Raw genomic sequence first — 113,631 nt, 5'->3', positions numbered from 1 at the left:
GGCGTGAACTCGCCGGCCCGGTACGTGGTGCCGTACGTGGTGCCGCCCTTCGCGGGGGCGGGCGGCAGCCCGGCGACGTCGGCCGGGCTGAGCGGCGCGGCGGCCGACACACTGGCCCGCCCGACCACACCGGGGCGTGGGGCCAGCACCTCGGGCGGGTCGTTCGGGTCGGCGACGTCCAGGCGGGCGCGGGCGAGACCGGCGGCGCGCTGGTGGGCACGGGCGGCCCGCTCACTTGCACGGGCGGCGCACTCGACGGGGCGGGCGGCGCACTCGACGGAGCCGACGGTGCGAAGCCCGGCCACAGGGCGCCGGCCGGCGGTGGCGGCGGCAGCTCGTACGCGTCCGGGAGGTCCTCGGCCGGCGCGGCGGGCAGGGCGGTGCCGATCGGTGGTGGTGGCGGCAGCGGCGACAGCTCTGTCGCGGTGCCCGGCCGGGGCACCGCCGCGTCGCCTGCGTACGGCGGATCCTGTCGCTCGTCCATCATCGCCTCCCGCTCCCCCGCCGCCCCAAACCGGTGCGCGCTAGATCGGAGCGTCCTCCAGTTTTACCGTGCCACATCGACGCCCGCTGGCCCACCCGGAGTCGGATCGCCGGTCTTCACTTCCCGGTGCTCGCGGAAGCGGACGAACTCGGCGTTGCGGACGGGCTGGGTGAGGCCGAGGTCGCCGCGGTGGTCGCCGGTGGCGCGCTGCTCGAACTCGGCTTCGCGCTGCTCGACGTGGGCACGGCGCTGGTCGCCGACGGGTTGGAGCTCGGGCTGTCAGCCGGCGACGGCGTCGGGGACGGCGTGGTCGGAGTGGGCGTCGGCGTCGGAGTGCTCGGCGGCGTCGTGGGTGGAGTCGTCGGTGGCGTCGTGGGCGGGGTGGTCGGCGGCGTGGTTGGTGGGGTCGTCGTGGGCGGCGGCGTCGTCGCTGGCGGCTTGGTCGTCGGCGGCGGCGTGGTGGCCGGCGGCGTCGTGGGTGGCGGAGTGGTGGCGGGCGGGGTCGTCGTGGGCGCGTCGACCGCGCCGTAGACCCGCGTGGCCGCGAAGAAGCGGGACCACCAGACCGTCGATACCTTGACCCGTTCGCGGCTGTTCGGCGCGTGGACCATCTTGCCGTCGCCGATGTACATGCCGACGTGATGGATGCCGCTCGCCGTGCCGTTGGAGCTGAAGAAGACCAGGTCGCCGGGGAGCAGCGCGTACTGGGAGACCAACTTGCTGCGGGTGCCCGCGAACTGGTCGCGGGAGACCCGGGGCAACTGGTAGTCGGCGTGCCGGTACGAGGCCCAGGTCAGCCCGGAGCAGTCGTACGTGTTCGGGCCCTCGGTGCCCCAGACGTACCGCTTGCCGAGCTGGTCGAGGGCGAACTCGACGGCCTTGATCGCCAGCGGGTGGGCCGCCTTGCCGGCGATGGCCTCGTCGTCCAGGAACCCGGCGCCGAGCCGGGCCTCCTCGGCCTCGCGCTGCCGCTCGATGACGGCGAGCTGGGCCGCGTTGCGGTCCTTGACCTCGACGAGCGCGGCTTCCTTGGTCTTGAACGTCGCTTCGAGCGTGGTGAACTGGCCGGCCAGCGACTGCTCCTTGGCGAGCGCCGCGTTGTATTCCTCCTGCGCCACCCGCTCGGCGTCCTTGGCCCGCGCCATTTCGTGCTCGGCGGCGTCGCTCTCGGCCGTGGACCGCTCGCCGCGCTGTAGCCGGGATAGCTCGCTCAGCCCGTGCAGGTCGGAGCCGAACGCCCCCGGAGGCAGCTCGGCGGCCTCCTTGAGCGCCTGCGCGGCGGCGCCTTCCGCCGCGGACTCGGCCTTGGCCACCGCGGCGCGTGCCTCTTCGAGCTTGCGGTGCGCGATGGCCAGGTCGGTACGCGCCGTCGCCTGGCTTTCCCGCACCCCGAGGAGCTGGTCGCCGAGCAGGCCGATCTCGATCTCGGCGTTGTAGATCTGGGTGGCCAGCGGCCCCGTGACGGTCGAGGGCGGCGGATAGTTGACCCCGCCGGAGTTGGGCGGCGGGGTGGCACCGGGAAGCTGGAGTGCGCCGGCCGGTGCGGGCCGGCTGCCGGCGTCGGGGATCGTGTTGGGCGTGGGGTCCGCGTACACCGGGGCGGCGAACGCGACGGCCGCCGCGGCGCCGAGCATGGCTGACCAGGCCAACGGCCGAAGGACGGGCCCGATGTGCCCGTCTCGCCGTGCCTTGTGTCCGCCAGCCCGCTTCGCCATACCCCGTCTCCCCGCCGCTCGTCCCATTCTGTCCTACCGCACCGGGGCACCGATGTCGATTAGAGGACAGGTAACGGGTACCTGAGAGCTCGCTGACATACTGGCTCAGGTGGGCAAACGGGAACTGGAAGTAAAAGTGGCGGCAGGTGAACGGCTGACCGCCGAGGACGTCGAGGCGCTGGCCGACGCCGACGACCTGGCCTGGTTGGGCCGGCTCGCGCACGGCCGCCGGGTCGCCGCGCACGGTGAGCGGGTCACTTTCCTGGTCGGCGAGCACGGGCCGGACGCCGTCTCGGTGCCCGTCGGGGCGTCGCCGGCCGAGACGCTCCGGGCGTTCGCCCTGGCCCGCCTGGCGGCACCCGACAACGCCCACGTGACCGGCTCGACCGCGGTCCACGGCGCCCCGCTGGCCCAGCTCGCGCTCAACTTCGGCGCCGACGACCTGCTCGTGCCCGCGGACACGGACCGGGACGAGGTGGTGCACCTGATCTGGGACGCCGGCCTCCGCCCGGTGGAACGGGACGCCGAGCACAACGTGGTACGCGAGTACGACCCGCCGGTCCCGCTCGCCGAACGCCGTGCCGAGCCCCAGCGCGTCTGGGCCTAACGCGTACGCTCAGTGGGTTATGACTGAGGCGCAGAGTGGATTTCCGCGGCGGGACGCCGAGGGGCGGATACTCACCGTGACCGACCTGCTCGGGCTGACGCTGGCCGGCCTGGTGATCGGTGTCCTCGCGCTGGTCGTCTTCGACGGCGGGTTCTCGCTGCTGGGCCTCGGCGACTTCGGCCGGGCGACCGGCTGGCTGGCGGTGATCCTCCCGGCCTGGATCTTCGTCGAGGAGTTCCGGGCGTGGGGCACCGGGCCCGCACGGATCGTCGTCGCGCTGGTCGGCGTCGCGGTGTCCGGGACGCTGGGGCTACTGATCGCGGGCATCCTCAACGGTCTCGGACCGCTCTGGAGCGGCGCGGCCGCCGCCACGGCGTTCGCGCTGGCGTACGCGTTGGTCTGGTTTTACGGCATCCGATGGCTGGCCCAGCGGACCGGGTGAGGGATAGGCATGAGCCCCACGATTAAGTACACATTGGGCCGTATCGGGCTGTTTGTCGTGGTACTGGCGGCTCTCTGGCCCCTTGAGATCGACATCTTCATCAAGCTGATGATCGCCCTGCTCGCGTCCGCGGGGTTCTCGTACTTCCTGCTGCGCGGGTGGCGCGACCAGATGGCCAACCAGATGTCGGCCGCCGCCGAGCGGCGCAAGGCGGAGAAGGAACGCCTGCGCGCCGCCCTGGCGGGGGAAGACGCCGCTAGTGAGGGACGAAAGCCTCCGGCCGGATCGTCAGAATGACCCGGACGGCCGCGTCCGGGATCGGGTACGACTTGCCGTAGCGGCGCTGGAGCGACTGGTAGAACGACGCCTGCGCGTCGTCGTCCTCGATGGTCTCCAGCACGCCGCGCACCTCGATGTAGCGGTACGGATCGTCCGGGTCGGCGATCGACAGCGCCACCCGCGGGTCGCGCTGCAGGTTCCGGAACTTCTGCCGGGTCTTGGTGTGGGTCATCCGGATCCGCTCGCCGTCCCAGTCGAACCACATCACGTTGGTCTGCGGTGCGCCGTCGGGTCTGGTGGTGGCGAGGTGGGCGAACGTAGGTCGCTTCAGGAGGTCGGCGTGGCTCTCGGGGGAGTCATTGGTCAAGCGATACACCCGGACGCGGGCCCGCCGCCAGCGGCGACGGGCCCGACTCATGCGCTACAGCGGCAGGCCCGCCACCCGCGGCCAGGGCTTCCACCAGGGCTTGATGAGGTACGCGATGCCACCGGAACCGCCGGACACGCCGCCACTCGCGTTGATTCGCTTGGTACGCAGCCACACCTGCTCGAACTGCTCGCGTTGGTAGACGTTGCGGACGGCGTCGTTGGACGAGGAGGCCGGGTCGTTGACGACCACGTCCCCGTCCGGTGTGAATCCGACCACGACGAACAGGTGCCCGGCCGTGCCGTAGTTCGCCCCGTCCAGCTCACTGGCCAGGAACGACTGGCTGGTGATCACCGGGATGCCGGCCCGGATGAAGCGCTCCACGTCGTCCAGCGAGTGCAGCCGGGTGACGAGCGCGTCCAGCCCCGGGTAGGACGCGGCGTACGCGGTGTTGAACGGCCAGTTGCCGGCGCCGTCGTACCGGTAGTCGTAGACCATCCGGGCGGCGTGGTTGACCGAGGGATCCGGGTACGTCGGGTCCACCCACGCGGTGTCCTCCTCGGACGGCCCCCGGCCCCAGTACTCGATCACCATCTCGGTGGAGGTCGGTGAGCACCAGGCTTCGCCGCCGCCGTCGTACTCGGGGTAGTGGCCCTCGTGGATGTTCTGCGAGTAGCGCGGCACGGGCAGCTCGCGGCCCCAGGCGATGCCGCCGGCGCTGGGCGTGACCGTGAAGCGGTCCGGGACGTACGAGCTCATCGCGCCGAGCATCCAGACGCGCGGCGAGCGCCGCTGGTCCGGCGCCCGGTAGAGGGTCAGGCGCAACTGGTACGCGCTGAGCATGACCCCGTTGGCGACGTCGTCGATGGAGAACGTGTCCGTCCAGATCGTCGACCACGGGTCGCCCTGGCGGTTGACGCTGGTGCGCTTGATGTCGGCGTCGCCCGAGGCCCAGCGGCCCATGACGTACCAGGGTGTCTGGGTGCCGGTGTTGTAGGTGCCCTGCAGCTCGATCTGGATCCAGGTGCCGGCGGGCGTCTCCGCGTTCCAGGAGGCGACCAGCTCGCTGGCGTCGAAGCCGACCTCCCGGACCGGCGAGGTCCAAGTCGAATAGGCCCATGTCTTCGTTATGCCGGTATGCGGGTCGGGGTAGTCCACAGTGCCGGTTGGCCGGCTGATCGTGATGCCGGTGCGCACGCCCGGCAGGGCCACGGTGCCCTGATGCGTGCCGCCGCGCCAGTCCTGATAGCTGGACCAGCGCTGGAAGGTGATCTGTTCGTCGTGAGTGATGGCTCCTCCGGCGACGGCCGGTGCCGCGGGGCCAAGCAAGGCGAGGGCCGTTACCGCGGCGGCGGTGGTTCTGACCATGCCGCCACTATGTCGTTTGGAGAGAACTTTCGCCAGAGGCTTCTGAGTAGAAAATCTTTGCCGAAAAGACGACCACAATGACATATTGATATGACCATGTGACAGGTGGTGCAGTGGGTCATCTCCCCACCCCCAGGAGGTCACTGATGCCTATCCGCATACCCAGAACCCGCAGGATTATCGTCCTCGCGGCCACCATGGCGGCCGGATTGCTCCTCATCATGAGCAGTCCGGGTAACGCCAAACCGGAACCCGGCGGGAAGGCCGCCGAGGTCGCCGCACAGTACACAGTGGTCGGTCCGCGGACCTTCGCTGACCGTGACGCGGTGGCCCGTACCGGTGCGGCGATCGACTACATCGAGCACGGGAAGCTCTACATCTCCGCCACCAAGGCCGAGGTCCAGGCCATCGGCAGGCTCGGCTTCCAGGTGGTACCCGTACCGGTAGCGGCGCCGGACGCCGTCAACGCGCTGGACTTCCCGCCGGCCGACTCGGCGTACCACAACTACGCGGAGTTGACGACGAAGGTCAACCAGGTGGTGGCCGACCACTCGTCGATCGCCCGCAAGATCAGTCTCGGCAACTCGTACGAGGGCCGGGACATCATGGCCATCAAGATCTCCGACAATGTGGCCACCGACGAGGCCGAACCGGAGATCCTTTTCAATGCGCAGCAGCACGCGCGCGAGCACCTGACCGTCGAGATGGCGATCTACCTGTTGGACCTCTTCACCGACAACTACGGCTCCGACTCGCGGGTCACCAACGTCGTCAACACCCGAGAGATCTGGATCATCCCGACGGTCAACCCGGACGGCAGCGAATACGATGTCGCCACCGGCTCGTACCGCTCATGGCGCAAGAACCGGCAACCCAACTCCGGCTCCGCCAACGTGGGCACCGACCTCAACCGCAACTGGTCGTACAACTGGGGCTGCTGCGGCGGCTCGTCCGGCTCGACGGGATCCGAGACGTACCGCGGCCCGTCCGCGTTCTCCGCGCCGGAGACCCAGCGGGTGCGCGACTTCGTCAACAGCCGGGTGGTCGGCGGCGTCCAGCAGATCAAGGTGAACATCGACTTCCACACGTACTCCCAGCTGATCCTGTGGCCGTACGGCTACACCACCGCCAACACGGCCCCCGGCCTGGGCGTCGACCAGCAGGCGGTCTTCCAGACGATCGGGCAGCAGATGGCCGCCACCAACGGCTACACGCCCGAGCAGTCCTCCGACCTCTACATCACCGACGGCGACTCCATCGACTGGATGTGGGGCCAGCACGGCATCTGGGCGTACACCTTCGAGATGTACCCCGGCTCGGCCTCCGGCGGCGGCTTCTACCCGCCCGATGAGGTCATCCCGGCGCAGACCTCGCGCAACCGCGAGGCCGTGCTCATCCTCTCCGAGTACGCCGACTGCCCGTACCGCGCGACCGGCATGCAGGCCACCTACTGCGGCGGTGGCGGCACGACCGTGTGGTCCGACAACCTGGAGACCGCGGCCGGCGGCTGGACGACGAACGCCTCCAGCACGGACACCGCCACGCTCGGGCAGTGGGCCCGGGGCGCCGCCCAGGCGACCACGTCCAGCGGCGCCAAGCAACTGACCCCGTTCGCCGGCAGCAACGACCTCGTCACCGGCCCGCTCGCGGGCGCGGCGGCCGGCGACCACGACGTCGACGGCGGCCTGACCAGCGTGCGGTCGGGCGCGGTGACCCTGCCATCCAGCGGGACGCTGTCACTGTCGTTCGCCTGGTACCTGGCGCACGGCTCGAACTCGTCATCCGCCGACTTCTTCCGGGTCAGCGTGGTGCACTCGGGCGGCACGACGGCGCTCTTCACCCAGGCGGGCGCGGCGAGCAACCGCAACGGCGCCTGGGCCACCCAAACCGTCAGCCTCACCCCGTACGCCGGCCAGTCCATCCGCATCCTGATCGAAACCACGGACGCGAGCACCGCCTCCTTGGTAGAGGCCGGCGTAGACAACCTAACCATCACCTCCTCCTAGCGCCCGCCGCTCTCTCTTTCCGTCGATCAAGGGCAAACGGTCGTGGTTTGATCTCCAATCCACGACCGTTTGCCCTTGATCGACGCGGAATCCCTTGATCGGCGCGGGAGGGCTGCTCAGCGGTGCGCTACCGTGCTAGCGACTGCCCGTAGCGAAGCCGGTGCGACACCGGCGCTGTCCCGCAACTGTGATGCCGTCCGGGATGTCCGGATGGACTAGCCAGGTCGCCTGCGGCGCGGTCGCGAACAGCGCTCTCGAGGAGGGGCGCCTCGCGGGCGGAGCGGGTCTCCTGTCGGCGAAGCACCGGATCCTCGACCGACGGGAGGACCAATGAAGAAACCCCTGATCGCTCTAGCAGCGATCGCCGCTCTGACCGCCGCCCTGGGTGGGTGCGCCGACGACTCCGACGAGCCGGCCGCCGCCGGGGCGACCAGCGCGGCCGCGAGCTACCCCGCGACGGTCGGCAGCCTCACCCTCGCCAAGCGCCCCGAGAAGATTGTCTCGCTGTCACCGAGCGCGACCGAGATGCTCTTCGCGATCGGCGCGGGCGGCCAGGTGACGGCCGCCGACGACAACTCCAACTATCCGCCCGAGGCACCCAAGTCGGACCTGTCCGGGTTCCAGCCGAACGCCGAGGCGATCGCCGCCAAGACCCCGACCTGGTGGTGCTGTCCAACGACAGCAACAAGGTCGTGGATCAGCTCACCAAGCTGAAGATCCCGGTGTACCTGGCCCCGGCCGCGGTCACGCTCGACGACACGTACAAGCAGCTCTCCGAACTGGGCACGCTCACCGGCCACCCGGCCGAGGCGGGTGACCTCGTGCAGCGCATGAAGGACGACATCGCCAAGCTCGTCAAGGACGTGCCGCAGCGGTCCGCGAAGCTCACCTACTACTACGAGCTGGACCCGACCCTGTACTCGGTGACGAGCAAGACGTTCATCGGCTCGCTCTTCTCGCTCGTCGGGCTGGAAAACGTCGCCGACCCGTCCGACGCGGACGGCAAGAAGGGCGGCTACCCGCAGCTGTCGCCCGAGGCACTGATCAAGTCGGACCCCGACCTGATCTTCTTGGCCGACACCAAGTGCTGCCAGCAGTCCGCCGAGACGGTCAAGGCCCGTACCGGCTGGGCGGCGATCACCGCGGTGAAGGCCAACCAGGTGGTGGCGCTAGACGACGACATCGCCTCCCGCTGGGGCCCCCGCGTGGTCGACCTGGTCCGCGCCATCGTCGCCGCGGTCCCCGCGTGAGTGTCAGTGGTTAGGAGGGGACCCCTGCTATGCAAAAAGCGCTAACAGGGGCCCTTCCTTGCACAAAGGGTGGGTGGCGGCGGGCATTGCGGCGGTCGTCGTTAGCGTGCTCGCGGGGGTGGCGTTCGGGCCGGTCAGCCTGCCGCCGGGGAGCGTCGCCGCCGAACTGCTCAACCTCATCCCCGGTGTCCACCTGCACAGCGGCCTGGACGAGCGGGAGATCGCGATCGTCACCCAGATCCGGCTGCCGCGCGTGGTGCTCGCCCTCCTGGTCGGCGCCATGCTGGCCCTCGCCGGCGGCTGCTACCAGGGCGTCTTTCGCAACCCGCTGGCCGACCCGCACCTGCTGGGCGTGGCGGCCGGCGCCGGCCTCGCGGTGACCGCCGTCATCGCGTACCGGGTCAGCACCGGCAGCTCGGGCGGCGACGTGACGTCCGGGCTGCCGCTCACCACCCCCGTTGCCGCGTTCCTCGGCGCGGTCGGGGCGGTGCTGCTGACGTACCTCCTCGGGGTCGGCGGTGGCCGCGACCGCTCGCCGGCGACGCTGATCCTCGCCGGCGTGGCCGTCTCCGCGTTCCTCGCCGCCGGGCAGACGTACCTCATGCAGCGCAACGTCGACGCCATCCGCGAGGTCTACTCGTGGCTGCTCGGGCGGCTCGCGACGGCCGGCTGGCACGACGTGCTGGTGATCCTGCCGTACGCGGTCGTCACCGGCGCGGTGCTCCTGCTCTTCCGGCGCGAGCTGGACGTGCTCTCGGTGGGCGATGAGGAGGCGACCAGCCTCGGCCTGCACCCGCAGCGCTCGCGCTACATCATGCTCGCCGCCGCCAGCCTCGGCACCGCGGCGGCCGTGTCGGTGTCCGGCCTGATCGGGTTTGTCGGCATCATCGTCCCGCACACCGTGCGCCTGCTCGCCGGCGCCAGCTACCGGGTGATCCTGCCGCTGTCGGTGCTCTTCGGCGGCGCGTTCCTCACCCTCACCGACCTGGTCGCGCGCACCGTGGCCAGCCCCGCCGAGATCCCCATCGGCGTGGTCACCGCGTTCTTCGGCGCGCCGTTCTTCGTGCTCGTCCTGCGCACCACGAAGCGGGTCACGCTATGACCACCGCCGTCGACGCCCAGGACGTCCGCGTCACGCTCGGCGGCGCGCCCATCCTCGCCGGCGTCGACCTCGCGGTCGACACCGGCGAATGGGTCACCGTCATCGGACCCAACGGCGCCGGCAAGTCGACCCTCTTGCGCGCCGTCGGCGGCCTCCTGCCCGCGACCGGGTCCATCTCCCTCTTTGGTACGCCCAGCGACCGGCTCCCGAGGCGACAGCGCGCCCGGATCGTGGCGACGGTGGCGCAGTCGCCCGTCGTGCCGGCCGGCATGGCCGTCTTCGATTACGTGCTGCTCGGCCGCACCCCGTACGTGCCGCCGCTGGGCCGCGAGTCCGCCGCCGACCTGGCCGCCACCACCGAGGTACTGCACCGCCTCGACCTCGAACGCTTCGCCGCCCGCCACCTCACCACCCTGTCCGGCGGGGAGCGGCAGCGGGTCTTCCTGGCCCGCGCGCTGGCCCAGGGTGCCCCGCTGCTCCTGCTGGACGAGCCGACCAGCGCCCTGGACATCGGGCACCAGCAGGAGGTGCTCGACCTGGTCGACGAGCTGCGCCGGGACCGTGGCCTCACCGTGCTGGCCACCATGCACGACCTGTCCATCGCCGGCGAGTACGCCGACCGCATGGTGCTCCTGTCCGCCGGCCGGGTAGCCGCGACGGGTACACCCCGTGAAGTCCTCACCGAAAATCTCCTAGCGGAGCACTACAACGCACGCGTACGGGTCATCGAGGGTGACCACGGACCTCTGGTGGTGCCTGTTCGGGGTTGAACCTCTTGGCTACCTTGATCCCTGTGGTGACAGGGACTCTCACGAGGCAGCGGCAGGCCGCCGTCCCAGCGATCCAGCGGCGGCTTCGGCAGACGCCGGGGCGGCTTTCCCTTGCAACGGCGGTGCTCGTCGTGCTGGGTCTGGCCACCGGGATCGCCGGGGCGCTCGGCGTACGCCAGCGGGCCGACCTCGTCAGCGGTGCCACGGCGCGCAGCGGTGAGCTGACCGTCGCGGCGCAGCGGCTCTACCGGGCGCTCTCCGATGCGGACGCCACCGCGGCGAGCGCGTTCCTGACCGGTGGCGTGGAGCCGGCCGCCCTGCGCGACCGGTACCAGGTCGACATCGCGGACGCGGCAGCCGCGCTGGCCATCGTCTCCGGGGCGGCGCCGGTGCGGGCCGCGGTGACGCCGCGGTCGCCCGGATCGCGTCCCAGCTCCCGGTTTACACGGGACTCGTGGAGACCGCCCGGGTCTACAACCGCCAGGGCGTGCCGGTGGGCGGCGCGTACCTGCGCGAGGCGTCCGGGGTGATGCGCGAGCGCCTGTTGCCGGCCGCTCAGGAGTTGTACGACGCGGTCTCCGCCGAGCTGGACGAGGCGCGCGGTGACGCCGGCGGCTTCCCGTGGTTCGCGGTGGCGCTCGGCCTGCTGACGATCGTCGCGCTCGTGCTGGTGCAGCGCTACCTCACCCGGCGCACCAACCGGGTCTTCAACGTCGGGTTGCTCGTGGCGACCGGAGCCGCGGTCCTGCTGGTGCTGTGGCTGGCGGTGTCCGCGGTGCTGACCGCGGGGCGCCTGGACGCCAGCCACGACGAGGGTTCCGAAGAGGTGGCCCGGCTCGCCGACGCGCGCATCACCGCCCTGCAGGCCCGCACCGACGAGTCGCTGACGCTGGTCGCCCGGGGCAACGGCAAGGTGTTCGACGACGACTACACGAAGGTGATGGAGGAGCTCGTCGGCAAGGACGACCGCGGCGGGCTGCTGGGCCCGGGCGATGCCGACCCGACCACCCAGGCCGCGCTGGCGGCCGCCACGACCGAGGCCCGCAACTGGCTCACCGCCCACCAGAAGCTGCGCGACCTGGACAACAACGGCCAGTACGCCCAGGCGGTCACCGCGGCCGTGGGCACCGAGCCGGGCAGTACGGCCAGCATCTCCAGCCGGTTGGACGAGAGCCTGGCCAAGGCGATCGACCACAACGGTGAGATCTTCCGGGAGAAGGTGGACAGCGCGTCCGGCTCCCTCGCCGGGGCCGACATCGGCGTCGGGCTCCTCGCCGCGCTGCTGGTGATCGGCGCCGCGGCCGGGATCCAGCGGCGGGTGGCGGAGTACCGATGAGTGCCCGGGCCCGCGTCGTGGCCGTCGCCTTGGCGGTGCTCGCCGTCGCCGGGTGCTCGTCGAACGGCTCCGGCTCCAGTGGACAGACCATTGTGGACCCACCGCTGCCGGTCGGCGTACACGACCCGGCGGTGTTGCCGACCACCAGCGCGGCGCCGTCCGGCTCCTGCGACCCGCGGGCCAGCCTGCGCCCGTCCGGTGCGCTGCCGGCACCCCGCCAGATGCCGGCCGGTACGACGATGGCGCGCATCCAGAAGGCCGGGCGCCTCGTCGTCGGCGTCGACCAGAACAACTACCGCTTCGGCTACCGCGACGCGCGCAGCGGCGACCTCGTCGGTTTCGAGATCGACCTGGCCAAGGAGCTGGCGCGGGCCATCTTCGGCGACCCCAACAAGGTGCTGTTCCGTACGATCACCACGGCCGACCGGGAGAAGGCCGTCCAGGAGGGCCGCGTCGACATCGTCATCCGCAGCATGACGATGAACTGCGACCGGTGGCAGCGGGTGTCGTTCTCCACCGAGTACTTCAGCGCGGGCCAGGCGATCCTGGTCACCCGCGACTCGAAGATCACTGGACTCAAGGACCTGGCCGGCCAGAAGGTGTGCGCGGCGACCGGCAGCACGTCGATCCGCAACATCGCCGCGAAGGCGCCGCAGGCCCTGCCGGTGTCGGCCAATGACGCCCTCGACTGCCTCGTGCTGCTGCAGCAGGGCCAGGTGGCCGCGGTCTCCACGGACGACGCGATCCTCGCCGGTTTCGCCGCGCAGGACCGGGGCACGCGGGTGCTGCCGGAGAGGTTCACCGAGGAGCCGTACGGCATGGCGATGAAGAAGGAGTCGCCCGACCTGGTGCGCTTCGTCAACGCGGTGCTGGAGAAGCTGCGCGCGGACGGCACCTGGACCCGCCTCTACAACCAGTGGCTGTCGTCGCTCGGCGCGACCCCGGCCCCGCCCGTCGCCCGGTACCGGGATTGACTGTGACGACGCCGCCGATGAGCCGCGACGAGGTCGACCGGGCCATCGTCGGGCTGGTGGCCGCGTACGACCGGATCTCGGCGGCCATGTACGAAATGGACGGTCACCCCGCCCTCGTGCTGCTGCGCAGCGGCGGCCTGCGTGGCAAGACCCAGCAGGTGGCGGTCGAGGTGTTGGCCGCGGTGGACGTGCTGTGGTCGCAGTTCGCCGCGCTGGGCGCCCAGCTCGACCGGGCCAAGACGGTACGCGCCGAGCGGTCCCGGCCGGGCGAGGGCGAACTGCGCGTCCTCACCTCCGTGCTGCGCGGCGCGGTGATCGGGCTGACCTCGGACGGGATCGTGGTCGACGATCCGAGCGCGGGCGCGCCCACCACATGGCAGACACTGCCGGGGTTGGCCGGCGACCTGGAGACCGTGGCCGCCGAGGTGGTACGGGCGCTCGGCGAGGTCGAGGCGTCCAGCAGCCGGGTCGCGGCCTGGTACGTGGTGCCCATGGACGCGCTGGCGCGGGCCCGGTCGGAAGCGGTCGACCTCGGCGGCGACGCCCTCGCCCGGTCCGATGTGGACGGCATCGCGGCGCGGCTGGGCGAGGCACAGGCGGAGGCGCTGCGGGACCCCTTCGGCGCGAGCGGGCCGCCGGCCGGGTTGCTCGCCGAGATCGACGCGCTGACCAAACGGATCGCCGGGCTGGCGGGACTGCGCACGGCGTACCCGGAAATGGTCCGAAGGCTGATCGCGGCGGTGGACAAGGTGGCCGCGGCCGAGAGTGAGGCGCGGCGCGTGCATGCCCTCGCGGAGGCGAAGATCGCGCATGCGGGCCTGCCGCCGGTGCCGGACGCGGTGCCCGCGCTGCGCGCGCACCTGGCGCAGCTCGGGCAGTTGGAGCGGGAGCGGCGCTGGGCCCGGCTGGCCGACGAGCTGTCTATTGTGGAGCGTTCGGTGGCGCAGGCGCGGGAGCGGGCCGCGCACGTGTACGAGGCGGCCGACGGGCTGCTGCAGCGCCGGGCCGAGCTGCGTGGCCGGCTCGACGCCTATCGCTCCCGGGCCGGCCGGATGGGCCTGGTCGAGCACGACGAGCTGTCCGCCCGGCACCGGGCCGCGCAGGACCTGCTCTACACGAGCCCGTGTGACCTTCCGGCGGCCACCCGCGCGGTGGTCGCCTACCAGCGTTACCTCAACGACCTCACGGAGAGGGGACACCCATGAGGTGTGTCCGGCCCGGCTGCCCCGGCTCGTACGGCGCCGACGGTTACTGCGACGAGTGCGGCCGCAAGGCACCGGCGTCCGCCACGGCGGTGCCCAAGCAGGCGTCGACGGCCACCACCCCGTCGGTGGCCACGGTGAGCGCGTCCGGGCGTACGACGCCGTCGTCCGGGCGCAGCCGCGGCTCGTCGCGCGGCGGGCTGGGCGCCGGGCTGATCGACCTGCCCCGGGTGCCGCTGCGCGACCCGGCCACCGCCGTCATGACCGACCCGAAGGTGTCCGAGTCGCGGCGCTTCTGCGTCAAGTGCGAGGAGCCGGTGGGGCGCGGCAAGGACGGCAAGCCGGGCCGGGTGGAGGGGTTCTGCCCGAACTGCGGCCACGCCTTCTCGTTCGTGCCCCGGCTGGGGTCGGGCGACGTCGTCAACGACCGGTACGAGGTGCTCGGCGCGCTGGCGTACGGCGGGTTGGGCTGGATCTACCTAGCCCGGGACCGCAACCTCGCCGACTCGGTGAGCGACCGCTGGGTCGTCCTCAAGGGACTGATCAACACTGGTGACGCGGACGCGATGGCGGCCGCCGTGACCGAGCGCCGGTACCTGGTCGAGATCGACCACCCCAGCATCGTGAAGATCCACGACTTCGTGCAGCACCCCGACCCGAAGACCGGCGTGCCGGTGGGCTACATCGTCATGGAGTACGTCGGCGGCCAGTCGCTGCGGGACATGCTGATGGCCCGGCGCGCCGAGGGCGCACGGGTGATGCCGCTGGCCGAGGTGCTCGCGTACGGCGCCGAGGTGCTGCCCGCGCTCGGCTACCTGCACGGGCGCGACCTGCTCTACTGCGACTTCAAGCCGGACAACGTGATCCACGCCGAGGAGCAGCTCAAGCTCATCGACCTCGGTGCCGTACGCCGGATCGACGACGACGTCAGCGCGGTCTACGGCACGCCCGGCTACCAGGCGCCGGACGTCGCCGAGGTGGGCCCGTCGATCGCGTCCGACATCTACACGGTCGGGCGGTCGTTGGCGGTGCTCAGCTTCGAGTTCCGCGGCTTCTCCACGACGTACGCGTCGTCGCTGCCGGAGCGCGCCGACATCCCGCTGCTGGCCCAGGAGGAGTCGTACTACCGGCTGCTGCGGCGGTCCATCCATCGCGACCCGGCCCGCCGGTTCCAGTCCGCCTCCGAGATGAGCGAGCAGTTGCTCGGCGTACTCCGGGAGGTGCTGTCCGCTGTGGACGGTGCGCCCCGGGCGGCGCTGTCCCGGCAGTTCACGCCGGAGCGGCGGGCGTTCGGCACCGGGGCCGGCGAGGTGGGCGCGGCCGCCGTCGCGGCCGACCTGCGGCCGGCGGACGTGGCCGGTGCGCTGCCGCTGCCGCAGGTGGACGTGCTCGACCCGGGCGCCGGCTTCCTCGCCACGCTGAGCAGCACCGACCCGGCCGAGCTGGTCCGCCAGCTGGAGGCGCCGCCGGTGCGGAGCACGGAGGTGTCGCTGCGCCTGGTCCGGGCCCGCATCGAGGCCGGTGACCTGGACGCGGCCGGCACCGACCTGGACGCGCTCACGGTGGCGGACCCGTTCGACTGGCGCGTTGACTGGTACCGCGGCATCGCGGCGCTCGCCGCCGGCAGGCCGGGGGACGCCCGGGTGGCATTCGACGCGGTCTACGGCGAGCTGCCCGGTGAGCCGGCCGCCCGGCTGGCGCTCGCCGCGGCCATCGAGTGCACCGGCGACACGGCCGCGGCCGAGAAGCTGTACGACCGGGTCTGGCGGGTCGACCGCGGGTTCATCAGCGCGGCGTTCGGGCTGGCCCGGATCCGGCTGGCGGCCGGCGACCGGGACGGCACGCTGGCCGTCCTGGACCAGGTGCCGGACAGCTCCAGTCACCACATCACCGCGCAGGTGGCCGCCGTACGCGCCAGCCTCGTCGCTGATCAGCACTCCCTGCTGGCGGCGGCCGGCCGGCTGGAGCGCCTCGTCCTCGACGTCGAACGGCAGGCGCTGCTCACCGTCGAGATGCTCAAGGCCGCCCTGGACTGGATCACCGGCACGCACCTGCCGGCGCACCGGTTGCCGGACGGGGTGCAGGTGCTCGGCCACCCGCTGACCGAGCGCGGCCTGCGGTTCGGGCTGGAACGGGCGTACCGGACGATGGCCCAGTTCGCCCGCGACCCGGACCACAAGATCGCGCTGGTGGACCAGGCGAACGCTGTTCGCCCCCGGACGCTCACATGAGGGCATGTCCCGAGCACGGGCCGCCGAGCGAGCCGGACCACCGGTTCTGCGAGATCTGCGGGCGCAACCTGGAGACCGGCGGCGCACCGCCGGTGCCCACCGTCTGGCTTTCCTCCCGGGCGGCGGGCGCCGAGTGTGCGGGCTGCGGTGCGTCCTTCGTCGACGCGTCGACCTCCTACTGCGACCACTGTGGACGGCGGCGGGCGATCGGGCGCGGCCATGCCGAGCTGGACCTGGACACGGTCGCCGCGGTCACCGACAAGGGCCGGCGGCGCCCCCGCAACGAGGACGCGGTCGTGATCGGCCGGCTCGACGGCGGCCTTGTGGCGGTGGTGTGTGACGGCGTGTCGACGTCCACCCGCGCGGACGCGGCATCGCACGGCGCGGCCGAGGCCGGCATGACGACGCTGCTCGCCGCCCTGTCCGCGGGCGCCGATCCCACCGAGGCGACCCACCAGGGCGCCCAGGCCGCGGCCAAGGCGGCCCGCTCGGCGGCCGGCCCGGACGACAGCGACGCCCCGCCCAGCTGCACGTACGTCTCCGCGATCGCGTGCGGGGATGCCGTGACGGTGGGCTGGATCGGCGACAGCCGGGCGTACTGGCTGGGGCCCGAGCCGGCGTGCCTGACCATCGACGACTCGATCGCCGGACAGCTCGCCGCCGGGCGTCCGGCACCGGCCACCGTGGACAGTGACGCCTCCTCCCGGGCGCTCATCCGCTGGCTGGGCGCCGACTCCACCGACGCCGAACCGCAGGTCACCACGCTCCGGCCGGCGGGACCCGGCCAGCTGCTGGTGTGCTCGGACGGCCTGCACCACTACCTGTCCGACCCAGCCGAACTCACCGCCGCCGCCACCGGCACCCCCATCGACGTGGCCCGGCACCTCACCAAGGTCGCCCTCGACGGCGGAGGGCACGACAACATCGCGATCGCCGTACTCTCCTTCCCAGCTACTGGAGGATCTGCCCCATGACCGCGCAGTTCTCGGCCGAGATCGACCAGAACGAGTTCCTGCCCGAGGGCGGCCGCGTCGTCGACGCGATCGTCACGGTGACCGCGCAGGGCGGCGACCTGCGCGACACCTCCACAGCACTCACCGCCGCGCAGGTCATCATGGTCGACACGTCCGGCTCCATGGCCATGCCCGGCACCAAGATCGCCGAGGCCAAGAAGGCGACCGCCGTCGCCATCGACACGCTCCGCGACGGGGTGGCGTTCGCCGTCATCGCCGGCACCGCCGGCGCCCACATGATCTACCCGGGCGACAACCGGATGGTCCCGGCCGACGCGAAGTCCAGGGCCGAGGCCAAGGCCGCCGTCACCCGCCTGCGGGCCGACGGGGGTACGGCCATCGGCCGCTGGCTCGACCTCGCCAACTTCCTCTTCGCCGGCCAGCAGGCTGAGGTGAAGCACGCGATCCTGCTCACCGACGGGCAGAACCAGCACGAGACCCCGCAGGACTTCCAGCGCGTACTGGACGCGTGCGAGGGCAAGTTCGTCTGCGACAGCCGGGGGATCGGCACCGACTGGGTGGCCACCGAGCTGCGCAAGGTCGCCTCCACGCTGCTCGGCACGGCGGACGGCCTGGAGGACCCGGCCGAGCTGCCGGCCGCGTTCCGGGCGATGACCGAGTCCGCCATGGGCAAGTCGGTGGCCGACGTTTCGCTGCGCCTGTGGACCCCCGCCGGCGCGAAGCTCCGCTTCGTGAAGCAGGTCTTCCCCCAGGTGGAGGACCTCACCGGCCGCCGCACCGAGGTGAGCGCCCGGATCGGCGACTACCCGACCGGCGCCTGGGGCGCGGAGAGCCGCGACTACCACGTCTCGGTGGAGGTCGAGCCCGACGCGATCGGCGAGGAGGTGCTGGCCGCCCGGATCAGCCTCGTCAGCGGCGGCCAGGTGCTCACCGAAAAGCGGGTGCTGGCCCGCTGGACCGACGACACGGCCCTCTCCACGAGGATCAATCCGCAGGTCGCCCACTACACCGGCCAGGCCGAGCTGGCCGCGGTCATCCAGGACGGGCTCAAGGCCCACGCCGACGGCGACGTCGAAACCGCCACCGCGAAACTCGGCCGCGCGGTCCAGCTCGCCAACGAGTCCGGCCACGAGGGTACGGCGAAACTCCTCAACCGCGTCGTCGAGGTGATCGACGCGCCCACCGGCACGGTACGGCTGAAGAAGCAGGTCGCCAGCGTGGACGCGGAGCTGGCCGACGTGCGTTCCGTCAAGACGGTGCGCGTCAAGAAGAAGCCGGCCGAGGAGGGCTGATGGCGACCTGCCCCAAGGGTCACGAGTCGGAGACCCTGGACTACTGCGACACCTGCGGCTCGCTGATGACCGGTGCTCCTACCGCTCCCGCCGCTCCTGCTCCTGTTACGGCCACTCCTTCGTCTTCGCCCGCTGTGCTTTGTCCCGTCTGTAGCACTCCGAAGACGGGTCGCTTCTGCGAGGAGGACGGGTACGACTTCCTCCTCGCCCCGCCGGTTACCCCGTCGGCGCCCCCGTCTTCTACTTCGTCCCCGTCGCCGGTCGTGGCGCCGGTGGTGGCCCCGGTGGCCGCCTGGCACGTCGTGGTGCGGGCCGACTCCACGTACTTCGAGGTGATCAAGGCCATGGGCGGGGAGGACGCCGGCACGCTCGCGTTCCCCCGCTTCGTGGCCGAACGCCGCTTCGAGCTGGCCGGCCAGCAGATGGTGGTCGGGCGGCGCAGCCGGTCCCGCGGCGTCACCCCGGACATCGACCTCGTCGGGCCGCCCGAAGACCCGGGCGTCTCCCACCTGCACGCGCTGCTGGTGCCGCACGAGGGCGGGTGGGCGGTGGTCGACCTCGACTCCGCCAACGGCACGTACGTCAACGACCCGTCCGCAAACCCCATCGACCCCAACGTCCCCGTACCCCTGCGCGACGGCTCAGTCATCTACCTAGGCGCCTGGACCGCCCTAACAATCTCCTCCCCCTAACCCCTCCCGCCCCTCCCGCCGTGCGCACCCGCCGTCCGCGCCCGCCCCGGCCGCCCCGCCCGCCTTGCGCGTCGATCAAGGGCAAATGGTCGTGCTTTGATCTCCAATCCACGACCGTTTGCCCTTGATCGGCGACGTTTTCCTTGATCGGCGGGCCATGGGTGCGGCGTGTGGGGGAGCGCCAGGGGTGGTCTCGCGGCGAGGCCCCTGTTACGCCCCAGTAGGGGTCCCCTCTTGTGGGCTCGCGCGTGAGGAGGGCGCCCCTATACCGCTCCACGCGCCCAAAGGGGCGCCCTTTTCAGTGGTGGTCCCACAACCGGCGTCCCCCTACTAGGGCGTAGCGATCACCGGGGAGCGGCGCAGCTTGTGACTGGAACACCAGTGCTGTTGTCGGACCGCGATAACAGCACTGGTGTTCCAGTCACGCGTGTGTAGGTCGCGCGGCCCGGACGGATGAGGGTCGCGTGATCTCCCCGCCGACCCCGCGTCGATCAAGGCTTTGCGCGTCGATCAAGGGCAAAAGGTCGTGGATTGGAGATCAAAGCACGACCATATGCCCTTGATCGACGGAAAGCCGGGCCGGCGCCGTGCCGGCGGCACGGGGAGGGCGGGTTAGCAGCAGGTGGCTGTGGGGGTGTCGTCGCGGCGGTCGCAGCGTTGGTGTTCGAAGTCGCGCCGGGACAGCAGCGGCTCCTCCGGGTGGAGGCGCCGGTGCCGCTCGACGTAGTGGTCGTACGCCGCCTCGCCGGTCAGCTCGCGCAGGTACCAGCGGATGGTCGCGACGAACCGTCTCAAGTGCCCGTCCCCACGAGTTCGCGCTGCTTCTCCTCGGCGGTCGGGAAGAGGCCGGACGGGGCCACGATCTTCGACTCCACGTACGGGGTCTCGGTCGTGGGCAGCGGTGTGCGGGCGCGGATGGCGCGCCACCAGACCAGCATGGCGTTGGCGATGACGAGGATGACCAGGATCGCGAAGAGCGCCGACAGCACACCGTCCACGGTGGAGTTGGTGACCACCGCCCGCATGTCGTCGAGGCTCTTGGCCGGCGCCAGGATCTCGCCGCGGTCGAGGGCGCTGGCGTAGCGGTCGCGCTGGGCGAAGAAGCCGATGCGCGGGTCGTCGGAGAACACCTTCTGCCAGCTCGCGGTCAGCGTGACCGTGGCGTCCCAGGCGAGCGGTACGGCGGTGACCCAGGCCCACTTGAGCCGCCCGCTCTTGATCAGGATCGTGGTGGCCACCGCGAGCGCGACCGCCGCCAGCAGTTGGTTGGCGATGCCGAAGAGCGGGAAGAGCTGGTTGATCCCGCCGAGCGGGTTGGTCACGCCGGTGTAGAGGAAGTAGCCCCAGGCCAGTACGACGGCGGCGCTGGTCGCCCAGAGCCCGGGCAGCCAGCTGACCCGGCCGATCGGCTTCCAGACGTTGCCGAGCGTGTCCTGCAGCATGAACCGCCCGACGCGGGTGCCGGCGTCGACCGTGGTCAGGATGAAGAGCGCCTCGAACATGATGGCGAAGTGGTACCAGAACGCCTTCAGTGACGCCCCGCCCAGCACGCTGGAGAAGATCTCCGACATGCCGATGGCCAGGGTGGGCGCGCCGCCCGTACGGGCGACCAGGGTCTGCTCGTCGACCGCCGCGGCGGCGGCGCTCAGGTCCTGCGGGGAGATGGTGAAGCCGAGGTTGGAGACGGCGGCGGAGGCACTCTCCACTGTGGAGCCGAGCACGCCGGCCGGCGCGTTCATCGCATAGTAGAGGCCGGGTTCGAGGATGCAGGCCGCGATCAGCGCCATGACGGCGACGAACGACTCCATCAGCATCGCGCCGTAGCCGACGAGCCGGACCTGCGACTCCTTCTGGATCATCTTGGGCGTGGTGCCGGACGCGATGAGCGAGTGGAATCCGGACAGCGCACCGCAGGCGATGATGATGAAGACGAACGGGAAGAGCTTGCCGGAGAAGACCGGGCCGGTGCCGCTGCTGGCGAACTTCGTGACCGCCTCGGTCTGCAGGTTCGGCGCGGCGATGAGCACGCCGATCGCCAGCAGCCCGATCGTGCCGACCTTCATGAACGTGGACAGGTAGTCCCGCGGTGCCAGCAGCATCCACACCGGCAGTACGGAGGCGAAGAAGCCGTACACCACCAGGCAGACGGCCAGCGTCTTCGGGCTGAGCGTGAACGCGTCGGCCCAGCTGGACTCCTGCACCCAGCCGCCCGCGGCGATCGCGAGCAGCAGCAGGCCGACGCCGATCACGGTGGTCTCGATGACCCGGCCGGGCCGCAGTACGCGCAGGTAGAAGCCCATCAGCAGGGCGATCGGGATGGTCATCGCGATCGAGAACGTGCCCCACGGCGACTTCGCCAGAGCGTTGACGACCACGAGCGCCAGCACCGCGAGCAGGATGATCATGATGGAGAACACGGCCAGCAGGGCCGCCACCCCGCCCACCGCGCCGATCTCGTCGCGGGCCATCTGCCCCAGGCTCTTCCCGTTGCGGCGCATCGAGAAGAACAGGATCACCATGTCCTGCACCGCGCCCGCGAAGATCACGCCGAAGACGATCCACATCGTCCCCGGCAGGTAGCCCATCTGCGCCGCGAGCACCGGGCCCACCAGCGGTCCGGCGCCGGCGATGGCGGCGAAGTGGTGGCCGACCAGGATGCGCCGGTCGGTCGGCTGGTAGTCCATGCCGTTGTCCAGCCGTTCGGCCGGGGTGGCGCGGGTGTCGTCGACGCGCAGGACCTTGCGGACGATGAACCGGGCGTAGAAGCGGTACGCGATGGCGTACGAGCCGAGGGCGGCGATGACCAGCCAGATGGCGGAGATCTCTTCACCACGGGAGAGGGCGAGCACTCCCCAGGCGACCGCGCCGGCGATCGCCACGGCGGACCAGATGAGTACGGATCGGAGTTTGAAGCGGGACATGGGGGCCTCCGGGGGTTAGCGGCGGCGGAGCAGCAGGTACGCGACAGACATGAGTAGAACACTCAAAGGCACCCAAGCCAGTTGATACCAGTAAAAGAACGGCACACCGCCCCAACTGGGACCGTTGCCGTACAAGGGCACCCAGAGCAGGCCGACGAAGGGTGCGGCGAGGCATCCGGCGGCGACCAGTCGTGCGGTGTTCGACGTCACATGGCAGAGTTGCCGGACCTGTGGAACTGGTTTACCGGAGATTTCGCCGATGTTTCGTGTAAACGGATGTGGCCCGTGCGCAACCTAAGATCATGCCCGAGCCTCTGACCGTCGGCGCGTTTCTCGCCGTTGTCGGCGGTACGTCGCTGGTCGCGGTCGCCGCGCGCTGGTTCCGGCGGGACGACTCGCTGCCGACGCTGGAGGGCTGGGCGCTGGCCAACCGGCGCTTCGGGGCACCCACCACCTGGTTCCTGCTCGGCGGGACCATCTACACCGCGTACACGTTCGCCGCCGTACCCGGGCTCGTTTACGGCGCCGGGGCGCTCGGGTTCTTCGCGCTGCCGTACACGGTGATCGTTTATCCGCTGGCGTTCGTGCTGCTGCCGCGGCTGTGGGCGGTGGCGCGCGAGCACGGCTACATCACCGTGGCCGACTACGTGAAGGGCCGGTACGACTCGCCGCTGCTCGCCCTGGCCGTCGCGCTGACCGGGATCCTGGCCACGATGCCGTACATCGCGTTGCAGTTGCTCGGCATCCGGGCCGTGCTCACGGCGGGCGGCCTGTACCCGCGCGGGCTGGCCGGCGACCTGGCCCTGATCGCGGTGTTCGCGGTGCTGGCGGCGGCCACGTACCGGCACGGGCTCCGGGCGCCCGCGGTGATCTCCATGGTCAAGGGCGCGGCGATCTTCGGCGCGACGCTCGCGGTGGTGGCGGTGGTCCTGGACGAGCTGGGCGGTCCGGGCCGGATGTTCGAGAGCGCCGAGGCCCGGCACACCGCGCTCACCCTCGACCCCGAGCTGTACCCGGCGTTCGCCACGCTCGCGCTCGGCTCGGCCATGGCGCTGCTGATGTACCCGCACGTGCTGACCGCCGCGTTCGCCGCGTCCAGCCCGCAGACGCTGCGCAAGGTCACGGTGGCGCTGCCGGCCTGGACCGCGGTGCTCGGGCTCTTCGGCGTCCTCGGGATCGCGGCGCTCGCCGCCGGTGTCGAGGCCCCGCCGGGGAACGCCGAATCGGCCGTCCCGCTGCTGGTCAAGCAGCTCATGCCGGCCGCGCTCACCGGCGTACTCTTCGGTGCCTTTGTAGTCGGCGCGCTGGTGCCGGCGGCGGTGATGTCGATCGCGGCGGCGACCGCGTTCGTCCGGAACATCTACGTCGAGTACTTTCACCCGACCGCGACGCCCAAGCACCAGACCCGGATCGCGCAGCTGGTGTCGCTGACCGCGAAGGTGGGCGCGGTCGCCTTCGTCCTGGGCCTGCGCAACCAGGACGCCATCAACCTCCAACTGCTCGGCGGGGTGTGGATCCTGCAGACGTTCCCGGCGATCGCGATCGGCCTCTTCACGACCTGGCTGGACCGGCGCGCGCTCCTCGCGGGCTGGGCGGTCGGCATGGTCGCCGGCACGTTGCTGGTGGTCTGGGGCGGCTTCTCCGCGGTGGTGTCCGTGGCCGGCGTCCCGGTGTACGCCGCGCTGGTCGCGTTCGCCCTGAACCTCGCCGTGGCGGCGGGCCTCACGCTGGTCCTCGCCGGCACCCGGACGGCGGTGCGGATCACATGACCACGCCGATCGAGGTGGCCGTCGACCAGGACGCGGCCCTCGCCGAAATCTTCGGTTCCCAGTACGGGGCGATGCTGCGGCTCGCCGTGCTCCTCGGCGCCGACGACGCGGAGGACATCGTGGCCGAGGCGTTCTACCAGCTCTACCGGCGCTGGAAGAAGCTGCGCGAGGCGGGCGCGGCGGTGGCGTACCTGCGGTCGGTGGTCTGCAACCTCACCCGGATGCGCCTGCGCCACCTCCAGGTCGTGCGCAGGCACGCCACGCCGGATGCCGGGATGCTGCCCGGCAGCTCCGCGGAGACCGAGGCGCTGCTGCAGGATGACCAGCGGGCGCTGGTCGCGGCGCTCAAGGAACTGCCCGCGCGGCAACGGGAGGCGCTCGTCCTGCGGCACTGGCTCGGGCTGCGCGAAGCCGAGATCGCCGCCGCGATGGGCATCTCCTGCGGCGCGGTGAAGTCACACACCTCGCGCGGGATGGCCGCCCTCACGCGCGTGCTGGAGGAACGGCGATGATGAGCGACAGCAGCACCGAAGAACGCCTGCGCGAGACGCTGGACGCGCTGGCCGCTCAGGTCGACGCGGCGCCACCCGCGTACGAGCCGGCGCGGGCGCAGTGGCGGCGGCGGGAGCGGCGGCGCCGGCTGATCCTGGCGGTGCTGATCGCGATCGTGTTCGCCGTCGCCGACCTCATCGGGCTGTGGGCGCTGAACCAGACCCAGGACCGGACGCCGATCATTTTCGACGACCGCACCCGCATCCACCAGCCGGATCCGACCTCAGGGGTCGGCCCACCATGATCCGATTGCTGTTACCCTCCTAGATCGACAACGCCTGGGACGGGAACAGTTCTCTTGAACGACGAGGAACTAGCCGGGGCCCTGGTCGCGGCCGTACGGGGGGATTCCGCGGCTTTCGCCCATCTCTGGCGTTCCTTGCAACCATCACTCCTGAGATATCTTCGCGTCATCGTCCGGGACGCGGCCGAAGACGTCGCCTCGGAGACCTGGCTTCAGGCCGCCCGTGACCTGCCCGCCTTTGCCGGCGACGCGCCCGCGTTCCGGGTGTGGCTCTTTCGCATCGCCCGGCACCGCGCGATCGACGAGCACCGGCGCGCGGGCCGCCGTCGCGAGGAACCCCGAGAACTGTCCGATCAGGACATGCCGACCACCGCGCCGGACGCGTCCCACCAGGTGATCCAGCGGTCCGACACGGCCTGGGCGCTGAACGTCATCGCCTCGCTCCCCAAGGATCAGGCCGAGGCCGTAGCTTTGCGGGTGGTCGTCGGGCTGGACGTGGCCCAGACCGCGCAGGTGTTGCGCAAGCGGCCGGGAGCGGTGCGCATCGCCGCCATGCGCGGGCTGCGCCGCCTGGCCGGGAACGCCGAGGTGCAGGCCCGCCGGCGGGCGGCCGGGCCGTCGTTGGGGCTCAAGCCCGCGCCGCCGGAGGGGGTGTAGCGCATGCAGTGGAACTGGCGGCGCCGCCTCAGCCGGCGCGATGCCGAACGGGTGCTCGCGGGTGACCCGGTCGGGCCCGAGCACCCGGAGTTGAGCAGGCTGCTCGCCGCCGCGTCCGCTCCACCGCACCCGGATGAGCTGGTCGGCCAGCAAGAGGTGATGGCCGCATTCGAGCGGGCGGTCCGGACCGCCGATCGAGCCGCCGCTCGGCCGCGCCGGCGCTGGTGGTCCGCCCTGCGCCGCGAGTGGGGTCCCCCATGGCAGTTGCGCCGGGTGCCGGGCCGGCTCCCTCATGGCAGCGGCGTTCCTCGGCCCTGTGGGTGGCCGCCGGGACGGCAGTGATCATGGTCGGCGGGTCGGCGGTGGCGGCTCAGACGGGCGTGCTGCCGAGCGGTGCCCAGCAGACCGCGCACGAGGTGTGGGGGCGCCGCCGCCGCGCAAGAAGCCCCGTCCGGCCCCGTCCCCTACCGCGGCGAAGCCCGTATCCACCGAGACGCCTCCGGCGTCGTCGGCCGCGGCGGAACTGTGCCGGACCTGGCTGGAGTCCGGAAAGAAGAAGCCGGCGAAGGCATTGACGGCGGCGGAGCTCCGGGTGCTGATCGAGGCGGCGGGCACCAGAAAGAAGGTGCCGGCATACTGCGAAAACCTGCTGGGTACGCCGGCACCCTCGAAGACCCCCAAGAAAGCGAAGTCCTAGCCCTGCTGCGTCGGCACGACGATCAGCTCGGCGACGTTCATCCGGGTCGGCGTCGCGACGGCGTACGCGATGGCGTCGGCGATGTCCTCGGAGACGAGCACCTCCAGGGAGTCCCGCCATTCGATGAGGGTGGCGCGCTGGCCGGCGTCCCGCATGCCGTCGCCCAACTCGGTGTGGACGAACCCGGGCTCGACGTTCTTCACCCGTACGCCGCGCGGGCCGAACTCCGCCCGCAGGTTGCGGGTCAGGTGCGCGACGGCCGCCTTGGTCGCGGTGTAGACGCCGTAGTTCGGGAAGACCGTGTGCCCACCGATCGAGCCCACGTGTACAAGGTCCGCCGGCTTGCCGTCCGCCGCGGTCGCGAGCAGGTCGTCGATGAAGGCCCGGCCGGTGTAGAGCAGGCCGTTGACGTTCGTGTTGATCATCTGGTCCCACTCGACGGTCTGCGCCGCCTCGAACGGTGCGGCGAGCATCACACCCGCGTTCGCCACGACCAGGTCCACCCGGCCCAGCGTCGCGCGGATGGTCGCCGCGGCGGCGTTGACCGCGTCCCGGTCACCTACGTCCGCGGCGACCGGGAGCGCGTTCGTACCAATCTCGGTGGCTAGATCCTTGAGACGGTCCTCGCGCCGCCCGACAAGGGCGACCGCCGCGCCCTCGGCGGCCAGCCGCTTCGCCGTGGCCGCGCCGATACCGCTGGTGGCTCCGGTGACGACCGCCACGCGGCCGGAAAGAGTGTTTGTCATGCCCCCACCGTGGCGCCGGCCCGCGCCGGCTTCCAGGACGGCCTTTTCCTGGTAGTGCGGGGACCAGGCAACGCATCGGAACCCCGCATACGCTCGGACGATGGACAGCGAGAACCGGCTCGGCGAGTTCCTGCGGGCACGGCGGGAGCTGGCCCGCCCCGGCGATTTCGGGCTGCCCGACCCGGGGCGGCGCCGGGTGCCCGGCCTGCGCCGCGAGGAGGTCGCGCTGCTCGCCGGGATGAGCGCCGACTATTACGTACGGCTGGAGCAGGGGCGCGACAAGCACCCGTCCGAGCAGGTGGTCGAGGCGCTGGCGCGGGTGTTCTCGCTGGACGACGAGGGCCTGGCGCACCTGCGCGAGCTGGCCCGGCCGGTGACCCGGCGGCGGCGCCAGCCCAGGCGGCCCGAACGGGTCAGCCCCAGCCTGCTGCGCCTGCTGGCGGCATGGTCCGGCACGCCGGCCCTGGTGCTGGGCCGCTACCTGGACGTGCTCGCCAACAACGCGCTCGCGGCCGCCGTCAACCACTGCTCGGTACGGGGGCAGAACCAGCTTCGGGTGGCGTTCCTGGAGCCCGACGCGCGCTGCATCTACGCCGACTGGGCCACCGTGGCGGCCGAGACGGTGGCGAGCCTGCGCGCCAGCGCCGGCACGGACCTCGACGACCCGCGGCTGACCGAGCTGGTCGGCGAGCTGTCGCTGAAGAGCGAGGACTTCCGGCGGCTGTGGGCGCGGCACGACGTCAAGGCCAAGACCGCGGGCACGAAGCGCCTCATCCACCCGATGGTGGGCGAGATGACGCTGTCGTACGAGACGTTCACGGTCAACGGCGCGGCCGGGCAGCTGCTCATCGTCTACCACGCCGAGCCGGGCAGCCCGTCCGAGCACGCGCTCGCCCTGCTGGGCAGCATGACCGCTACGGGTTCACACCCCGGATCGACGCGTCCAGCAGTTCGATCGGATGCTTGATCGGGACGCCCTGGGCGTACCGGCTGATCTGTAGCAGGCAGCCGGCGTTGCCGGTCGCGATCAGGTCGGGGCGCGCGGACGCCAGGTTTTCCGCCTTGCGCCGGCCGAGCTGCTCGGCGGTCTCGGCCTCCAGCAGGTTGTAGACGCCCGCCGAGCCGCAGCAGATCTTCGCCTCCGGCACCTCGACCAGCTCCACGCCGGGGATGCTCCGCAGCAGGTCGCGGGGCTGCTCGGTGATGCGCTGGGCGTTGGCCAGGTGGCAGGCGTCGTGGTAGGCGACGCGTGCGGCGAGCGGGTGCCGCGGGGCCAGCGGAGGCAGCTCGGCGAGCACCTCGGTGACGTCCCGCACGCGGGCCGCGAACGCGGCGGCCCGCTCGGCGTACGCCGGATCGTCGCGCAGCAGCTCGCCGTACTCCTTCAGCACCGAGCCGCAGCCGGCCACGTTGACCACGACCGTGTCGTACCCGGAAAAGGCGTCCACCGTGCGCCGCGCGAACCGCCGCGCCTCCTCGTCGCGGCCGGTGTGCAGACTGAGCGCGCCGCAACAGCCCTGCCCGCGCGGGACCGCGACCTCGCAGCCCTCGGCCGCGAGGACGCGCGCGGTGGCCGCGTTCACGTGCGAGAAGAACACCCGCTGCGCGCAGCCGGTCAACAGCGCCACCCGCCTCTTACCCCGGCTGTCGACGGGGTACGCCGGAACAGGTCCCGCACGCGCACCGGCGGCAGGAGCCCGTCCAGGGCGCGCAGTCGCGGCGGCAGCCGGCGTGCCAGCCGGCGCAGGCCCAGCCGCTGATAGAGCACGCCGAGGAGGGCGGCGACCCGCAGCCGGCGCGGGTACGGGAAGAGCCCGAACACGAGCGCGCGGAACAGCCGGTCGCGGGGCACCTCGCGGTTGAGCTGCGGGCGGGCCGCCTCGATCAGCGCGTCGTAGCGCACCCCGGACGGGCAGGCCGGCACGCAGGCGAGGCAGCCCAGGCACGAGTCGAGGTGCCGGGTGACGGGGCCGGCCACCGGTGCCTCGCCGCGCGTCGCGAGGTCCATGAGGTAGATCCGCCCGCGCGGCGACTCCGCCTCGTCGCCGGTGAGCACGTACGTCGGGCAGGTCGGCAGGCAGAAGCCACAGTGGACACACTCGTCGAGCAGCTCCCGGCGTACCTCGAATGCCACGGCGCCTCCTGCCTTTCGCTTCAGAACCACGGGGCGAATCGGCCCGGACCCAGCCGGCCGGCCGGATCGAAGCGCTGCTTGACCGCCCGCATCAGCGGTACGGCGGGGTGCGGGCGGCCCCACGCCGGCAGGTCCGAACCGGCGGGGCGGCGGCACACCGTGAGCTCGAACTCGTCCCGCAGCCGTTCCACCGCCGTGGCACTGTCGACGGCGAGCGTGTGTACGCCGACGGCGACGCTGCTGGTGATGGCGGTGGCGTGCTTGGCGACGGCCGGGAGCTGGCTGGGCCGGCTGCCGCAGCGCACCACGAACTCGCCGTCCCAGACCCGGCTCGCCTCATGGTCGACGGTCCCGCCCGGCGTGGCGGCCGCCCGAAGCTCCACACTGGACTCCAGCCCTTCGTACCGGGCGTGCAGGGCGCCGCCGTACCACTCCAGCGCGGCCGGCTCCAGCCGAGCCTCCAGGATCCGGCCGGTCAGCTCCACCGCCTCGGTGACGTCGCACGGGATCGACACCGTACGGGTGGCCGGCGGCAGCGGGTGCACCCGCAACACCGCCTCGGCGATGACCCCGAGCGTGCCGAACGAGCCGCACAGCAGCTTGCCGAGGTCGTACCCGGCGACGTTCTTGATGACGTGGCCGCCGGAGCGGGCGACCGTGCCGTCGGCGAGCACCATGGTCACGCCGATGAGCAGGTCGCGCGGGCCGCCGTACCCGTGCCGGAGCGGGCCGGAGTCGGCGGTGGCGATCAGGCCGCCCACGGTGGCGCCGGCCTGCACGCGAGCCGGGTCGAGTGCGATCCGCTGGCCGTTCGCGGCCAGCTCCTCCTGGAGCTTGCTGAAACGAGTGCCGGCGCGCACCGCGACGGTCATGTCGGCCGGGTTGTACGCGACGATCCCGGTCAGCCCGGTCGTCTCCAGCTCGTGGTCGACGCCGGTCGGCGTGCCGGCCCAGCCGCTTGCGGTGCCGGCACCCTTGACCAGCAGCGTCCCGGTGCTGTCCCGCACCGCGTCGCGCAACTCGGCCAGCGAGGTGGGCTTCATAGCCGCTCGATGACGCCGGCCGCTTCCAGCGGATGCGGCCGGTACGGGCCGGGCCGCTCCCCGCACAGCCGCGGCGTGGGAAAGACCTTGCCGGGGTTGCACAGCCCTCGCGGATCGAAGGCCGCCCGCAGGCGCTGCATGGTGGCCAGGTCGTCCGCGGAGAACATCCGCGGCATCGAGCATGCCTTGTCGGTGCCGATGCCGTGCTCGCCGGAGAGCGAGCCACCCAGCTCCACGCACAGCTCCGCGATCGCGGTCGACAGCGCCTCGGCGCGGTCGTGCTCGCCGCGCGCCTCGCTGTAGAGCACCAGCGGGTGCAGGTTGCCGTCGCCGGCGTGAAAGACGTTGGCGACCCGGATGCCCGCCGCGTCGCCCATGGCCGCTATCCGGGTGAGCGCCTCGCCCAGGCGGGTGCGCGGCACCACCCCGTCCTGCACGAAGTAGTTGGGGCTGAGCCGGCCGACCGCCGCGAACGCCGCCTTGCGCCCCTGCCAGATCTGCGCCCGATGCGCGGCGTCCCGGGCGACGGTGACCCGGGTGGCTCGCGTGCACTTTTCCAAAAGCTCGGTGAACCGCGCCTGCACCTCGTCGGCCGGCCCGTCCAGCTCGACGATGAGCAGCGCGGCCGTGTCCGGGTCGAAGCCGGCGTCGACCGTCGCGTTGACCGCCTGGATCGCGAGGTTGTCCATCATCTCGATCGCGGCCGGCAGGATGCCCGCGGCGATGATGGCGGTGACCGCGTCCCCGGCGTCCTTCGTGGAGTCGAAGTCGGCGACCAGCGTGCGCACGGTCGCCGGCGTGTGCAGCAGCCGGACCACCACCCCGGTGACGATGCCCAGCGTCCCCTCCGTGCCCACGAACGCGCCGAGCAGGTCGTACCCGGCCTGGTGGGGCGCGTCGCCGCCGAGCCGGGTCGGCGTCCCATCCGGGAGTACGACGTCGATGGCCAGGATGTGGTTGGCGGTGAAGCCGTACTTGAGACAGTGCGCCCCGCCGGAGTTCTCCGCGACGTTGCCGCCGATCGTGCACACCTGCTGGCTGGACGGGTCGGGCGAGTAGTACAGCCCGTACCTGGCGGCGGCCAGGCTGATGTCCAGGTTGGTGACCCCCGGCTCGACCGTGGCGCGCCGGTCGACGGGGTCGACGTCGACGACCCGGCGCAGCCGTTGCAGCGAGATGACGATGCCGTCGGCCGTGGGCAGCGCGCCGCCGGACAGCCCGGTGCCGGCGCCGCGGGCCACGAACGGCACGCCGTGCGCGGCACAAGCGCGTACGGCGGCGGCCACCTGTGCGGCGTCGCGGGGGAGGGCGACCAGGGCGGGCACCACGCGGTAGCCGGTCAACGCGTCACACTCGTACGTCCGCAGGTGGGCCGGGTCGGTGATCACACCGTCCCTGAGCACCTCGGTCAGCTCGTCACGCAGGGCATCCAGGCTCATGCTGGCCTCCTGGATCGACGCTACAGGCCCACGTAGTTCTCGGCGAGGCTCGTGGCGGCCGCGGTGGACGTGGCGACGTACCGGAGTTGGGAGAGCTGGAGGCGGCGCTGGAACGCGTCGGCGTCTGGGGCCTGGTGCAGCATGCTGGTCATCCACCAGGAGAAGTGCTCGGCCCGCCAGACGCGCCGCAGGCATGTGTCGCTGTACGCGTCGAGCAGGTCGGTGCTGCCGCTGGCGAAGTACCGTTCCAGCGCCTCGGCGAGCACCCGTACGTCGGCGATCGCCAGGTTCATGCCCTTGGCGCCGGTGGGCGGCACGATGTGCGCCGCGTCGCCGGCCAGGAAGAGCCGCCCGTGGCGCATCGGCTCGGTGACGACGCTCCGCATGGTGGTGATGCTCTTCTCCAGGATCGGCCCGGTCGACAGCGTGAACCCGCTCGCCGCCAGCCGCCGGCCCAGCTCGTCCCAGATCCGGCCGTCGGACCAGTCGTCCAGCCGTTCGTCGGGCGGGACCTGGAGGTAGAGCCGGGTGATCTCGGGCGACCGCATGCTGTGCAGCGCGAACCCCCGCTCGTGGTACGTGTAGATCAGCTCGCTGTGCGACGGCGGCGCCTTGGCCAGCACGCCCAGCCAGGCGAACGGATACTCGTGGGCGTACGTCGCCGCCGGCATCGACGCCCGGCTCACCCCGTGCGAGCCGTCGCAGCCGACGACGAAGTCGCAGTCGAGCCGCTGCGGCTTTCCCTCCGCGTCGGTGAAGGTGACGGCCGGCGCGTCGACGTCGATCGCCACGTCGGACACCTCGAAGTGCAGCGGCTCCCCGGTCTTGCGCCGCGCGGCGATGAGGTCCTTGACGACCTCCTGCTGGCCGTACACGGTGATGGACCGGCCGGTGAGGTCGGCGAGCGCGATGCGGTGGTCTTCGCCGTCGAAGCGCAGCGAGAGGCCGTGGTGCGGCATGCCCTCGCGGTCCAGGCGGTCGGCGACGCCCGCCTCGCGCAGCAGCTCGACGGTCGGGTGCTCCAGCACGCCGGCGCGCACCCGTCGCTCGACGTACTCCTGGCTGCGCCGTTCCAACACCACGGCGTCGATGCCGCGCAGATACAGCAAGTGGGCCAGCATCAGGCCCGCCGGTCCAGCACCGACGATCGCTATCCGGGTACGCATGAGAGCAGCCTGCATCGCCGTGACCTGGCGATGGTGCTGTCTTCCGCTCTGCGGAAGGGATGATGGCTCACATGGTCCTGTCCCGGGCGTTGCGGATCTTCGAGGCGTTCACCGCTGAGCAGCCTCGCTTGACGCTTTCCCAGCTCAGCCGCCGGGCCGGCCTGCCGCTGACCACCACGCACCGGCTGGTGCACGAGCTGGCCGCCTGGGGTGCGCTGGAGCGGGACGACGAGGGGCGTTACCGGATCGGCCTGCGGCTGTGGGAGGTCGCCGCGCTCGCCCCGCGCGGCCTGGGCCTGCGCGAGCACGCCATGCCGTACCTGGAGGACCTCTACGAGGCCACCCACCAGAACGTCCAGCTCGCCGTGCTCGACGGCACCGAGGCGCTCTACCTGGAACGCCTCTCCGCCCGCGGCGCCGTCGGCGTGGTGTCGCGCGTCGGCGGGCGGCTGCCCCTGCACGCCACCGGCGTAGGGCTCGCGCTGCTGGCGCATTCCGATCCCGCCCTGCAGGAGCGGGTGCTCGCGGAGCCGCTGACGCGCTTCACGCCGCAAACCGTGACGTCACCCCGCGAGCTACGCCGCCTCCTGGCCGAGGTACGCCGCACCGGCGTAGCCATCAGCGACCGCCTCCTAGACCCCCTCGCCCTGTCGATCGCGGCCCCAATCCTCACCCCGGCCGGCGTAGCCGCCGCCCTCTCCGTGGTAGTCCCCTCGACAGAGTCGCCCGCCCCCTACATCCCCGCCGTCCTGACCGCCTCCCGCGGAGCCTCCCGCTCCCTAGGCTGGCGCCCTCCCGCCTCTCCCCGGTGATCCTGGCGCCCTCCCGCCTCTCCCCGGTGATCAGGGAATGCGTCTGGCGTGTCGTCGGCGTGCCCCGGACAGCGTCCCTGATCAACTGAGCGTGCTGTCAGGTCCTTGTCGACGCAGCTCGGCGACGGTGCCCATGGCGTTGCGTAGGTCGTCCAGCCAGGTGTTGGCGTTCTGGCCGACCAGCCGTACGCACCAGGCCAGCGCGTCCGACCGTGACCGGGCCACGCCCGCCTCGACCAGCGTGTCGAGCACCTGCCGCTCGGGCTGGCGCAGCCGGGTCATGACCGGCGCGGAGAGGCTGGTGAAGAGCACCCGGGTGCCGCCGCACACCGCGCCCCACGCCACCTTGCGCTGGTAGCGGTGCTCAAGCTGCTGAGCGATCCGGATCCGCCGGTCGCGGGTGTCCTCGCGGTGCTGCGCGATCCGTCCCGCCTCGGCGGCGCCCCGATCCGCCTCGGTGGCACCCTCGGCGAGCTGCGGATCCGGCAGTCGCCCGAAGATCACAATCTCGTCCCGGTCCACCACGACCTCGGGCGGCTCGCTGAACCACCCCTCCGGCACGGCACCGGTGACCCACGCCGCCGCGTCATCGGCCGGCGGCGGCTCGTTTCGGGCTCCCGCCCAAGTCCTGTCACGCATGATTACACGATTACACCGTTGCGTACGTTGCACAAGAGCTCGCCCCGGCAACCCGCCCAGCCACGTCGATCAAGGATTTCCGCGCCGATCAAGGGCAAACGGCCGCGGAAAAGAGATCAAAGCACGACCGTTTGCCCTTGATCGACGGGGGAAAAGGGGGAAAGAGGGGCGGGGAGGGGGGTGGCGTGGACTATAGCTAGGCGGGAGACGGCTCTCGTCAGGACCACGTAGAGGCGGTGGAGGCCGCGGGGTTCGGCGGCCACGATCTGGGCCGGCTCGACGACCACGACGTGGTCGTACTCCAGGCCCTTGACCAGGCTGGCGGGCACCACCGCGACCCGGGCCGTCTGGTCGTCGACGCCCGCGGCCGGCACCCCCGCCGCGGCCAGCGCCGCGTGCAGCCGTTCGGTCGCGGCGTCCGCGGCGATCACCGCGATCGAGCCCTCGTGTGCCAGCGCCGCGCGCACCTCGCCCACCGCCGCCGCGTCCACGTCGGGCGCCTCGCGGACGGTGAGTTCGCCGTCGTGGCGCAGCGACCGTGCCTCGGGTACGTCGACCGCGAGCGCCGGGAGCAGCCGGTTGGCGAGTTCGACGACGGCGGCGGGCACCCGGAAGCCCATGGTCAGCGGTACGACGGGTGTGTCCGGCTTGCCGAGGTGTCGCAGCGACTCCGCCCAGTCGGTCGCGGCCCAGGGCGCGGTGCCCTGCGCTAGGTCGCCGAGGAGCGTGATCGAGCCGTGCTCGCTGCGCCGTGCGATGGCGCGGCACTGCATGGGGGACAGGTCCTGCGCCTCGTCGACCACGACGTGACCGAATCCGGACGGTCGCTCGATCAGCCCGGCCGCCTCGTCGATGAGTACGGCGTCGGCGGCGCTCCACCGGGTTGCCTTGGCCGACCGCGCCGGCTTGGTCCAGAGCAGGCGCTCCCGCTCCGCCTCGGTGAGCAGGTCGCCGGCCGCCCGACCCAGCGTGTCCGCGCCGGAGAACAGCCCGAACACGAGCCCTTCCGCCGTGACGGCCGGCCAGACCGCGTCGAGGAAGTCGGTGACCGGCTTCGCCCGCCCCATCCGGCGTAGCCAAGGGTCCCCGGGTGAGTCGCCGCGGCGCGCCTCGCTCTGGCGTTGCAGCAGGCCGACCACGCGCGCCCGGACCCGCTCCCGCCCGGTGCCGTACGGCAGACCCTCCCGGCGCGCCTCGTCGACCACCCGGCGCAGCGGCTCCTCGGCGATCCGCCACCGGTACGACCCGTCGGACACGACGATCGGGGCGTCCGGCTTGCGGACATTGCCCCACAGCGCCCGGTGCAGCACGGTCGCCATCCGGCCGTCGTGCTTGAGGGCGGCGACCTCCGGGGCGTCGGTGCCGCGTACGGCCACAGCGGCGATCAGCTCGTCCACCGTGGTCTGGGCCACTTCGACCTCGCCGAGGGCGGGCAGCACCGCCGAGATGTACGACAGGAACGCGCGGTTGGGCCCGATGATGAGCACGCCGGAGCGGCGTAGGCGTTCGCGGTGCACATAGAGGAGGTACGCCGCGCGGTGCAGGCCGACCGCCGTCTTGCCGGTGCCGGGGGCGCCCTGGACGCAGATCGAGTCGCCTAGCTCGGCCCGGACCAGCTCGTCCTGCTCGGGCTGGATGGTGGCGACGATGTCGCGCATCGGTCCCACCCGGGGACGCTCGATCTCGGCGGTGAGGATCCGCGACGCGGTCCCCAACTCCTCGCCGCGGTCCAGGTGCTCGTCCTCGAAGCTGGTCAGCACGCCGCCGGAGAACCCGAACCGGCGCCGCGTGTTGACCCCGCGCCGGTCCCGCGCGCTCGCCCGGTAGAACGCGGTCGAGATCGGCGCCCGCCAGTCCAGCACCATCGGCTCGCCCACCGCGTCGACGACGTGCCGCCGCCCGATGTGGTGGTCGCTGTCGGCGAACCGGAGACGGCCGAAGAAGAGCGGGGTGTTGGGGTCGTCGGCCAGCTCGGCGACCCGGCGGGACAGCGTACGGCCGAGGGTCTCGGCGGCGTACGCGTCGCCGGCGACGTTCTCGCCGGTCGAGAAGAGTGCCTCGGCGCGCTCCCGCATCCGCCGCAGCGCGGTGCGGGAGGCGGTGAGGTGGGCGCGTTCGGTCTCGAGATCGTGGGCAGGCAGGGTCATCCGGCGGACCTTCCGCATGTGGTTGTCGGATGGGCCGCCCGGCGCTCCGTACGACGCGGTGCCGGCTGTGCCCGAGAGAGCGTTCTACGCTACCCGCGGTCGTACCCGCCCGCGACCGATTTACTGGGCGACGGTGCAACATCATCGCCTGCCTGCGGGATAACATCACCACGGTGATCGCCGGGTATGACCACCATTAGCTGGCCGGTCCTGGGAGGGATGCTTACATGCAGGAACCCCTCAACCTTCAAGCTCTCAAGGTCGCGGCGGTCGCCTATGCGGACGACTTGAGTAAGCGAGAGATACCAGAGCTATACGGAGTCACCGACGGAAAGGCGGTAGGAACATACGTTGAGGCCGGGTTCAACACCTACATCACAAACAATTTCCTCCACATCCCTGGCAATGCCGCAAAAGGGATCGATTTTCCAGATCTTGACGTGGACCTAAAGGTTACGTCGTATAGCAAACCGCAGTCGAGTTGCCCGTTTCGGGATGCGGTGCAGAAGGTGTACGGGCTGGGCTATCACCTGTTAGTAATGGTGTACGACAAGGTCGACTCGCCCTCGACGGCGACCGCTCGGCTAGACATACGCAACGTGATCTTTATCGAGCGTGAACGTACGGCGGACTATCAGCTGACGCGTGGCATTCGGAATATGATCGACAATGCGCTATTCGATCTAGAGGGTGTCGTCGACGATATCGACGCCTACCTGGAGGATCGCAATATTCCCCTGGACCCCGAGAGTCGACGGAGTTTGGCCATCAGGATCTCGCAAGATCCACCCGAGCTGGGGTACATTACTATCTCGAACGCCTTGCAGTGGCGGCTTCAATACGGACACGCGATAAAGGCTGCGCAATTTGGTGGTCAGCCCGGAGTGGAGGATCTGCGTGCCAAATAATGAGTTTGGCGATTTTCAGACGCCGCGCGAACTGGCTCAGCGGGTACTCCGGTCACTTCCGAAGCGGAGTTGGAAGCGGATCCTCGAACCTACGTGTGGGGTCGGAAACTTTCTCCATGAGTTGGCAAGCGAAATTGAGGAAGCGCATCTTATAGGCATTGAAATACAGAGCGGGTATGTCGGTGAAGCACGACGCACGTCCGCTGACATTATCGAGTCTGACCTCTTTTCGATGAATGCTGGAACAGATTTGTCGTGGCGCATTGAAGGTCCGATGCTCGTCGTCGGGAATCCGCCATGGGTGACCAATGCCCAGCTTACGCGGCTTGACTCCAACAACCGCCCAGAACGTGTCAACATCAAGAACCTGGCCGGGATGGACGCATTGACTGGTGCGTCAAACTTCGATATCGCTGAGTTTATTTGGCTGAAGCTTATCTCTGAACTTCGCTCGCACCGCCCAGTGATTAGCCTACTATGCAAGACTCAGGTCGCTCGCAACGTGTTGGAACACTCGTGGCGTATTGGGCTGCCTATCTCCTCCGCCTCGCTACGGCTCATCGACGCGAAGAAGTGGTTTGCCGCTGCCGTCGACGCGTGCCTGCTCACTATTGAGGTGGGCGCGGAAGGCCAGGGCGGTGCCGATCAAGTGTGCGACCTGTACGACACGCTAGAATCGGTCGATCCCGCACGAAGGTTCGGCATGGTCGACGGGCGTCTTGTGGCCGATCTTGATGCATATGAGCGGGCTCGCTATTTGGATGGTGAATGCCCGGTCGAATGGCGCCAGGGGATGAAGCATGATGCTGCGAGCGTCATGGAGCTGCCGAGCGATCGTATTGTCGACGTCGAAGACGACTACGTTTATCCCCTCTTGAAGGGCACCGATGTTTTTCGGTCAAAACTTGACCCGCGTAGGCGGGTGATCGTGCCGCAGCGTGCCCTCGGTGAAGACACACGACTTCTGGAGCGAGACGCTCCGAGGCTCTGGGGATATCTCAGTAAGAATGCCGACGTTCTGGACGGTCGCAAGTCTTCGATTTACCGGAATCGCCCTCGGTTCTGCATCTTCGGTATCGGTGATTATTCATTTGCACCGTACAAGATAGCCGTCTCGGGTCTGCATAAGTCGGCGAGCTTCCGGGCAGTGGGCCCGGTGGCCGGAAAGCCCGTATTTTTCGACGATACCTGTTATCTGCTGCCTTTCCATGACCCGGCCGAGGCCGGTATCGTCGCAGCCCTCCTCGCCACTGACGAGGCCGAAGGCTTCTTCCAGTCCCTCGCATTTTGGGACGCGAAGAGGCCTATCACCAAGAAGCTTCTAAAGCGTATTGACCTGCTCGCCTTGGCCGAACGGGTGGACGAGCAGGAACTTGCTTTGGGGGCACAGAAGTTCGTTGCGCAACTCGGTGCCGCCGTCCCCGACGACGAGGTCCTCGCAGTGGTCGCTGAGCTGAAGCGGCGTTGGAGGGTCAACCGGAGGCCGTAGGCGGAGGTGCGGCGTTGGCCACTTCTCCGCGGACCGCCCGACCCGCCGCCCGGGGTGCCCGATACGGTGGGGATCATGAGGCGCCCACGAGTCGGCCACATCCAGTTCCTGAACTGTCTGCCGATCTACTGGGGTCTCATGCGTTCCGGCGCGCTGATCGACGTCGACCTGCACAAGGACTCGCCCGACCGGTTGAGCGCCGCGCTCGTGGCCGGCGATCTGGACATCGGGCCCATATCGCTCGTTGAGTACCTCCGGAACGCCGACGATCTGCTGCTCCTGCCCGACCTCGCGGTGGGCAGCGACGGTCCGGTGCTCTCGGTCAACGTCGTCTCCACCCGGCCGCTGCCCGACCTCGACGGGGCGAAGGTAGCGCTGGGCTCGACGTCCCGCACCGGCGTCCTGCTCGCGCAGATGCTGCTCGGCGACCGGTACGGCGCCAGCCCCGAATACTTCAGCTGCCCGCCGGACCTGACCCAGATGCTGCTGGAGGCGGACGCCGGCGTGCTGATCGGCGACGTCGCGCTGCGCGCCCTGTACGAGGCGCCACGCCGGGGTCTGGCCGTCACCGACCTCGGGCAGGCGTGGCGGGAGTGGACCGGCCTGCCGATGGTCTTCGCCGTCTGGGCGGCCCGCCGGGAGTTCGTCACCGATCACCCGGGCGTGGTGAAGGAGGTGCACGAGTCGTTCCTGCGCTCACGCGACCTGTGCCTGGCCGAGCTCGACGAGGTGGCGACGAGCGCGGCGCGGTGGGAGCCGTTCGACGCGGCGACGCTCGCGTCGTACTTCCGGGCGCTGGACTTTTCGCTCGGCGCGCGCCAGGTGGCTGGCCTGCGCGAGTTCGCGGCACGGGCGGCCGAGCGCGGCGCCGTTCCGGCCCTCCCGGCGGAGGGCCCGGCGTTCTACGAGTGAGGCGAGCGAGAGCTAAACCTTGAGCTGCTGGCCCACGCTCTTGCAGATGTTGGCGCCGTACGTGTAGCCGAGGTTGGCCGGGTACCGGGTCATCACGCCGATCGTCCAGCCGTCGCCGATCGCGAGGCAGTTGACGTTCCACTCGTTGGTGGCGCTGCGGGTCACCCAGCCGTTCTTGATCGCGATGGTCTGTGCCACCTTCGTCGGGAACGCCTTGCGGACGCCGAAGTCGCCGACGCCGCGTACCTCCTGCATCTCGTTGAGCAGGTAGTTCGTCCACTGCTTGCCGGCGGCGCGGCCGTCGGCGATGCAGGCGCCCATCCGGGCGGTGTCGCGGGCGGACAGCCGGGTGTTGCTCCAGTTGCTGCTCGCCTTGCTGTCGGTCAGCTTGCAGATCTTGATGAGGCGGTTGACCGAGGCGGCGCCGCCGACCACCTGCCACAGCGAGGACGCGGCGGCGTTGTCGCTGTCCCGGATCATGATGCGGAGCTGCTGCATGCGGGCGGCGCTGGGCTTCTGCCCGTTCTCGGCCGCTCGTCGCAGGTAGTCCGCCCCGATCCACGCCTTGATCAGCGAGGCGGTGGTGCTGGTCGACGCCATGTTGGACGAGCCGTAGATCTTGCCGGTGCGCTGGTCGAGCATGGCCCAGTTCCAGAAGCCGGCGGCCTTGACGGTGACCTTCCCCGGCTCGACCAGGAGCGGCTCCAGGGACGGGCTGGGCGAGGGCGTCGGCGATGCCTTGGCGGAGGCCGACGGTCCCGTAGTGGCCTCCCACAGCGAGCCGGCGGCGGTCGCGGCCAGCGGCGAGCCCGGCAGGGTACGCAGGCCGAGGCCGGCGAGCACCAGGCCGAGGAACGCCGTACCGCCGAGCAACCACCAGAGTCCACGCGTACTACTACGGCGCTTTCGACCCATCAGACGCCTACCTCCGGACCAGCTGTTGGGTAACGCTCTTGCAGACGTTGGCGCCGTAGTTGAGACCGAGGTCGATGGGATAGCGCATCATCACCGCGAGCACCCAGTCGTCGGCCACGGCCAGGCAGTTCACGTGCCAGTTGTTGTCGGCCCCGATCGCCGTCCAGCCGTTCTTGATGCCGACCCCCTGCTTGACGACCGCGTCGGGGAGGCCGTCGATGATGCCCCACCGGCCGCCGCCGGACGTTTCGTGCTGGTCCTCGGCGGCGGTGGTGCCGCGCACCTGGGACATCTCCTTCAGCACCCACGCGGTCCACTTCGGCCCGGCCGCGGTGCCGTTCTTGACGCAGTCGCCCAGCCGTACGGCGTCGCGGGCGGACATCTGGGTGTAGCTCCACCAGCCGGGGCGGGCGATCGACGTGTCGGTCAGCCCGCACGTCGAGATCATTCGCTGGACGACCGCGTCGCCGCCGCCCGCCTCGTACAGCGCCTGCGCCGCGTTGTCGTCGCTGTCCCGGATCGCGGTGCTGGCCTGCGCCAACCGGGCGGCCGAGGGCTGCGCGGTGCGGCGGAGGTAGTCCGAGACCAGCCAAATCTTGATCATCGACTCGGTCGAGTTGGTCGCCGTGAGGTTCGCCGAGCCCGTGATCTTGCCGGTGCTCCGGTCGAGTAGCGCCCAGGCCGAGAAGCCGTCCACGCTCATCTTTACGGGCCCGGCGGCGAGCGCGGATGAGTCGGGCGCCGCCGAAGGTGTAGGAGATGCGGACGGTGTGGCCGGCACCGTGGTCACGGGCGCCGCGCCACCCGCACCGGCGCCGCTGGCGGCGGGCGCGTCGTGGTCGTTGTCATTCAATCGCGAGTACGCCGTCGGCGCGAGCAAAGCTCCGCCGAGTACGACCGCGATAGCAGTGATGATCACTGCGACGCGAAGACGCATGGAGGGGTGAGCTCCAGGTTCAGGGCCGAGGGGATGGCACCGGGGGTTGACCGTGTGGAGTCTACGGGGCAAATCTCGGGGCGCCACGCCGCGCGGCTTTCAAGTTCCTCAAAGTCAGGATGAAATAAACCGTTATGTAGCAACAGATCCGGTATTCCGGATTGATTGTGATGGTCGTCATTCTCCTTTGTGGAGACGACTCAACACTAAGCGTAGTTCGATCCTCACTAAAGGTACATATCTGTTACACCGTCTGGCATCTGGGCCGGCGAGCTGTAACACTTGGGAGGTGTACGGAAACGACATCCCGGGCCTCCTCGGCGAGGTTGAGGCGGCTGAGGTTGCACTGCGCGCCGCCGCCGACCGTCAGGTGGGCGGGCGGGAGCAGGCAGAGCTGGGTGGCGCAGAGCAATCGCAGGCGTACTTCGATGCGGTGATCGACGCGGACCAGAAGGTGGAGCCGCGTGACTGGATGCCGGATTCATACCGCAAGACGCTGATCAGGCAGATTGCCCAGCACGCCCACTCCGAGATCATCGGCATGCAACCGGAGGGCAACTGGATCAGCCGGGCGCCCTCGCTCAAGCGCAAGGCGATCCTGCTCGCCAAGGTCCAGGACGAGGCCGGCCACGGGCTCTACCTGTACGCGGCGGCCGAGACCCTCGGCGTGAGCCGCGACGAACTGGTCAACCTCCTGCTGGAGGGCCGCCAGAAGTACAGCTCGATCTTCAACTACCCCACCCTCACCTGGGCCGACGTGGGCGCCATCGGCTGGCTCGTCGACGGCGCCGCGATCGTCAACCAGGTCCCGCTGTGCCGCTGCTCGTACGGGCCGTACGCGCGAGCCATGATCCGCATCTGCAAGGAGGAGTCGTTCCACCAGCGGCAGGGCTTCGAGATCCTGCACACGCTGGCCCACGGCACGCAGGGGCAGCGGGCGATGGCGCAGGACGCGATCGACCGTTGGTGGTTTCCGTCGCTGGCCATGTTCGGCCCGCCGGACACCGACTCGACCCACTCCGAGCAGTCCATGGCGTGGAAGATCAAGCGCTTCTCCAACGACGACCTGCGGCAGCGCTTCGTGGACATGTGCGTGCAGCAGGCCGGCGTGCTCGGCCTCGCGCTGCCCGACCCGGACCTGCGGTGGAACGAGGAGCGCGGCGCGCACGACTACACCCAGCCCGACTACGAAGAGCTGATGCGGGTGATCAAGGGTGATGGGCCCGGCAACCGGCAGCGCATGGCCCATCGCCGCCGCGCACACGCGGACGGAGCCTGGGTACGCGAAGCCGCCGCCGCCTACGCCAAAAAGGCAAAGCCATGAGCAGTAGCAGCAGTAATGAGTGGCCGTTGTGGGAGGTGTTCGTGCGGCCGCGCCGCGGGCTCTCGCACGGGCACGTCGGCAGCCTGCACGCGCCGGACGCGACGATGGCGCTGCGCAACGCCCGCGACCTCTACACCCGCCGCCAGGAGGGCGTGTCGATCTGGGTGGTGCCGGCCGCGGAGATCACCGCGTCCAGCCCGGACGAGAAGGACGCGTTCTTCGACCCGGCCGCCGACAAGGTCTACCGGCACCCGACGTTCTACGACGTGCCCGATGGGGTGCAACACCTGTGAACGTGGACTACCTACTCCAGCTCGGCGACGACGCGCTGATCGCGGCGCAGCGCCTGGCCGAGTGGCATGCCAGCTCCCCCGAGATGGAGGAGGACGTCGCGCTGGCCAACATCGCGCTCGACCAGCTCGGCGCGGCGCGGCTGCTGCTGTCGTACGCCGGGGAGGTCGAAGGGCTGGGCCGCGACGAGGACGCGCTCGCCTACCTGCGCGACGACCGCGAGTTTCGCAACTGCCTGCTGGTCGAACTGCCCAACGGCGACTTCGCGGTCACGATGGCCAAGCTGCTCTTCCTGTCGGCGTACCAGCTGCGCCGGTATACGGCGCTGGTCGGGCACCCCGACGAGCGGCTCGCCGCGATCGCCGGCAAGGCGCGTAAGGAGTCCGCGTACCACCTCGACCACAGTGCACAGTGGACCATCCGGCTGGGCGACGGCACCGAGGAGTCGCACCGGCGCATGCAGGACGCGGTCGACGAGCTGTGGCCGTACACGCACGAGCTGACCGCCGGCGAGGTGAGCCGGGCCGACTGGCTCGCCACCGTGGAGCCGGTGCTGGCCGAGGCCACAGTGGAGCGTCCCGCCGACGGCTGGGCGCCGGCCGGTGGGCGTACGGGCGTGCACACCGAGCACCTGTCCTATCTGCTGGCCGAGATGCAGGTCGTGCACCGGGCGCACCCGGGGGCGAGATGGTGACCCGACCCAGGCAGTCGCCTCGGTGGTGGATCCGGAGCTCAGGGTCGTCACCATCGAGGAGCTGGGCATCCTGCGGGACGTCCAGGTGGACCACAAGGGCCACGTGACCGTCACCATCACGCCGACGTACACGGGCTGCCCGGCGATGGATGTGATCCGGGAAGACATCCACGCCGCCCTGGGCGCCGCCGGCCACCCCGACGCCGAGGTGGTCACCGTCTTTGGTCCACCGTGGACGACGGACTGGATCAGCGAGTCGGGGCGGGCGAAGCTGGCCGCCGCCGGCATCGCCCCGCCGCACCCGAGCGGCCCGGTCGCGCTGGCGCTGACCGTGCGCTGCCCCCGGTGCGGGTCGCCGGACACCGAGCAGCTCAGCCGATTCGGCTCCACGGCGTGCAAGTCGCTGTGGCGATGCCGGGCCTGTACTGAGCCGTTCGACCGAATGAAGAGCATATGACAGTCACCATCACCCGCCCGGTCCGGCGGCGGCCGGTCTTCCACCCGCTCGCCGTCGAAGCCGTCGACCGGCTGACTGACGACTCGGTCGCCATCACGTTCGCGGTCCCGCCGGAGTTGCGGGAGGGGTTCGAGTTCGACGCCGGGCAGCACCTGACCGTGCGCCGCGCGGACGAGCAGGGTGACGTGCGCCGGTCGTACTCGATCTGCTCCACGCCGGCGGACCTGGCCGCGCACGGCCGGCTGCGGGTCGGGGTCAAGGAGATCCCGGGCGGCGCGTTCTCCGGCTTCGCCGCGCACTCGCTGCGCCCCGGCGACACCATCGAGGTGATGCCGCCGCTGGGCCACTTCACCACGGCGTTCGCGCCGGACCGGGTCCGCCACTACGGCGCGGTGGTCGCGGGGTCGGGCATAACCCCGGTGCTCTCGCTGGTCGCGACCGGCCTCGCCGTCGAGCGGGCCAGCCGATTCACGATCCTGTACGGCAACCGGTACGCCCGCAGCGTCATGTTCGCCGAGGAACTGGCCGACCTGAAGGACCGGTACGCCGACCGGCTGCACATCGTCCACGTGCTGTCCCGCGAGCCGCAGGAGGCCCGGCTGCTCTCCGGCCGGATCGACGCCGAACGGCTGGCGGAGCTGCTCGACCGGCTGGTGCCGGCGGATCGCGTGGACGAGTGGTTCCTCTGTGGACCGTATGGCATGGTCACGGACGCCCGCGCCGTGCTCTCTTCGCGAGGCGTGGCGGACCATGGCGTACACACTGAGCTTTTTCATGTGGAGGAGACGCCGGTGCCGCCGCGGCGGCCGACCCCGGCGGCGGCCGGGACCGAAGTGACCATCCTGCTGGACGGGCGGGCGTCCAGCTTCACGATGGACGCGGACGAGCGGGTGCTTGACGCGGCGCTGAAGGTGCGGTCGGAGCTGCCGTACGCGTGCAAGGGCGGCGTCTGCTCGACCTGCCGAGGGAAGGTCGTCGAGGGTGCGGTGACGATGGCGCGCAACTACGCGCTGGAGCCCGACGAGGTGGCCGCCGGCTACGTACTGACCTGCCAGTCAAGCCCCACGACCGGCCGCCTAGTCGTTGATTACGACGCTTAGGGCCTGTTTTATGAGGGCTGGCCGGCCTGCGGCGGACCCAGACGACGACCGGTGCCGCCGGACCGCCGCCTGGGCCTCGCCTCGGCTCGACCGACCCTCATAAAACAGGCCCTAGCTCAGCGAGGTCCGCAGTGGACGGACGCCAGGAGCCGGCGGCGACGTTCGCGCGCACCTGCTCGGGCGTGGTGGCGCCGGCGATCACCGAGGCGACGGCCGGCCGCGCGGCGAGCCCGCCGATCGCCACGTCGAGCGGGGTGAGGCCGCGCGCGGCGGCGTACTTCTCGATGGCCTCGATGGCGTCCCACGGCGCGTTCGCGATCCAGTGCGCGTAGCGATCCTGGGACATCCGGGTGCCCGCGGCGGGCGCCTCGCCGCGCTTGTACTTGCCGGTGAGCAGGCCGCTCTCCAGCGGGAAGAACGGCAGCAGGCCCAGCCCGAAGCGCTCGCAGGCCGGCACGGTCGCCTTCTCCACGTGCCGGTGCAGCAGGCTGTAGCGGTTCTGCGCGCTGATGAAACGGGTGAGCCCTTGGGTGCGCGCCACCCAGTCGGCGTCGGCGATCTGCCACCCGGCGAAGTTGGAGTTGCCCAGGTAGCGCACCTTGCCGGCGTGCACGAGGTCGTCGAGGGCGGCCAGCGTCTCCTCGATCGGGGTGCCCGGGTCGGGCTCGTGCATCTGGTAGAGGTCGATGTGGTCGGTGCCCAGCCGGCGCAGCGACGCCTCGACCGCGCGGGCGATGTAGCGCCGCGCCCCGCGCGCCCCGAAGTCCTCCCCGTTGGCGCCCTCCATGTCCATGCCGAACTTGGTGGCGAGGATCACGTCGTCGCGCCGGCCGCGCAGGGCTTTGCCGAGGAACTCTTCGGACAGGCCGTGCGGGGTGCCGTAGATGTCGGCGGTGTCGAAGAGGGTGATGCCCGCGTCCAGCGCCGCCTCGACCACCGCGGTGGTGCCCTGCTGGTCCAGCTTGCGACCGAAGTTGTTGCAGCCCAGACCGACGACCGAGACCACGAGGCCCGAGTTACCCAGACGGCGCTGCTCCATGGTGGCTCTCCCTCTCCCGTAGCCCGTGCCAGGCTAGCGCGGCCCCGGCGGCGGCCAGTGGGAGAGCGGGCATGGCGTAGCGGGCCTCATACATGCCCAGGGCGACGGTGAGGATCGTCAGGCCCACGCCGGACAGGAGCAGCAGGAGCAGTTCGGCGCGTCCGCGCCGGACGAGTGCCAGCGCGGCGAGCGTGAGCAGCAGGCAGGCGGACAGCGTGATCGGGATCAGCCGCACGTACGTCCCGTAGGCGTGCAGCGCGCGGGTCAGCGGCGTCGCGGTCGGCGCGTTGACGAGGCTGGCCGACGGCGGCGCGAAGTCGGCCCGGGCGCGGGCCGGTGGGCAGCGGTACGGCACCGGCGTGCTGTCCCGCCACTGCTCCGGCGGCGCCCAACGCAGGCGCAGGCAGTCGTTGTTGGGGCCGAGGCGGAAGCCGGGCACGAAGTGGGCCACCGACTCCTTGCCCACGGTACGGAGGTAGTCCAGCGGCTGCTGGCGGATCACCGCGACGGAGAAGTCCCGAAACAGCTTCTCGCCCGCCGGCGTGTACCCCTGGAAGCGCTGCTTCGTCGGCATGGTCCAGAAGTACGCGTCGGCGCGGTCGAAGCGGCGCGTGGGGCACAGCGTGCGTTCCTGCGCCGTGAGCGTGACGCGGTCGCAGTCGACGATCATCGCGGCCCGGCCGTACAGGGCGATGCCGGCCTGCGAGCCGTACACGCTCTGCCGGTCGCCCACCCAGGACATGACGGCGAGGTACGGCACCGCGAACGCCACCGCGAAGGCGATCACCGGTCGCCAGCCGGCCCGCCGTACCAGCAGGAACAGGCCGATGAGCAGGACCACCGGGAACGCGGTCGGCTTCGTGCACCACGCGCCGGCGAGCAGGAGCCCGGATGCGGTCGTCGCCCGCCAGCCCGGCTTGCGGTGCCAGAGCACCAGCAGGACGCTCACGGCCAGCAGGAACGTGAAGAGGGTGTCGGGCAGCAGGTAGTGCTCGACGGTGAGCACCAGCGAGTCGAAGAGCAGCGGTACGACGGCGACGCACGCCACCCAGGTCTTGACGTGACGGCGCCGGAGGAAGACGTACACGAGCACGGCGAGCGTGAGGCCGAGCAGGTGCTGGAAGAGCGCCACCGAGGTGAAGGTTCCGGTCGGGGCGAAGACCTTCAGGAGCACCGGGTAGCCCTGCGCCCGCAGCGGGCTCGGGACCAGTTCGCGCTCGGCCATCTGCACGTACACGCCGCTGTCGCCGTTGTACCAGAAGGCCGGCCGGTACGCGATCATGAAGAGCAGGCGGAGAGCGACGCCGAGCAGGAGAAGTACGGCGAAGGCCCGGTGCCGGCGGAGCAGGTCGACGGCGCGGTAACGGGATCGTGCCGGCCTCGACGGTGCCTCCACCTGTGGGCTGAGGGTGGCGGTCAAGAGGTCGCCTCGCTTCCGATGGCGGTCGCCGTCAGACTATGAGCCATTTGCCGATACTTAAGTGGATTTAGGCAAGGCCGTGCGGGCGGTGCCCGCCGCCGGGACAATAGGGCGGCCACGTTGCGGCGACCTTCACAGAAGATGACCGTGCGGGGTTACGTCCGCCCTGCTCGCGTAGGCTCGGATTCGTGACCGCACGCAGCTCGGAGATCGACAGCATCCTGCAGCGCGGCGCCGACGGCGGGCGGATCTCGCCCGAGGAGGCGCTGCTGCTCTACACCGAGGCGCCGTTCCACGCGTTGGGCGAGGCCGCCGACGCGGTACGCCGCCGGCGCTATCCGGACGGCATCGTCACGTACCTGATCGACCGCAACATCAACTACACCAACGTGTGCGTGACGGCCTGCAAGTTCTGCGCGTTCTACCGGGCGCCCAAGCACGCCGAGGGCTGGTCGCACCCCATGGAGGAGATCCTGCGGCGGTGCGCCGAGGCGGTCGAGCTCGGCGCGACGCAGGTGATGCTCCAGGGCGGACACCATCCCGAGTACGGCGTGGAGTACTACGAGGAGCTCTTCGCCACGGTCAAGGCGGCGTACCCGCAGCTCGCGATCCACTCGATCGGCCCGAGCGAGATCCTGCACATGGCGAAGGTCTCCGGGGTGTCCATCGAGGAGGCGATCGTCCGGATCAAGGCCGCCGGACTGGACTCCATCGCGGGCGCGGGCGCGGAGATGCTGCCGGACCGCCCGCGTACGGCGATCGCGCCGCTCAAGGAGTCCGGCGCCCGCTGGCTGGAGGTCATGGAGCAGGCGCACCGGCTCGGCGTGGAGTCGACCGCGACGATGATGATGGGCACCGGCGAGACCAACGCCGAGCGCATCGAGCACCTGCGGATGATCCGCGACGTACAGGACCGCACCGGCGGGTTCCGGGCGTTCATCCCGTGGACGTACCAGCCGGAAAACAACCACCTCAAGGGCCGTACGCAGGCCACCACGCTGGAGTACCTGCGGCTGATCGCGGTGGCCCGGCTCTTCTTCCACAACGTGGCGCACCTACAGGCGTCCTGGCTCACCACGGGCAAGGAGGCCGGCCAGCTCTCGCTGCACATGGGCGTGGACGACCTCGGCTCGATCATGCTGGAGGAGAACGTCATCTCCTCGGCCGGCGCCCGGCACCGGTCCAACCTGCACGAGCTGATCTGGATGATCCGGTCGGCCGGCCGCATCCCGGCCCAGCGCGACACGCTGTACCGGCACCTGGCGGTGCACCACACCCCCGCCGACGATCCGGTCGACGACCGCGTCGTGTCGCACTTCTCGTCGATCGCGCTGCCCGGTGGCGGTGCCCGCGCCAGTCTCCCGCTGGTTGACAGTCGGTAGTCGTACCGGCACGCTGACGTGCGTCAATGGTCAGCCGAACGGCCGACGGTTGCCAGACGGCGAGCCTGATCTTTCCAACCCCGTGTCCGGTGGGGTAGCGCGTGGGGACGTCGAAACGCTAGCGTCCCCGCGTCGCACCTTTGGTTTCTCTTAACCCATCACTCACGGGGGCATCTTGATGAACTTCCGTAACCGTGCGCTGGCCTACGCCGGTGCCGGTGCCGCGGGCCTGTTCGCCGCTGGCGCGTTCGCCGCACCGGCGCTCGCCGCAGACGAGGCAGACGTGCTGGTCAAGCCGCTGTCGAGCAAGATCGCTGTGGGTGCGGAGCTCAAGATCTTCCGCTTTGACATCAAGAACGCGGGACCGGGCGTGGCGACGGACACCACCATCACGTTCGACATCTCCGGGCTGGACCCCAACAAGATCGACCTCCTCGCGGAGGACATCGAGGGCGAGAACGTGAAGGTGGCCGAGGCCACGGAGGACGAGATCGTCCTGGAGATCGGCGACGGCGCGTCGGGCGAGACGCTTCCCTTCGGCCTCCCGATCATCCTCAAGGACGGCGTGGACAAGGGCTCCGCCGGGTCGTTCAAGGTCTCGGTGAAGTCGACCGCGACGGACCCGGACGAGACCAACAACTCGGCCACCATCCCCGTCGAGGTGGTGGACAGCGGCTTCGACCTGGCGAGCATCGCGTACGACGTCCGTGACCTGGACGGCAACCCGATCAAGCCGGGTGGGACCGGGTCGCTCTACTGGGAGATCGCGAACCAGGGCGACCAGGCGGTCAAGGGCCTCACGCTGAGCCTCACCCTGCCGGAGAAGGCGACCTTCGCCGAGGACTACGACGGGTGCGTGACCAGCGCCGACCGGCGGGTCCTCACCTGCGAGGACCCCGAGTCCGTGCTCGAGCCCGGCTACGTGATCGACGCCGGCGACGGCCTCCCGGTCACGGTGTCCGAGGACGCGTCCGGCCCGGTGACGCTCACCGGCGGCCTGCTCAAGGTCACCGGCGGCAGCGCCGTCACCCCGCCCGAGGTCGCCGCGCTCGACGCGAAGGCGTCGCAGTCGTTCGGCAGCTTCGAGATCGCTCCGGTCGACGAGGAGCCCCCGGCCGACGTCGACCCGGGTGACAACGACGCCGAGTTCGCGGTCTTCGTCGGCGCTGCCGACGGTGGCGGCGGTGGTGGCGACGGCGAGCTGCCCCTGACCGGCGTGCAGGCCGGCCTCATCGGTGGCGTCGGCCTGGCCGCGCTGGCCGGTGGCGGCGTGCTGTTCCTGATGGCGCGCCGGCGCAAGGTCGTCCTGGTAGCGGGCGACGACGAAGTTCCGACCGCCTGACGGTCGTCTATATAGAGCAAGACCGCCGCGGGCGGGGTGGACTACCACCCCGCCCGCGGCATATCCGGGTACCCGATGATGGGGCGGTGACCCGCGCAGACCTGGACAAGCAGCCGCACGAGATCGCCGCCATGTTCGACGGCGTGGCCCAGCGGTACGACCTCACCAACACGGTCCTCTCCTTCGGCCGGGACCGTGGCTGGCGGCGGGCGACGCGGGAGGCGCTGGCGCTCGCGCCGGGGCAGCGGGTGCTGGACGTGGGGCCGGCACCGGCGTCTCAACGCAGGAGCTGGCCGCCTCCGGGGCGTACGCCGTCGGGCTGGACATCTCGATCGGCATGCTGCAGGCCGGGCGCCGGGTACGGCCGTTCGTGCCGCTGCTGGCCGGCGACGCGCTGCGGCTGCCGTTCGCCGACGAGACGTTCGACGCGGTGACGATCTCGTTCGCGCTGCGCAACGTGGTCGACCTCGATGCCGCGCTGCGCGAACTGGCCCGGGTGACCCGGCCGGGCGGGCGCCTGGTGGTGTGTGAGTTCAGCCACCCGACGAACGCGGCCTTCCGGGGCGCGTACCTGTCGTACCTGATGCGCTCGCTGCCGGCGGTGGCCCGGCGGGTGTCGAGCAACCCGGACGCGTACGTCTACCTGGCCGAGTCCATCCGCGCCTGGCCCAACCAACCCGACCTGGCCACCCGCATCGCCGCGACGGGCTGGACGGCTGTGGGTTGGCGCAACCTGACCGGCGGCATCGTCGCCCTCCACCGCGCCACCCGCCGGTGATCATGAAGCTAGCGGCGCGGAGAGCGCTCCCTGCTGCGGACAACTTCATGATCAACGGGGACGGTCCGGCGAGGGTGCCGACAATTCGGGCATAACGGGTGTAAGCTGCGCCACATGTTGGTTGAGACCGAAGAGATCTCAAGCATGATCGCGCAGATTCAGCGGCTCGCCGCGGAGGATCCGGAGGCGGCGCAGAAGCTCGTCGCGGACCTGACGGCGACGCTTGATCGAGCCGGGGTGCGTATCGACAGCACGTACCTGTCCGAGCCCGAGGTCGAGTGCGGCTAGCCGGACCCGTCGATCAAGGACTTTCGTCTCGATCAAGGGCAAACGGCCGTGGTTTAGAGATCAAAGCACGGCCGTTTGCCCTTGATCGACGGAAAGCGGGGGTGGGCTGCCGGGCTTAGGGTTGCCTAACCCGCAGCGGGGTCTTCCGCGGTTCTAGACTCCAACCGGAAACGCTTGTGAAGCATTTCACTAGCGGCCCCGAGCGGAGGTGGAACCGTGACCGACGAAGCCGACGTCATCGTCGTGGGCGCCGGTCCGGGTGGTTCCACCACGGCGTATCACCTGGCGCAGCACGGTCTGCGGGTGCTGTTGCTGGAGAAGACCGAGTTCCCCCGGGAGAAGGTCTGCGGCGACGGCCTCACCCCCCGCGCGGTCAAGCAGATCATCAAGCTAGGCATCGATACCAGCCCGGAAAACGGTTGGCTGCGCAACAAGGGCCTGCGCGTGATCGGCGGGGGCGTACGGCTGGAGCTGGACTGGCCGGATCTGGCCAGCTTCCCCGACTACGGGCTCGTGCGCACCCGGCTGGACTTCGACGACATGCTGGTCAAGCAGGCGGTCAAGGCCGGCGCGGTGCTGCACACCAAGACCAACGTGACCGGCCCGCTGCTCGACGAGGCCGGGCGGACCGTCGGCGTGGTCGCGGAAGGGGAAGGCGGCGAGGAGCTGACGTTCCGCGCGCCGCTCACCATCGCCGCCGACGGCGTCTCCGGCCGGTTCCCGCTCGCCATGGGCCTCGCCAAGCGCGAAGACCGGCCGATCGGGGTCGCGGTCCGGCGGTACTACCACTCGCCGCTGCGCCACGACGACGACTACCTGGAGTCCTGGCTGGAGCTGCGCAGCCGGGAGGCGGGCGAAAAGCTCCTTCCCGGGTACGGCTGGATCTTCGGCATGGGCGATGGCCGGGTCAACGTCGGGCTGGGCGTGCTCAACTCGTCGGCCGCGTTCGGCAAGACCAACTACCGGCGGCTGCTGGTCGACTGGCTCGGCAGCACCCCGCCGGAGTGGGGCATGGCCGACGAGGCCAACGCCGACGGCCCGATCCTGGGCGCGGCGCTGCCGATGGGCTTCAACCGGGTGCCGCACTACACCCGGGGCGTGCTGCTCGTCGGCGACTCCGGCGGCATGGTCAACCCCTTCAACGGCGAAGGGATCGCGTACGCGATGGAGTCCGGCGAGCTGGCCGCCGAGGTGGCGGTGCAGGCGCTGTCCCGACCCGTCGGCCCGGCCCGGGAGCGGGCGCTCGCCGCCTACCCGGCCGAGCTCAAGGCCCGGTACGGCGGGTACTACCGGCTCGGCAACATCTTCGTGAAGCTGATCGGCAACCCGCAGGTCATGCGGATCGCCACGAAGCACGGCATGCCGCACCCGACGCTGATGCGGTTCGTGCTCAAGCTGCTGGCCAACCTGACCGATCCGCGGGGCGGCGACGCGATGGACCGCATCATCAACGCGATGACCAGGGTGGCCCCCGCCGTCTGACGTCACCAGCGTGTGAATAGTGTGAATTGACTTTGGAGCAGGTCAGGGAAGGACGGGCAGGCAAGACGATGTCGCTCTCGCCTTACATACCGATCATCGGGCTCTTCGGGCTGGCCGCCGCGTTCGCGGTCATGTCGGTCGCGATCGCGCCGATCCTCGGCCCGCGCCGCTTCAACAAGGCCAAGCTCGCCGCGTACGAGTGCGGCATCGAGCCGTCGCCCGAGCCGATCGGCGGCGGAAAGATCCCGATCAAGTTCTACCTGACGGCGATGCTCTTCATCGTCTTCGACATCGAAATCATCTTCCTGTACCCGTGGGCCGTGTCGTTCGACGCGCTCGGCCTCTTCGGGTTCGTGGAGATGCTGCTGTTCATTGGGACGGTCTTCATCGCGTACGCCTACGTTTGGCGGCGTGGCGGGCTGGACTGGGACTGAGGTCTGAGGCGTCATGGGAATCGAAGAGAAGCTGCCGAGCGGCATCCTGCTGACCAGCGTCGAGAAGCTGGTCAACTGGACTCGTAAGACGTCGACGTGGGGCGCCACCTTCGGGTTGGCGTGCTGCGCGATCGAGATGATGGCCGCCGGCGCTCCGCACTACGACCTGGGCCGCTGGGGCATGGAGGTCTTCCGGGCCTCGCCCCGCCAGGCCGACCTGATGATCGTGGCGGGCCGGGTGAGCCAGAAGATGGCCCCGGTGCTCCGGCAGATCTACGACCAGATGGCGGAGCCCCGCTGGGTGCTGTCGATGGGCGTGTGCGCGAGCAGCGGCGGGATGTTCAACAACTACGCGATCGTGCAGGGCGTCGACCACGTCGTACCGGTCGACATGTACCTGCCCGGCTGCCCGCCGCGGCCCGAGATGCTGATCGACGCGATCCTCAAGCTGCGCGAGAAGATCATGTACGAGCCGCTCGGCGCCAACGGCCGCAAGATGCTGGAGGCTCGGATCGCCCGCGGCGACGTGCCGGCGGTCGCGCCCGGGTCGATGCCGTCGTCGTACCGCTCGGACAAGGCCAAGCGCGCCGAGTGGACGCAGGCGGTGCTCGAGGGCCGCGAGGAGCAGCTCCGCATCGAGAAGTGGATGCAAGAGGAGAGGCACTTGCAGGGCGGAGGTCGCTGGTGAGCGAGATCGACCAGGGCATGTTCGGCATCCACGGCTCCGGTGACACGTCCGGCTTCGGTGGCCTGATACGCCACCGGGACCAGCCGGTGGGCGCGCCGCGGCCGTACGGGAGCTACTTCGACGACGTGTACGACGCGCTGGCCGAAGCCTTCCCGGGCCTGCACGACGCGATCGAGAAGGTGGTCGTTCACCGGGACGAGCTGACCCTGCACATCAAGCCGGAGCGGATCGCCGAGGTCTGCCAGGTGATGCGCGACGACGAGGCGCTGCGCTTCGAGCTGTGCTCGTCGGTGTCCGGCGCGGACTACCTCGGGACCGACGACCGGCGGTTGCACGTGATCTACCAGCTCACCTCGATGACGTACCGGCGCCGGGTGCGCTTGGAGGTCGCGGTGAGCACCGACAACCCGCGCGTGCCGAGCGTCACCAGCGTCTACCCGACCGCCGACTGGCAGGAGCGGGAGACGTACGACTTCTTCGGCGTCGTCTTCGAGGGCCACCCCAACCTGACCCGGATCCTCATGCCGGACGACTGGGAGGGCTTCCCGCAGCGCAAGGACTACCCGCTCGGCGGGGTGCCAGTGGAGTACAAGGGCGCCGAGATACCACCGCCGGACAAGCGGAGGAGCTACCAATGACGTACGCGACCGAGCGCGAGACCACCGAGGGCAAGGTCTTCAACGTCACCGGCGGCGACTGGGACACCGTCGTCGGCGGGACCGACCCGATCCAGGACGAGCACATCGTCGTCAACATGGGTCCCCAGCACCCGTCGACGCACGGCGTGCTCCGGCTGGTCCTGGAGCTTGAGGGCGAGACCGTCCGGGAGGCGCGGGTCGTCGTCGGCTACCTGCACACCGGCATCGAGAAGAACCTCGAGTTCCGCAACTGGGTGCAGGGTTCGACGTTCGTGACCCGGATGGACTACCTCGCGCCGATCTTCAACGAGACGGGGTACGCCCTCGCGGTCGAAAAGCTCCTCGGCATCGAAGATCAGGTCACCGAGCGGGCGACCACCATCCGGGTGCTCATGATGGAGCTCAACCGGATCGCCTCGCACCTGGTCTGGCTCGGCACCACCGCCCTGGAACTCGGCGCGATCTCGATGATGCTCTACGGCTTCCGCGAGCGGGAGTACATCCTGGAGATCTTCGAGATGGTCTCCGGTCTGCGCATGAATATGGCGTACGTCCGGCCGGGCGGCGTCGCGCAGGACGTGCCGGACGAGGCGATCGTGAAGATCCGCGAGTTTCTGGAAATGTTCCCGAAGAAGCTCAAGGAGTACGAGGACCTGCTCTCCGGCCAGCCGATCTGGCACCAGCGGACCAAGGACGTGGCGGTCCTCGACGTGACCGGCTGCCTGGCGCTGGGCATCACCGGCCCGGTGCTGCGCTCGGCCGGCCTGCCCTGGGACCTGCGCAAGACGATGCCGTACTGCGGCTACGAGACGTACGAGTTCGACGTGCCGACCACGCCGACCGGCGACGTGTGGGGCCGCTACCTGGTCCGGATGGCCGAGATGCGCGAGTCGATGAAGCTCATCGAGCAGGCCCTCGACCGGCTCAAGCCCGGCCCGATCATGGTGGCCGACAAGAAGATCGCCTGGCCGGCCCAGTTGGCCATCGGCGTCGACGGCATGGGCAACTCGCTGGAGCACGTCGCCAAGATCATGGGTCAGTCGATGGAGTCGCTGATCCACCACTTCAAGCTGGTCACCGAGGGCTTCCGGGTCCCGCCGGGCCAGGTCTACGTGGGCATCGAGTCGCCGCGCGGCGAGCTCGGTGTGCACGCGGTTTCCGACGGTGGCACCCGGCCGTACCGGGTGCACTACCGGGAGCCGAGCTTCATCAACCTCCAGGCGATCCCGGCCATGGCCGAGGGCGGCCTGATCGCCGACGTGATCGCCGGGGGCGCTTCTCTCGACCCCGTGATGGGTGGGTGTGACCGCTAGTGGGATTCAGTGACGCGACGCGCGAGCAGGCGCGGGAGATCATCGCGCGTTACCCGGCCGACCGGTCCCGGTCGGCGCTGCTGCCGCTGCTGCACCTGGTGCAGACCGAGGAGGGGCACGTCTCCCCGGCCGGCGTCGAGTTTTGCGCGGAGCTGCTGGGCATCACCAAGGCCCAGGTCGGCGCCGTGGCCACGTTCTACACCATGTACAAGCGCCGGCCGACCGGCGACTGGCTGGTCAGCGTGTGCACCAACACGATGTGCAACGTGCTCGGCGGCCAGGAGGTCTACGACCGGCTGAGCGAGCACCTGGGCGTCGGGCACGACGAGACGACGGCCGACGGCACGATCACGTTCGAGCACGCCGAGTGCCTGGCCGCGTGCGACTACGGCCCGGTCATGACGGTCAACTACGAGTTCTTCGACAAGGTCGACCCGGACACCGCCGTACACGTGGTGGAGCAGCTGCAGGACGGGCAGCGACCGCTGCCCACGCGCGGCGGGCGGCTCTGCACGCTCAAGGAGATGTCGCTGCAGCTCGCCGGCTTCGCCGACGATCGCGCGGAGGCCGTGGCAGACGGCCCCGCCGGCGACGCCACGTTGCGGGGGTCCGGCTTGCTCAGGAGTACGGCGTGAGCGTCGCCGGGTTCGACCCGGCGACTCCGATCGCCCGCAAGGAGGAGGCGAAATGACGGCGCCCAGGCGTGAGGTCCTGGAGAAGCTCACCCCGGTCCTCACCAAGCGCTGGCTCTCGCCGGAAGCCTGGCGGATCGGCGTCTACGAGCAGCTCGACGGCTACGCCGCGCTGCGTAAGGCGCTCCGCGTGCACCCCGACGACCTGATCCAGCTGATCAAGGACTCGGGCCTGCGCGGTCGCGGCGGGGCGGGCTTCCCGACCGGTCTGAAGTGGGGCTTCATCCCGCAAGAGCCAAACGGAAATCCGCCGGCAAATCCTCATTATCTCGTGGTCAACGCGGACGAGGGCGAGCCAGGCACCTGCAAGGACCTGCCGCTGATGACGCACGACCCGCACTCGCTGATCGAGGGCGTCATCATCGCCGCGTACGCGATCCGGGCCAACCGCGCGTTCATCTACATCCGCGGCGAGGCGGTGCACGCCGCCCGGCGGCTGCGCAACGCGGTCCGCGAGGCGTACGCGGCCGGCTACCTCGGCACCAACATCCTCGGCTCCGGGCACGACCTGGACCTGGTCGTCCACAGTGGAGCGGGCGCGTATATCTGCGGCGAGGAGACGGCGCTGCTGGACTCGCTCGAAGGCTTCCGCGGCCAGCCCCGGCTGCGCCCGCCGTTCCCCGCGACGCACGGCCTGTACGCGAGCCCGACGGTGGTCAACAACGTCGGCACCATCGCGAGCGTGCCGTACATCGTGCTGGGCGGCGCGGCCTGGTGGAAGTCGATGGGCACGGAAAAGTCGTCCGGCCCGATGATCTACTCGCTGTCCGGCCGGATCGCCAACCCCGGCCAGTACGAGTGCGGGCTCGGCGTCACGCTGCGCGAGCTGATCGAGTTGGCCGGCGGCATGCTGCCGGGGCACAACCTGAAGTTCTGGACGCCGGGCGGCTCGTCGACGCCGCTGCTGGCCGCCGAGCACCTCGACGTGCCGCTCGACTTCGAGGGCGTGGCGGCCGCCGGGTCGATCCTCGGCACCACGGCGACGCAGATCTTCTCCGACCAGGACTGCCCGGTCTACGCCACCTACAAGTGGCTGGAGTTCTACCACCACGAGTCGTGCGGCAAGTGCACGCCGTGCCGCGAGGGCAACTTCTGGATGGTGCGGGTCTACCGCCGGATCCTTGCCGGCGAAGGGACCCACGAGGACCTCGACACCCTGCTGGACACCTGCGACAACATCCTCGGCCGCTCGTTCTGTGGCCTCGGTGACGGCGCGACCAGCCCGGTGACCTCCTCGCTGCAGTACTTCAAGCAGGACTACCTGGACTACATCGAGGGCCGGACCGCGCCGAAGCTGTCCGCGAAGCAGTTGGTGGGAGCGCACTAACTCATGACTGACGTAGCCAAGAAGGTCGACACCGTCACGCTCACCATCGACGGGATCGAGGTGACCGTGCCCAAGGGCACGCTGCTCATCCGGGTCGCCGAGCAGATGGGCATCGAGATCCCGCGGTTCTGCGACCACCCGCTGCTCGCGCCCGCCGGCGCCTGCCGGCAGTGCCTGGTCGAGGTGGAGGGCCAGCGCAAGCCGGTCGCCTCCTGCACCCAGACGGTCGCCGACGGCATGGTGGTCAAGACTCAGCTCACCTCCCCGGTCGCCGAGAAGGCACAGGCCGGGATCATGGAGCTGCTGCTGATCAACCACCCGCTCGACTGCCCGATGTGTGACAAGGGCGGCGAGTGCCCACTGCAGAACCAGGCGATGTCGACCGGTCGTGCCGAGTCCCGGTTCCACGAGCACAAGCGCGAGTACCCGAAGCCGCTGCCCATCTCCTCCCAGGTGTTGCTCGACCGCGAGCGGTGCGTGCTGTGCCAGCGCTGCACCCGGTTCTCCGAGGAGATCGCCGGGGACAAGTTCATCGACCTGATGGACCGGTCCTCGGGCGAGCAGATCAACGTGTACCGGGACGACTTCTTCGGCGGGGAGTCGGAGAGCCCCGAAGGGGATGTGCCCTTCAACTCGTACTTCTCCGGCAACACCGTGCAGATCTGCCCGGTGGGCGCGCTCACCGGCGCGCAGTACCGCTTCCGGGCCCGCCCGTTCGACCTGGTGTCCTCGCCGAACGTGTGCGAGCACTGCTCGGCCGGCTGCGCGCAGCGCACGGACCACCGCCGCGGCAAGGTAATGCGCCGGCTGGCCGGCGACGACCCGCAGGTGAACGAGGAGTGGAACTGCGACAAGGGCCGGTGGGGCTTCCAGTACGCCACCGCGTTCGACCGCATCACCACCCCGATGGTGCGCGACGCGAAGACCGGTGAGCTGCGCGAGGCCCCGTGGTCGGAGGCGCTCGCCGTGGCCGCCGAGGGGCTGCGCAACGCCCGGGACGGCGCGCACGGCGTGGGCGTCCTGACCGGCGGCCGGCTGACGGTCGAAGACGCGTACGCGTACGCGAAGTTCGCCCGGGTGGCGCTGCGCACCAACGACATCGACTTCCGGGCCCGGCCGGTCTCGACGGAAGAGACGGACTTCCTGGCGTCCAATGTGGTCGGCGCGACCGAGGTGACGTACGCCGACGTGGAGAACGCGCCGGTCGTGGTCATCGCTGGGCTGGAGCCGGAGGAGGAGTGCCCGATCCTCTTCCTGCGGCTGCGCAAGGCGTACCAGAAGAAGCGGCTCAAGGTGCTGGCGCTGGCGCCGTACGCCACCCGCGGCTTCGAGAAGGTCGGCGCCTCGGTCGCCACCGTCGTGCCCGGCGAAGAGGCGCGGGCGCTGGCCGAGGACGAGTCGATCGACAAGGCACTGCGGGCCGAGGGCGCCGTCCTGATCGTGGGCGAGCGGCTGGCCACCGTACCCGGTGGACTGTCCGCGGCCGCCGCGCTCGCCGCGCGTACCGGAGCGAAGCTGGCCTGGGTGCCGCGGCGCGCGGGTGACCGCGGCGCGGTCGACGCGGGCTGCCTGCCCAACCTGTTGCCCGGCGGACGCCTGGTGAACGACGCGGCCGCGCGGGCCGAGTTGGCCGGTGCCTGGGACCTCGAGGCCGGGGTCATCCCCAGCCAGCCCGGCCGCGACACCAACGGGATCGTCGCGGCGGCGGCCGCCGGCCGGATCGGCGCGCTGGTCGTCGCCGGCGTGGACCCGGCCGACCTGGCCGACCCGCGGCTGGCCGAGGCGGCGCTGGACAAGGTGCCGTTCCTGGTCAGCCTGGAGGTGCGGCGCAGCGCGGTCAGCCGGCGCGCGGACGTGGTCTTCCCGGTCGCCCCGGTGGTGGAAAAGGCCGGCAGCTTCGTCGACTGGGAGGGCCGGCTGCGCACGTTCGAGGCGGTCCTGTCGACGCCGGCGATGAACGACGCTCGCGTGCTCGACGCGCTGGCCGCCCAACTCGGCCTGGACCTCGGCACCGGCCAGGTCAACCTCGTGCGCCGCGAGCTGGGCTCGCTGCCGGCGACCCGCGCCGACCGGCCGGATGCGCCGGTCGTCGCGCCGCAGCCGGTGCCCACCCCGGCCGCCGGTGAGGCGGTGCTGGCGACCTGGCACCAGCTGATCGACCTGGGCAGCTTGACCGACGGCGACGAGTACCTGGGCGGCACCGCCCGCCCGCCGGTGGTGCGCCTGTCCAAGGCCGCCGCCGAAGCGCTGGGTGTGGCGGATGGCGACCCGGTGACGGTCGGCACCGACCGGGGCGCGATCACCCTCGGCGCGGCGGTCACCGACATGCCGGACGGCGTGGTCTGGCTGCCGACGAACTCGCCGGGCTCCACCGTGCGCCGGGCCCTCGGTGCCACGTCCGGAGCTGTTGTGAAGCTCTCCGCTCTGCCATCTGGGGAAAGCCCGAAGAAAGATTTGGGGGGCGCGTGATGTATCTCGCCCAGGACCCGACCCTCGCCGACTTCGGCCACGATCCATGGTGGCTGGTCATCGGCAAGGTGCTTTTCGCCTTCGTCTTCGGCATGGTCTGCACGCTGCTCGGCGTGTGGTTCGAGCGCCGCGTGGTGGCCCGCATGGCGGTGCGCCCCGGCCTCAACCAGGCCGGCCCGTTCGGCCTGCTGCAGACGCTCGCCGACGGCCTGAAGGGCGCGTTCAAGGAAGACATCATGCCGCGTACGGCGGACAAGGTGGTCTTCTTCTTCGCGCCCACGATCGCGGTCATCTGCGCGATGACGTCGCTGTCGGTGATCCCGTTCGGCGGCGTGGTGAGCATCTTCGGGCACCGCACCGCGCTTCAGGTGACCGACGTACCGGTGGCGGTGCTGCTGATCCTGGCCTGCTCCGGCATGGCCGTGTACGGCATCGTGCTCGGCGGGTGGGCCTCCGGCTCGACGTACCCGCTGCTGGGCGGCCTCCGGTCGAGCGCTCAGATGATCTCGTACGAGATCTCGATGGGCCTGTCCGTGGTGGCCGTCTTCATGCTCTCCGGCACGATGTCGACCAGCCAGATCGTGGCGGCCCAGGCCAGCGGCGAGAGGATCAGCCTGTTCGGCTGGGACGTCCCCGCGCCGGGCTGGTACGCGATCCTGCTCTTCCCGAGCTTCATCATCTTCTTCATCGCGATCGTCGGCGAGACCAACCGGGCGCCGTTCGACCTGCCCGAGGCCGAGTCCGAGCTGGTCGCCGGCTACATGACCGAGTACTCGTCGCTGAAGTTCCTGCTCTTCATGCTGTCCGAGTACGTCGCCATGGTGACCATGTCGGCCGCGACGGTCACCCTCTTCCTGGGCGGCTGGCGGATGCCGGCACCGGTCACCACGGTCTGGGCGGGCGCCAACTCCGGCTGGTGGCCGCTGCTCTGGTTCTTCATCAAGGTCGTGCTGCTGGTCTTCGTCTTCGTCTGGCTGCGGGCCACGCTGCCCCGGCTGCGGTACGACCAGTTCATGCGGCTGGGCTGGCGGGTGCTCCTGCCGATCAACCTGGCCTGGATCCTCACGCTGGCCGGCATCCGCACCCTGCAGAACGCCGAGATCTCGGACACCCAGCGGTACACGATCGTCGCGGTCGCCATCCTCGCCGTACTCGTGGCGGCGCTGGCCTGGCCGACGAAGAAGAAGCCGCCAGCGCCGAGCCTGGAGCAGCAGGCGAAGGCCCGGCCGCCGGGTAGCTTCCCGCTGCCGCCCATGGACCTGCAGGTCCCGCCGAGCCCGCGGGCCCGCCGCGCGGTGGCCGAACGCGAGCCCGCGAACGTCGGCGCCGGCGTCGTCGACGGGGACGTTGCGGATAAGGAGATTTAGATGAGCGCCATCGGAGCGTTCAAGGGTTTCGGGGTCACCTTCGCCCACATGTTCCGCAAGACGGTGACCACGAAGTACCCGTTCGAGACGCCGGTGTCCGCCCCGCGCTACCACGGGCGGCACATCCTCAACCGGCACCCGGACGGCCTGGAGAAGTGCATCGGGTGCGAGCTGTGCGCCTGGGCCTGCCCCGCCGACGCGATCTACGTCGAGGGCGGGGACAACACCGAGGAGCAGCGCTTCTCGCCCGGTGAGCGGTACGCCAGCGTCTACCAGATCAACTACGCCCGCTGCATCTTCTGCGGGCTGTGCATCGAGGCGTGCCCGACCCGTTCGCTGACCATGAGCAACGAGTACGAGCTGGCCCGGGACAGCCGGCAGGACCTCATCTTCACGAAGGAGCAGCTGCTCGCGCCGCTGCTGCCGGGCATGGATCAGCCGCCGCACGCCATGTACCTCGGCGACTCCGAGAAGGACTACTACCTCGGCGCGCTGACCAATCCGGGCACCTCGGCCGGCGCCGAGCGTGCTGGGGGGTCCTCATGAACGCTCTCGCGGCCGCCGGTGGGATGTCCACCGGCGAGGCGGTGACCTTCTGGATCCTGGTGTGGCCGGCCCTGATCGGCGCCATCGGCATGGTCTTCGCCCGCAACGCGATCCACTCGGCGCTGTGGCTGGTGCTGACCATGCTCTGCATCGGCGTGTTCTACGTGCTGCAGGCCGCGCCGTTCATCGGGCTGGCGCAGATCATCGTCTACACCGGCGCCATCATGATGCTGTTCCTCTTCGTGCTGATGCTGGTCGGCCGGGACGCGTCCGACTCGCTGATCGAGACGTTGCGCGGGCAGCGGCTCGCCGCCATCGTGCTCGGCATCGGCTTCGCGGCGCTCGTCGGCACCGGCGTGTACCGGGCCCTGTCCGACACCACGGCCGCCGGGCTCGACCAGGCCAACGCGAACGGCAACGTGCAGGGCATCGCGGCCCTGCTCTTCACCAAGTACGTCTTCGCGTTCGAGGTCACCTCCGCCCTGCTGATCACGGCGGCGGTCGGCGCGATGGTGCTGGCCCACATCGAGCGGCGCAAGGGCGAAAAGCTCAGCCAGCCGGAGATGATGCGGGCGCGCTTCGCCCCGGGCAACTACCCCGGCCCGAAGCCCGGTCCGGGCGTGTACGCCACGTCGGACTCGGTCGCGACCCCGGGCCGGCTGCCCGACGGCACGCTGACCGAGCGCAGCATCTCGAAGATCCTGCCCGTACGCGAGCTGACCCCGTCGGAGTCGGCGCCTAAGGGGACAGAGAAGTAATGAGCGCTAGCAACCCTGAGTGGTACCTGGTCCTGGCCGCGGTGCTCTTCACCATCGGCGCGGTCGGGGTGCTGATCCGGCGCAACGCGATCGTGCTGTTCATGTGCGTCGAGCTGATGCTCAACGCGGCCAACCTCGCGCTGGTGACCTTCAGCCGGATCAACGGCAACCTCGACGGCCAGATCATGGCGTTCTTCGTGATGGTGGTGGCCGCCGCCGAGGTCGTGGTCGGGCTCGCCATCATCATGTCGATCTTCCGGACCCGGCGGTCGGCGAGCGTCGACGACGCCAACCTGTTGAAGTACTGAGGCGGACATGCACGAGACCGTGGAATACGCGACGGCGGACGGCTTCCTGTCCTCCGTCTGGCTGCTCGTAGCCATCCCGCTGGCGAGCGCGGCCATCCTGCTGCTGCTCGGCAAGCGGGCCGACCGGTGGGGGCACTGGCTGGGCGTCGGCAGCGTCGCCGTGTGCTTCGTGCTGGGGCTGACCTACTTCCTGCAGCTCCGCGGGCTGGACAACCGCGCGGTCCAGGTGAGCCTGTTCGACTTCATCGAGGTCGGCTCGCTGCACGTCGACTTCGGGCTGCTCTTCGACCCGCTGGCCGCGGTGTTCGTCCTGCTGATCACCGGCGTCGGCTCGCTGATCCACCTGTACGCGGTCGGCTACATGGAGCACGACCCGCGGCGGCGCACGTTCTTCGGGTACTTCAACCTCTTCGTCGCCGCGATGCTCCTGCTGGTGCTCGGCAACAACTACGTGATGCTCTACCTCGGCTGGGAGGGCGTCGGTCTGGCGTCGTACCTGCTGATCGCCTTCTGGTACGACCGGCCGTCGGCGGCCACCGCGGGCAAGAAGGCGTTCCTGATGAACCGCGTCGGTGACGCCGGGTTCGCGATCGCCATCTTCCTGATGTTCGCCCAGCTCGGCACGACCCAGTTCAACGAGGTGTTCAACGGCGTCGGCGCGCTGTCCTCCGGCGTGGTGCTGACGATGGGCCTGCTGCTCCTGCTCGGTGCGTGCGGCAAGTCCGGCCAGTTCCCGCTGCAGGCGTGGTTGCCGGACGCGATGGAGGGCCCGACCCCGGTGTCGGCGCTCATCCACGCCGCGACGATGGTCACCGGCGGCATCTACCTCATCGCGCGGTCCAACCCGATCTTCTCCGCCAACGAGACGCTGCAGACCGTCGTGGTCAGCGTCGGCGCGCTCACCCTGCTGATCGGCTGCGTCATCGGCTGCGCCAAGGACGACATCAAGCGCGTGCTGGCCTGGTCGACGGTCTCCCAGATCGGCTACATGCTCCTGGGCGTGGGCCTCGGCGGCGGCGCGTACGCCCTGGCGATCATCCACCTGCTGGCGCACGGCTTCTTCAAGGCCGGGCTCTTCCTGGGTGCCGGCTCGGTCATGCACGGCATGAACGACCAGACCGACATCCGGCGCTTCGGCGGGCTGTGGCGGTACATGCGGATCACCTGGGCCACGTTCGGCCTGGCGTGGCTCGCCATCATCGGCATCCCGCCGCTGTCCGGGTACTTCACCAAGGAGCCGATCATCGTGTCCGCCTTCGAGCGCGAAGGCTGGACCGCCTGGCTGTACGGCGGGGCCGCGCTGCTCGGTGCGGCGCTCACCGCGTTCTACATGACCCGGCTGTTCGTGCTCACCTTCCACGGCCCGAAGCGGTGGACCGAGGACATCAAGCACCCGCACGAGTCCCCGCCGATCATGACGACCCCGCTCGTCCTGCTGTCGGTCGGCTCGATCGCGGCGGGCGCGCTGATGGCGTCCAGCGTGCCCGACTGGCTGGAGCCGGTGTTCGGGCCGCACACGGAGCACGAGCCGGTCCTCTCGCACGGCGTGATCACCGCACTGTCCATCGTGGTCACCGTGCTCGGCGGCGGTCTGGCGTGGGCGCTGTTCCGCAACGGCACCGCGCTGCAGGAGCAGCCGGCGGGCGTGGTCGTGACGGCCGCCCGGCGCAACCTGTACGCCGACGCGTTCAACGAGGCGGTCTTCGAGAAGCCCGGCATCTTCCTCACGCGGGCGCTCGTCTTCCTCGACAACCGCGGCATCGACGGGCTCGTCAACGGGCTCGCCGCCGCGGTCGGGGGCGGGTCGGGCCGCCTGCGCCGCCTGCAGACCGGCTTCGTGCGGTCGTACGCGATGTCCATGCTCACCGGCGCGCTGCTGATCGTGGCCGCGTTCTTCGCACTCCAACTGGGATGGCTCTCGTGAGTGACTTTCCCTTCCTGAGCGTCCTGACCGGGGCGCCGCTGGTGGGCGCGCTGGTCGTGGCGTTCCTCCCGCGGACCAAGCCGGAGCTGGCCAAGCGGGTCGCGCTCGGCTGGTCGGTCGTGGTCGCCGCGTTCGCCGTCGCGCTGTGGATCGCGTACGACGCCGGCGGCGACCGCTTCCAGTTCCGCGAGTCGTACACCTGGATCCCGGCCTGGAACGCGAAGTTCACGTTCGCGGTCGACGGCATCGCGCTCGTCATGCTGCTGCTGATCGCGATCCTCGTACCCCTGGTGATCCTGGCGTCGTGGCACGACGCGGACGCCTCCAAGCGGAGCGTGCCGGTCTACTTCGCCCTGCTGCTGGCCCTGGAAAGCACGATGATCGGCGTCTTCGCGGCGGCCGACGTGTTCCTGTTCTACGTGTTCTTCGAGATCATGCTGGTGCCGATGTACTTCCTCATCGGCTCGTACGGCGGCCACCAGCGCCAGTACGCCGCGGTGAAGTTCTTCCTGTACTCCCTGGTCGGCGGCCTGTTCATGCTGGCCGCGGTGGTCGGGCTGTGGGCGCTGGGCGGGAAGACGTTCGACTGGCAGTCGCTGCTGTCGGCGGAGTTCGCGACGAACACCGAGCGGTGGCTGTTCCTCGGCTTCTTCGTCGCGTTCGCCATCAAGGCGCCGTTCTTCCCGTTCCACACCTGGCTGCCGGACGCCGGTGGCGCCGCGCCCGCCGGATCGGCCGCCCTGCTCGTCGGCGTGCTGGACAAGGTGGGCACGTTCGGCATCCTGCGGTACTGCCTGCCGCTCTTCCCGGAGGCGTCCCGCTGGTTCGCCAAGTACGCCCTCGCGATCGCGCTGATCGGCATCATCTACGCGGCGTTGCTGGCCGTCGGGCAGAACGACCTCAAGCGGCTGGTCTCGTACACCTCGATCGCGCACTTCGGGTTCATCGGCATCGGCATCTTCGCGTTCACCACCCAGGCCGGCACCGGCGCGGTGCTGTACATGGTCAACCACGGCCTGGCCACCGGCCTGCTCTTCCTGGTCGTGGGCATGTTCGTGGCCCGGCGCGGCTCGTCGCTGGTCAGCGACTTCGGCGGGGCCGGCAAGCTGGTGCCGGCGCTGGCCGGGGTGCTCTTCTTCGCCGGTCTCGCGTCGCTCGCGCTGCCCGGCACGGCGCCGTTCGTCTCCGAGTTCCTGGTGCTGCTGGGCACCTTCAAGGTGAACGAGCCGGTCGCGGTCATCGCCACCGCCGGCATCATCCTGGCCGCCGCGTACGTGCTGTGGATGGTGCAGCGCACCACGCAGGGCACCCTCAACCCGGCGCTGAAGACCGTGGACGGCATGCGCAAGGACCTCAGCCTGCGGGAGAAGGTCGTGGTCGCCCCCCTGATCGCACTGATCCTGCTGCTCGGCTTCTACCCGAAGCCGGTCACCGACGTCATCAACCCGGCTGTCCAGGCCACCATGCAGGACGTCGTCGATAACCCTGACCCCGCTCCGGCGGTAACGGAGGCAGCTCCCTAATGGACAATCTCAGCCTGCCTAAGATCGACTACGCGGCCGTCGCGCCGATGTTGATCCTGTTCGGCGTCGCGTGCCTGGGCGTACTCGTCGAGGCGTTGCTGCCCCGGTCCGTGCGCCGCTCCGTACAGCTCGTGCTGGCCCTGGCCGGGCTCGTGGCGGCGTTCGTCATGGTGGTCCTGCAGTCCGACAAGCGGATCCTCACCGCGGGCGGCGCGGTGGCCGTCGACGGCCCGACGCTCTTCCTGCAGGGCGCGATCATCCTGCTGGGCCTGATGGCGCTGCTGCTGGTCGGCGACCGCTCGCTGGAGCACGGCGGCGCGTTCGTGGCGCAGGCCGCGATCACCGTGGGCTCCGACGCCGACCGCCGGCAGGCGGGGCGCTCGCAGGGCGCCACCGAGATCTACCCGCTGGCCCTGTTCGCCCTCGGCGGCATGCTCCTCTTCGTCGCCGCGAACGACCTGCTGACCATGTTCGTGGCGCTGGAGGTCTTCTCGCTGCCGCTCTACCTGCTGTGCGCGCTAGCCCGCCGGCGGCGCCTGCTCAGCCAGGAGGCGGCGCTGAAGTACTTCCTGCTCGGCGCGTACGCCTCGGCGTTCTTCCTCTTCGGCGTCGCGCTCGTGTACGGCTTCGCCGGCGGCGTCGAGTTCGGCACGATCCACGACGCGGTGCGCGAGTCGGACCGCAGCACCGTCCTGCTCTTCGGCGGCATCGCGCTGCTCGCCATCGGCCTGCTCTTCAAGGCCGCGGCCGCCCCGTTCCACGTGTGGACGCCGGACGTCTACCAGGGCGCGCCGACGCCCATCACCGGCCTGATGGCGGCCTGCACCAAGGTGGCCGCGTTCGGCGCCCTGCTGCGCGTGCTGTACGTCGCGTTCGACGGCGCGGCGTGGGACTACACGCCGATACTTGGCGGGATCGCGGTGCTGACGATGCTGGTGGGGGCCGTGCTGGCGGTCACCCAGACCGACATCAAGCGGCTGCTCGCGTACTCGTCGATCGCCAACGCCGGCTACCTGCTGGTCGGTGTGCTGGCGCTGTCCAAGGACGGCCTGTCCAGCACGATGTTCTACCTCGTCGCGTACGGCTTCACCGTGATCGCCGCGTTCGCGATCGTCACGCTGGTGCGGGACGCCGACGGGGAGGCCACCCACCTGTCCCGCTGGGCCGGGCTGGGCCGCCGGTCGCCGCTCTTCGCGGGCATCTTCACGTTCATCCTGCTGGCGTTCGCGGGCATCCCGCTGACCAGCGGCTTCATCGCGAAGTTCGCGGTCTTCGGGGCGGCCCTGGACTCGGGTGAGGCGTGGCTGGTCATCTTCGGCGTGATCACCAGCATGCTGCTCGCGTTCCCGTACCTGCGGGTGGTCGTGATGATGTGGCTCTCCGAGCCGGGCGAGTCGACGCCGTCGGTGTCGATCCCGGGCGGCATGACCGCGGCCGCCCTGATGATCGGCGTGGTGGCCACCCTGGTGCTGGGCGTGGCTCCGGCCCCCCTGCTCGACCTGACCGCCAACGCGGCCGAGTTCGTCCGCTAGCTTTGCCGCCCCCCGCCCGGCTCCGGTCGGGCGGGTGTGGCATGGTTGGGGCGTGGGTGGGGTGCAGGGTATGGCGGGTTTGACGTCGATCGGGGTCGATTTTGTCGATTCCGTACTGGAGGCGTCGGTGCTGCGTACGCTGGGCGCCGTCGAGGCTGAGCTGCGCTTAAGCGTGGAGAGTGCCGACCCGTTCGTGACCGAAGCGGCACGCCACCTCGTCGATGCGGGGGGCAAGCGTTTCCGCCCTCTCCTCGTGGCGCTGGGTGCCCAATTCGGTGATCCTTCGGCCCCACTGGTCGTACCGGCCGCGGTAGTGATGGAGCTCACTCACCTGGCGACGCTCTACCACGACGACGTCATGGACGAGGCCGCCGTGCGGCGGGGCGCCCCCAGCGCCAACTCCCGCTGGACCAACTCGGTGGCCATCCTGGTCGGCGACTACCTCTTCGCCCGCGCCGCCGACATCGCCGCCGACCTGGGCCCCGAGGCCGTACGCCTGCAGGCGCGCACGTTCGCCCGGCTCGTGCACGGTCAGATCGCCGAGACGGTCGGCCCGCGTACCGACGACCCGGTCGCCCACTACCTCGACGTGATCTCCGAAAAGACCGGGTCGCTCATCGCGACGTCCGCGCGCTTCGGCGGCATGTTCGGCGGCGCCACGCCCGCGCACATCGAGGCCCTCGCCGGGTACGGCGAAACGATCGGCGTCGCGTTCCAGCTCTCCGACGACCTGCTCGACATCGCGTCCGACTCGGTGCAGTCGGGCAAGACGCCGGGCACCGACCTGCGCGAGGGCGTGCCCACCCTGCCCGTCCTGTACGCCCTGGCCTCCGACGACGCGGACGCCGCCTCGGTGCGGCTGCGGGAGATCCTGGCCGCCGGCCCGGTGACCGACGACGACCTGCACGCCGAGGCGTTGGGCCTGCTGCGCGAGTCGCCGGCGCTCAAGCGGGCCCGCGAGACCGTGCGGACGTACGCCGAAGAGGCCCGCTCGCAGCTCGCCTCGCTGCCGGACACCTCGTCGCGGCGAGCGCTGGAGTCCCTCTGCGACTTCATCGCCGACCGCACCAACTAACCCCCTCCCTCCCCGCCGCCCGGTCCACGGTGATCATGAAGTTGTCGCCGGGGAGAGCGCTCTCCGGCGGGGATAACTTCATGATCACCGCGACGGGGGCGCCCGGTGGATTGTGGACGGTGGGAACGTGAAAAGGGGCGAACCTACGCAACGTGGTGCTACGCCCACTATGTGTCGCCGGATATCTGATGGCTTCGATCCGAACGGGCATTTCGCTATCGGCCGGTTTTTCATATGGTGTAAGTCCCCGGCCGGCGGAGGTGGTTGTGCGCGACCCCTTGGCGGAACCTTCGGATCTGATCCGTAGCGTCTCGCGCGCGCTACGTGTTTTGGAGGCGGTTGGTCGGGCTCCACGGGGCCTGACGGTGAAGCAGATCGCACGCCGTTGCGAGCTGACCGTCGCCACCACGTACCACCTTGTGCGCACGCTCGCCTATGAGGGCTACGTGATCCGGCGGGAAGATGGCACGTACATCGTGGGCCTGGAGGTGGCCGACCGCTACCGGGAGCTCGTCGCGGCGTTCCGCGGCCCGGCTTCGGTGGGCGAGTCGTTGCGTAAGGCCGCGGTGGAGACCGGGTACAGCCACTATGTGGGGCGGTTCGTGGGTGGCCGGGTGGCGGTCACCGCCGCCGCGGAGGGGCCCCGATCGCCGTACCTGGAAGATCTGGTGCCCGGGTTCGACGAGGGTGCGCATGCGACGGCGCTGGGAAAGGCCCTGCTGTCCACGCTGACGCCCGATCAGCGCTTCCGGTACCTCAAGGAGTGGGGTATGCGGGCGTTCACGGCTCAGACGCTCACCACGCCGGAGGCGTTCGAGGCGGATCTTGCCGCCGGCGACCGGCGCGGCATGCAGCTGGAGATGGGGCAGTACCGGCAGGGCGTCGGATGCGCGGCGGTCCTGGTCACCACCGACAAGGACCTGGAACGGCGCGTGGTGGTGGCGTGCGCGATGCCGGCCGCGGAGCTGATGACGACGGCGCGGGTGGTGCGCAACCGGCTCGCGACGGTCGCGAAGGAGCTGTTGGAAGCGATCAACTCGGAGCCGTAGCAAAGGGGCGCGGCCGGAGCCGCGCCCCTTGCTTGAAATTACGATCCTCAGCTGCCCACGGACTTGCCGTCGAGCCGCCAGGTGACCACCACGCCGGGCTTGGCGTAGTCGCCGTCCGGCCAGGTGGAGGCCGGGTTCTCGACGGACGCGCCGGTGATCTCGCCGGGGTGCTGTACGGCGACGAACACCGACCTGTTGTCGGTCGTGATGAACGGCCCGCAGGTCTCCGCACCGAACGGCACGGTGAGGAACTGCTTGAGGTGGCCCCGCTCCGGCCCCTCGATGGCGGTCGCGAAGAGCCCGTCGTTGCTGCCCAGCGCGTTGCCGTCGGTGGAGATCCAGAGGTTGCCGGCGCCGTCGAACGCGACGTTGTCCGGGCAGGAGATCGGCGAGACCTTGGTCTTGTCGTACCCGGCGAAGTAGGTCGACGCGTCCGTCGGGTCGCCGCAGACGATCGGCACCGACCAGGTGAACGTCTCGGCCGCGTTCTCGCCCTTGTCCTCGACGAGCTCCAGGATGTGCCCGTGCTTGTTGGCGTTGCGCGGGTTGGCCTCGTCGGCCTTCGGGTTGGTGCCGACGCCGCGGTTGGTGTTGTTGGTCAGCGCCACGTACACCTTGCCGGTGAGCAGGCTCGGCTCGACGTCCTCGGGACGGTCCATCTTGGTCGCGCCGACCGCGTCGCCGGCCAGCCGGGTGAACGTGAGCACGTCCGCCGCGGTCATACCGTCCACATACGACTTGTTGCCCTGCACCAGCTTGATCCAGCGGCCGGTGCCGTTGAACGCGCCGTCGGTGGGCAGCTTGCCGGTTCCGTCGATCTCGGCGGCGCTGGTGTAGTCCAGCTTGGCCACGTACAGCGTGCCGGACTCCAGCAGGGTCAGGTTGTGCTTGCGGGCGACCCAGGAGTTGCCCTTCATGAACTTCTTGTCCGACACGAACTTGTACAGGTAGTCGAACCGCTCGTCGTCACCCATGTACGCCACGACGTGGCCGCTCTTGGCGACGATGACGTTCGCGCCCTCGTGCTTGAACCGGCCCAGCGCGGTGTGCTTGCGCGGGCGGGAGTCCGGGTCGAACGGGTCGAGCTCGACGATCCAGCCGAAGCGGTTGGCCTCGTTGGGGTGCTTGGTGAGGTCGAAGCGCTCGTCGGCCCGGTCCCACTTGCGGCTGTCGGCGGTGTACCGGACGGTGGTGCTGATGCCGTACCGGGCGAGCTTCGGCTTGTCCGCCGCCGGCGCGCCGTCGCCGCCGACGAAGTACTGGTTGAAGTTCTCCTCGCCGTGCAGCGTGGTGCCCCACGGGGTGACGCCGCCGGCGCAGTTGTTGAGCGTGCCGATCGCCGTCGTGCCGCGCGGGTCGGCCGCGGTCTTCAGCCACGCCGAGCCGGCCGCCGGGCCGGTGAAGTCGAACTTCGTCGCCAGCGCCGTGAGGCGGCGGTTGTAGCGGCGCGAGCCCTTGCGGACCGGCACCCATTCACCGGTACGCCCGGCCCGCTCCAGCTCGACCACGGAGAGCCCGTGCGCGGCGATGGCCACCTTGAGCTGCTCGACGGAGAGCGCGTCGAGCGTGGTGAAGCCGGGGAACATCAGGTTCTCGTTGGTGTACTCGTGGTTGACCACGAGCAGCGCCCGCTCGCCGTGCTTGTCGAGCGGCAGCACCGCGAGGAAGTCGTTGTTGTAGCCGAACTGCTTGGACTGGGCGGCCGCCGTCTGGTTGTCCAGGTCGAAGTCGGGCGCGCCCGGCACCACCTCGTCGCCCCAGCGGATGACCACCGAGTGGTCGTACCCGTTGGGAACGACGAAGGTGTCGAGCCGGTTCGGCGGGATGGGCTTGAACGTCAGCGCGCCGCTCGGGCGCGAATAGGTCAGCGCGTCCAGGTCCGGCGCGGCGTCGCCGGGCGCAGCCAGCGCCGGCGCCGCCTGGGTCGCGGCGGCCCCGGCGAAGCCGAGGACGAGGGCGCCGACGGCGCCCGCCCGCACCACGCCGCGGCGGGTCACCTCCGCCTTGACGACATCACCGAAGTACGGGTTGTCCGACTCGTTGGGTACGGGGTGGTCGCACGCGTTGCCGCAGCGGAACTGACAGGTCATCGCGCTGCGTCCGGAGTGGCCGGTTTGGCCGAGGATCGGAAGCAGTCGCGGTCGCTCGCTCATGGAGAAGAGCCTCCTCGCTGGTAGATGCGCGCATGGCGCGCTTGCCGGACGGTAAAAGGAGGCCGTGAGCGCTGCTGAGCCGCTTGGTGAACGGAAGATGAACGTCGCCGAATGAACCACTTGGCAACGCCCTGCGTAAGACTGGGCGAAGGGAGGCGCGGGGTGGATTGACCGACCAGGATGCGCAGTTGCTGCGCGCGTTGCAGAACGAGCACGGCGACGCGCTTTTCGCTCACGCCTTACGGCTAGCCGGGGGCGACCGACAGCGAGCCGAGGATCTAGTGCAGGAAACGCTGCTGCGCGCGTGGCGGCATCCGGAGGCACTGGATCCGCAACGTGGCTCGGTGCGGGCCTGGTTGTTTACCACCGCGCGAAACCTGGCAATCGACGCGTGGCGGCGGCGTTCCGCCCGGGTCGGGGAGATCGTCACCGACGAGCTGCCCGAGCCGCCGCCCGCGGTGGACGAGGCAGACCGGGCGGTCGAGGCATGGACGGTCGCCGAGGCCCTCGGACGGCTCTCCCCGTCGCACCGTGAGGTGCTCGTGGAGTGCTTCTACGAGGGGCGCTCAGTGGCCGAGGCATCGACCCGGCTCGGCGTGCCCCCGGGCACCGTGAAGTCCCGCACGCACTACGCCCTGCGCTCATTGCGCCTTGTTCTGGAGGAGATGGGGGTGACGAGATGAGATGTGACTACGCGTACGACAGCGGTGCCTACGTCCTCGGCGCCCTCACACCCGCCGACCGAGCGGCCTACGAGCGCCACCTGGCCGGGTGCGAGGCGTGCCGGGAGGCGGTTGGCGACGTCGCCGTCCTGCCGGGCCTCCTGGGGAGGCTGGACCCGGCCGGGCTGGAGCAGATCGCGTCGGCGCCGCCCGCCGAGTCCCGGATGCCCGATTTGCTGGCTGCCGTCTCCGACTCCCGCCGCCGGGAGCGGAACGCCCGCCGGTGGCGTACCGGCGGCTCGGTGCTGGCCGCGGCGTGCCTGTCGCTCTTCGTCGGGCTGGGCGCCGGCATCCTGCGCGACAGCGGCGGGGTGCAGACCCCACGGGTGGAGCTGGCATCGATGCAGTCACTCTCTTCCGGCGTCCCGGTGACCGCGGAGATCGGGCTGACGACCACGAAGTACGGCACCGAGATCACCATGCACTGCTCGTACCCGGTGAAGAACAGCGACACCCACACGTACACGTACCGGCTCTACGCGTGGGACTCCGAGGGCGACAAGGAGCAGATCGGCTCGTGGGCCGTCGCGCCCGGCGCCGACGTCTCCTTCACCGGGATGACCAGCTTCGCCGTCGGTGAGATCCAGCGGATCGCGCTGACCAAGAAGGACGGCACCCCGCTACTGGAGTACAAGGTCCCGTAGCTCGCGCTGCCGGGCGGTCGCCCGCGCCGACCGCAGTCCGTCCACCGTGAAGATCACCAGCGCCAGCCAGACCAGCACGAACCCGGCCAGCCGCGCCGGCGGCATCGGCTCGTGGAAGATGAGTACGCCGCAGCCGAGCTGCAGGATCGGGGCGAGGTACTGGAGGATGCCGACGCCGGAGAGCGGGATCCGGTTGGCCGCGCCGGCGAAGAGCAGCAGCGGCACCGCGGTGGCCGCGCCGGCCACCACCAGGAGCGCGGTGTGCCCGGCCGACACGCCGCCGAACGTGGACTCGCCCGCCCACGTCAGCCAGCCGAGGTAGCCCAGCGCCGGCAGGGCCAGCACCGCCGACTCGACGAAGAGCCCTTCGGCGGCGGGCAGCGCGAGCCGCTTCTTGACCAGCGAGTATCCCCCGAAGCTGACCGCCAGGCTGAGCGCGATGTACGGCAGCCGCCCGTAGTCGATGGTCAGCACGGCCACCGCCACGGAGCCGATGCCGACCGCGGCCCACTGCGCCGGGCGCAGCCGTTCCCGCAGCACCACCACTCCCAGCAGCACCAGGCCGAGCGGGGTGATGAAGTAGCCGAGCGCCGTCTCCACCACCCGCTCGGAGTTGACGCCGTAGATGTACATCCCCCAGTTGACCGCGATGAGCAAGGCGGCCAGCGTGATGCCGGCGAGCTTTCCCGGGTGGCGGGCCAGCTCGCGCAGGAACCGCCAGTTGCGCAGCCCGGTCAGCAGCAGCGCCACGAACACGCACGACCACACCACCCGGTGCGCCAGGATCTCCACCGGGCCCGCCGGGCGCAGCAGCCGGATGTAGAGCGGGAAGAAGCCCCAGATCCCGTACGCCGCGAGCCCGAAGAGGTAGCCCTTGCGCACCTCACCCACGGGGGTACAGCTCCATCAACCGGTCCGGCTCGGCGATCGCCACGAAGCCGATCTTGGCGTACACCCCGTGGGCGTCGGCGGTCGCGAGCATGATCCGGCGTACGCCCCGCTCCGCCAGGTCGTCGCGGATCGCCCCGGCCATCCAGGTGCCCAGCCCGCGCCCGCGCTCGGCCCGGTCGACGTACACGTCGCAGAGGTACGCGAACGTCGCCCGGTCGGTCACCACGCGGGCGAACGCGACCTGTACGCCGCCGTCCGGCCGGTAGACGCCGAACACCAGCGAACCCGCGATCGCCCGCGACAACACCTCGCGGGGCCGCCCGACGGCCCAGTACGCGTCGGTCGACAACCAGCGGTGGACAAGGTCGACGTCGACCCGCTCCGGGTCGCTGGACAGCACGTACCCGTCTTCGCGCTTGATCGTCACCACTGCCCGACGGTAGCCCGCGACCCGGCCGGGCATGGCGGCCAATTCTCAGGTTGTGGTCAGTCCTTGTCTCCCACGAGGGCGTTGAGCACCCAGCTCGCGATCCCGACGAGCAGCGCGCCGACCACCGCGCTCGGCCAGAAGTCGTCGACGTGGAACGGCAGCTCCAACTCACCGGCGATCCAGCTCGTGAGCAGGAAGAGCGCCCCATTGACGACGATCGCGACCAGGCCGAGGGTGAACACGTAGAACGCGCAGCCCACGGTCTTGATGATCGGTCGCAGGAACGCGTTGATCAGGCCGAAGATCACCGCGACGATCACCAGCGTGACGATCGCCTTCGGGACCGAGTCGGTAGACAGTGTGATGCCGGGGATGAGGATCGTGGCGATCCACAACGCGAGGGCGCTGATGGCGAGCCGGATGAGGAGTCCCATGGCCGGCGATCTTAGGGGATGACGAGTAGCCTCCGGTCAATGTCGTCCCGGCAGGACCAGTTGCACTCGTACCAGTTCATGGTGCAGCGGGTCGTGGCCGCCCTGGTGATGCGCGACGCGGACCCCGGCCGGTCACCGTTTCGCCGGGCGGCGGGGGCGGCGCTGGCCAGCGTCGTGGTCGCCGCGATCGGCATCGGTGGGGCGGCCATCTACGGCACCGTCGCGGGTGCCGGCACTCCGGACTGGCGCGACGGCCGGTCGGTGCTCGTCGAGAAGGAGTCCGGCGCCCGGTACGTCTACCGCGACGGCGCGCTGCATCCGGTGCCCAACCATGTGTCGGCTCTGCTCATCGTCGGGCCGGGCGCGCAGACCGTGCTGGTGTCGGGTCGCTCGATCGAAGGTGAGCCGCGCGGCGTACCCCTGGGGATTGCTGACGCGCCCGATGCCTTGCCGGACGCGCGGCGGCTGACCACGGCGGCCTGGCAGGTTTGTTCCACATCGGACGCTCGCTGGGCGGTGCTGGTCGGCGCTCGCGCGACCGGCGCCGCGCTGGCCGACCGCGCGGTGCTGGCGCGGCATCCGGAGGGTGCGCTGCACCTGATCTGGCAGGCCCGGCGGCACCTGCTGCGCGACCGCGACCTCGTGCTCGCCGCGCTGGGCTGGACCGGCGAACGGCCGCTCCCGGTCGCGGCCGCGCTGCTCGACGCGCTGCCGGCCGGGCCCGACCTGGCGCGCGTCGCGGGCCCGGTTGGCGAGGTCTTCGTCGTGGCGAGCCAGGGCGGCGGCCGCCAGTACGCGGTCGCGGTCGACGGTGGCCTCGCCCCGATCACCCAGGTGCAGGCCGACCTGCTGCTCACCGACCTCGACCAGGCGGCGCCGACGCCGCTGTCCCAGGGCGCCTTCGCCGACCGGCCCAAGGTGGCTTCGCCCTTCCCGGCCGGGCTGCCGGCGACCACCCCGGTGCTGGCCGCGGCCGGCCCGGTCTGCGGCGAGGTGCGCGACGATTCCGGCGTGGCCGAGGTGCGCGTCGAGGCGACCGTGCCGCGCGCCGGCGTCACCGTCGAGCCCGGCCGCGCCGCGCTCGTCGAGGCCGGCGCTGTCCACATCGTCACCGACCGCGGGCGGCGGCACGCCATGTCCGACCGCGAGGTGCCGGCTCTTCTCGGGTACGCGGACGTGCGGCCGCTGCGGGTGCCGCGCGCGGTGCTGGAACTGGTCCCCGCGGGCGCCACACTCGACCCCTCGGCGGCCCGCTCGCCGGCGTAGCGGGGTTATCCACAGGGGTATCGATCTATGTCGCTTGGGGGCTACGGTCTGCTGCGTGGAGCAGACCCAGGCTGAGGCCGCGGTGCTGGAGCGGACCGCGGCGAAGTTCGACGAGGTCAACCGCGAGCTGGAGGCCATGCTCAAGGGCCTCATGGCCGAGCTGGAAGTGCTGCGCAGCGCCTGGCAGGGTGCGGGCGGGCGGTCGTTCGAGCAGGTCAAGTCGCAGTGGGTGCGCGACCAGGCGGGGATCCAGCAGAGCCTGGCCGAGACCGCCGCCGCGATCCGTACGGCCGGCCGCGGCTACGAGGCGACCGACAGCCAGGCGGCCAGCCGGGTCGCCGCGACCGGCGGCGGCATCACCCTGCCGCTGTAGAGGAGGGCCCATGAGCGACAGCCGGCTGGTCGTCAACTTCGCGGCTCTGCACCAGGCCAGCGCCGACATCCAACGGGCGCTGAGCGCGCTCGACACGCACCTCGGGCAACTGGAGCGCGACGCCGCCCCGATGGTCGCGACGTGGGAGGGCGAGGCCCGGCAGGCGTACGACGCCCGCCAAGCCCAGTGGCGCCAAGCGTCCCGCGACCTCCAGGCCGTCCTGCGCGAGATCAAGATCGCGATGGAGGAGAGCGCCGCCGACTACACCGCCACCGAACACCGCGCCGCCTCCCGCTTCTAACCCCGCGCGCCCGGCTCGCTGTCGCCGGCCCGGACCCGCCCCGCCCCTCGCCCGTCGATCAAGGGCATATGGTCGTGCTTGGATCTCCAATCCACGGCCGTTTGCCCTTGATCGACGCAAAAGTCCTTGATCGACGCGGCCCCGGCGCGGCTCCGGCGCGGTCGCGGCGCTGTGGTGGCGTCCCCGGCGGCGGGCTTGGCTCGCAACGCCGGGTACCACCGGGACGCAGTGCTGCGCTCCGCCCGCGAGAGCGGGTCGACCTCGTGGGTGGAACGTCAGTGCTGCTATGTGGGCCGGTTAACAGCACTGGTGTTCCACCCACGGGTGGAGACCTCCCTTTGTGGGGGAATTGCCACCGTGCTGTGCGCCATACTGCGAGACCGATACAAGCCGGCCATTGTGATCTTGCTCTTACCTTGTAGGTTGTACGCGATGCATGTGGCCCGTTCGGTGGAAGGGAGGTGGCCGTGACCGAATGGGAGCCGGCCACCGAGGCCGAGGCTGCCATGCGAGACGCGCTGCGCGCTGGTGACCAGGAGCAATACTTCCGGATCCTGTCGAAGGCCGAGTTGTTGCTCCCGGTTTCGGCCGATTCGATCTCGGGCCGTGCCGAGGTGGGCTGGGGCACCTGGACCACCAGTGGGCGTACGCACGTGCTCGCGTTCACATCTGGCGTCGCGCTGCAGGCGTGTCTCGCGGAAAACGCCGGCTCGGCCCGCCGGATGACGTACCAGGAGCTTGCCGCTGCCTGGCCCAACCTTGAGTGGTGGCTGGCGATCAACCCGGGCCTGCCGATCGAGGGTTACCTGCCGGCGTGGTTTGTGACCCAGCTCGCCCGCGGTGACGTGCGGCTGCCGGGGCGGTCCATCGCCGCCCGCGCCCGCCTCGAGCGTGCGGAGACCGCCGCCCGGGCCCGCGCCACGGCCGTCGTACCTGGGCGGATCTCGCCGCCGGGCACCGCGCCGACCAGCCCCGCGCCGACCAGCCCCGCGCCGACCAGCCCAGCACCGACCAGCCCTGCTCCGACGAACCTGCCGGCCGCCGCCGCCCGGCCGCCCCTCCCCGACCAGGCCCCGGCCTACGAGGCCGCTCCGGCCTACGAGGGCCAGCTGCCGACCCGAGGGGCCCAGGCCCCGGCCTACGAGGCTCAGCTGCCCAGCCGAGCGGGCCAGGCCCCGGACTACGAGGCCGAGGGCCACATGCCGACCACGGGAGGTCAGGCCCCGGCCTACGAGGCCGCTCCGGCCTACGAGGCTCAGCTGCCCAGCCGGGCGAGCCAGGCCCCGGCCCACGAGGCCCACGAGGGCCAGCTGCCCACCCGCATCCCCGCTCGGGAAGGCCACGAAGACCAACCGCCAGCCAGGGAGACCGGCCTGCCGCGCCGGGTGGCCGGGGCCTCGCCGGGCATTCCGCTCGGCCCGATCGGCGCCAACCTCAGCGCGCCGGCCGCCAACGGTGGTGGCGCCACGGTGGCGGAGCGCCCCGCCGGGCCCCGAGAGCCGGTGGTCCCGGCCGCGTACAGCGCGCCACCGCCGCCGGTCGTGCCGGGGCGGGTGGTCGAGCAGGAGCCGACCGTCATCGCGCCGCCTCCGCAGCCGTACGCGTCGCCGCTGCCCCCCGAGCCGGTACGGCGCCAGCCGGAGCCCGCGCCCGCCCCGCCCCCGCCGCCGATCGACTTCACGCCCGCGAACGACGTGGAGAAGGACCTGATCGCGGCCGCCGGTGGCGGGAGCACCGACGCGTTCCTGTCCACGTTGCTGCTGGCCAAGGTCCTGCTGCCGGTCTCGCCCGTGTCGGCCGACGGCACGCGCCCCGGGGATCCCGGCTTCGCGTGGCTCACCGAGACGATCGACGGCGAGCCGTACGTGGTGGTGTTCACGTCGATGGAGCGGCTCCGTGATCACCTGGGCGAGGTGATCGACACCATCGACGTCAAGTTCATGCAGCTGATCAAGGCGTGGCCGGATCCGACGTGGTCGTTCGCGGTCAACCCGAGCACCCCGGTCGGCGCGAAGCTGCCGGGCGCGCAGATCCTGGCGTTGGCGAGCTGGGCGGCCGAGGTGGGGCTGGGCGCCGAGGCCGACACTCAGCCCGAGCCGGCTCCGATGGCGCGCCCGACGAAGGCCACCACCGGCCACGATCCGGGCCAGCCGACGCTGATGCAGAAGGCGGTCGCGCCCAGCCAGGTCAGCTACTACCTGGAGCGGGGGTACGAGCGGGTCTCCGGCTTCGTGCACCGCGCCAACGAGGTCGCACACCTCACCACGCCGGCGAAGCTGCACGCGGCCCTGGGCTTGGTCTACGCCGGCTCGCCGTTCATGCGGGACGCCGACGAGATCTACGTGCTGCGCTGGCCGGCGTACCGGCCGAGCCTCTACCGCATCCCGTACGGCGGGCAGAACGAGGCCGCGATGCGCGCGATGGAGGGTTGGGTCATCGAGCGGGCGCCGTTCCGTGGCAACGGTTTCGCGCCCGGCGACAGCGGCGACGTCATCGCGGAGTTCAAGGTGGACAGTGCCCGCCTGCCGCACGGCGCCCAGCTGTGGCGGATCTCCTCCGACGGCACGGAAAAGCTGGTCGCGCTGCTCGACGCGGACGCGCCGACCTGGCGCAAGGTCGGTGACGAATGATGCGGGACGGCTATGTCGCGCGGTGGCGCGGCCGGGAGTACGAGGCCAGCCCGGACGGCGACGGCGTCCGTATCTACCAGCCGGAGGCGGGCGACGGGTTCGAGGAGGTACGGCCGGGACGGTTCGTGCGCATCCTGTCCGTCGGGGAGCCCGAAGACGTCGCGTACGTCCGCACGACCTGCACCTGGAAGGGTGAGCCGTTCATCGTGCTGGCCGAGCACGACGCCTGGCTGCGGGTGGAGTACACCGGCGGTCGCTGGCCGGTGGCCAACGCGCTGGGGCTGGAGGAGTTCGACTTCGGGGTCTACCAGGGCTGGGCACCGGCCCACGAGGTGACCGACCTACGCGAGCACCGAGCCTAGCTAGGACTTCACCCAGCGCAGCACTTCGCCAAGCACCGAGGAAGGCGCCTCGACGTGCGGGAAGTGCCCGACGCCGTCCAGCAGGCGCCACTCGTACTGGGCGATGACGTACCGGCCGGAGCCCTGCGCGGTGCGCGGCATGACGGCGGTGTCGAGCGCGCCGTGCAGTTGCAGCGTCGGCGTGACCAGGGGCTGCTGGAGCAGCTTGACGAAGCGGTAACCGTGCAGGCGCAGCACCGACCGGAATGCCCACCGGTACGCCTCCAGCGCGCAGAAGGCCGCCTGCGGGATCTGCATGGCCTCCCGGCAGCGCCGCTCGTAGTCCGGGTACGCGGGGCCGTTGACCCAGTCGGGGCCACCGCACCGGCGCAGGAAGTCACCGACCAGCGCGGCGTCGTCCTTGGTCAGCACATGCTCGTACCGGGGAAGCTGGAACTTGAGGGTCGGCGCGGCAGCGGCGATCTGGCCGCGCGGGTCGTTGAAGAGCGCGGTACGCAGCCGCAGCGGGTGTGCGGCGCCGAGCACGACGAGCCGGCGCACCATCTTGGGGTGGAACGCGGCGGTGGTCCAGCCGAGCATCCCGCCGAACCCGGTGCCCACGATCGCCGCCGACCGCTCGCCGAGCGCCCGGATCAGACCGGTGATGTCCGCCGCCATCGTGTAGCCGTCGTACCCGCGCGGGGGCTTGTCGCTCGCGCCGTACCCGCGCATGTCGACCGCGACGGCGCGGAAGCCGGCGTCGGCGACCGCGGGCAGCAACTCGTGCCAGGCCCACCAGAACTCCGGAAATCCGTGCAGGAAGAGGACGAGCGGCCCGGCGCCGGCCTCGACGACATGAAACCGGGTGCCGTTCGCGCCCACGAACCGGTGCGTCCATGGACCGTCCACCAGCACCTGGGATTCATCCATGCCGCCCAGCCTACGGCGAAAGAGCTCGTACTCTGCGGCGGAGCATGAGCGCAGCGAGCAGCGACGCCAGCAGCGAGCCCAGCAGGACCGCGCCCTTGACCCGGTCCTGCGCCCCACCCCGGCGAACGCCAGCTCGGCGATCAGCAGGCTGACGGTGAAACCGCAGCCGGTCAGCACGCTGACCGCGAAGAGGTCGCGCAAGGTCATGCCGGCCGGGAGGCGGGCGGCGCCGGAGCGGACCGCGACCAGCGCGCCGCTGAACACGCCGACCGTCTTGCCGACCACCAGGCCCGCGACGACCGCCCAGGCGACCCGGTCGGTGGCGAAGGCCCGGAGCATGTCGCTGGAGATCGCGACGCCGGCGGCGAAGAAGGCGAAGACCGGCACGCACACCCCCGCGGAGAACGGCTGGAGCCGGTGTTCGAGCACCTCGGAGGCGGGACCCTGTCTGTTGGCTCGCTTCGCTCGCTTCGGCCCTGGCTGCCGGCGCCGTCCAACCTCGTCGCTGCGCTCCTCGGACTGGACGTCGCCGCCCCCAGGGCCGATGCGGGTGGCCAGGCCGATCGCGACGCCGGCCACGGTGGCGTGCACCCCGGAGGCGTGCACCAGCGCCCAGGCGGAGATGCCGAGCGGCCAGTAGATCCACCAGCCGCGGACGCGGCGGCGCTGCAGGAGGGCGTACGCCCGACGGCCAGCGCCGCGCCGAAGAGCGGCCACCAGGAGATCGACGTGGTGAAGAGGACCGCGATGAGCAGGATCGCGCCGAGGTCGTCGACGATCGCCAGGGACAGCAGGAAGATCCGCACGCTGGGCGGCAGCGTGCGCGCGGTGATCGCCAGCACGGCCAGCGCGAACGCGATGTCAGTGGCGGTCGGCACCGCCCAACCGTCCCCGGCGCCGGGCGCGCCGGCGGCCACCGCGAGGAAGACCAGCGCCGGCGCCACCATGCCGCCGATGGCGCCGGCGATCGGCAGCAGCGCCCGGCGCGGGTCGCGCAGCTCGCCCTCGACCAGCTCGCGCTTGAGCTCCAGGCCCGCGACCAGGAAGAAGAAGGCCAGCAGGCCGTCCTTGGCCCAATCTTCGACCGCGAGATCCAGATGCAGGGCATGCGGTCCGATGACAGTGCCAGCAAGATTTTGGTACGCGTCGGCGAGTCCCGAATTCGCGACAGCGAGGGCCAGGACGGTCGCGCCGAGCAGGATGAGCCCGCCGATCTGCTCGGTACGCAGGTAGCGGACCACCTCAGCGGCTGCTCCACGCACCTTCGCGGCCCGGGTCGCCATGATTGCCGACCCTACTAGCCTGCAAGGGTGGCCTTGCCTCTTCCGCTGATCTCGGTGACCGGGACGCCCGCCGAGTGTGGTGCCGCGTACGGCGCCGCGACCGCCGCGCTCGTCGGCGCCAATGTGGATCTCTACCTGCAGCGCTTCCGGGATCAGGCGGGGCTGGACGCGACCGCCGTACGGATTTCCGGGGCCGCCTTCCGCCGGTCCGCCCACGAGCTGCTCCCGCGGGTGGCCGCGATGCTGGACGGGGTCGCCGAGGGCGCGGGCGCGAACGCCGAGGAGCTGTACGCGATCAACGGCCGCACCGAGCTGATCTACGGGTCACGCCGGGATGGCGGCTGTACGTCGGCCGGCGTTCTGGGCACCCACACCGCGACCGGCACGCTCCTGCTGGGCCAGAACTGGGACTGGCATCCGGCGCAGCGGGAGGCGATGGTCGTCCTGGCGACCCGGGACGAGCGCGGGCTCGCGGTGATCACGCTGGCGGAGGCCGGGATGCTCGCCAAGGCCGGGCTCAACTCGGCTGGTCTCGGCGTGTGCCTGAACATGCTGGGCACCGACCGGGACGGGCCACGGGAGGGCGTCGTGCCGTACCACGTGCTGCTGCGCGCGGTGCTGGAGACGGACCACCTGGGCGCGGCGACGCGGGTGGCCTGCCGGACCCCGCGCGGCGCCTCGCTCAACCTGCTGCTCGGGCAGGCCGCGGCGGGCGGCGGCGAGATCCTCGATCTGGAGGTCGTGCCGGGTGACGTGGGCTGGCTGCACCCGGTCGACGGGTACGTCACGCACGCCAACCATCTGGAGACGCCGCTGCCGGTGCGCGACCGGGCCAAGGACTTCGGCGGTTCGTCGTTCTTCCGGGGGCGCGGGCCCGGCGGCTGCTCGCCGACGCGGTGGCGGCCCGGAAGGTGACCGAGGACGACTTCATCGCGCTCTTCCGCGACCACGGTGGCTTTCCGATGTCGATCTGCCGGCACGTGGACGAGCGGGACGAGCCGGTGGAACGCGCCGAGACGGTCTACTCGGTGCTGCTGGACCTCGACCGGCGGCGGTTCGGCATCGCGGCCGGCCCGCCGTGCCAGCACGAGTACGCGTTCACTTCACTAGAGTGATCTTGATGGCGCTCACGTGCTCGCCGGGGCCGCAGTAGATCTTCAGCCGCAGCGGCTCGAACTGGATCTTGACGGTGGTGCCCTTGTCCAGGGTCGTGCCGGCGGTGCTGTAGAAGGCGTACTCCTTGCCGTCGTCGGTGACCATGCCGTAGCAGGGGCCGGAGCCGCCGAGGGTCACCTGGCCGACGAGGACGTCCTTGGGTGGGCGGGGGTCGCTGGGCGTCGTGGGAGGTTGGGCTGGCGGCGTCGAGGGAGTCGACGACGTTGACGGCGTCGAGGGCGTCGAGGGCGTCGAGGGCGTCACCGTTGGGGCGGCGCCGTTGTCTTCCGTGCCGGCGCAGCCGGCCAGCAGGAGCATCGTCAGCACCGCGAGAGTTTTTCGCACCACACCGCTTTCGACGGCCGGCCGCCGGACGTTGGTTCCGGCGGCCGGCCGCTAGGTTACGAAATTGCGATCTTGACGGACGTGCCGTTGACCGAGAGCACGCGGATCTTGACGCCGACCGCGGGCAGCTTGACCCCGTGGTTCGGCAGCTCCTCGTACCAGTACTTCTGGGTGTCGTCGAACACCGGCTGGGCGTTCTGCCCCGGATGTACGACGGCTGGCCGTTCACGTGCAGGGTGAACGAGTCGGCCTTCTTCAGGCCGAACGGTGCGTCGTACACCTGGACCCGGGCCCGCCAGGGCAGGCCGTCGATCCGGTAGAACGGCCGCGGGTGCGCGTCGACGATCAGGTTGCGCCCCTCACCCGGGTGGTCGAACGTGTCGTTGTCGGCGTAGTACGTGTCCCAGTAGGAGACGAGCAGGCCCTGCTGGTACGCGTAGTGGTCGACCCAGTCCGGCTTCGTGTTGGCGTACCCGAAGAAGTACGGACCGGTCTGCAGGTACTTGTCGTACGAGACGTACGAGCGGTGACCCGCGATGTAGTAGTTGTCGTAGTAGTTGGTCTCGGACGCGGTGCGCGCCGTGAAACCGTCCGCCACGAACGGGCCGGTGCCCTCCGCGCCATCGCTCAGCACGGTCGCGCCGTCGGCGGTCACCGTGATCGCGTCACCGTAGAAGCCACCCGCCGAGACGCCGCCGTCGGTGACGTAGCGGAAGCGGATCTGGGCGTTCTGGCCCGCGTACGCGTCGAGCGGCACCGACAGGTCGACCCAGGACTGGGCGTCCCAGCCCGAGCTGGCACCGTCGATGGACGGGCGGCCGGCACTGTCCTGGCTGAAGCCGTGGCCGTCGACCGTGCCGCCGAGCGGCGTCCACGTCGTGCCGTCCGTCGACCCCTCGATGTAGAGGTAGTCGTAGCCGGCCTCGATCGAGTACCGGACCTTGGCGGTCAGCGTCGCGGACGACTTGCCGGTGAGGTTCACCGGGGCGGTCAGCGAGGTGCGGAGATCGTCCGCGTTACCCGAGAACCACTGCTTGGTGCCCTCGAACGGCGCGCCGTTGTCGAGGGTCCGGGCCCGCTTCGGCAGGACCACGACGACGCCCTGTGGCTTGGTGCTGTTGTACTCCTGTGGACCGAGGGTCAGCGTGCGCTTCTGCCCGGCCGCCACGATCTCGTAGTCGAGCCAGCCGAGCTGGAGCTTGTTCCACGCGCCGATGTCGCCGGGGCGGGTGCCGATGGCCTGGTCGGTCTTGGCGGACAACCGGCTCTGGGCCATGAGGGTCCAGTGCTCGTTGTTGTTGTCGCCACCGTTGTGGATGTTGTAGTCGTCCGGCAGGCCCAGGTCGTGCCCGTACTCGTGCACGAAGACGCTCAGGCCACCGTTTTCCGGCTGGACCGTGTAGTCGCCGATCCAGATGCCGGTGTTGCCGATCTGGGTGCCGCCGAGCGGGTTCGTGGCCGGGCCGGTGATGCCGGCCTGGTCGACGAACGCGTACCAGCGGTGGCTCCAGATCGCGTCCTCGCCCTGCCACGGGTCGCCATCCGCCTCGTCGCCACCCGCGTGGACGATCTGGAAGTGGTCGATGTAGCCGTCGGACTCGTTGAAGTTGCCGTCACCGTCGTGGTCGTACCGGTCCCACTGGTCGAGGGCCTTCAGATCCGCGGCGATCTGCGCTTCCGTACGGCCCTGGGCCTTCTGGTCGGCGTACCACTGGTTGGCGGCGTCCTGGACCAGGTTCCACGGGTTGCGGCCGTCGCAGACGGAGCAGGCGTCGCGGCCGTAGCGGGCCTCGTTGTACTTGACCTTCACCCAGTCGGTGACGGTGCCGTCCACGCTGTATCGGCCCGAGGACTGCGCCTCGTAGTACGTCTTGACCGATTCGACGCCCTTGCCCGTACCAAAGTAGAGCTTGCGGTAGTAGTCGGCGTTGTAGTCCGCCTGCCACACCGTGGAGTTGTCGACCGACCGGTTCGGCGCCGGGATCTGGTTGCGCACCGGGCCGTCGAAGCGGGCCGGTCCAGGCACGGACGGGTCGCTGTCGACGTCCGGGTAGTCGGCGTGCCGCTCGTTGCCGAACTCGGTCAGGATCACGAAGATCCGGTCGGTCCGCTCGCGCGCCAGCTCGACGTATTGGTCCTTCTTGGTGTTCTTCGCACCGCCCTTGCGGGCCAGCGGGCCGGTGCCGTTGGCCTGGCCAACCTTGACGACCGAGCTGCCGTTGATGGTCTGCGGCGTCGCGCGTCCACTGAGGACGTCGTTGAGGCCCTGCTCGCGCAGGTCGCGGCGCTTGTCTTCGAGGGGTTTGGTAGTTCGTCGCGTCGCGGAGCGGCGTCGCCAGTCGCCGGCCCGACAGGTGAGGGCGAGTCTGCCGGCGGTGCCGCGATGGCGGACGGGCCGAGCGAGACGCCCATGCCCGTCGCCAGCGACACGGTGAGCAGACCCACCATGACTTTGCGCACTAGGTAACCTCCGGTTTGTCGGAGGCCGGGGCGCCACTTGGTTAGCTGCGCCCGGCCGTCCGGATGGGGTGACCCATCTTTTTGGGGCCAGAGTGAAACCTATGCATTTATGTGACTGCTGTGAAGACCCTTCGTGATCAGTCCTCGTCTTTGCCGGTTTTCAGGCCGGAAGAAATGAGATCCATCACGGCGGAGTCCTGGAGCGTTGTGACGTCGCCTAGCGAACGGTTCTCCGCCACGTCGCGCAGCAGGCGTCGCATGATCTTGCCGGAACGGGTCTTGGGCAGCTCGGGCACCAGCATGATCTGGCGCGGCTTGGCGATCGGGCCGAGCGTCTTGGCCACGTGGTTGCGCAGCTCGGCGATCAGCGCCTCGCCCGCCTCGCCCTCGGTGTCCACATTGCCGCGCGGGATCGTGAACGCGACGATCGCCTGCCCGGTCGTCGGGTCGGTCGCGCCGACCACCGCCGCCTCCGCCACGCTCGGGTGGCTGACCAGCGCCGACTCCACCTCGGTGGTGGAGATGTTGTGCCCGGACACGAGCATGACGTCGTCGACCCGGCCGAGCAGCCACACGTGCCCGTCGGCGTCCCGCTTGGCCCCGTCGCCGGCGAAGTACATGTTCTCGAAGCGCGACCAGTACGTGTCGATGAAGCGCTGGTCGTCGCCCCAGATCGTGCGCAGCATGGACGGCCACGGTTCGCGCAGCACCAGGTAGCCACCACCGCCGTTCGGCACCGACTTGCCCTGGTCGTCCACCACGTCGGCGCTGATGCCCGGCAGCGCGGTCATGGCCGAACCCGGCTTGGTGTGCGTCACGCCCGGCAGCGGCGAGATCATGATGCCGCCGGTCTCGGTCTGCCACCAGGTGTCCACGATCGGGCAGTTGTTGCGGCCGATGTGCTCGCGGTACCACATCCACGCCTCGGGATTGATCGGCTCGCCGACGCTGCCGAGCAACCGCAGCGACGACAGGTCGAACTTGGCCGGGATGTCGTCGCCCCACTTCATCATCGTGCGGATGAGCGTCGGCGCGGTGTAGACGGTCGTGGCCTGGTACTTCTCGACGATCTCCCACAGCCGGCCCTTGTGCGGGGTGTCCGGCGTGCCCTCGTACATGATCTGGGTGGCGCCGTTGGACAGCGGACCGTAGACGATGTACGAGTGGCCGGTGACCCAGCCGATGTCGGCCGTGCACCAGTAGACGTCGGTGTCCGGCTTGAGGTCGAAGACCGCGTTGTGGGTGTAGCTGACCTGGGTCAGGTAGCCGCCGGTGGTGTGCAGGATGCCCTTGGGCTTCGCGGTCGTGCCGGACGTGTAGAGGATGAAGAGCGGGTGCTCGGCGTCGAACGCCTCAGCGGTGTGCTCGGCGCTCGCCTGCTCCACCGTGTCGTGCCACCACAGGTCCTTCTCGCTCCAGGCGACATCCTGCCCGGTCCGGCGGACGACCAGCACGTGCTCGATCGTCGGGCACTGGGCGACCGCCTCGTCGACGATCGCCTTCAGCCCGGACGGCTTGCCCCGCCGGTAGCCACCGTCGGCCGTGATCACGACCTTCGCGCTGGCGTCCTGGATCCGGCCGGACAGCGCGTCGGCCGAGAAGCCGCCGAAGACCACGCTGTGCGTCGCGCCGATCCGGGCGCACGCCAGCATCGCGACCGCCGCCTCCGGGATCATCGGCATGTATATCGCGACCCGGTCGCCGGCCGTCACGCCCAAATCGGTGAGCGCGTTCGCCGCCTGGCAGGTGGCGCGGTGCAGGTCGGCGTACGTGATCGTGCGGGTGTCGCCCGGCTCGCCCTCCCAGTGGATGGCGACCTTGTCACCGCGCCCGGCCTCGACGTGCCGGTCCAGGCAGTTGTACGCCACGTTGAGCCGCCCGCCCACGAACCACTTCGCGAACGGCGGGTTCGACCAGTCGAGCACGGTCTCCCAGGGCGTGGCCCACGACAGTCGGCCGGCCTGCTCCGCCCAGAAGGCGAGCCGGTCCGCGGCCGCCTCGTCGTACGCCGCGGCGGTGACGTTGGCGTTAGCGGCAAGGGCGTCCGGCGGCGGGAACTGCCGGGTTTCCTGCAGCAGGTTCTCCAAGGTCTCGCTCATGAGTAGGCTCCTCCGGCGGGTGTGATTTCAGTCTCGGGCCATCGCTTGTGAGGTTAGTGCCGGCGTGACCGATCACCGCTGCGCGGGTTGGCTCGATCGCCGAGCGTGGCCATCGGAGCGGTAACTGGGGACGCCTGCGCACATCTTGCCGTTTCGAGCCTGTTACGAACAGTCCCGCGCACGGTTCGCGCACTCGCGTACCGTAGATCGGCGTGACCGCCGATCCGCTCGCGCCGCTGCTCGACCTCGCCGACGTCCGCGATGCGGTGAACGCCGCCCGCGACCGGGTCGACCAGGCGATGCGCCACCGCGCGTTGCGGCGGCAGGGCGGCCAGGTCGCGGCCGAGGTCAGCCTGCGGTCCGCGGTGGCCAGCGCCGCCCTTGAGGGGTACGCCCACGAGCGCGAAGCCGTACGCGCCGGGACCGTGACCGACCCCGTCCTGCAGGGCGCGCTCCGGGTGGCCGGCGCCCTGCCCGGCCTCGCCGACCTGTGGGCCAAGGCGCCCCGGCAGGTGCTCGCCAAGCTGCACGTCCTGGCGGCGCGCGGCGCTGTGGCCCCGTCCGACCTGGGGCATCCTGCCGGGCCCACGGCTCGCCTGGACGCGCTGGCCGCCCTGGTGACCGGCGGCACGAAGGTGCCACCGCTGGTGCTGGCCGCCGTCGTACACGGCGAACTGCTCGCACTGCGCCCCTTCGCCGGCCCGTCGGGCGTGGTGGCGCGCGCCGCCGCGCGGCTTACGCTGATCTCCGGGGGCTTCGACCCGCGCGGCTTGCTCGCCGTCGAGGTCGGGCATCTGACCCGCCAACCCGAGTACGTCGGCGCGGCCGGCGCCTTCGCCACGGGCACCCCCGACGGCCTGCGCTCCTGGCTCCGCCACTACTGCACCGCCGTAACAACCTCCGCCGACGAACTGGAGTCGGTATGCGCCGCGTTCCTGGATGGCGCCGCGCCGCCCGCGCCCCCTCTGCGCGTCGATCAAGGGCAACCCCCTCTGCGCGTCGATCAAGGGCATACGGCCGTGCTTTGATCTCTAAACCACGACCGTATGCCCTTGATCGACGCGAAAGTCCTTGATCGATGCGGCGCGCGTGCGGGTCGTGGCTAGCCTTAACCGGGTGGGTCACCGGTGGATGCGTCCCTACACGCCGGGCCAGGGCCGTCGCCTGATCATGCTGTGGGAGCTGGTGGCGCTCGCCGTGTTCGGCTGGAGCACCGCGGAGCTCTTCGAGCTTCGCGGCGCCGGCATCGCGTTGCTGGCCGCCGCGCTGACCTTGCTGTGGGTGCTGGGTAGCTGGCGGATCGCGCGGATGGGCGTCTACGTGAGCGAGTACGGCGTGCGCGTCCGCGGCCTGCTGCGCTCCCGGACGATGGCGTGGCGCGACGTCGAGCACATCCGCCTGCACCGGGCCGCCCACCGGCTCGGGCGGCTGGAGATCCCGAGCGGGATGACCGTGCTGATCGAACGGTGCGACGGCGTGGACGTCCCGACCTCGCTGTGGGCCCAAGGCGTCGACTTCCACCGGCAGCCCGGTGCGTTTCGCGCGGTCTACCACGATCTGCGCGAACGGCACGCGGCCGCGCTGGGCATGGCGACCACCTGACCCCGGACACGTGGACGGCGCCTCACTGATGAGGCGCCGTCACCACACGTCCATCCGGGTTACCAAGCGTGCACCTCCATGTCGTTGTCAGCGGTCCTTTGACGGTGCCGCCGCAACGCGCCTGCCGCGGCTGGTCGCGCGTGGGTGCCCGGTGGCCGTGCACGGAGTCCGCTTGGCGGAGTCCGCACCCCTTGTTCTACGCCGCTCCGGCCTAGATCGCTAGCCCTCTGCAATATTGTGTGACGGTGGGTGATTACTGGGTCGCATTGTTGGTGCGGGCACGCCGATGCCGTCCGTACCATGCGATGCCGATCGCGACACCCACTCCGACGCCGATCGCCGCGGCCGCCATCGGCACGGCCGGGCGCTCCCGTAGCCGCCGGCCCAGTGGGATCGGATGGCGAAACTCCAGCACCGGCCAGGCGTTCTCGGTCGCGAGCCGGCGCAGCGCCCGGTCCGGGTTGACCGCCGTCGGATGGCCCACACACTCCAGCAGCGGTGCGTCGCTGAAGGAGTCCGAGTAGGCGTACGACTCGGCAAGGTCGTACCCGCGCTCCTCGGCCAACTCGGTCACCGCTTTGACCTTGCTCGGGCCGGCCGCGTAGAACTCGACCTGCCCGTTGTAGCGCCCGTTCTCGATGGTCATGCGGGTGGCGATCACGTCGGTGATCCCCAGCAACTCGCCAATCGGGCGCACCATCTCCTCGCCGGACGCGGAGACCAGCACGATGTCCCGCCCCGCCGCGTGGTGCTCCTCGATCAGGGCCGCTGCCTCGGCGTACACGTAAGGGTTGATCAGCTCGTGGAGTGTCTCGGTGACGATCTGGCGGACCTGGTCCACCTGCCAGCCTTTGCACAGCTCCGCGAGATAGTCGCGGGTGCGAGCCATGCTCTGCTCGTCGGTGCCGCCAAGCCGAAACATCAGCTGGGCGTACGCCGACTTCACCACGTCTCGCCTGGTGATGAGGCCGTCCCGGTAGAACGGCCGGCCGAACGCTAAGGCGCTGGACTTAGCGATCACGGTCTTATCGAGGTCAAAAAAGGCGGCGCTCCGGCCCACGACGCGCCAGTCTAGCCGGATGGTTTAAGGTCAGCGGGTGCCCCGGGGTCGTGGCCGTCGCGGGCGCCGACCTGCGGTTCTGAGCCGCTGATCAGCGACACGGCGACCCGGATCACCGTGTCGAGTCGGCGTGTCGCGAGAGTTGCGGCAAACGCCACTCGACGCGCGCCGGTCCGCTCAGGCATGCTTGTGTTTACGACACGGTTTCGCGTCCCTACTCGACGTATCCGTGCCAGGCTCTCGGCGGTTGCACCCCCCGTGACCGCTGAGTGGGTTTCGGCTCGACCCCCCCCGGAGCCGGACCCCAGACGACCCCCGCCTCCCCCCGGCGGGGGTCGTCCCCTTCTCTGGAAGCGTTCCCGCCCAGCTCAGAGCCCCTACGGTCCTCTTCGTACGTCCGTTGTGGATCTTCAGGTGTAGTAGCCCTCGACGGGCAGGCGTGCCTCGTCGAACAGGGCAGGCCCCTCCTGGGGTACGGGCGGGAAGCCGCCGGACGGCTTGAGCGAGTTGAGCTGCTCGCCGGAGAGGGCGAATACCACTCGGCCGAGTCCGGAGCGTTCGATAGCGCCGGTGCACATGCCGCAAGGTTGGCAGCTCGTGTACATGGTCGTGGCGGCCGCGATGTCGGGTTCCAGTGCGCGGGCGGCCCAGCGGGCGAGTTTCAGCTCGGGGTGGGCGGTGATGTCGTCGTCGGTGATCGACGTGTTGTGTTCCTCGGCGAGCACGGTGCCATCGGGGCCCACCAGCAATGATCCGAATGGCGGGTTGCCGCCTTCCCGGGCGGCTCGCGCGAGTTCGATTGCGCGCCGGAGAAGCTGTTCGTTGTCGTGTGTCACCGTTGCTCCATTCGTGCGGCGGCGACCGTCGCGAGCGCGCGCCACGCCGCTTCCGGGTGGCGTGTCTCGTCGGGGTCGCCGTTGAAGGGGTCGAGGATGACCGCGTCCGCGCCGAGGCGGCGCAGTTCGTCGAGGTCGTCGATGATCTGCTCGATCGTGCCGACGCCGGCGCGCCGGTCGGGGTCGGTGACGGGCGCCGCGGTGAGGTGCAGGTTGATGCGCGGCGCGAGGCGGGGCACGGGCCTTCGTTCCTTTTCCGCGACGACCATTAGCCGTTCGACGGCTTCGCGAAACCAGGGGAGCGTGATCCCCAATGGGTGCCAGGCGTCGCCCAGGCGTACCGCGCGGCGGATGCCGGCGTCGCTGTTTCCGCCGACCCAGATCGGGATCTGGCCGCTGCGGTAGTCGTCTTCATTGGCCCAGGCGGCACGCATTGTCTCCAGCGCGTCGTCGGTCAGCTTGCCGCGTTGCTCAAACGGCACGTCCAGCGCCGCGAACTCCTGCCGGGCCCACCCGACCGCGACGCCGAGGACCAGCCGGCCGCCGCTGAGCTGGTGGAGGTTGGCGGCCATGCGGGCCACGAGCAACGGATGCCGGTACGGCACGATCAGGACCGTCGTGCCCAGCTGGACGCGGCTGGTGATGCCGGCGAGCCAGGACAGCGTGGTGAACGGCTCGTAGAACGGCGCCGGGTACTGCGCCGCGACGTCGGGGGTTACGACCACGTGGTCGGACACCATGAGCAGGTCGAAGCCCAGTCCTTCGACGGTCTGCGCCCAGCTTCGCAGCCGTCCGGGGTCGGTGCCAGGACCGAAGTTGAGTACGTTGACGCCTATTCGCACCGGTTCAGGGTATCCAGCGGTGATCCGGGCCGGAACCGAGTCCTCGCGTCGTATCGGCCGGCCAGCCGTGGATCCGCCGGTATTTTTGCCGGATGGCCGAGAGTCTTGACGCGACCGATTGGGCGATCCTGGACGAGATCCAGCGAGACGGCCGCATCCCGCTCACGGAGTTGGGTAGGCGGGTGAATCTCAGCGCCTCCGCGACCACCGAGCGGGTCAAGCGCTTGGAGTCCACCGGCGTCGTCACCGGCTATCACGCGGCCATCGACCTGCCGAAGGCCGGGTACGCGCTGCTCGCGGTGGTGCGCCTGAAGTATCCGGGCAGTCAACATCAACCCCTGCACCGGCTGCTGGAGAAGCGCCTCGAAATCCTGGAGTGCCTGCGAACGACGGGCGACGACTGTTACCTGCTGAAGGTGGCCGCCACCTCGATGGCGCACCTCGAGGAGGTGGTCGACGACCTGGCCCAGTTCGGCAGCACGACGACCAACCTCGTCTACAGCCAGACGCTGCCGTACCGGGGGCCGGGCCGAACGAATTTGTGAGCGCTAGCGGGAATCGGACACTCGCCATCTGGCCGTTGCGTCCGACTTTGTGTGGGCTGACATAGCAGATCCTTTGGCGCTGTGGACGTTTTCCACAGCGGGATCGGTTATCCACATCTGGATCTTGACGGCGTTGGCTCGGGAAGCCGCGGGCGGGACCGTGTTCGCCGTACCCCCGCACCCGCCGTAGGAGCAGCGATGCCACTGCGTACCCCGATTCCCGCCGCACGCCGGTTGCCCCTCCTTGTGACCAGCGACGGCGAACTCCTCGACGACGTTCTCCGATTGGCCGCCGCCGGCGGCTCCGAGCTCGATCTCGCGCCCGACCCGACTGCCGCGAAGCCGCGATATCCGACCGCCTCACTGGTCCTGATCGGCATGGATCAGGCCCAGGCCAGCATGCGGGCGCGGTTGCCGCGCCGCCCCCGCGTCGTGCTGGTCGGCAGGACCGGGTACGTGGACGACCCGTGGCAGATGGCCGAGATGCTCGGCGCCGAGCACGTGGCGACGCTTCCGTCCGCCGAGCCGTGGTTGGTGGACCGGTTTTCGGAGCGTCTGACAGGGCGGGATGACGCGGTCGTCGTCGCTGTGGTCGGCGGGCGCGGGGGTGCCGGCGCGAGCGTGCTGGCTGGCGGCCTCGCGGTGACAGCGAAGCGGGCCGGCTTGCGCACGCTTCTCGTCGACGGAGATCCGCTCGGCGGCGGGCTCGACCTCGTGCTCGGGTGGGAGGACATCGACGGCGTCAGGTGGCCGGAGCTGGGTGACGCCGAGGGCCGGATCGACGCCGCGGCGCTGGTGGACGCGTTACCCAGCCGGGGCGGCCTGGTGGTGCTGTCCTGGGACCGCGGGACGCTCTTCTCCCTGCCGGTACAGGCGATGGCGGCGGCCATGGACGCGGCTCGCCGCGCGTGCGACTTCGTGGTGGTCGATCTGCCTCGGCGGTTCGACGACGCGGCGGTGCTGGCGCTGCAGAGCGCCTGCCGCGTCTATCTGGTCGTGCCGGCCGAGTTGCGTGCCACAGCGGCCGCCACCCGGGTCGCCGCCGCGGCGCGAGTGCACTGTCCCGACCTTGCCCTGATCGTGCGCGGGCCGACGCCCGGGCGGTTGCGCGCAAAGGATGTGGCGGACTCGCTCCAACTGCCGCTGGTCGGCACGCTTCGTCCGGAGTCGGCGTTGTGCCGTGGCTTGGAGCGCGGCGAGGCGCCGGCGTCGACCGGTCGTGGACCGCTTGCCACGCTGTGCCATCGCCTGCTGGCGGACGTGATGGCGGCGGCCGAGAAGAGGGCGGCATGACGGCCCGGGTCGACCTCGCCAGCCGGGTACGTCAGCGGTTCGCCGTCGAGGGCGTCGAGGCCACGCCCGCGGCGGTCGTCTCGGCGGTACGCGGCGAGCCCGACGGCTCCCTGCTCGGCGACACCGCCGTGCTGCGCCTGGCCAACCAGGTCCACAGTGACCTGGCCGGCGCCGGTCCGCTGACGGCGTTCCTGGCCGATCCGACCGTCACCGACGTACTGGTGAACGGGCGGGACGTGTGGGTCGACCGGGGAAGTGGCCTGCACCGGGTGTCGACGGTGCTCGGCGGCGTGGACGAGGTGCGCCGGCTGGCCCAGCGGCTCGCCGCAGCCTGCGGTCGGCGCCTCGACGACGCCAGCCCGTACGTCGACGCGCGGCTGGCCGACGGCACCCGGCTGCACGCCGTACTGCCGCCGGTGGCCACCAGCGGGCCGTATCTGTCGCTGCGGACGTTTCGGCAGCGGCCCTTCACGCTGTACGAGCTCGTCGAGCACGGCACCGTCCCGGAGCCGGTCGCCGCGCTGCTCGCCGCGATCGTCGGTGCCCGCCTTGCCTACCTGGTCACCGGTGGTACGGGCTCGGGCAAGACGACGCTGCTCAACACGCTGCTCGGCCTGGTGCCGCACACCGAGCGGATCGTCCTCGTGGAAGACGCGTCGGAGCTCCGGCCGGTCCACCCCCACGTGGTCGGCCTCCAGGCGCGTACGTCCAATGTGGAGGGGCGGGCACGGTGGCGCTGACCGACCTGGTGCGCCAGGCACTGCGGATGCGACCCGATCGGCTGGTCGTGGGGGAGTGCCGGGGCGCGGAGGTCGTCGACCTGCTCGGCGCGCTCAACACGGGTCACGAGGGCGGCGCAGGCACCCTGCATGCCAACTCGCCCGGCGACGTCCCCGCGCGGCTGGAGGCGCTCGGGCTGCTGGGCGGCCTGCCCCGCGTCGCGCTCCACGCCCAGGCGGCGGCCGCCATCCAGGCCGTGCTCCACATGCGCCGTACGGCGAGCGGCCGGCTCCTGGATTCGGTCTGCATTCTCGCGCCGGCCGGTAGCGACCGGCTCGTCACAGTGGTGCCCGTCTGGCGGCGGGGCACGGCCTCGGCCCGGCCGCTCGCGCCCTGGCCCGGATGCTCCTCGACCGCTCGGTGCCGGTGCCGCCGGTGCTCGCGGGCGACGGGGTACCGGCGTGATGCCGGCGTGGTGGCTCGCCGCCGCCTGCCTCGTCGTGGCGGCGGTGGTCACCTGCTGGCCCGATCGTGGCCGGCAACAGCGGTTGATGGGCCGGACCCGGCCGGCAGCCTGGGGGCGTCGCCGTCCGATCGAGATCCTCGACGCGCTGTCCACGCCGCGCGCCATGATGCTCTCGGTCGCCGTCCTGGGCCTGGGCGGGGCCCTGCTGGTCGGCCCGGTCGCCGGCTTGGTGGCCGGGGCGTACGGCCGGCTCGCGGTGCGGGCGGTGGTGCGCGGGCGGGCGGCACGGGAGGCGGCTCGGCAGCGGGCACGGTCCTTGGATGTCTTGTGTTTTCTCGCCGCCGACCTGCGCGCCGGGTTGCCTCCGGTGGCCGCGGGGCCGGACGGTACGGGTCGGTTGGCCGTGGGCGCGGACTCGATGACGGCGAGTTCCGCTCGGATCGAAGACCGCAGGATGGCCGAGCTGGCCGCGGCGGCGTGGCGTCTTGCCGAGCGGACCGGCGCCCCCATCGCGGAACTGATCGAGCGCGTCGAGGCCGATGCCCGCGCGACGGACCGGGCGGGCGCGGCCGCGGCGGCCCAGGCGGCCGGGGCGCGGGCCACGGCGTGGCTGCTCGCCGGCCTTCCCGTTGGCGGCATCGCGCTCGGGTTCGGGATCGGCGTCGACCCGGTCGACGTGCTGCTGCACACCCCGGTCGGGGCGGCCTGCGCGGCGGGTGCGATCGCACTCCAGACCGCCGGCCTCGCGTGGGCCGATCGGCTCACCGGCACCGCGCCCACAAACACGCGAGGGCCGACCCATGGCGGCTGATGTCCTGATCACCGGCTGCCTGATCGCGGCGGCCGTCGTGGCCGGCGTGACCGGACGGCCCGTACGCCGGAGGCTGGCGGCCCTGTCCGTCCGGGCGCGGCGCCGGCGACCGGCCCCGATCCGGGCCGCCGCCGGGTTGGGCGGCCTCGCGGTCGCGGTCGTCGTCGGCGGGTGGCCCGGCCTGGTGGTGGGCTGCGCGGTCGCGATCGCCTTGGATCGGCTGTTGCGGCGTCTTGAGCCGGCCGAGGTTCGGGCGCGCCGGCTGCGCGAGGTGGCAGACCTTCCGCTGGCCGCCGACCTGATGGCGGCCGGGCTGCGCGCGGGCGCGCCGGTCGACCGTGCCGCCGCGGCGGTTGCCGAGGCGATCGGCGGTCCGCTCGGCGAGCGCCTGGTACGCGTGGCGAGGTCGCTGCGGCTCGGGGCAGAGCCGGAAGAGGCGTGGGTCCACGTGCGGGGCGTCGCGGGCGCCGAACGCATGGCACGGGCGGCGGTGCGGTCCAGTGCGAGCGGTGCCGCGCTGGCGGGTTCGTTCGTGCGGCTCGCGGACGATCTGCGCGCCGACCGTGCGGTGGCTACCGAGGCGGCCGCGCGCCGCGCGGGTGTGCTGATCGTGCTGCCGCTCGGGCTGTGCTTCCTGCCCGCCTTCATTCTTGCCGGCCTGGTGCCGGTGATCGTCGCCGTGCTCGGCGACGTGTTGTGAACACCGTGCGAGGAGAGGGGAATCGTCGTGCGCAAGCTGATCGCCCGGCTGTGGGGAGCGGGGCAACGGGGAATGGCGGCGCGAGGGCGGCGGCTGCCGGCTGACGCGGGAATGAACACGGCCGAGTACGCCGTCGGGACGCTCGCGGCGGTGGCCTTCGCCGGCGTCCTGATGAAGGTGCTGATGAGCGACCCGGTGCAGGGGGCGCTCACCGGCATCATCACCAAGGCGCTGAATTGAGCCGCGACCGTGGATCGTTCACCGCCGAGCTCGCGGCTGGGCTGCCGGCATTGATGCTGCTGCTTTTCGCCGGGCTCACCGCGGTTGGCGCGGTGACGACGAAGGCGCAGTGCGTCGATGCGGCACGGGAGGCGGCGCTGGCCGCCTCCCGGGGCGAGCCTGGCCGCGCGGCCGGCGAGCGGGCGGGGCCGGCGGGCGCCACGGTGTCCGTCACCGTGGACGGCGACACGGTCGTGGCGACCGTGCGGGCGCCGGTGCGAGGGCTCGGCGGGCTGCTGCCCGGCATGACCGTCGCCGCGACCGCGGTCGCGGCCGCCGAGCCCGGTGCGCCGGAGCCAGTCCCATGACCAGCCGCCGAAGACCGGAGCAAGACGCCTGGCAACAACCGACCGGAGCCGGTCCCATGACCGGCCGCCGAAGTCGCCGGAGCAAGACGTCCGGCAGCGACCGGGGAGCCGCCACCATCTGGGTGCTGGCCGTCGCGCTCATGCTGGTGGCGGCCGGCGTGGCCGGTGCGGCCATCGGGGCCGCACGGGTGGCTCGGCACGAGGCCAGGGTCGCCGCCGACTTCGGTGCTTTGGCCGGGGCGATGCGTGTCCTGGAGGGGCCGGAAGCAACATGCGCCCGGGCCGCGGATCTGGTCGCCAGAAACGGCGGCCGGCTAGCGGAGTGCACAGTGGATGGTCTCGACGTGGTCATCGCCGCGGAGGTGACGGTGACGCCGCTGCCTGGGCTCACCCGTACCGCCCGGGCCGCCGCGCGCGCCGGCCCTGTCCGGGTGCCGGGTTGAGCGGAAGCTCTGACCTAGCCGGGCAGGGACGACAGCACGACGTCCAGGACCCGCACCGCGTCGGCCTTGGATAGCGGATTGTTGCCGTTGCCGCACTTTGGGGACTGCACGCAGGACGGGCAGCCCGTCTCGCACGCGCAGTCGGCGATCGCGTCCCGGGTCGCGCGCAGCCACGCCGCGGCCACGCCGTACGCCCGCTCGGCGAACCCGGCCCCGCCCGGGTGCCCGTCGTACACGAAGACCGTGGGTGCGCCGGTGTCCGCGTGCACGGGCGTGGAGATGCCGCCGATGTCCCACCGATCGCACGTCGCCACCAGGGGGAGCAGCCCGATCGCCGCGTGCTCGGCCGCGTGCAGGCCGCCGGGCACGTCGGTCACCCCGGCGGCCTCCAAAGAGGACGCGGAGAGCGTGAACCACACCGCGGTCGTCCGCAGCTCGCGGGTGGGCAGGTCGAGCGGCCAGGTGCCCAGGATCTCGCCCGAGCCGATCCGCCGCCGCTGGTACGACACCACCTGGCTGGTCACGTCGACGTCGCCGAAGAAGAGCCCCACCGGGCCGGCGTCCACATAGGAGCGGACCGACGCCACGGACAGCGCGGTGACGTCCCGGGCGTGGGTGGACCACTCCGGCTCCTCGCGGTGCACCAAGGCCACCGCGTCGTCGAGGTCGAGGTCGTCCACCACGTACGACTCGCCCTGGTGCAGGTAGACCGCCCCGGGATGCACCATGAAGTGCGACGAGCCGGGGTCGACCGTGCCCAGCAGCCGGCCGGTGGCCGACTCGACCACGCACACCGGGGTGCCGCCGGTGCCGCGCAGGTCGACCTCGGGGCGGCCGGGCTGCTTCCAGTACCAGCCGCTCGGGCGCTGCCGCAGCACGCCGGCGGCCACCAGCTTGGCGACCACGCCGGGCGCCGACGGACCGAAGAGGGCCAGGTCGGCCGCCGTCAACGGGGCCTCATAGGCGGCGCTGCACAGCTGCGGGCCCAGCACGTACGGGTTGGCCGGGTCGAGCACCGTCGCCTCGACCGGCCGTCCGAAGAGCGCGTCCGGATGGTGCACCAGGTACGTGTCCAGCGGGTCGTCGCGGGCCACCAGCACTGCCAGGGCCTCGCGCCCGGTGCGCCCCGCCCGCCCGGCCTGCTGCCACAGCGACGCGCGGGTGCCCGGCCAGCCGCAGATCACCACCGCGTCCAGGCCGACGAGGTCGACGCCCAGTTCCAGCGCGTTGGTCGATGCCAGCCCCAGCAGCTCGCCGGACAGCAGCGCGGTCTCCAGCGACCGCCGCTCCTCGCGCAGGTAGCCGCCGCGGTACGCGGCCACCCGCGCGCCGAGCCCGGGGACGGCCTCGTCGAGCGAGCGGCGGGCCATCGTGGCCACGACCTCGGCGCCGCGCCGGGACCGGACGAACGTCAGCGTGCGTACCCCGTTGACCACCGCGTCGGCGAGCAGGTCGGCGCTTTCCCGCAGCGCCGACCGCCGCACGGGTTGGGCGTCCTCGGAAGGCGAAAGCGCGGGCTGTAGCGGCGGCTCCCACAGCGCGAACGTCACCCCGCCGCGCGGCGACGCGTCGTCGGTGACGGCCGTGACGGGCAGCCCGATCAGCCGCTCGGCCGCCGCGCCCGGGTCGCCCGACGTCGCCGAGGCCAAGACAAACACGGGGGTACGACCGTAACGGGCGGCCGCGCGGCGAAGGCGGCGTAGCACGTGGGCGACGTGGGAGCCGAACACCCCGCGGTACGTGTGGCACTCGTCGATCACCACGTACGCCAGGCGGCGCAGGAACGTCGACCACGCCGCGTGACCGGGCAGGACGCCGTGGTGCAGCATGTCCGGGTTGGTGAGCACGAAACGGGAGTGCTGCCGGATCCACTCCCGCTCCTCGCGCGGCGTGTCACCGTCGTAACACGCTGGGCGTACCCCATCGAGGTCCAGAGCCGCGACGGCGCGTAACTGGTCGGCGGCGAGCGCCTTGGTCGGCGCCAGGTAGAGCGCGGTGGCGCGCGGGTCGGCCAGCAGCGTGGCCAGCGCCGGGAGCTGGTAGGCCAGGGACTTGCCGGACGCGGTGCCGGTGGCGACGACGACGTGCTGGCCGGCGTACGCGAGGGCGGCGGCCTCGGCCTGGTGCCGCCAGGGCGCCGCGACCCCGCGCTCGGCGAGCGCCGCCCGCAGCGGGCCGGGCACCCAGTCCGGCCAGGGCGCGGTCTGGCCGAGCCGGTGCGGCACTCGCTCGACGTGGGTGACGGAGTCGGAGCGCAGGCGCCGAAGGAACTCAGCCGGCTCGGCGACGGTCGTCACGCCCTGCACTCTCGCACTGGTGTGCGGAAAACCCAAACAGGCGAGTGTGCCTAAACGCGAACGCGCTGGCCGGGCGGCACACCGCGCGGGGCGTGTCGATGGTTAGATGCCGGGAGAAGGACGGTAGGAGGAGAACCCGATGGAGCTCTCGCTTGCGACCCGCACCGTCGCGGACCACACGGTGCTGGAGGTCGGTGGCGAGGTCGACGTCTACACCGCGCCGCGGCTGCGGGAGCGGCTCGTCGAGCTGATCGATGGTGGTGCGCGCCGCGTCGTCGTCGACCTCAACCGCGTCGACTTCCTCGACTCCACCGGCCTGGGGGTCCTGGTCGGCGCGCAAAAGCGGCTGCGCCCGGTCGGCGGCACCCTCATGCTGGTCTGCACCAAGGAGCCGTTGCTCAAGATCTTCCGGATTACCGCCCTGGACCAGTGGTTTCCCTTGCACCCGTCGGTGGAGGCGGCGACGGACGCGTCCGGCCCGACCGCGTGATGTCGACGGTGCGGCTCGCGTTCTCGCCTGCGCCGGTGCATGTCCGAACTGCCCGGCTGGTCGGCGTTGCGGTGGCCCGGCGCGCCGGGGTCGCCGAGGAGTTGCTGGACGAGGTGCGGCTGGCCATCGGCGAGGCGTGCACCCGGGCGGTGGCCCTGCACCAGCAGTACGGCCTGCCCGACCTGGTGCAGATGGAGATGAGCGACGACGAGCGGTACACCGTACGGGTGATCGACCGGGCGCCGATCGAGGCGGGGCTCGGGCTGACCGCCCTGCCGCCGGACGAGTTGGCCAACGAGGCGCTGACCGACGAGGCCCTCACGGTAGGTGTCGGATTTGCGCTGCTTGCCGGGTTCGTCGATGATCTACAGGTGCGCCCCGTAGAGGTCGGGATCGGCACCGAGGTGCGCATGGTGTGGCCCGTCGGCCCGTAACGGGCTAACACAGCGGCGGACATCACCGTCACACAGCCGGTGGGCGGTGTGACCATGAACACGGTGTGCCGCTACAGTACGCGGGTTATCTGCAAGAACCCCAGGTGCGCGGGCACCTGGGGGTCGGTTTGCTCCATCGCGGGCGCTACGCCGGTTCGTCCGCCGGCGGGCGAGAATCGCAACGGCACAGGAGGACATAGATGTCCCGGACCTTGGCCGCCGAGGGCGGCGGGTTGTCCATCACCGGTTCGAACCTTACGTACGTCATCATCGCGGCAGTGATCGCGCTGGTGGCGCTCGGCTTCGCGGCCGCCCTGGTCAGGGCCGTGCTGGCGACCGGTAAGGGCACCACCAAAATGCAGGAGATCGCCGGCGCCGTGCAGGAGGGCGCGTCGGCATACCTGCTCCGCCAGTTCAGGACCCTCGGCGTCTTTGTCGTCATCGCGGTCGTGCTTCTCTTCGTGTTGCCGGTGCACGGCGACAGCGACAACGAGACCATGGTCAAGATCGGCCGGTCGGCCTTCTTCGTGGTGGGCGCCCTGTTCAGCGCGTTCATCGGCGGCGCCGGCATGGCCCTGGCGACCCGGGCCAACCTCCGGGTGGCGGCCGCGGCGCGGGCCAGCGAGGGTGGCCGCGAGGCGGCCATGCAGATCGCGTTCCGCACCGGTGGGGTGGTCGGCTTCCTGACCGTGGGCTTGGGCCTGTTCGGCGCCTGCCTGGTCGTGCTGCTGTACGAGGGCGACGCGCCTACGGTGCTGGAGGGCTTCGGCTTCGGCGCGGCGCTGCTGGCCATGTTCATGCGGGTCGGCGGCGGCATCTTCACCAAGGCCGCGGACGTCGGCGCCGACCTGGTCGGCAAGGTCGAGCAGGGCATCCCGAGGACGACCCGCGCAACGCCGCCACCATCGCCGACAACGTCGGTGACAACGTGGGTGACTGCGCCGGCATGGCCGCCGACCTGTTCGAGTCGTACGCGGTGACGCTGGTGGCCGCGCTGATCCTGGGCCGCGCCGCGTTCGGCGAGGACGGCCTGGTCTTCCCTCTGATCGTCTCCGGCATCGGGGCGATCATCGCGATCATCGGGGTGTTCATCACCCGGCTGCGCGCCTCGGACCGTAGCGGCCTGACCGCGATCAACCGGGCCTTCTACATCTCCGCCGCCATCTCCGCCGTCCTGGTGGCCATCGCGGCGTTCGCGTACCTGCCGTCCGACTTCGCCGACTTCGGCGGCGGCGTGCCGGACCTCGACGGCAGCCCCGAGCTGGTGGCGATCGGCGCGGTCGTGATCGGCATCGTGCTGGCCGCCGCGATCCAGGCGCTGACCGGGTACTTCACCGAGACCAACCGGCGACCGGTGCGGGACATCGGCAAGACCTCGGAGACCGGCGCGGCCACCGTCATCCTCGCCGGCATCAGCGTCGGCCTGGAGTCCGCGGTGTACTCGGCGCTGCTCATCGGCGCCGGCGTCTTCGGCGCGTTCCTGCTGGGTGGCGGCTCGATCACGCTGTCGCTCTTCGCGGTCGCGCTGGCCGGCACCGGCCTGCTCACCACGGTCGGCGTGATCGTCGCGATGGACACGTTCGGGCCGATCTCGGACAACGCGCAGGGCATCGCCGAGATGTCCGGCGACATCGACGAGCAGGGCGCCCGCACGCTCACCGAGCTCGACGCGGTCGGCAACACCACCAAGGCGATCACCAAGGGCATCGCGATCGCGACCGCCGTGCTGGCCGCGACCGCCCTGTTCGGGTCGTACCAGGACACGGTGGTGGGTTCGCTGGCCGAAGCCGGCTCGGACCTGTCCATCGACGAGTTGCTGAACGTCGCCAACCCGCGCAACCTGGTCGGCCTGATCATCGGCGCCGCGGTCGTGTTCCTCTTCTCGGGGCTGGCCATCAACGCGGTGTCGCGTTCGGCCGGTGCCGTGGTGATGGAGGTTCGCCGCCAGTTCCGCGAGTTCCCCGGGATCATGGACGGCACCCAGCGGCCCGAGTACGGCAAGGTGGTCGACATCTGCACCCGGGACGCCCAGCGCGAGCTGCTGACCCCGGGCCTGCTGGCCATCCTGGCGCCGATCGCGGTCGGCTTCGGGCTGGGCGCCGGCGCGCTCGCGGCGTACCTGGCGGGCGCGATCGGGACCGGCGTGCTGATGGCCGTCTTCCTGGCCAACTCGGGCGGTGCCTGGGACAACGCCAAGAAGCTGGTCGAGGATGGCGCGCACGGCGGCAAGGGCTCGGACGCGCACGCCGCGACGGTCATCGGCGACACGGTGGGTGACCCGTTCAAGGACACCGCCGGCCCGGCGATCAACCCGCTGCTCAAGGTGATGAACCTGGTGTCGCTGCTGATCGCACCGGCCGTCGTGACGTACAGCATCGGCAACGACCAGAACGACGGGCTGCGGATCGCCATCGCGGTGGTGTCGGTCGCGATCATCGTGGCGGCTGTGGCGATTACCAAGCGCAAGCCGATCGCGATGGGCGACGGCGGTGCCGACTCGGGAAAAGCCGGTGACGAACTGCCGGAACACGAACACGTAAACGCCTAGCCGCTAGGCGGTGAGGGCCCCCTGCTTGTGTTAGCAGGGGGCCCTTCCTATGCAAAAAGCGATAACAAGGTGCCCTTCCTTAACCGCTACGCTGCAACGCATGCGTACGCCCCGCGCGGTTTTCGTCGTCCTCGCGACGGTGTTCGCGCTCCTGGTCGGGGGCTGCGCCGGCGGGCCGACCCCCGGGTCTGGGCGGCGTCGGTCTGCACAGCCCTGAGCCCGTGGCGCACCGAGATCGGCACGCTGACCACCCGCACCCAGCAGCAGATGACCGCCAAGACCACACCCGCGCAGGCGAAGGAGAACCTGGTACGCCTCCTCGGCGGCGCCGAGTCGGCCAGCGAGACCGCCCGGGAGCAGGTCCAGAAGGCCGGTGTGCCCGATGTCGACGGCGGGGAGTCGGTCGCCAAGGGCTTCCTCCGCTCGCTGACCGCCGTTCGCGACGCGTACGGGAAGGCCAAGCAGGGCATCGAGCAGCTGGACGCCGGCCAGGCCGACCCGTTCTACGACGGCGTCCAGTCGGTCATGAACACGCTGACCAGCGAGTACAACCGCAGCGCGCTGGACACGAGCGCGCTGGATTCGGAGGAGCTGAAGCAGGCGTTCGACGAGGTCCCGGAGTGTCGCTGACGCCGCCCGCGCGTGAGCCCACCCGGCGGCAGCTCTCGCTCTTCGGGGTGGAGGCGCACGACCCGTCCGCGGCCGACCTGGCGGGGCTGCTGGCCGGCACCGGTCAGGTGGTCCGGATGGGCGGCACGGCGCGCGTGTCGATCGTCGTGGACCGCGCCTGGCGCGTACACGTGCTCATCGCGGAGCTGGCGTTGCGCGGCCTGCAGGCGACGTGGGAGCTGGACACCGTCGAGGGGCATATTTCGGTCCGGACGGCGTACGCGACGACGCTGGCGCGCCTGGGGGCGGCCTGGCTGCCGGCCGCGGTGAAGCGCCCGCCGCCGGGTTTCCACCTCAACGGGCCGCGCCTGCGGCTGTGGGCAGCCGCCGGGGGCGGTCCGGACCAGCACGGGTACGTCCTGCGCCTCGGGCCGGCCGACGATGGCTGCTGGGAGCCGGTGGGAGCGGCGCTGGCGGCGGTGGGCCTGCCGGCCGTGCTGCTGGGTCCCCGGGCCGGTGGGCCCGCGTACCGGATCACCGGCCGGCGGCGGCTGAGCCGTCTCGCGGAGCTTGTCGGGGACCGCCCGGCGGCCGCGCCGCAGGCGGAATGGCCCGCGTGATTCATGTTCACGACTGTGTCGGTGGGGTACGTCCGGTGCGGTGGGCGACGTCACCATTGCAGTTCGGTGTACCGTGTCGCCGTCTGGTCCGCGCAACCGCCGGGCGGACGGCGCGTTACGTTGGACATCTGCCTCTCGGTTCTGGTACCCGACTGAGGCAGACCCGAGAGCCAAGGTCAGGAGAGAAGTGCCGAGCAACGCCAGCAGCCGTCTGGTCATCGTCGAGTCACCGGCGAAGGCCAAGACGATCTCGGGCTATCTAGGCCCGGGATACGTCGTGGAGGCAAGCCTGGGCCACGTGCGTGACCTGCCGCGCAACGCCGCCGACGTGCCGGCGTCGCACAAGGGGGAAGCCTGGGCCCGGCTCGGTGTCGACGTCGACAACGGCTTCGCCGCCCTCTACGTCGTCTCACCCGACCGCAGGGATCAGATCCGCAAGCTCCGCTCGCTGGTCAAGGAGGTCGACGAGGTCTTCCTCGCCACCGATGAGGACCGCGAGGGCGAGGCCATCGCCTGGCACCTGGTCGAGACGTTGAAGCCCAAAGTGCCGGTCCGCCGGATGGTCTTCCACGAGATCACCAAGCCGGCCATCCAGGCCGCGATCGCCAGCCCGCGCGACATCGACCGGGACCTGGTCGACGCGCAGGAGGCGCGCCGCATCCTCGACCGCCTTTACGGGTACGAGGTGTCGCCCGTCCTGTGGAAGAAGGTCATGCCGCGGCTGTCGGCGGGCCGGGTCCAGTCGGTCGCCACCCGGATCGTGGTGGAGCGCGAGCGGCAGCGGATGGCGTTCCGCACCGCGGAGTACTGGGACGTGGCCGCCACCCTGGCCGTCCAGGGGCAGGTCGACGGCCCGCGCTCGTTCGGCGCCACGCTGGTCGCCCTCGATGGCGACCGGATCGCCACGGGCAAGGACTTCGAGCCCACGACGGGCAAGGTGAAGCCCGGCGCCGGGGTCGTGCACCTGGACGCTGACGGCGCCCGTGGCCTGGCCGCCCGCCTCGACGGGCGGCCGTTCACTGTGACCCGGGTCGAGGAAAAGCCGTACCGTCGCAAGCCGTATGCGCCGTTCATCACCTCCACGCTGCAGCAGGAGGCGGCCCGCAAGCTGCGTACTTCGTCACAGCAGACGATGCGGATCGCGCAGCGACTGTACGAAAACGGCTATATCACCTATATGCGTACGGACTCGGTCAATCTGTCCGAGACCGCCCTCACCGCGGCGCGCCGCCAGATCGCCGAGCTGTACGGCGAGCGCAACGTCCCGCCGCAGCCCCGCCGCTACACCGGCAAGGTCAAGAACGCCCAGGAGGCGCACGAGGCCATCCGCCCCGCGGGTGACAACTTCCGGACACCCGGCGAGGTGGCCAAGGAGCTGTCGGCCGAGGAGTTCAAGCTCTACGAGCTGATCTGGCGCCGCACGATCGCGTCCCAGATGACCGACGCCGTCGGTTCGTCGGTGTCGGTGCGGATCCGGGCCGTCTCGACCGCCGGCGAAGAGGCCGACTTCGGCGCGACCGGCAAGACCATCACCGACCCGGGCTTCCTGCGGGCGTACGTCGAGTCCTCCGACGACGAGAACGCCGAGGCCGACGACCAGGAGCGGCGCCTGCCCAACCTGGTCAAGGACCAGCCGCTCACCGCCGAGGAGCTGGCCGCCGTCGGGCACACCACCCAGCCGCCGTCGCGCTACACCGAGGCGTCGCTGGTCAAGCAGCTTGAGGAGCTGGGCATCGGGCGCCCGTCGACGTACGCGTCGATCATGGCGACGATCCAGGACCGGGGGTACGTCGTCAAGCGCGGCCAGGCGCTGATCCCGTCGTTCCTGGCGTTCGCGGTCGTGGGGCTGCTGGAGCAGCACTACCCGCGGCTCGTCGACTACAACTTCACCGCCGCGATGGAAAACGAGCTGGACGAGATCGCGTCCGGCGACGCCCAGGCTGTCGACTTCCTGACGTCGTTCTACTTCGGCGCGCCGGTCGGCGACGACGGGTCGATCGCCCGGTCGGGCGGCCTGAAGAAGATGGTTACCGAGAACCTCGGCGACATCGACGCGCGCAGCGTCAACTCGATCCCGCTCTTCCGCGACGACGACGGCCGCGACGTGGTCGTCCGGGTCGGCCGCTACGGGCCGTACCTGCAACGGACGTTGCCCGACGCCGAGCCGTCCGAGAACGGCGACGACCGGGTCTCCATCCCGGAAGGACTGGCGCCCGACGAGCTGACCGCGGAGAAGGTCGACGAGCTCTTCCTCGGCGGCAGCGGCGAGCGCAAGCTGGGCGAGCACCCGGAGACCGGCGAGCCCGTCGTGCTCAAGTCCGGCCGCTACGGCCCGTACGTGTCGACCGGCGACCGTAACGCCTCGCTGCTGCGCTCCCACGCACCCGAAACGTTGACGCTGGAAGAGGCGCTGAGGCTGCTCACGCTGCCCCGACTGGTCGGCGTCGACCCGGCGGGCCAGGAGGTGTTCGCCGCCGCCGGCCGCTACGGCCCGTACGTCAAGAGGGGCGAGGACTTCCGCTCGCTGGAGACCGAGGAGCAGATCTTCACGGTCTCGCTGGACCAGGCGCTCGCCCTGCTGGCCGCGCCGAAGGCCCGCCAGCGACGGGCCTCCGCCGAGCCGCTCCGGGAGTTGGGCGTCGACCCGCTGACCGACAAGCCGATGACGATCAAAAGCGGTCGCTTCGGCCCGTACGTCACGGACGGCGAGACGAACGCGTCCCTGCGCCGCGACCAGACGCCCGAGTCGCTGACCATCGAGCAGGCGTCGGAGATGCTCGCCGACCGCCGCGCCAAGGGCCCCGCCACGCCGCGCAAGAAGGCGGCGGCGAAGAAGGCGGCCCCGGCCGCGGACGGCGCGACCCCGGCCAAGAAGGCGGCGGCGAAGAAGACCACGGCCGCGAAAAAGACGACCGCTGCCAAGAAGGCAACGCCGGCGAAGAAGGCCGCCCCCCGGAAGGCGGCCCCCAAGAAGCCTTGATCGCGCTATGACTGGGTCGGTGCTAGGTCCCAGGCGTCGTCCGGGGTGCGGAGGACCTTCAGGGCGCAGGCGGCGAAGCCGGCCGCGGTCAGCCCCCAGGCCAGGGCGTCGAGCGCCTGCGCCTGGAGCACGACGTACGCGACGAAGTGCAGGGGCTGCGACACGATCAGCGCGACGCTCGCCCACGCCGGGATGATCCGCCACAGCGCGGCGCCCAGCAGGATCATCCCCACGATGTGGCCCACCACGAAGAGCACGATGCTGATCACGGCGGTCGGGTGTGCGTTCATCGCGTCGATGAAGCCGACCATCTCGCCGCGGTCGTACCCGTCCCGGGCGGCCACGAGGGTGAGCAGGTCGCCGGTCGTGAGCGCGGTGCCCAGGTAGGCGACCAGGTTGACGCCGGCCGCGAGCATCGCCAGCACCGGCCGTCGGCGGCGGGCGAGTCGTACGGCGGCGAGCATGGCCGGCACCATCGTGAGCATCATCAGGCTGCCGAGCCACACCACGGCCTCCTGGGCATCGGGGTGGGCGGCCGCCGCCTGGATCGACCCGGCCGTGTCGGAGGCGGAGAACGATGGCCAGATGCCGCGTAGTACGGCCACGGACAGCGGGGCCACGGGGAGCAGGATCGCGGCGATGAGGCGCCGGGTAGGGCGGGCGTCGCGGGTGGTGGTGGTTGGCGCCGGCAGGGTGACGGTGGACATCGAAGGACCTCCAGTGCTCGGTTGACCCGACCACCATCGGCTCCGGGCGTACCCGCCCGGATCGGGTCGGTGCCCCGCCGTGGCGGGAGCTTGCCCGGGTGGGCCGGGAAGAGTTCCCTATCGGACCGGGCACGCGAACCCCGACGATGGGTGGGTGAAGTCGTCCCGCGTCGCGTACGCCCTCTTCGCGTTCGCCATGGCCGAGGCCGTGGTGGCGGTGGGCGGTGCGTTCGTGGCGGGCATGGGCTGGGCCGACGCGGTCGACTCTTACCTGGTCACGAACACCGCGATGGGCGCCACGGTCCCGGTGTGCGGGGTGCTCATCGCCCGGCACCGGCCGGAGAACCCGATCGGCTGGCTGTTCCTCGCGTTCGGGCTCGCCCACCTGACGACGGCGGCGATGGTGCCGGTCGCCTCGTACGGCGCCGACCACGGCTGGCCGGACGCCGCGCTGCGCGTGTGCGTCACCGTTTTCCAGCTCGCCTGGCCGTTCGGGATCGGCATGTGCCTGGCGCTCGCGCTGCAGCTCTTCCCCACCGGCCGGCCGGTGTCACCGCGCTGGCGGCCGCTGGTGTGGCTGACCGTTGCCACGGGTCTGCTCTTCGTGCTCTGGGTGGGCACAGACCCGGCCGCGCTCGCGCTCGCCGGGCGGGAGGTGACGTCGTACCTCGCGTTCGAGCAGCCGGGCTGGCTGGTGCTGGCGAATCCGCTCAACCTCGTCGTCGACCTGCTGGTCGTCGCGGGCCTGGTGGTCCGGTACGTCCGCGGCGACGATCGGACCCGGCGCCAGCTGCTGTGGCTGGTGCTCGCCGTGATCGCCATGATCGTGATCAACTGGCAGCGCTGGGTGCTCAACGACGAGGGCGGCATCCTGCTGTTGCTGGCCGTGCCGCTCATCCCGGCCGCCGTGACCGTGGCGATCCTGCGCTATGAGCTCCTCGACATCCGGCTGGTCGTTTCCCGCACCGTCCTGTACGGACTGCTGACGCTCGGGGTCGTCGGCGCGTACGCGCTGCTGGTGGCCGTGCTCGACCGGGTGCTTCGGGACGCCGGCGCCCCGGTCGTGGCCACCGTGCTGATCGCGCTGGCCTTCAACCCGGCGCGCCAGCGGCTGCAGCGCGTGGTGGACCGGGCGTTCTACGGGGCGCGGGACGACCCCGTACGGGCGGTGTCCGCCGTGGGGGAGCGCCTGGCCGGGGACGACCTGGGTGGCGTGCTCGACGGGGTCAGGGAAGCGCTGCGGCTGCCGTTCGCGGCCCTGCGGACAGGCGCGGGGGAGCTCGCGGCGAGCGGCACCCCGCCGGAGACCGTCCACACCGTCGCGCTGACGTACCGCGGGGAGCGGGTGGGTGACCTGCTCGTCGGCGTACGCGTGGGCGAGCGGCGGCTGAGCGGCGCGGACCGTGCCGTGCTCGACCTGCTGGCGACCCCGCTGGCCGTGGCGCTGCACGCGACCCGCCTCTCCGACGAGCTGCAGGTTTCCCGCGAGCGGCTGGTGACGGCGACCGAGGAGGAGCGGCGGCGGCTGCACCGGGAGCTGCACGACAGCCTCGGGCCGGCGCTGACGGGGGCCGCGTTCAAGGCGGACGCGGCCGGGAACCTGGCGGCCACCGACCCCGCGCGGGCCGCGCAGCTCAGCTCGGAGCTGGGCACGCAGATCCGGGGCGCGATCGACGACGTGCGGCGCCTGGTGTACGGCCTGCGCCCGCCCGCGCTGGACGAACTGGGCCTGGTCGGGGCGGTACGGCGGCAGGCCGAGCAGCTCACCGGCGACGTCGCCATCGCGGTCGATGCCGTCGAGGCGCTACCGCCGCTGCCCGCCGCCGTCGAGGTGGCCGCCTACCGGATCGCCACCGAGGCGCTGACCAATGTGGTCCGTCACTCGCGTGCCCGCCGCGCGGTGGTGTCGCTGCGCGCCGATCGGGCCGCGCTGCGGGTCTCGGTCACCGACGACGGCGCGCCCAACGGCCCATGGCGGCTCGGCGTGGGCCTGCGGTCGATCGCCGAACGCACCGCCGAACTGGGCGGCGCGTGCGAGGCTGGGCCCACGCCGGATGGCGGCCGGGTCGCCGCCGTACTGCCGCTGGGAGTGGGGACATGACCGTACGCGTCGCGGTGGCCGACGACCATCCCGTGGTGCGCGACGGCCTGCGGGCACTCCTCGCCTCGCTGCCCACCATGGAGCTCGTCGGCGAGGCCACCACCGGGCGCGAGGCGGTCCGGTGCGCGGTGGTGCACCGGCCCGACGTACTCGTGATGGATCTGCGCATGCCTGACCTCGACGGCGCGACGGCCACCGCGGAGATCGCGCGGGTGGCCCCGGACGTGGCGGTCCTGGTGCTGACCATGTTCGACGACGACGAGTCGGTCTTCGCGGCGATGCGCGCCGGGGCCCGCGGCTACCTGGTGAAGGGCGCCTCGCAGGAGGAGATCAGGCGGGCGATCAGCGCGGTGGCGGCCGGCGAGGCGATCTTCGGGCCGGGCGTGGCGCGCCGGGTGCTGAGCTTCTTCGCCGCGCCCCCGCGGGCCGCCGCGCCCGCGTTTCCCGAGCTGACCACGCGGGAGCGGGAGGTGCTCGACCTGATCGCCGCCGGCCTGCCCAACGCGGCCATCGCCACCCGGCTCGGCCTGTCGGTCAAGACGATCGGCAACAACACCTCCGCGATCTTCGCGAAGCTGCAGGTCGCCGGGCGCGCCGAGGCCATCATCCGGGCCCGCGACGCGGGCCTCGGCCGCTAGGGGCCGAGCACCCTTTCCGTGTACGCGTTCGCGAAGACCCGGTTGGGGTCCAGCCGATCGCGTACGGCCAGGAAGTCGTCGAAGTGGGGGTACGCGGGACGCAGCGACTCGGCGTCCCGGTAGTGCAGCTTGCCCCAGTGCGGCCGCCCGCCCAGCGCCTGCGCCACCCGCTCGAATTCCCGGAAGTACGGCTCGTACTCGACGCCGATGAACTGGTGGATCGCGATGTACGCCGACTCGCGCTCGTAGCCATGCGACAGCCAGATGTCGTCCGGCCCGGTGAACCGCACCTCCACCGGAAACAGCACCTTGAACGGGAGTGACTCGATGACGCGGCGCAGCCCCGCGAACGCCTCCGGCAGGGCGGCGCGCGGCACGCCGTACTCCATCTCGGTGAAAAGGACCCGGCGCGGACTGACGAAGGCCGCGTCCGACCGGGCCGTGTAGACCCGGGGCGAGAGCACCCGCGCCTCGGTGCGGGAGATCGTGGGCACGAGGGCCGGCGCCGCCCGGCCGAGCCGGCAGAGGCCGCCGAGCACGGTGTTCTGCAGGAAGTCGTCGTCCCACCAGGCCCGCAGCTTCGACAGTGGACGGTCGTCGGTCGCCACGCGGTTGTTGCGCTTGGTGAGCGTCCGGTCGGTGTACGGCAGCCAGAAGAACTCGAAGTGGTCGTTGTCGTCGATGTGCGCGTCGAGGTCGGCGAGGACCTGGTCGAGCGGCAGCGGGCGCTCGTCCGCGCGCAGCACGAACGCGTCGACGCAGCGCAGCGTGACCTCGGTGATGACGCCGAGCGCGCCGAGGCCCACCTGGGCGGCCTTGAAGACGTCGGCGTGCTCCTTGTCGGAGCAGTGGATCACCTCGCCGGTGCCGGTGACGAGCGTCAGTCCGGCCACGAACGAGGACAGGCAGCCGTACGCCGAGCCGGTGCCGTGAGTGCCGGTGGAGATGGCGCCGGCGACCGTCTGCGCGTCGATGTCGCCCAGGTTGGGCATGGCGAGCCCGTGGGCGGCGACGGCCTGGTTGAGCGCGCGCAGGGGCAGACCGGCGGGCACGGTGACAAGCCCCGCTTCGCGGTCCACCGATAGGGTCGAACGCAGGTCCGACAGATCGAGCCGTACGTCGGCCGCGAGGGCGATGTCGGTGAATGAGTGACCGCTACCGACCGGCTTCATTCGCCTCCCGTTCGTGGCGGCATCTTGTACGGCGGCGGCTACCTCGTCAATGCTGGTAGGGCGGGACACCGCGGCCGGTGTTATCTGCTGGTTGCCGGCCCAGTTCCGCCACGCCACCGTCGCCGCCATCCGATACCTCCCACGAATGCGAGTAATATTCATATCAGGCCCGCGCGATCCGTGTTAAGGGCTCGCTCGTTAACTTGAGTAAGGTT

101 protein-coding genes, 12 pseudogenes and 1 riboswitch (1 of these 114 only partly in view) are annotated in these 113,631 nt (G+C 70.9%); of the genes and pseudogenes, 78 read left to right on the top strand and 35 right to left on the bottom strand.

From position 1 onward, the window contains the following. Both Prum_RS53845 and Prum_RS17985 read right to left on the bottom strand, forming a co-directional pair. Window positions 1–305: the start of a hypothetical protein gene (locus Prum_RS53845; RefSeq protein WP_173072746.1), read on the bottom strand. 1,285 nt of this gene lie to the left of the window's left edge; only the first 305 of its 1,590 coding nucleotides appear in the window; its start codon is at window positions 303–305; its stop codon lies beyond the left edge, outside the window. Between the two features lie 295 nt (window positions 306–600). Beyond that, on the bottom strand, window positions 601–2,199 hold the full coding sequence (locus Prum_RS17985) for a C40 family peptidase (protein WP_173077599.1): 1,599 nt from the start codon (window positions 2,197–2,199) through the stop codon (window positions 601–603). Window positions 2,200–2,308: 109 nt separating this feature from the next. Between Prum_RS17985 and Prum_RS17980 the strand changes: the two genes are divergently transcribed. Genes Prum_RS17980 through Prum_RS17970 form a run of 3 tightly spaced genes read left to right on the top strand, consistent with a single transcriptional unit; the run spans window position 2,309 to window position 3,545 of the window. After that, on the top strand, window positions 2,309–2,806 hold the full coding sequence (locus Prum_RS17980; RefSeq protein ID WP_173077598.1) for a hypothetical protein: 498 nt from the start codon (window positions 2,309–2,311) through the stop codon (window positions 2,804–2,806). 19 nt (window positions 2,807–2,825) lie between these two features. After that, window positions 2,826–3,248: a hypothetical protein gene (locus Prum_RS17975; RefSeq protein ID WP_173077597.1), complete on the top strand. Its 423-nt coding sequence runs from the start codon at window positions 2,826–2,828 to the stop codon at window positions 3,246–3,248. A 9-nt stretch (window positions 3,249–3,257) separates the two neighbouring features. Further along, window positions 3,258–3,545: a DUF4229 domain-containing protein gene (locus tag Prum_RS17970; protein ID WP_173077596.1), complete on the top strand. Its 288-nt coding sequence runs from the start codon at window positions 3,258–3,260 to the stop codon at window positions 3,543–3,545. On the opposite strand, the gene Prum_RS17965 is transcribed toward Prum_RS17970, so the two are convergent. Both Prum_RS17965 and Prum_RS17960 read right to left on the bottom strand, forming a co-directional pair. Next, window positions 3,505–3,894 carry a PPOX class F420-dependent oxidoreductase gene (locus Prum_RS17965; protein ID WP_218577279.1) on the bottom strand — a complete coding sequence of 130 codons (390 nt, stop codon included), beginning with the start codon at window positions 3,892–3,894 and terminating at the stop codon, window positions 3,505–3,507. The genes Prum_RS17970 and Prum_RS17965 overlap by 41 nt on opposite strands. A 54-nt stretch (window positions 3,895–3,948) precedes the next feature. Then, a complete protein-coding gene (locus Prum_RS17960; protein ID WP_173077594.1) occupies window positions 3,949–5,262 on the bottom strand; it encodes a C39 family peptidase in 1,314 nt (437 codons plus the stop codon). A 146-nt stretch (window positions 5,263–5,408) separates the two neighbouring features. Between Prum_RS17960 and Prum_RS17955 the strand changes: the two genes are divergently transcribed. The 12 genes and pseudogenes from Prum_RS17955 (at window position 5,409) to Prum_RS17900 (ending at window position 19,091) form a co-directional block, all read left to right on the top strand. Further along, a complete protein-coding gene (locus Prum_RS17955) occupies window positions 5,409–7,268 on the top strand; it encodes a M14 family metallopeptidase (RefSeq protein ID WP_173077593.1) in 1,860 nt (619 codons plus the stop codon). 156 nt (window positions 7,269–7,424) lie between these two features. After that, window positions 7,425–7,492: riboswitch (cobalamin riboswitch) on the top strand. 106 nt (window positions 7,493–7,598) lie between these two features. Next, window positions 7,599–8,518 (top strand): annotated as a pseudogene (locus Prum_RS17950) (ABC transporter substrate-binding protein). 58 nt (window positions 8,519–8,576) lie between these two features. Continuing rightward, entirely contained in the window at window positions 8,577–9,620 is a 1,044-nt protein-coding gene (locus Prum_RS17945; RefSeq protein WP_173077592.1) for a FecCD family ABC transporter permease, read from the top strand. Then, complete coding sequence (locus tag Prum_RS17940) at window positions 9,617–10,390, top strand: ABC transporter ATP-binding protein (protein ID WP_173077591.1); 774 nt, start codon at window positions 9,617–9,619, stop codon at window positions 10,388–10,390. Before Prum_RS17945 ends, Prum_RS17940 begins: the two co-directional genes overlap by 4 nt. 26 nt (window positions 10,391–10,416) lie before the next feature. Beyond that, window positions 10,417–10,920, top strand: coding sequence for a GlnX family signal transduction membrane protein (locus Prum_RS17935; RefSeq protein ID WP_173077590.1), 504 nt, complete (start codon window positions 10,417–10,419; stop codon window positions 10,918–10,920). Then, entirely contained in the window at window positions 10,812–11,726 is a 915-nt protein-coding gene (locus Prum_RS17930; protein WP_503826942.1) for a GlnX family signal transduction membrane protein, read from the top strand. Before Prum_RS17935 ends, Prum_RS17930 begins: the two co-directional genes overlap by 109 nt. Continuing rightward, window positions 11,723–12,700: a glutamate ABC transporter substrate-binding protein gene (locus tag Prum_RS17925; RefSeq protein ID WP_173077588.1), complete on the top strand. Its 978-nt coding sequence runs from the start codon at window positions 11,723–11,725 to the stop codon at window positions 12,698–12,700. The genes Prum_RS17930 and Prum_RS17925 overlap by 4 nt, the downstream gene beginning before the upstream one ends. Before the next feature lie 17 nt (window positions 12,701–12,717). Further along, on the top strand, window positions 12,718–13,905 hold the full coding sequence (locus tag Prum_RS17920; protein ID WP_173077587.1) for a hypothetical protein: 1,188 nt from the start codon (window positions 12,718–12,720) through the stop codon (window positions 13,903–13,905). Then, the gene (locus tag Prum_RS17915; RefSeq protein ID WP_173077586.1) at window positions 13,902–16,133 is read left to right on the top strand and encodes a serine/threonine-protein kinase; all 2,232 of its coding nucleotides are present in this window, start codon (window positions 13,902–13,904) and stop codon (window positions 16,131–16,133) included. Before Prum_RS17920 ends, Prum_RS17915 begins: the two co-directional genes overlap by 4 nt. Continuing rightward, window positions 16,130–17,107: a protein phosphatase 2C domain-containing protein gene (locus Prum_RS17910; RefSeq protein ID WP_173077585.1), complete on the top strand. Its 978-nt coding sequence runs from the start codon at window positions 16,130–16,132 to the stop codon at window positions 17,105–17,107. The genes Prum_RS17915 and Prum_RS17910 overlap by 4 nt, the downstream gene beginning before the upstream one ends. Further along, the gene (locus Prum_RS17905) at window positions 17,104–18,399 is read left to right on the top strand and encodes a vWA domain-containing protein (protein ID WP_173077584.1); all 1,296 of its coding nucleotides are present in this window, start codon (window positions 17,104–17,106) and stop codon (window positions 18,397–18,399) included. The genes Prum_RS17910 and Prum_RS17905 overlap by 4 nt, the downstream gene beginning before the upstream one ends. Beyond that, the gene (locus tag Prum_RS17900; RefSeq protein ID WP_173077583.1) at window positions 18,399–19,091 is read left to right on the top strand and encodes an FHA domain-containing protein; all 693 of its coding nucleotides are present in this window, start codon (window positions 18,399–18,401) and stop codon (window positions 19,089–19,091) included. Before Prum_RS17905 ends, Prum_RS17900 begins: the two co-directional genes overlap by 1 nt. Window positions 19,092–19,703: 612 nt before the next feature. On the opposite strand, the gene Prum_RS17895 is transcribed toward Prum_RS17900, so the two are convergent. From Prum_RS17895 to Prum_RS55075, 3 genes are read right to left on the bottom strand one after another with little or no spacing between them, the layout of a single operon-like run. Continuing rightward, window positions 19,704–19,886: a CstA-like transporter-associated (seleno)protein gene (locus Prum_RS17895; protein WP_173077582.1), complete on the bottom strand. Its 183-nt coding sequence runs from the start codon at window positions 19,884–19,886 to the stop codon at window positions 19,704–19,706. Continuing rightward, window positions 19,883–22,012 carry a carbon starvation CstA family protein gene (locus Prum_RS17890; RefSeq protein ID WP_173077581.1) on the bottom strand — a complete coding sequence of 710 codons (2,130 nt, stop codon included), beginning with the start codon at window positions 22,010–22,012 and terminating at the stop codon, window positions 19,883–19,885. Before Prum_RS17890 ends, Prum_RS17895 begins: the two co-directional genes overlap by 4 nt. Before the next feature lie 15 nt (window positions 22,013–22,027). Then, complete coding sequence (locus Prum_RS55075; protein ID WP_173077580.1) at window positions 22,028–22,222, bottom strand: DUF3311 domain-containing protein; 195 nt, start codon at window positions 22,220–22,222, stop codon at window positions 22,028–22,030. 92 nt (window positions 22,223–22,314) lie between these two features. Here Prum_RS55075 and Prum_RS17880 point away from each other — a divergent pair, with 92 nt between their 5' ends. Genes Prum_RS17880 through Prum_RS17860 form a run of 5 tightly spaced genes read left to right on the top strand, consistent with a single transcriptional unit; the run spans window position 22,315 to window position 25,576 of the window. Next, entirely contained in the window at window positions 22,315–23,781 is a 1,467-nt protein-coding gene (locus tag Prum_RS17880; RefSeq protein WP_173077579.1) for a sodium:solute symporter family protein, read from the top strand. Further along, window positions 23,778–24,293: a SigE family RNA polymerase sigma factor gene (locus tag Prum_RS17875; RefSeq protein WP_173077578.1), complete on the top strand. Its 516-nt coding sequence runs from the start codon at window positions 23,778–23,780 to the stop codon at window positions 24,291–24,293. Before Prum_RS17880 ends, Prum_RS17875 begins: the two co-directional genes overlap by 4 nt. Next, entirely contained in the window at window positions 24,293–24,577 is a 285-nt protein-coding gene (locus Prum_RS17870; RefSeq protein ID WP_218577278.1) for a hypothetical protein, read from the top strand. The genes Prum_RS17875 and Prum_RS17870 overlap by 1 nt, the downstream gene beginning before the upstream one ends. 54 nt (window positions 24,578–24,631) lie before the next feature. Next, the gene (locus Prum_RS17865) at window positions 24,632–25,234 is read left to right on the top strand and encodes an RNA polymerase sigma factor (RefSeq protein ID WP_173077576.1); all 603 of its coding nucleotides are present in this window, start codon (window positions 24,632–24,634) and stop codon (window positions 25,232–25,234) included. Between the two features lie 3 nt (window positions 25,235–25,237). Then, on the top strand, window positions 25,238–25,576 hold the full coding sequence (locus tag Prum_RS17860) for a hypothetical protein (protein WP_173077575.1): 339 nt from the start codon (window positions 25,238–25,240) through the stop codon (window positions 25,574–25,576). A gap of 351 nt (window positions 25,577–25,927) precedes the next feature. Here Prum_RS17860 and Prum_RS17855 read toward each other — a convergent pair whose 3' ends face one another. Continuing rightward, a complete protein-coding gene (locus tag Prum_RS17855) occupies window positions 25,928–26,677 on the bottom strand; it encodes an SDR family oxidoreductase (protein ID WP_173077574.1) in 750 nt (249 codons plus the stop codon). 100 nt (window positions 26,678–26,777) lie between these two features. Between Prum_RS17855 and Prum_RS17850 the strand changes: the two genes are divergently transcribed. Next, window positions 26,778–27,644 (top strand): helix-turn-helix transcriptional regulator, encoded by an 867-nt coding sequence (locus tag Prum_RS17850; protein WP_173077573.1) that lies wholly within the window; start codon window positions 26,778–26,780, stop codon window positions 27,642–27,644. Here the strand turns inward: Prum_RS17850 and Prum_RS49610 are convergent. The 5 genes from Prum_RS49610 to Prum_RS17830 are packed head-to-tail and all read right to left on the bottom strand — an operon-like array spanning window position 27,592 to window position 32,459. Continuing rightward, window positions 27,592–28,305: a (Fe-S)-binding protein gene (locus Prum_RS49610; protein ID WP_218577277.1), complete on the bottom strand. Its 714-nt coding sequence runs from the start codon at window positions 28,303–28,305 to the stop codon at window positions 27,592–27,594. The genes Prum_RS17850 and Prum_RS49610 overlap by 53 nt on opposite strands. Beyond that, entirely contained in the window at window positions 28,293–28,811 is a 519-nt protein-coding gene (locus Prum_RS49605) for a 4Fe-4S dicluster domain-containing protein (RefSeq protein ID WP_218577276.1), read from the bottom strand. The genes Prum_RS49610 and Prum_RS49605 overlap by 13 nt, the downstream gene beginning before the upstream one ends. Before the next feature lie 20 nt (window positions 28,812–28,831). Continuing rightward, the gene (locus Prum_RS17840; protein ID WP_173077572.1) at window positions 28,832–29,854 is read right to left on the bottom strand and encodes an FAD-binding oxidoreductase; all 1,023 of its coding nucleotides are present in this window, start codon (window positions 29,852–29,854) and stop codon (window positions 28,832–28,834) included. Next, the gene (locus Prum_RS17835; protein WP_173077571.1) at window positions 29,851–31,293 is read right to left on the bottom strand and encodes an FAD-linked oxidase C-terminal domain-containing protein; all 1,443 of its coding nucleotides are present in this window, start codon (window positions 31,291–31,293) and stop codon (window positions 29,851–29,853) included. The genes Prum_RS17840 and Prum_RS17835 overlap by 4 nt, the downstream gene beginning before the upstream one ends. 20 nt (window positions 31,294–31,313) lie before the next feature. Beyond that, window positions 31,314–32,459, bottom strand: coding sequence for a 4-hydroxybenzoate 3-monooxygenase (locus Prum_RS17830; protein WP_173077570.1), 1,146 nt, complete (start codon window positions 32,457–32,459; stop codon window positions 31,314–31,316). Between the two features lie 71 nt (window positions 32,460–32,530). Between Prum_RS17830 and Prum_RS17825 the strand changes: the two genes are divergently transcribed. Continuing rightward, complete coding sequence (locus Prum_RS17825) at window positions 32,531–33,271, top strand: IclR family transcriptional regulator (RefSeq protein WP_246277956.1); 741 nt, start codon at window positions 32,531–32,533, stop codon at window positions 33,269–33,271. A gap of 81 nt (window positions 33,272–33,352) precedes the next feature. On the opposite strand, the gene abmR is transcribed toward Prum_RS17825, so the two are convergent. Then, window positions 33,353–33,910 (bottom strand): ATP-binding transcription factor AbmR, encoded by a 558-nt coding sequence (abmR, locus tag Prum_RS17820; protein WP_246277955.1) that lies wholly within the window; start codon window positions 33,908–33,910, stop codon window positions 33,353–33,355. A 116-nt stretch (window positions 33,911–34,026) separates the two neighbouring features. Beyond that, the gene (locus tag Prum_RS17815) at window positions 34,027–36,057 is read right to left on the bottom strand and encodes a HelD family protein (protein WP_173077568.1); all 2,031 of its coding nucleotides are present in this window, start codon (window positions 36,055–36,057) and stop codon (window positions 34,027–34,029) included. A gap of 227 nt (window positions 36,058–36,284) precedes the next feature. On the opposite strand from Prum_RS17815, the gene Prum_RS17810 reads away from it, so the two are divergent. The 3 genes from Prum_RS17810 (at window position 36,285) to Prum_RS17800 (ending at window position 39,366) form a co-directional block, all read left to right on the top strand. Continuing rightward, a complete protein-coding gene (locus Prum_RS17810) occupies window positions 36,285–36,965 on the top strand; it encodes a type II restriction-modification system restriction endonuclease (RefSeq protein WP_173077567.1) in 681 nt (226 codons plus the stop codon). Then, the gene (locus Prum_RS17805) at window positions 36,955–38,454 is read left to right on the top strand and encodes a DNA methyltransferase family protein (protein ID WP_173077566.1); all 1,500 of its coding nucleotides are present in this window, start codon (window positions 36,955–36,957) and stop codon (window positions 38,452–38,454) included. The genes Prum_RS17810 and Prum_RS17805 overlap by 11 nt, the downstream gene beginning before the upstream one ends. Window positions 38,455–38,529: 75 nt before the next feature. Beyond that, the gene (locus tag Prum_RS17800) at window positions 38,530–39,366 is read left to right on the top strand and encodes a menaquinone biosynthetic enzyme MqnA/MqnD family protein (RefSeq protein WP_173077565.1); all 837 of its coding nucleotides are present in this window, start codon (window positions 38,530–38,532) and stop codon (window positions 39,364–39,366) included. A 12-nt stretch (window positions 39,367–39,378) separates the two neighbouring features. Here Prum_RS17800 and Prum_RS17795 read toward each other — a convergent pair whose 3' ends face one another. Further along, window positions 39,379–40,281: a serine hydrolase gene (locus Prum_RS17795; RefSeq protein WP_173077564.1), complete on the bottom strand. Its 903-nt coding sequence runs from the start codon at window positions 40,279–40,281 to the stop codon at window positions 39,379–39,381. 7 nt (window positions 40,282–40,288) lie between these two features. Continuing rightward, complete coding sequence (locus Prum_RS17790) at window positions 40,289–41,218, bottom strand: serine hydrolase (protein ID WP_173077563.1); 930 nt, start codon at window positions 41,216–41,218, stop codon at window positions 40,289–40,291. A 289-nt stretch (window positions 41,219–41,507) separates the two neighbouring features. On the opposite strand from Prum_RS17790, the gene paaA reads away from it, so the two are divergent. Genes paaA through paaE form a run of 5 tightly spaced genes read left to right on the top strand, consistent with a single transcriptional unit; the run spans window position 41,508 to window position 45,084 of the window. Beyond that, entirely contained in the window at window positions 41,508–42,542 is a 1,035-nt protein-coding gene (gene paaA / locus Prum_RS17785; protein WP_371871241.1) for a 1,2-phenylacetyl-CoA epoxidase subunit PaaA, read from the top strand. Next, on the top strand, window positions 42,539–42,835 hold the full coding sequence (gene paaB / locus Prum_RS17780; RefSeq protein WP_173077562.1) for a 1,2-phenylacetyl-CoA epoxidase subunit PaaB: 297 nt from the start codon (window positions 42,539–42,541) through the stop codon (window positions 42,833–42,835). The genes paaA and paaB overlap by 4 nt, the downstream gene beginning before the upstream one ends. Further along, a complete protein-coding gene (gene paaC, locus Prum_RS17775) occupies window positions 42,832–43,527 on the top strand; it encodes a 1,2-phenylacetyl-CoA epoxidase subunit PaaC (protein ID WP_173077561.1) in 696 nt (231 codons plus the stop codon). Before paaB ends, paaC begins: the two co-directional genes overlap by 4 nt. Window positions 43,528–43,549: 22 nt before the next feature. After that, entirely contained in the window at window positions 43,550–43,984 is a 435-nt protein-coding gene (gene paaD, locus Prum_RS17770; protein WP_246277954.1) for a 1,2-phenylacetyl-CoA epoxidase subunit PaaD, read from the top strand. Further along, window positions 43,981–45,084, top strand: coding sequence for a 1,2-phenylacetyl-CoA epoxidase subunit PaaE (gene paaE / locus Prum_RS17765; protein WP_173077560.1), 1,104 nt, complete (start codon window positions 43,981–43,983; stop codon window positions 45,082–45,084). The genes paaD and paaE overlap by 4 nt, the downstream gene beginning before the upstream one ends. Window positions 45,085–45,181: 97 nt before the next feature. Here paaE and Prum_RS17760 read toward each other — a convergent pair whose 3' ends face one another. Both Prum_RS17760 and Prum_RS17755 read right to left on the bottom strand, forming a co-directional pair. Next, window positions 45,182–46,123 (bottom strand): aldo/keto reductase, encoded by a 942-nt coding sequence (locus tag Prum_RS17760; protein ID WP_173077559.1) that lies wholly within the window; start codon window positions 46,121–46,123, stop codon window positions 45,182–45,184. Continuing rightward, the gene (locus Prum_RS17755; protein ID WP_173077558.1) at window positions 46,101–47,543 is read right to left on the bottom strand and encodes a phospholipid carrier-dependent glycosyltransferase; all 1,443 of its coding nucleotides are present in this window, start codon (window positions 47,541–47,543) and stop codon (window positions 46,101–46,103) included. Before Prum_RS17755 ends, Prum_RS17760 begins: the two co-directional genes overlap by 23 nt. A gap of 188 nt (window positions 47,544–47,731) precedes the next feature. Between Prum_RS17755 and mqnC the strand changes: the two genes are divergently transcribed. From mqnC to Prum_RS17655, 21 genes and pseudogenes are all read left to right on the top strand, one after another. Further along, the gene (gene mqnC / locus Prum_RS17750; RefSeq protein ID WP_173077557.1) at window positions 47,732–48,925 is read left to right on the top strand and encodes a cyclic dehypoxanthinyl futalosine synthase; all 1,194 of its coding nucleotides are present in this window, start codon (window positions 47,732–47,734) and stop codon (window positions 48,923–48,925) included. A gap of 178 nt (window positions 48,926–49,103) precedes the next feature. Beyond that, the gene (locus Prum_RS17745; protein WP_173077556.1) at window positions 49,104–50,267 is read left to right on the top strand and encodes an LPXTG cell wall anchor domain-containing protein; all 1,164 of its coding nucleotides are present in this window, start codon (window positions 49,104–49,106) and stop codon (window positions 50,265–50,267) included. A gap of 131 nt (window positions 50,268–50,398) precedes the next feature. Then, a pseudogene (locus Prum_RS17740) lies at window positions 50,399–51,045 on the top strand (demethylmenaquinone methyltransferase). Between the two features lie 114 nt (window positions 51,046–51,159). Continuing rightward, window positions 51,160–51,333 (top strand): hypothetical protein, encoded by a 174-nt coding sequence (locus Prum_RS17735; protein WP_173077555.1) that lies wholly within the window; start codon window positions 51,160–51,162, stop codon window positions 51,331–51,333. 216 nt (window positions 51,334–51,549) lie between these two features. Next, a complete protein-coding gene (locus tag Prum_RS17730) occupies window positions 51,550–52,815 on the top strand; it encodes a geranylgeranyl reductase family protein (RefSeq protein ID WP_173077554.1) in 1,266 nt (421 codons plus the stop codon). A gap of 68 nt (window positions 52,816–52,883) precedes the next feature. Next, a complete protein-coding gene (locus Prum_RS17725; RefSeq protein WP_173077553.1) occupies window positions 52,884–53,249 on the top strand; it encodes an NADH-quinone oxidoreductase subunit A in 366 nt (121 codons plus the stop codon). A 13-nt stretch (window positions 53,250–53,262) separates the two neighbouring features. Then, window positions 53,263–53,937, top strand: coding sequence for a NuoB/complex I 20 kDa subunit family protein (locus Prum_RS49600; protein ID WP_218577274.1), 675 nt, complete (start codon window positions 53,263–53,265; stop codon window positions 53,935–53,937). Beyond that, complete coding sequence (locus tag Prum_RS49595; RefSeq protein ID WP_371871240.1) at window positions 53,841–54,575, top strand: NADH-quinone oxidoreductase subunit C; 735 nt, start codon at window positions 53,841–53,843, stop codon at window positions 54,573–54,575. Before Prum_RS49600 ends, Prum_RS49595 begins: the two co-directional genes overlap by 97 nt. Continuing rightward, entirely contained in the window at window positions 54,572–55,888 is a 1,317-nt protein-coding gene (locus Prum_RS17715; RefSeq protein WP_173077552.1) for an NADH-quinone oxidoreductase subunit D, read from the top strand. Before Prum_RS49595 ends, Prum_RS17715 begins: the two co-directional genes overlap by 4 nt. Further along, window positions 55,888–56,573: pseudogene (gene nuoE / locus Prum_RS17710) on the top strand (NADH-quinone oxidoreductase subunit NuoE); the annotation flags it as partial. The gene Prum_RS17715 and the pseudogene nuoE, both read left to right, overlap by 1 nt. A 2-nt stretch (window positions 56,574–56,575) precedes the next feature. Further along, complete coding sequence (gene nuoF, locus Prum_RS17705) at window positions 56,576–57,907, top strand: NADH-quinone oxidoreductase subunit NuoF (protein ID WP_173077551.1); 1,332 nt, start codon at window positions 56,576–56,578, stop codon at window positions 57,905–57,907. A 3-nt stretch (window positions 57,908–57,910) separates the two neighbouring features. Then, window positions 57,911–60,376 (top strand): NADH-quinone oxidoreductase subunit G, encoded by a 2,466-nt coding sequence (locus tag Prum_RS17700; RefSeq protein ID WP_173077550.1) that lies wholly within the window; start codon window positions 57,911–57,913, stop codon window positions 60,374–60,376. Then, window positions 60,373–61,743 carry an NADH-quinone oxidoreductase subunit NuoH gene (gene nuoH, locus Prum_RS17695; protein ID WP_173077549.1) on the top strand — a complete coding sequence of 457 codons (1,371 nt, stop codon included), beginning with the start codon at window positions 60,373–60,375 and terminating at the stop codon, window positions 61,741–61,743. The genes Prum_RS17700 and nuoH overlap by 4 nt, the downstream gene beginning before the upstream one ends. Beyond that, window positions 61,744–62,289 (top strand): NADH-quinone oxidoreductase subunit NuoI, encoded by a 546-nt coding sequence (nuoI, locus tag Prum_RS17690; protein ID WP_173077548.1) that lies wholly within the window; start codon window positions 61,744–61,746, stop codon window positions 62,287–62,289. After that, complete coding sequence (locus Prum_RS17685) at window positions 62,286–63,047, top strand: NADH-quinone oxidoreductase subunit J (RefSeq protein ID WP_173077547.1); 762 nt, start codon at window positions 62,286–62,288, stop codon at window positions 63,045–63,047. Before nuoI ends, Prum_RS17685 begins: the two co-directional genes overlap by 4 nt. Next, window positions 63,047–63,355 carry an NADH-quinone oxidoreductase subunit NuoK gene (gene nuoK, locus Prum_RS17680; protein ID WP_173077546.1) on the top strand — a complete coding sequence of 103 codons (309 nt, stop codon included), beginning with the start codon at window positions 63,047–63,049 and terminating at the stop codon, window positions 63,353–63,355. Before Prum_RS17685 ends, nuoK begins: the two co-directional genes overlap by 1 nt. Before the next feature lie 7 nt (window positions 63,356–63,362). Beyond that, complete coding sequence (nuoL, locus tag Prum_RS17675) at window positions 63,363–65,279, top strand: NADH-quinone oxidoreductase subunit L (RefSeq protein WP_173077545.1); 1,917 nt, start codon at window positions 63,363–63,365, stop codon at window positions 65,277–65,279. Beyond that, on the top strand, window positions 65,276–66,802 hold the full coding sequence (locus Prum_RS17670; protein WP_173077544.1) for an NADH-quinone oxidoreductase subunit M: 1,527 nt from the start codon (window positions 65,276–65,278) through the stop codon (window positions 66,800–66,802). The genes nuoL and Prum_RS17670 overlap by 4 nt, the downstream gene beginning before the upstream one ends. Further along, window positions 66,802–68,334 carry an NADH-quinone oxidoreductase subunit NuoN gene (gene nuoN, locus Prum_RS17665; RefSeq protein ID WP_173077543.1) on the top strand — a complete coding sequence of 511 codons (1,533 nt, stop codon included), beginning with the start codon at window positions 66,802–66,804 and terminating at the stop codon, window positions 68,332–68,334. The genes Prum_RS17670 and nuoN overlap by 1 nt, the downstream gene beginning before the upstream one ends. Before the next feature lie 70 nt (window positions 68,335–68,404). Next, window positions 68,405–69,409, top strand: a complete 1,005-nt coding sequence (locus Prum_RS17660) for a polyprenyl synthetase family protein (protein WP_173077542.1) — start codon at window positions 68,405–68,407, stop codon at window positions 69,407–69,409. 266 nt (window positions 69,410–69,675) lie between these two features. Beyond that, on the top strand, window positions 69,676–70,458 hold the full coding sequence (locus Prum_RS17655; RefSeq protein WP_173077541.1) for an IclR family transcriptional regulator: 783 nt from the start codon (window positions 69,676–69,678) through the stop codon (window positions 70,456–70,458). Window positions 70,459–70,505: 47 nt separating this feature from the next. On the opposite strand, the pseudogene Prum_RS17650 reads toward Prum_RS17655, so the two are convergent. Both Prum_RS17650 and Prum_RS55070 read right to left on the bottom strand, forming a co-directional pair. Then, window positions 70,506–72,299 (bottom strand): annotated as a pseudogene (locus Prum_RS17650) (PhoX family protein); the annotation flags it as partial. Between the two features lie 83 nt (window positions 72,300–72,382). After that, a pseudogene (locus Prum_RS55070) lies at window positions 72,383–72,611 on the bottom strand (phosphatase); the annotation flags it as partial. 188 nt (window positions 72,612–72,799) lie between these two features. Here Prum_RS55070 and Prum_RS17645 point away from each other — a divergent pair. Both Prum_RS17645 and Prum_RS17640 read left to right on the top strand, forming a co-directional pair. Further along, window positions 72,800–73,294, top strand: a complete 495-nt coding sequence (locus tag Prum_RS17645) for a sigma-70 family RNA polymerase sigma factor (protein ID WP_246278583.1) — start codon at window positions 72,800–72,802, stop codon at window positions 73,292–73,294. After that, window positions 73,291–73,977 carry an anti-sigma factor family protein gene (locus Prum_RS17640; RefSeq protein ID WP_173077538.1) on the top strand — a complete coding sequence of 229 codons (687 nt, stop codon included), beginning with the start codon at window positions 73,291–73,293 and terminating at the stop codon, window positions 73,975–73,977. Before Prum_RS17645 ends, Prum_RS17640 begins: the two co-directional genes overlap by 4 nt. Here Prum_RS17640 and rarD read toward each other — a convergent pair. The 3 genes from rarD to Prum_RS17625 are packed head-to-tail and all read right to left on the bottom strand — an operon-like array spanning window position 73,954 to window position 75,732. After that, a complete protein-coding gene (rarD, locus tag Prum_RS17635; protein WP_173077537.1) occupies window positions 73,954–74,868 on the bottom strand; it encodes an EamA family transporter RarD in 915 nt (304 codons plus the stop codon). The genes Prum_RS17640 and rarD overlap by 24 nt on opposite strands. Continuing rightward, entirely contained in the window at window positions 74,861–75,298 is a 438-nt protein-coding gene (locus Prum_RS17630) for a GNAT family N-acetyltransferase (RefSeq protein WP_173077536.1), read from the bottom strand. Before Prum_RS17630 ends, rarD begins: the two co-directional genes overlap by 8 nt. Before the next feature lie 56 nt (window positions 75,299–75,354). Further along, complete coding sequence (locus Prum_RS17625) at window positions 75,355–75,732, bottom strand: phage holin family protein (protein WP_173077535.1); 378 nt, start codon at window positions 75,730–75,732, stop codon at window positions 75,355–75,357. A gap of 39 nt (window positions 75,733–75,771) precedes the next feature. Between Prum_RS17625 and eccB the strand changes: the two genes are divergently transcribed. The 5 genes from eccB (at window position 75,772) to Prum_RS17600 (ending at window position 80,664) form a co-directional block, all read left to right on the top strand. Then, on the top strand, window positions 75,772–76,998 hold the full coding sequence (gene eccB / locus Prum_RS17620; protein ID WP_173077534.1) for a type VII secretion protein EccB: 1,227 nt from the start codon (window positions 75,772–75,774) through the stop codon (window positions 76,996–76,998). A 55-nt stretch (window positions 76,999–77,053) separates the two neighbouring features. After that, window positions 77,054–77,371 carry a WXG100 family type VII secretion target gene (locus Prum_RS17615; RefSeq protein ID WP_173077533.1) on the top strand — a complete coding sequence of 106 codons (318 nt, stop codon included), beginning with the start codon at window positions 77,054–77,056 and terminating at the stop codon, window positions 77,369–77,371. Window positions 77,372–77,381: 10 nt separating this feature from the next. Continuing rightward, window positions 77,382–77,672: a WXG100 family type VII secretion target gene (locus Prum_RS17610; RefSeq protein ID WP_173077532.1), complete on the top strand. Its 291-nt coding sequence runs from the start codon at window positions 77,382–77,384 to the stop codon at window positions 77,670–77,672. Between the two features lie 467 nt (window positions 77,673–78,139). Then, a complete protein-coding gene (locus Prum_RS17605) occupies window positions 78,140–80,302 on the top strand; it encodes an SseB family protein (protein ID WP_173077531.1) in 2,163 nt (720 codons plus the stop codon). After that, on the top strand, window positions 80,299–80,664 hold the full coding sequence (locus tag Prum_RS17600) for a UCP033725 family protein (protein WP_173077530.1): 366 nt from the start codon (window positions 80,299–80,301) through the stop codon (window positions 80,662–80,664). Before Prum_RS17605 ends, Prum_RS17600 begins: the two co-directional genes overlap by 4 nt. Here Prum_RS17600 and Prum_RS17595 read toward each other — a convergent pair whose 3' ends face one another. Beyond that, a complete protein-coding gene (locus Prum_RS17595; RefSeq protein ID WP_173077529.1) occupies window positions 80,665–81,573 on the bottom strand; it encodes an alpha/beta fold hydrolase in 909 nt (302 codons plus the stop codon). Between the two features lie 177 nt (window positions 81,574–81,750). After that, window positions 81,751–82,856, bottom strand: a pseudogene (nhaA, locus tag Prum_RS17590) (Na+/H+ antiporter NhaA); the annotation flags it as partial. 27 nt (window positions 82,857–82,883) lie between these two features. On the opposite strand from nhaA, the gene Prum_RS17585 reads away from it, so the two are divergent. Together Prum_RS17585 and Prum_RS17580 are read left to right on the top strand one after the other, a co-directional pair. After that, on the top strand, window positions 82,884–83,771 hold the full coding sequence (locus tag Prum_RS17585) for a C45 family autoproteolytic acyltransferase/hydrolase (protein ID WP_173077528.1): 888 nt from the start codon (window positions 82,884–82,886) through the stop codon (window positions 83,769–83,771). Beyond that, the gene (locus tag Prum_RS17580) at window positions 83,768–83,971 is read left to right on the top strand and encodes a hypothetical protein (RefSeq protein ID WP_173077527.1); all 204 of its coding nucleotides are present in this window, start codon (window positions 83,768–83,770) and stop codon (window positions 83,969–83,971) included. Before Prum_RS17585 ends, Prum_RS17580 begins: the two co-directional genes overlap by 4 nt. On the opposite strand, the gene Prum_RS17575 is transcribed toward Prum_RS17580, so the two are convergent. The 3 genes and pseudogenes from Prum_RS17575 to acs all read right to left on the bottom strand — a co-directional run bounded on the left by Prum_RS17575 (window position 83,955) and on the right by acs (window position 88,915). After that, window positions 83,955–84,338, bottom strand: a complete 384-nt coding sequence (locus Prum_RS17575; protein WP_173077526.1) for a hypothetical protein — start codon at window positions 84,336–84,338, stop codon at window positions 83,955–83,957. The two genes, Prum_RS17580 and Prum_RS17575, sit on opposite strands and share 17 nt — an antisense overlap. 74 nt (window positions 84,339–84,412) lie before the next feature. Beyond that, window positions 84,413–86,801, bottom strand: a pseudogene (locus Prum_RS17570) (immune inhibitor A domain-containing protein). A gap of 152 nt (window positions 86,802–86,953) precedes the next feature. Continuing rightward, on the bottom strand, window positions 86,954–88,915 hold the full coding sequence (gene acs / locus Prum_RS17565) for an acetate--CoA ligase (RefSeq protein ID WP_173077525.1): 1,962 nt from the start codon (window positions 88,913–88,915) through the stop codon (window positions 86,954–86,956). Window positions 88,916–89,127: 212 nt separating this feature from the next. Between acs and Prum_RS17560 the strand changes: the two are divergent. Continuing rightward, window positions 89,128–89,838: pseudogene (locus Prum_RS17560) on the top strand (Fic family protein); the annotation flags it as partial. Window positions 89,839–90,031: 193 nt separating this feature from the next. Continuing rightward, the gene (locus tag Prum_RS17555) at window positions 90,032–90,517 is read left to right on the top strand and encodes a PH domain-containing protein (RefSeq protein ID WP_173077524.1); all 486 of its coding nucleotides are present in this window, start codon (window positions 90,032–90,034) and stop codon (window positions 90,515–90,517) included. A 253-nt stretch (window positions 90,518–90,770) separates the two neighbouring features. Here the strand turns inward: Prum_RS17555 and Prum_RS17550 are convergent, their stop codons facing one another. The 3 genes from Prum_RS17550 to Prum_RS17540 all read right to left on the bottom strand — a co-directional run bounded on the left by Prum_RS17550 (window position 90,771) and on the right by Prum_RS17540 (window position 93,255). Next, window positions 90,771–91,577, bottom strand: a complete 807-nt coding sequence (locus Prum_RS17550; RefSeq protein WP_173077523.1) for an HAD family hydrolase — start codon at window positions 91,575–91,577, stop codon at window positions 90,771–90,773. A 410-nt stretch (window positions 91,578–91,987) separates the two neighbouring features. Further along, the gene (locus tag Prum_RS17545; RefSeq protein WP_173077522.1) at window positions 91,988–92,413 is read right to left on the bottom strand and encodes a nucleoside deaminase; all 426 of its coding nucleotides are present in this window, start codon (window positions 92,411–92,413) and stop codon (window positions 91,988–91,990) included. Continuing rightward, window positions 92,410–93,255: an LLM class flavin-dependent oxidoreductase gene (locus Prum_RS17540; RefSeq protein WP_173077521.1), complete on the bottom strand. Its 846-nt coding sequence runs from the start codon at window positions 93,253–93,255 to the stop codon at window positions 92,410–92,412. The genes Prum_RS17545 and Prum_RS17540 overlap by 4 nt, the downstream gene beginning before the upstream one ends. 92 nt (window positions 93,256–93,347) lie before the next feature. Here Prum_RS17540 and Prum_RS17535 point away from each other — a divergent pair, with 92 nt between their 5' ends. From Prum_RS17535 to Prum_RS17500, 8 genes and pseudogenes are all read left to right on the top strand, one after another. Further along, entirely contained in the window at window positions 93,348–93,800 is a 453-nt protein-coding gene (locus Prum_RS17535; protein WP_173077520.1) for an Lrp/AsnC family transcriptional regulator, read from the top strand. 246 nt (window positions 93,801–94,046) lie between these two features. After that, entirely contained in the window at window positions 94,047–95,093 is a 1,047-nt protein-coding gene (gene ssd / locus Prum_RS17530) for a septum site-determining protein Ssd (RefSeq protein WP_178132690.1), read from the top strand. After that, window positions 95,090–96,278: pseudogene (locus Prum_RS17525) on the top strand (TadA family conjugal transfer-associated ATPase). The gene ssd and the pseudogene Prum_RS17525 overlap by 4 nt, the downstream one beginning before the upstream one ends. A gap of 245 nt (window positions 96,279–96,523) precedes the next feature. Continuing rightward, a pseudogene (locus Prum_RS17520) lies at window positions 96,524–97,090 on the top strand (hypothetical protein); the annotation flags it as partial. Next, a complete protein-coding gene (locus Prum_RS17515; protein WP_173077518.1) occupies window positions 97,080–97,790 on the top strand; it encodes a type II secretion system F family protein in 711 nt (236 codons plus the stop codon). The pseudogene Prum_RS17520 and the gene Prum_RS17515, both read left to right, overlap by 11 nt. 72 nt (window positions 97,791–97,862) lie before the next feature. Beyond that, window positions 97,863–98,030: a DUF4244 domain-containing protein gene (locus tag Prum_RS17510; protein ID WP_173083833.1), complete on the top strand. Its 168-nt coding sequence runs from the start codon at window positions 97,863–97,865 to the stop codon at window positions 98,028–98,030. Continuing rightward, window positions 98,027–98,377: a TadE family type IV pilus minor pilin gene (locus Prum_RS17505; RefSeq protein ID WP_173077517.1), complete on the top strand. Its 351-nt coding sequence runs from the start codon at window positions 98,027–98,029 to the stop codon at window positions 98,375–98,377. Before Prum_RS17510 ends, Prum_RS17505 begins: the two co-directional genes overlap by 4 nt. Before the next feature lie 56 nt (window positions 98,378–98,433). Then, window positions 98,434–98,820 (top strand): Rv3654c family TadE-like protein, encoded by a 387-nt coding sequence (locus Prum_RS17500; RefSeq protein WP_173077516.1) that lies wholly within the window; start codon window positions 98,434–98,436, stop codon window positions 98,818–98,820. Between the two features lie 14 nt (window positions 98,821–98,834). Here Prum_RS17500 and Prum_RS17495 read toward each other — a convergent pair whose 3' ends face one another. After that, window positions 98,835–101,117: a DEAD/DEAH box helicase gene (locus tag Prum_RS17495; protein WP_246277952.1), complete on the bottom strand. Its 2,283-nt coding sequence runs from the start codon at window positions 101,115–101,117 to the stop codon at window positions 98,835–98,837. Between the two features lie 139 nt (window positions 101,118–101,256). Between Prum_RS17495 and Prum_RS17490 the strand changes: the two genes are divergently transcribed. The 6 genes and pseudogenes from Prum_RS17490 (at window position 101,257) to topA (ending at window position 108,798) form a co-directional block, all read left to right on the top strand. Then, window positions 101,257–101,607 (top strand): STAS domain-containing protein, encoded by a 351-nt coding sequence (locus tag Prum_RS17490; RefSeq protein WP_173077514.1) that lies wholly within the window; start codon window positions 101,257–101,259, stop codon window positions 101,605–101,607. Then, window positions 101,607–102,041, top strand: a complete 435-nt coding sequence (locus Prum_RS17485) for an ATP-binding protein (RefSeq protein WP_173077513.1) — start codon at window positions 101,607–101,609, stop codon at window positions 102,039–102,041. The genes Prum_RS17490 and Prum_RS17485 overlap by 1 nt, the downstream gene beginning before the upstream one ends. 200 nt (window positions 102,042–102,241) lie before the next feature. Continuing rightward, window positions 102,242–104,589: pseudogene (locus Prum_RS17480) on the top strand (sodium-translocating pyrophosphatase). Between the two features lie 100 nt (window positions 104,590–104,689). Beyond that, window positions 104,690–105,219: pseudogene (locus Prum_RS17475) on the top strand (hypothetical protein). After that, the gene (locus tag Prum_RS17470; protein WP_173077512.1) at window positions 105,210–105,818 is read left to right on the top strand and encodes a hypothetical protein; all 609 of its coding nucleotides are present in this window, start codon (window positions 105,210–105,212) and stop codon (window positions 105,816–105,818) included. Before Prum_RS17475 ends, Prum_RS17470 begins: the two are co-directional and overlap by 10 nt. Before the next feature lie 187 nt (window positions 105,819–106,005). Beyond that, window positions 106,006–108,798, top strand: coding sequence for a type I DNA topoisomerase (gene topA, locus Prum_RS17465; RefSeq protein WP_173077511.1), 2,793 nt, complete (start codon window positions 106,006–106,008; stop codon window positions 108,796–108,798). A gap of 5 nt (window positions 108,799–108,803) precedes the next feature. Here the strand turns inward: topA and Prum_RS17460 are convergent, their stop codons facing one another. Continuing rightward, window positions 108,804–109,505, bottom strand: coding sequence for a hypothetical protein (locus Prum_RS17460; protein WP_173077510.1), 702 nt, complete (start codon window positions 109,503–109,505; stop codon window positions 108,804–108,806). A 154-nt stretch (window positions 109,506–109,659) separates the two neighbouring features. On the opposite strand from Prum_RS17460, the gene Prum_RS17455 reads away from it, so the two are divergent. Both Prum_RS17455 and Prum_RS17450 read left to right on the top strand, forming a co-directional pair. Next, the gene (locus Prum_RS17455) at window positions 109,660–111,606 is read left to right on the top strand and encodes a sensor histidine kinase (RefSeq protein WP_218577273.1); all 1,947 of its coding nucleotides are present in this window, start codon (window positions 109,660–109,662) and stop codon (window positions 111,604–111,606) included. After that, the gene (locus Prum_RS17450; RefSeq protein ID WP_173077509.1) at window positions 111,603–112,244 is read left to right on the top strand and encodes a response regulator transcription factor; all 642 of its coding nucleotides are present in this window, start codon (window positions 111,603–111,605) and stop codon (window positions 112,242–112,244) included. Before Prum_RS17455 ends, Prum_RS17450 begins: the two co-directional genes overlap by 4 nt. Here the strand turns inward: Prum_RS17450 and Prum_RS17445 are convergent. After that, window positions 112,241–113,545 (bottom strand): D-arabinono-1,4-lactone oxidase, encoded by a 1,305-nt coding sequence (locus Prum_RS17445; protein ID WP_173077508.1) that lies wholly within the window; start codon window positions 113,543–113,545, stop codon window positions 112,241–112,243. The two genes, Prum_RS17450 and Prum_RS17445, sit on opposite strands and share 4 nt — an antisense overlap. Between the last annotated feature and the right edge of the window lie 86 nt (window positions 113,546–113,631).

It is taken from the genome of Phytohabitans rumicis, from assembly GCF_011764445.1.
Taxonomy (GTDB): Bacteria; Actinomycetota; Actinomycetes; order Mycobacteriales; family Micromonosporaceae; genus Phytohabitans; species Phytohabitans rumicis.
The sequence above is the reverse complement of the archived record's forward strand: the minus strand, read 5'-3'. Positions and strand labels throughout refer to the sequence as shown.

Bases quoted from the DNA above. Each gene is read 5' to 3' on its own strand.
- Prum_RS17485 (WP_173077513.1), top strand. From the start codon at position 101,607: ATGTCGACGGTGCGGCTCGCGTTCTCGCCTGCGCCGGTGCATGTCCGA.
- Prum_RS17800 (WP_173077565.1), top strand. From the start codon at position 38,530: ATGAGGCGCCCACGAGTCGGCCACATCCAGTTCCTGAACTGTCTGCCG.
- Prum_RS49600 (WP_218577274.1), top strand. From the start codon at position 53,263: ATGGGAATCGAAGAGAAGCTGCCGAGCGGCATCCTGCTGACCAGCGTC.
- Prum_RS17955 (WP_173077593.1), top strand. From the start codon at position 5,409: ATGCCTATCCGCATACCCAGAACCCGCAGGATTATCGTCCTCGCGGCC.
- Prum_RS17835 (WP_173077571.1), bottom strand. From the start codon at position 31,293: ATGAGCCTGGATGCCCTGCGTGACGAGCTGACCGAGGTGCTCAGGGAC.
- Prum_RS17700 (WP_173077550.1), top strand. From the start codon at position 57,911: ATGACTGACGTAGCCAAGAAGGTCGACACCGTCACGCTCACCATCGAC.
- acs (WP_173077525.1), bottom strand. From the start codon at position 88,915: ATGAGCGAGACCTTGGAGAACCTGCTGCAGGAAACCCGGCAGTTCCCG.
- Prum_RS17490 (WP_173077514.1), top strand. From the start codon at position 101,257: ATGGAGCTCTCGCTTGCGACCCGCACCGTCGCGGACCACACGGTGCTG.
- nuoF (WP_173077551.1), top strand. From the start codon at position 56,576: ATGACGGCGCCCAGGCGTGAGGTCCTGGAGAAGCTCACCCCGGTCCTC.
- Prum_RS17660 (WP_173077542.1), top strand. From the start codon at position 68,405: ATGGCGGGTTTGACGTCGATCGGGGTCGATTTTGTCGATTCCGTACTG.
- Prum_RS17600 (WP_173077530.1), top strand. From the start codon at position 80,299: ATGATGCGGGACGGCTATGTCGCGCGGTGGCGCGGCCGGGAGTACGAG.
- Prum_RS17445 (WP_173077508.1), bottom strand. From the start codon at position 113,545: ATGGCGGCGACGGTGGCGTGGCGGAACTGGGCCGGCAACCAGCAGATA.
- Prum_RS17460 (WP_173077510.1), bottom strand. From the start codon at position 109,505: ATGTCCACCGTCACCCTGCCGGCGCCAACCACCACCACCCGCGACGCC.
- nuoI (WP_173077548.1), top strand. From the start codon at position 61,744: ATGAGCGCCATCGGAGCGTTCAAGGGTTTCGGGGTCACCTTCGCCCAC.
- Prum_RS17960 (WP_173077594.1), bottom strand. From the start codon at position 5,262: ATGGTCAGAACCACCGCCGCCGCGGTAACGGCCCTCGCCTTGCTTGGC.
- Prum_RS17875 (WP_173077578.1), top strand. From the start codon at position 23,778: ATGACCACGCCGATCGAGGTGGCCGTCGACCAGGACGCGGCCCTCGCC.
- eccB (WP_173077534.1), top strand. From the start codon at position 75,772: ATGTCGTCCCGGCAGGACCAGTTGCACTCGTACCAGTTCATGGTGCAG.
- Prum_RS17515 (WP_173077518.1), top strand. From the start codon at position 97,080: ATGGCGGCTGATGTCCTGATCACCGGCTGCCTGATCGCGGCGGCCGTC.
- Prum_RS17810 (WP_173077567.1), top strand. From the start codon at position 36,285: ATGCAGGAACCCCTCAACCTTCAAGCTCTCAAGGTCGCGGCGGTCGCC.
- Prum_RS17815 (WP_173077568.1), bottom strand. From the start codon at position 36,057: ATGACCCTGCCTGCCCACGATCTCGAGACCGAACGCGCCCACCTCACC.
- Prum_RS17910 (WP_173077585.1), top strand. From the start codon at position 16,130: ATGAGGGCATGTCCCGAGCACGGGCCGCCGAGCGAGCCGGACCACCGG.
- Prum_RS17970 (WP_173077596.1), top strand. From the start codon at position 3,258: ATGAGCCCCACGATTAAGTACACATTGGGCCGTATCGGGCTGTTTGTC.
- Prum_RS17900 (WP_173077583.1), top strand. From the start codon at position 18,399: ATGGCGACCTGCCCCAAGGGTCACGAGTCGGAGACCCTGGACTACTGC.
- Prum_RS17745 (WP_173077556.1), top strand. From the start codon at position 49,104: ATGAACTTCCGTAACCGTGCGCTGGCCTACGCCGGTGCCGGTGCCGCG.
- Prum_RS17595 (WP_173077529.1), bottom strand. From the start codon at position 81,573: ATGGATGAATCCCAGGTGCTGGTGGACGGTCCATGGACGCACCGGTTC.
- Prum_RS17940 (WP_173077591.1), top strand. From the start codon at position 9,617: ATGACCACCGCCGTCGACGCCCAGGACGTCCGCGTCACGCTCGGCGGC.
- Prum_RS17610 (WP_173077532.1), top strand. From the start codon at position 77,382: ATGAGCGACAGCCGGCTGGTCGTCAACTTCGCGGCTCTGCACCAGGCC.
- Prum_RS17625 (WP_173077535.1), bottom strand. From the start codon at position 75,732: ATGGGACTCCTCATCCGGCTCGCCATCAGCGCCCTCGCGTTGTGGATC.
- Prum_RS17735 (WP_173077555.1), top strand. From the start codon at position 51,160: ATGTTGGTTGAGACCGAAGAGATCTCAAGCATGATCGCGCAGATTCAG.
- Prum_RS17535 (WP_173077520.1), top strand. From the start codon at position 93,348: ATGGCCGAGAGTCTTGACGCGACCGATTGGGCGATCCTGGACGAGATC.
- abmR (WP_246277955.1), bottom strand. From the start codon at position 33,910: ATGCGTGACAGGACTTGGGCGGGAGCCCGAAACGAGCCGCCGCCGGCC.
- nuoK (WP_173077546.1), top strand. From the start codon at position 63,047: ATGAGCGCTAGCAACCCTGAGTGGTACCTGGTCCTGGCCGCGGTGCTC.
- nuoL (WP_173077545.1), top strand. From the start codon at position 63,363: ATGCACGAGACCGTGGAATACGCGACGGCGGACGGCTTCCTGTCCTCC.
- Prum_RS17905 (WP_173077584.1), top strand. From the start codon at position 17,104: ATGACCGCGCAGTTCTCGGCCGAGATCGACCAGAACGAGTTCCTGCCC.
- Prum_RS17920 (WP_173077587.1), top strand. From the start codon at position 12,718: ATGAGCCGCGACGAGGTCGACCGGGCCATCGTCGGGCTGGTGGCCGCG.
- Prum_RS17840 (WP_173077572.1), bottom strand. From the start codon at position 29,854: ATGAAGCCCACCTCGCTGGCCGAGTTGCGCGACGCGGTGCGGGACAGC.
- Prum_RS17510 (WP_173083833.1), top strand. From the start codon at position 97,863: ATGGCGGCGCGAGGGCGGCGGCTGCCGGCTGACGCGGGAATGAACACG.
- Prum_RS17860 (WP_173077575.1), top strand. From the start codon at position 25,238: ATGCAGTGGAACTGGCGGCGCCGCCTCAGCCGGCGCGATGCCGAACGG.
- Prum_RS17450 (WP_173077509.1), top strand. From the start codon at position 111,603: ATGACCGTACGCGTCGCGGTGGCCGACGACCATCCCGTGGTGCGCGAC.
- paaB (WP_173077562.1), top strand. From the start codon at position 42,539: ATGAGCAGTAGCAGCAGTAATGAGTGGCCGTTGTGGGAGGTGTTCGTG.
- Prum_RS17985 (WP_173077599.1), bottom strand. From the start codon at position 2,199: ATGGCGAAGCGGGCTGGCGGACACAAGGCACGGCGAGACGGGCACATC.
- Prum_RS17760 (WP_173077559.1), bottom strand. From the start codon at position 46,123: ATGGAGCAGCGCCGTCTGGGTAACTCGGGCCTCGTGGTCTCGGTCGTC.
- Prum_RS17850 (WP_173077573.1), top strand. From the start codon at position 26,778: ATGGACAGCGAGAACCGGCTCGGCGAGTTCCTGCGGGCACGGCGGGAG.
- paaE (WP_173077560.1), top strand. From the start codon at position 43,981: ATGACAGTCACCATCACCCGCCCGGTCCGGCGGCGGCCGGTCTTCCAC.
- Prum_RS17640 (WP_173077538.1), top strand. From the start codon at position 73,291: ATGAGATGTGACTACGCGTACGACAGCGGTGCCTACGTCCTCGGCGCC.
- Prum_RS17870 (WP_218577278.1), top strand. From the start codon at position 24,293: ATGAGCGACAGCAGCACCGAAGAACGCCTGCGCGAGACGCTGGACGCG.
- Prum_RS17880 (WP_173077579.1), top strand. From the start codon at position 22,315: ATGCCCGAGCCTCTGACCGTCGGCGCGTTTCTCGCCGTTGTCGGCGGT.
- Prum_RS17725 (WP_173077553.1), top strand. From the start codon at position 52,884: ATGTCGCTCTCGCCTTACATACCGATCATCGGGCTCTTCGGGCTGGCC.
- Prum_RS17715 (WP_173077552.1), top strand. From the start codon at position 54,572: ATGACGTACGCGACCGAGCGCGAGACCACCGAGGGCAAGGTCTTCAAC.
- Prum_RS17795 (WP_173077564.1), bottom strand. From the start codon at position 40,281: ATGGGTCGAAAGCGCCGTAGTAGTACGCGTGGACTCTGGTGGTTGCTC.
- Prum_RS17790 (WP_173077563.1), bottom strand. From the start codon at position 41,218: ATGCGTCTTCGCGTCGCAGTGATCATCACTGCTATCGCGGTCGTACTC.
- Prum_RS17925 (WP_173077588.1), top strand. From the start codon at position 11,723: ATGAGTGCCCGGGCCCGCGTCGTGGCCGTCGCCTTGGCGGTGCTCGCC.
- Prum_RS17915 (WP_173077586.1), top strand. From the start codon at position 13,902: ATGAGGTGTGTCCGGCCCGGCTGCCCCGGCTCGTACGGCGCCGACGGT.
- nuoN (WP_173077543.1), top strand. From the start codon at position 66,802: ATGGACAATCTCAGCCTGCCTAAGATCGACTACGCGGCCGTCGCGCCG.
- Prum_RS17890 (WP_173077581.1), bottom strand. From the start codon at position 22,012: ATGTCCCGCTTCAAACTCCGATCCGTACTCATCTGGTCCGCCGTGGCG.
- Prum_RS17825 (WP_246277956.1), top strand. From the start codon at position 32,531: ATGGTCCTGTCCCGGGCGTTGCGGATCTTCGAGGCGTTCACCGCTGAG.
- Prum_RS17855 (WP_173077574.1), bottom strand. From the start codon at position 26,677: ATGACAAACACTCTTTCCGGCCGCGTGGCGGTCGTCACCGGAGCCACC.
- Prum_RS17975 (WP_173077597.1), top strand. From the start codon at position 2,826: ATGACTGAGGCGCAGAGTGGATTTCCGCGGCGGGACGCCGAGGGGCGG.
- Prum_RS17685 (WP_173077547.1), top strand. From the start codon at position 62,286: ATGAACGCTCTCGCGGCCGCCGGTGGGATGTCCACCGGCGAGGCGGTG.
- Prum_RS17830 (WP_173077570.1), bottom strand. From the start codon at position 32,459: ATGCGTACCCGGATAGCGATCGTCGGTGCTGGACCGGCGGGCCTGATG.
- Prum_RS17500 (WP_173077516.1), top strand. From the start codon at position 98,434: ATGACCGGCCGCCGAAGTCGCCGGAGCAAGACGTCCGGCAGCGACCGG.